The 110,750-nt window shown below is 68.0% G+C and carries 103 protein-coding genes, 1 rRNA gene, 4 pseudogenes and 1 riboswitch (2 of these 109 only partly in view); of the genes and pseudogenes, 76 read left to right on the forward strand and 32 right to left on the reverse strand.

Going from position 1 to position 110,750, the window contains the following annotated elements; all coding sequences use genetic code 11:
* The 3 genes from ACW18B_RS03750 to trmB form a co-directional block, all read left to right on the forward strand.
* A protein-coding gene (locus tag ACW18B_RS03750) for a helix-turn-helix domain-containing protein (protein ID WP_492049664.1) crosses the window boundary here: on the forward strand, window positions 1–42 show its final stretch. The gene continues 390 nt to the left of window position 1, outside the view; 42 of the gene's 432 nt are visible here — the last part of the coding sequence; its start codon lies beyond the left edge, outside the window; its stop codon occupies window positions 40–42.
* A gap of 110 nt (window positions 43–152) precedes the next feature.
* On the forward strand, window positions 153–1,376 hold the full coding sequence (metK, locus tag ACW18B_RS03755; RefSeq protein WP_492049665.1) for a methionine adenosyltransferase: 1,224 nt from the start codon (window positions 153–155) through the stop codon (window positions 1,374–1,376).
* Between the two features lie 222 nt (window positions 1,377–1,598).
* Window positions 1,599–2,279, forward strand: a complete 681-nt coding sequence (gene trmB / locus ACW18B_RS03760; protein ID WP_492049667.1) for a tRNA (guanosine(46)-N7)-methyltransferase TrmB — start codon at window positions 1,599–1,601, stop codon at window positions 2,277–2,279.
* A 137-nt stretch (window positions 2,280–2,416) separates the two neighbouring features.
* On the opposite strand, the gene ppa is transcribed toward trmB, so the two are convergent.
* Window positions 2,417–2,950 (reverse strand): inorganic diphosphatase, encoded by a 534-nt coding sequence (ppa, locus tag ACW18B_RS03765; protein WP_012284125.1) that lies wholly within the window; start codon window positions 2,948–2,950, stop codon window positions 2,417–2,419.
* A gap of 265 nt (window positions 2,951–3,215) precedes the next feature.
* On the opposite strand from ppa, the gene rimP reads away from it, so the two are divergent.
* From rimP to ACW18B_RS03835, 14 genes are all read left to right on the forward strand, one after another.
* A complete protein-coding gene (gene rimP / locus ACW18B_RS03770) occupies window positions 3,216–3,821 on the forward strand; it encodes a ribosome maturation factor RimP (RefSeq protein ID WP_492049669.1) in 606 nt (201 codons plus the stop codon).
* Window positions 3,822–3,823: 2 nt separating this feature from the next.
* Entirely contained in the window at window positions 3,824–5,503 is a 1,680-nt protein-coding gene (gene nusA / locus ACW18B_RS03775; RefSeq protein ID WP_492049671.1) for a transcription termination factor NusA, read from the forward strand.
* Between the two features lie 57 nt (window positions 5,504–5,560).
* Complete coding sequence (locus tag ACW18B_RS03780) at window positions 5,561–6,211, forward strand: RNA-binding protein (protein ID WP_492049673.1); 651 nt, start codon at window positions 5,561–5,563, stop codon at window positions 6,209–6,211.
* A gap of 201 nt (window positions 6,212–6,412) precedes the next feature.
* Window positions 6,413–9,478, forward strand: a complete 3,066-nt coding sequence (gene infB / locus ACW18B_RS03785) for a translation initiation factor IF-2 (protein WP_492049675.1) — start codon at window positions 6,413–6,415, stop codon at window positions 9,476–9,478.
* A 130-nt stretch (window positions 9,479–9,608) separates the two neighbouring features.
* Window positions 9,609–9,884 carry a hypothetical protein gene (locus ACW18B_RS03790; protein WP_492049677.1) on the forward strand — a complete coding sequence of 92 codons (276 nt, stop codon included), beginning with the start codon at window positions 9,609–9,611 and terminating at the stop codon, window positions 9,882–9,884.
* Between the two features lie 8 nt (window positions 9,885–9,892).
* A complete protein-coding gene (locus ACW18B_RS03795; protein ID WP_492049678.1) occupies window positions 9,893–10,297 on the forward strand; it encodes a type II toxin-antitoxin system VapC family toxin in 405 nt (134 codons plus the stop codon).
* Between the two features lie 47 nt (window positions 10,298–10,344).
* On the forward strand, window positions 10,345–10,857 hold the full coding sequence (locus ACW18B_RS03800) for a DUF2939 domain-containing protein (RefSeq protein WP_492049680.1): 513 nt from the start codon (window positions 10,345–10,347) through the stop codon (window positions 10,855–10,857).
* Window positions 10,854–11,417, forward strand: coding sequence for a hypothetical protein (locus ACW18B_RS03805; protein ID WP_492049682.1), 564 nt, complete (start codon window positions 10,854–10,856; stop codon window positions 11,415–11,417). Before ACW18B_RS03800 ends, ACW18B_RS03805 begins: the two co-directional genes overlap by 4 nt.
* A gap of 63 nt (window positions 11,418–11,480) precedes the next feature.
* Entirely contained in the window at window positions 11,481–12,266 is a 786-nt protein-coding gene (locus ACW18B_RS03810; RefSeq protein WP_492049683.1) for a dienelactone hydrolase family protein, read from the forward strand.
* A gap of 274 nt (window positions 12,267–12,540) precedes the next feature.
* Window positions 12,541–13,038 carry a 30S ribosome-binding factor RbfA gene (rbfA, locus tag ACW18B_RS03815; protein ID WP_492049685.1) on the forward strand — a complete coding sequence of 166 codons (498 nt, stop codon included), beginning with the start codon at window positions 12,541–12,543 and terminating at the stop codon, window positions 13,036–13,038.
* 2 nt (window positions 13,039–13,040) lie between these two features.
* Entirely contained in the window at window positions 13,041–13,973 is a 933-nt protein-coding gene (truB, locus tag ACW18B_RS03820; RefSeq protein ID WP_492049687.1) for a tRNA pseudouridine(55) synthase TruB, read from the forward strand.
* A gap of 14 nt (window positions 13,974–13,987) precedes the next feature.
* Complete coding sequence (gene rpsO / locus ACW18B_RS03825; RefSeq protein ID WP_492049689.1) at window positions 13,988–14,257, forward strand: 30S ribosomal protein S15; 270 nt, start codon at window positions 13,988–13,990, stop codon at window positions 14,255–14,257.
* A 320-nt stretch (window positions 14,258–14,577) separates the two neighbouring features.
* On the forward strand, window positions 14,578–16,716 hold the full coding sequence (gene pnp / locus ACW18B_RS03830; protein WP_492049691.1) for a polyribonucleotide nucleotidyltransferase: 2,139 nt from the start codon (window positions 14,578–14,580) through the stop codon (window positions 16,714–16,716).
* A 235-nt stretch (window positions 16,717–16,951) separates the two neighbouring features.
* Window positions 16,952–17,335: a hypothetical protein gene (locus ACW18B_RS03835; protein ID WP_492049693.1), complete on the forward strand. Its 384-nt coding sequence runs from the start codon at window positions 16,952–16,954 to the stop codon at window positions 17,333–17,335.
* A 1,247-nt stretch (window positions 17,336–18,582) separates the two neighbouring features.
* Here the strand turns inward: ACW18B_RS03835 and ACW18B_RS03840 are convergent.
* Window positions 18,583–19,299 (reverse strand): ribonuclease T2, encoded by a 717-nt coding sequence (locus tag ACW18B_RS03840; RefSeq protein WP_492049695.1) that lies wholly within the window; start codon window positions 19,297–19,299, stop codon window positions 18,583–18,585.
* A gap of 131 nt (window positions 19,300–19,430) precedes the next feature.
* Window positions 19,431–20,063 carry a LysE family translocator gene (locus tag ACW18B_RS03845; RefSeq protein WP_492049696.1) on the reverse strand — a complete coding sequence of 211 codons (633 nt, stop codon included), beginning with the start codon at window positions 20,061–20,063 and terminating at the stop codon, window positions 19,431–19,433.
* Window positions 20,064–20,085: 22 nt separating this feature from the next.
* Window positions 20,086–20,166, reverse strand: a riboswitch (ZMP/ZTP riboswitch).
* Window positions 20,167–20,483: 317 nt separating this feature from the next.
* Between ACW18B_RS03845 and ACW18B_RS03850 the strand changes: the two genes are divergently transcribed.
* From ACW18B_RS03850 to ACW18B_RS03865, 4 genes are all read left to right on the forward strand, one after another.
* Window positions 20,484–22,802, forward strand: a complete 2,319-nt coding sequence (locus tag ACW18B_RS03850; protein ID WP_492049698.1) for a TonB-dependent receptor — start codon at window positions 20,484–20,486, stop codon at window positions 22,800–22,802.
* A gap of 92 nt (window positions 22,803–22,894) precedes the next feature.
* Entirely contained in the window at window positions 22,895–23,578 is a 684-nt protein-coding gene (locus ACW18B_RS03855; protein ID WP_492049700.1) for a Fe2+-dependent dioxygenase, read from the forward strand.
* 104 nt (window positions 23,579–23,682) lie between these two features.
* Window positions 23,683–26,355, forward strand: coding sequence for a PAS domain-containing hybrid sensor histidine kinase/response regulator (locus tag ACW18B_RS03860; RefSeq protein ID WP_492049702.1), 2,673 nt, complete (start codon window positions 23,683–23,685; stop codon window positions 26,353–26,355).
* 70 nt (window positions 26,356–26,425) lie between these two features.
* The gene (locus ACW18B_RS03865; RefSeq protein WP_492049703.1) at window positions 26,426–28,072 is read left to right on the forward strand and encodes an MFS transporter; all 1,647 of its coding nucleotides are present in this window, start codon (window positions 26,426–26,428) and stop codon (window positions 28,070–28,072) included.
* 28 nt (window positions 28,073–28,100) lie between these two features.
* On the opposite strand, the gene ACW18B_RS03870 is transcribed toward ACW18B_RS03865, so the two are convergent.
* Both ACW18B_RS03870 and ACW18B_RS03875 read right to left on the reverse strand, forming a co-directional pair.
* Entirely contained in the window at window positions 28,101–28,997 is an 897-nt protein-coding gene (locus tag ACW18B_RS03870; RefSeq protein ID WP_492049705.1) for an NAD(P)-dependent oxidoreductase, read from the reverse strand.
* A gap of 10 nt (window positions 28,998–29,007) precedes the next feature.
* Entirely contained in the window at window positions 29,008–29,322 is a 315-nt protein-coding gene (locus ACW18B_RS03875; protein WP_492049707.1) for an MliC family protein, read from the reverse strand.
* Window positions 29,323–29,539: 217 nt separating this feature from the next.
* Between ACW18B_RS03875 and ACW18B_RS03880 the strand changes: the two genes are divergently transcribed.
* The 8 genes and pseudogenes from ACW18B_RS03880 (at window position 29,540) to ACW18B_RS03915 (ending at window position 34,168) form a co-directional block, all read left to right on the forward strand.
* Window positions 29,540–30,073, forward strand: coding sequence for a (2Fe-2S)-binding protein (locus tag ACW18B_RS03880; protein WP_492049709.1), 534 nt, complete (start codon window positions 29,540–29,542; stop codon window positions 30,071–30,073).
* Window positions 30,070–32,262: a xanthine dehydrogenase family protein molybdopterin-binding subunit gene (locus ACW18B_RS03885; protein ID WP_492049710.1), complete on the forward strand. Its 2,193-nt coding sequence runs from the start codon at window positions 30,070–30,072 to the stop codon at window positions 32,260–32,262. Before ACW18B_RS03880 ends, ACW18B_RS03885 begins: the two co-directional genes overlap by 4 nt.
* Before the next feature lie 62 nt (window positions 32,263–32,324).
* Window positions 32,325–32,507, forward strand: a pseudogene (locus ACW18B_RS03890) (response regulator transcription factor); the annotation flags it as partial.
* 121 nt (window positions 32,508–32,628) lie between these two features.
* Window positions 32,629–32,907: a hypothetical protein gene (locus tag ACW18B_RS03895; protein WP_492049712.1), complete on the forward strand. Its 279-nt coding sequence runs from the start codon at window positions 32,629–32,631 to the stop codon at window positions 32,905–32,907.
* Window positions 32,908–32,933: 26 nt separating this feature from the next.
* Window positions 32,934–33,056 carry a hypothetical protein gene (locus ACW18B_RS03900; RefSeq protein ID WP_492051872.1) on the forward strand — a complete coding sequence of 41 codons (123 nt, stop codon included), beginning with the start codon at window positions 32,934–32,936 and terminating at the stop codon, window positions 33,054–33,056.
* Between the two features lie 64 nt (window positions 33,057–33,120).
* Window positions 33,121–33,468, forward strand: a complete 348-nt coding sequence (locus ACW18B_RS03905) for a hypothetical protein (RefSeq protein WP_492049714.1) — start codon at window positions 33,121–33,123, stop codon at window positions 33,466–33,468.
* A 66-nt stretch (window positions 33,469–33,534) separates the two neighbouring features.
* Window positions 33,535–33,978: a hypothetical protein gene (locus tag ACW18B_RS03910; protein ID WP_492049716.1), complete on the forward strand. Its 444-nt coding sequence runs from the start codon at window positions 33,535–33,537 to the stop codon at window positions 33,976–33,978.
* Window positions 33,950–34,168 (forward strand): hypothetical protein, encoded by a 219-nt coding sequence (locus tag ACW18B_RS03915; RefSeq protein WP_492049718.1) that lies wholly within the window; start codon window positions 33,950–33,952, stop codon window positions 34,166–34,168. The genes ACW18B_RS03910 and ACW18B_RS03915 overlap by 29 nt, the downstream gene beginning before the upstream one ends.
* Window positions 34,169–34,173: 5 nt before the next feature.
* On the opposite strand, the gene ACW18B_RS03920 is transcribed toward ACW18B_RS03915, so the two are convergent.
* Window positions 34,174–34,776: a nucleotidyltransferase family protein gene (locus ACW18B_RS03920; protein ID WP_492049719.1), complete on the reverse strand. Its 603-nt coding sequence runs from the start codon at window positions 34,774–34,776 to the stop codon at window positions 34,174–34,176.
* A 29-nt stretch (window positions 34,777–34,805) separates the two neighbouring features.
* Here ACW18B_RS03920 and moaA point away from each other — a divergent pair, with 29 nt between their 5' ends.
* Genes moaA through moaC form a run of 5 tightly spaced genes read left to right on the forward strand, consistent with a single transcriptional unit; the run spans window position 34,806 to window position 37,566 of the window.
* Entirely contained in the window at window positions 34,806–35,840 is a 1,035-nt protein-coding gene (gene moaA / locus ACW18B_RS03925; RefSeq protein WP_492049721.1) for a GTP 3',8-cyclase MoaA, read from the forward strand.
* 1 nt (window position 35,841) lies between these two features.
* Complete coding sequence (locus ACW18B_RS03930; protein ID WP_492049722.1) at window positions 35,842–36,081, forward strand: MoaD/ThiS family protein; 240 nt, start codon at window positions 35,842–35,844, stop codon at window positions 36,079–36,081.
* A complete protein-coding gene (locus ACW18B_RS03935) occupies window positions 36,078–36,524 on the forward strand; it encodes a molybdenum cofactor biosynthesis protein MoaE (RefSeq protein WP_492049724.1) in 447 nt (148 codons plus the stop codon). The genes ACW18B_RS03930 and ACW18B_RS03935 overlap by 4 nt, the downstream gene beginning before the upstream one ends.
* A 3-nt stretch (window positions 36,525–36,527) precedes the next feature.
* Window positions 36,528–37,082 carry a molybdenum cofactor biosynthesis protein B gene (gene moaB, locus ACW18B_RS03940; protein WP_492049726.1) on the forward strand — a complete coding sequence of 185 codons (555 nt, stop codon included), beginning with the start codon at window positions 36,528–36,530 and terminating at the stop codon, window positions 37,080–37,082.
* A 13-nt stretch (window positions 37,083–37,095) separates the two neighbouring features.
* Window positions 37,096–37,566 (forward strand): cyclic pyranopterin monophosphate synthase MoaC, encoded by a 471-nt coding sequence (moaC, locus tag ACW18B_RS03945; RefSeq protein ID WP_492049728.1) that lies wholly within the window; start codon window positions 37,096–37,098, stop codon window positions 37,564–37,566.
* A gap of 119 nt (window positions 37,567–37,685) precedes the next feature.
* On the opposite strand, the pseudogene ACW18B_RS03950 reads toward moaC, so the two are convergent.
* Window positions 37,686–38,754: pseudogene (locus tag ACW18B_RS03950) on the reverse strand (XdhC family protein).
* Between the two features lie 8 nt (window positions 38,755–38,762).
* Here ACW18B_RS03950 and ACW18B_RS03955 point away from each other — a divergent pair.
* Both ACW18B_RS03955 and ACW18B_RS03960 read left to right on the forward strand, forming a co-directional pair.
* Window positions 38,763–39,638: a bifunctional regulator KidO gene (locus ACW18B_RS03955; protein ID WP_492049730.1), complete on the forward strand. Its 876-nt coding sequence runs from the start codon at window positions 38,763–38,765 to the stop codon at window positions 39,636–39,638.
* A gap of 164 nt (window positions 39,639–39,802) precedes the next feature.
* Window positions 39,803–40,507 (forward strand): glycosyltransferase family protein, encoded by a 705-nt coding sequence (locus tag ACW18B_RS03960; RefSeq protein WP_492049732.1) that lies wholly within the window; start codon window positions 39,803–39,805, stop codon window positions 40,505–40,507.
* A 115-nt stretch (window positions 40,508–40,622) separates the two neighbouring features.
* Here ACW18B_RS03960 and ald read toward each other — a convergent pair whose 3' ends face one another.
* Window positions 40,623–41,735, reverse strand: coding sequence for an alanine dehydrogenase (ald, locus tag ACW18B_RS03965; protein WP_492049734.1), 1,113 nt, complete (start codon window positions 41,733–41,735; stop codon window positions 40,623–40,625).
* 118 nt (window positions 41,736–41,853) lie between these two features.
* Between ald and ACW18B_RS03970 the strand changes: the two genes are divergently transcribed.
* The 4 genes from ACW18B_RS03970 to pbpC all read left to right on the forward strand — a co-directional run bounded on the left by ACW18B_RS03970 (window position 41,854) and on the right by pbpC (window position 50,568).
* On the forward strand, window positions 41,854–42,327 hold the full coding sequence (locus ACW18B_RS03970; protein ID WP_492049736.1) for an Lrp/AsnC family transcriptional regulator: 474 nt from the start codon (window positions 41,854–41,856) through the stop codon (window positions 42,325–42,327).
* A 79-nt stretch (window positions 42,328–42,406) separates the two neighbouring features.
* The gene (locus ACW18B_RS03975; RefSeq protein WP_492049738.1) at window positions 42,407–43,213 is read left to right on the forward strand and encodes a carbonic anhydrase; all 807 of its coding nucleotides are present in this window, start codon (window positions 42,407–42,409) and stop codon (window positions 43,211–43,213) included.
* A 211-nt stretch (window positions 43,214–43,424) separates the two neighbouring features.
* On the forward strand, window positions 43,425–48,365 hold the full coding sequence (locus ACW18B_RS03980; RefSeq protein WP_492051867.1) for an alpha-2-macroglobulin family protein: 4,941 nt from the start codon (window positions 43,425–43,427) through the stop codon (window positions 48,363–48,365).
* A gap of 133 nt (window positions 48,366–48,498) precedes the next feature.
* Entirely contained in the window at window positions 48,499–50,568 is a 2,070-nt protein-coding gene (pbpC, locus tag ACW18B_RS03985; protein ID WP_492049740.1) for a penicillin-binding protein 1C, read from the forward strand.
* Here the strand turns inward: pbpC and ACW18B_RS03990 are convergent.
* From ACW18B_RS03990 to ACW18B_RS04000, 3 genes are read right to left on the reverse strand one after another with little or no spacing between them, the layout of a single operon-like run.
* Entirely contained in the window at window positions 50,555–51,184 is a 630-nt protein-coding gene (locus tag ACW18B_RS03990) for a carbonic anhydrase (RefSeq protein ID WP_492049742.1), read from the reverse strand. The two genes, pbpC and ACW18B_RS03990, sit on opposite strands and share 14 nt — an antisense overlap.
* Window positions 51,177–51,833: a maleylacetoacetate isomerase gene (maiA, locus tag ACW18B_RS03995; protein ID WP_492049744.1), complete on the reverse strand. Its 657-nt coding sequence runs from the start codon at window positions 51,831–51,833 to the stop codon at window positions 51,177–51,179. The genes ACW18B_RS03990 and maiA overlap by 8 nt, the downstream gene beginning before the upstream one ends.
* Before the next feature lie 9 nt (window positions 51,834–51,842).
* Window positions 51,843–52,523: a fumarylacetoacetate hydrolase family protein gene (locus tag ACW18B_RS04000; RefSeq protein WP_492049746.1), complete on the reverse strand. Its 681-nt coding sequence runs from the start codon at window positions 52,521–52,523 to the stop codon at window positions 51,843–51,845.
* 183 nt (window positions 52,524–52,706) lie between these two features.
* On the opposite strand from ACW18B_RS04000, the gene ACW18B_RS04005 reads away from it, so the two are divergent.
* From ACW18B_RS04005 to ACW18B_RS04015, 3 genes are read left to right on the forward strand one after another with little or no spacing between them, the layout of a single operon-like run.
* The gene (locus tag ACW18B_RS04005) at window positions 52,707–53,585 is read left to right on the forward strand and encodes an ABC transporter ATP-binding protein (RefSeq protein ID WP_492049748.1); all 879 of its coding nucleotides are present in this window, start codon (window positions 52,707–52,709) and stop codon (window positions 53,583–53,585) included.
* A gap of 12 nt (window positions 53,586–53,597) precedes the next feature.
* Window positions 53,598–57,191 (forward strand): ABC transporter permease/M1 family aminopeptidase, encoded by a 3,594-nt coding sequence (locus tag ACW18B_RS04010; protein WP_492049750.1) that lies wholly within the window; start codon window positions 53,598–53,600, stop codon window positions 57,189–57,191.
* A complete protein-coding gene (locus ACW18B_RS04015) occupies window positions 57,188–57,616 on the forward strand; it encodes a PaaI family thioesterase (RefSeq protein ID WP_492049752.1) in 429 nt (142 codons plus the stop codon). The genes ACW18B_RS04010 and ACW18B_RS04015 overlap by 4 nt, the downstream gene beginning before the upstream one ends.
* A 169-nt stretch (window positions 57,617–57,785) precedes the next feature.
* On the opposite strand, the gene ACW18B_RS04020 is transcribed toward ACW18B_RS04015, so the two are convergent.
* Entirely contained in the window at window positions 57,786–58,385 is a 600-nt protein-coding gene (locus ACW18B_RS04020) for a DUF4142 domain-containing protein (RefSeq protein WP_492049754.1), read from the reverse strand.
* Between the two features lie 123 nt (window positions 58,386–58,508).
* Between ACW18B_RS04020 and ACW18B_RS04025 the strand changes: the two genes are divergently transcribed.
* Window positions 58,509–59,705: a CaiB/BaiF CoA transferase family protein gene (locus tag ACW18B_RS04025; protein ID WP_492049756.1), complete on the forward strand. Its 1,197-nt coding sequence runs from the start codon at window positions 58,509–58,511 to the stop codon at window positions 59,703–59,705.
* Here the strand turns inward: ACW18B_RS04025 and ACW18B_RS04030 are convergent.
* Complete coding sequence (locus tag ACW18B_RS04030) at window positions 59,702–61,636, reverse strand: HWE histidine kinase domain-containing protein (RefSeq protein ID WP_492049758.1); 1,935 nt, start codon at window positions 61,634–61,636, stop codon at window positions 59,702–59,704. The genes ACW18B_RS04025 and ACW18B_RS04030 overlap by 4 nt on opposite strands.
* A gap of 161 nt (window positions 61,637–61,797) precedes the next feature.
* Here ACW18B_RS04030 and ACW18B_RS04035 point away from each other — a divergent pair, with 161 nt between their 5' ends.
* The 3 genes from ACW18B_RS04035 to ACW18B_RS04045 all read left to right on the forward strand — a co-directional run bounded on the left by ACW18B_RS04035 (window position 61,798) and on the right by ACW18B_RS04045 (window position 63,227).
* Window positions 61,798–62,148: a hypothetical protein gene (locus tag ACW18B_RS04035; protein ID WP_492049759.1), complete on the forward strand. Its 351-nt coding sequence runs from the start codon at window positions 61,798–61,800 to the stop codon at window positions 62,146–62,148.
* A gap of 17 nt (window positions 62,149–62,165) precedes the next feature.
* Window positions 62,166–62,540 (forward strand): hypothetical protein, encoded by a 375-nt coding sequence (locus ACW18B_RS04040; RefSeq protein WP_492049761.1) that lies wholly within the window; start codon window positions 62,166–62,168, stop codon window positions 62,538–62,540.
* Between the two features lie 63 nt (window positions 62,541–62,603).
* Window positions 62,604–63,227, forward strand: coding sequence for a superoxide dismutase (locus ACW18B_RS04045; RefSeq protein ID WP_492049763.1), 624 nt, complete (start codon window positions 62,604–62,606; stop codon window positions 63,225–63,227).
* 43 nt (window positions 63,228–63,270) lie between these two features.
* Here ACW18B_RS04045 and ACW18B_RS04050 read toward each other — a convergent pair whose 3' ends face one another.
* The gene (locus ACW18B_RS04050; protein ID WP_492049765.1) at window positions 63,271–64,074 is read right to left on the reverse strand and encodes a metallophosphoesterase family protein; all 804 of its coding nucleotides are present in this window, start codon (window positions 64,072–64,074) and stop codon (window positions 63,271–63,273) included.
* Window positions 64,071–64,922, reverse strand: a complete 852-nt coding sequence (locus ACW18B_RS04055) for a diacylglycerol/lipid kinase family protein (protein ID WP_492049766.1) — start codon at window positions 64,920–64,922, stop codon at window positions 64,071–64,073. Before ACW18B_RS04055 ends, ACW18B_RS04050 begins: the two co-directional genes overlap by 4 nt.
* Before the next feature lie 121 nt (window positions 64,923–65,043).
* Here ACW18B_RS04055 and ACW18B_RS04060 point away from each other — a divergent pair, with 121 nt between their 5' ends.
* The 3 genes from ACW18B_RS04060 (at window position 65,044) to ACW18B_RS04070 (ending at window position 66,693) form a co-directional block, all read left to right on the forward strand.
* Window positions 65,044–65,388, forward strand: a complete 345-nt coding sequence (locus ACW18B_RS04060; protein ID WP_492049768.1) for a YMGG-like glycine zipper-containing protein — start codon at window positions 65,044–65,046, stop codon at window positions 65,386–65,388.
* Between the two features lie 83 nt (window positions 65,389–65,471).
* A complete protein-coding gene (locus ACW18B_RS04065) occupies window positions 65,472–65,927 on the forward strand; it encodes an OmpA family protein (protein ID WP_492049769.1) in 456 nt (151 codons plus the stop codon).
* 499 nt (window positions 65,928–66,426) lie between these two features.
* A complete protein-coding gene (locus tag ACW18B_RS04070) occupies window positions 66,427–66,693 on the forward strand; it encodes a hypothetical protein (protein ID WP_492049770.1) in 267 nt (88 codons plus the stop codon).
* A 187-nt stretch (window positions 66,694–66,880) separates the two neighbouring features.
* Here ACW18B_RS04070 and phyR read toward each other — a convergent pair whose 3' ends face one another.
* Window positions 66,881–67,684 (reverse strand): anti-anti sigma factor/receiver protein PhyR, encoded by an 804-nt coding sequence (phyR, locus tag ACW18B_RS04075; protein ID WP_492049772.1) that lies wholly within the window; start codon window positions 67,682–67,684, stop codon window positions 66,881–66,883.
* A 227-nt stretch (window positions 67,685–67,911) separates the two neighbouring features.
* Between phyR and nepR the strand changes: the two genes are divergently transcribed.
* The 4 genes from nepR (at window position 67,912) to ACW18B_RS04095 (ending at window position 70,618) form a co-directional block, all read left to right on the forward strand.
* Window positions 67,912–68,106, forward strand: coding sequence for an anti-sigma T factor NepR (nepR, locus tag ACW18B_RS04080; protein WP_492051868.1), 195 nt, complete (start codon window positions 67,912–67,914; stop codon window positions 68,104–68,106).
* Between the two features lie 2 nt (window positions 68,107–68,108).
* Entirely contained in the window at window positions 68,109–68,714 is a 606-nt protein-coding gene (locus ACW18B_RS04085) for a sigma-70 family RNA polymerase sigma factor (RefSeq protein ID WP_492049774.1), read from the forward strand.
* On the forward strand, window positions 68,711–70,411 hold the full coding sequence (gene phyK / locus ACW18B_RS04090) for a sensor histidine kinase PhyK (RefSeq protein WP_492049776.1): 1,701 nt from the start codon (window positions 68,711–68,713) through the stop codon (window positions 70,409–70,411). The genes ACW18B_RS04085 and phyK overlap by 4 nt, the downstream gene beginning before the upstream one ends.
* 66 nt (window positions 70,412–70,477) lie before the next feature.
* On the forward strand, window positions 70,478–70,618 hold the full coding sequence (locus ACW18B_RS04095) for an entericidin A/B family lipoprotein (RefSeq protein WP_492051869.1): 141 nt from the start codon (window positions 70,478–70,480) through the stop codon (window positions 70,616–70,618).
* 115 nt (window positions 70,619–70,733) lie between these two features.
* Here the strand turns inward: ACW18B_RS04095 and ACW18B_RS04100 are convergent, their stop codons facing one another.
* The 3 genes from ACW18B_RS04100 to chpT all read right to left on the reverse strand — a co-directional run bounded on the left by ACW18B_RS04100 (window position 70,734) and on the right by chpT (window position 72,699).
* The gene (locus ACW18B_RS04100; RefSeq protein WP_492049778.1) at window positions 70,734–71,564 is read right to left on the reverse strand and encodes a CheR family methyltransferase; all 831 of its coding nucleotides are present in this window, start codon (window positions 71,562–71,564) and stop codon (window positions 70,734–70,736) included.
* Entirely contained in the window at window positions 71,561–71,938 is a 378-nt protein-coding gene (locus ACW18B_RS04105; protein WP_492049780.1) for a response regulator, read from the reverse strand. Before ACW18B_RS04105 ends, ACW18B_RS04100 begins: the two co-directional genes overlap by 4 nt.
* Window positions 71,939–72,021: 83 nt before the next feature.
* Window positions 72,022–72,699 carry a histidine phosphotransferase ChpT gene (gene chpT, locus ACW18B_RS04110; protein ID WP_492049781.1) on the reverse strand — a complete coding sequence of 226 codons (678 nt, stop codon included), beginning with the start codon at window positions 72,697–72,699 and terminating at the stop codon, window positions 72,022–72,024.
* 66 nt (window positions 72,700–72,765) lie between these two features.
* On the opposite strand from chpT, the gene ACW18B_RS04115 reads away from it, so the two are divergent.
* The gene (locus tag ACW18B_RS04115) at window positions 72,766–72,951 is read left to right on the forward strand and encodes a DUF3553 domain-containing protein (protein WP_492049783.1); all 186 of its coding nucleotides are present in this window, start codon (window positions 72,766–72,768) and stop codon (window positions 72,949–72,951) included.
* A 14-nt stretch (window positions 72,952–72,965) separates the two neighbouring features.
* Window positions 72,966–73,778, forward strand: a complete 813-nt coding sequence (gene cysQ / locus ACW18B_RS04120; RefSeq protein ID WP_492049785.1) for a 3'(2'),5'-bisphosphate nucleotidase CysQ — start codon at window positions 72,966–72,968, stop codon at window positions 73,776–73,778.
* Window positions 73,779–73,868: 90 nt separating this feature from the next.
* On the opposite strand, the gene ACW18B_RS04125 is transcribed toward cysQ, so the two are convergent.
* The 6 genes and pseudogenes from ACW18B_RS04125 to dapB all read right to left on the reverse strand — a co-directional run bounded on the left by ACW18B_RS04125 (window position 73,869) and on the right by dapB (window position 79,623).
* Window positions 73,869–74,750: an EamA family transporter gene (locus ACW18B_RS04125; protein ID WP_492049786.1), complete on the reverse strand. Its 882-nt coding sequence runs from the start codon at window positions 74,748–74,750 to the stop codon at window positions 73,869–73,871.
* 51 nt (window positions 74,751–74,801) lie between these two features.
* Window positions 74,802–74,874 (reverse strand): annotated as a pseudogene (locus ACW18B_RS04130) (hypothetical protein); the annotation flags it as partial.
* A 37-nt stretch (window positions 74,875–74,911) separates the two neighbouring features.
* A complete protein-coding gene (locus tag ACW18B_RS04135) occupies window positions 74,912–75,268 on the reverse strand; it encodes a YdbL family probable chaperone protein (protein ID WP_492049788.1) in 357 nt (118 codons plus the stop codon).
* 14 nt (window positions 75,269–75,282) lie between these two features.
* Window positions 75,283–75,462, reverse strand: coding sequence for a YnbE family lipoprotein (locus ACW18B_RS04140; RefSeq protein ID WP_492049789.1), 180 nt, complete (start codon window positions 75,460–75,462; stop codon window positions 75,283–75,285).
* Window positions 75,463–75,494: 32 nt separating this feature from the next.
* Window positions 75,495–78,776 (reverse strand): intermembrane phospholipid transport protein YdbH family protein, encoded by a 3,282-nt coding sequence (locus ACW18B_RS04145; protein WP_492049791.1) that lies wholly within the window; start codon window positions 78,774–78,776, stop codon window positions 75,495–75,497.
* 43 nt (window positions 78,777–78,819) lie between these two features.
* On the reverse strand, window positions 78,820–79,623 hold the full coding sequence (gene dapB, locus ACW18B_RS04150; RefSeq protein WP_492049792.1) for a 4-hydroxy-tetrahydrodipicolinate reductase: 804 nt from the start codon (window positions 79,621–79,623) through the stop codon (window positions 78,820–78,822).
* Window positions 79,624–79,870: 247 nt separating this feature from the next.
* Here dapB and ACW18B_RS04155 point away from each other — a divergent pair, with 247 nt between their 5' ends.
* The 10 genes and pseudogenes from ACW18B_RS04155 to ACW18B_RS04200 all read left to right on the forward strand — a co-directional run bounded on the left by ACW18B_RS04155 (window position 79,871) and on the right by ACW18B_RS04200 (window position 91,078).
* The gene (locus ACW18B_RS04155; RefSeq protein WP_492049793.1) at window positions 79,871–82,150 is read left to right on the forward strand and encodes an NADP-dependent malic enzyme; all 2,280 of its coding nucleotides are present in this window, start codon (window positions 79,871–79,873) and stop codon (window positions 82,148–82,150) included.
* Window positions 82,151–82,987: 837 nt separating this feature from the next.
* On the forward strand, window positions 82,988–84,418 hold the full coding sequence (locus tag ACW18B_RS04160; protein ID WP_492049795.1) for a sensor histidine kinase: 1,431 nt from the start codon (window positions 82,988–82,990) through the stop codon (window positions 84,416–84,418).
* Window positions 84,419–84,541: 123 nt separating this feature from the next.
* Window positions 84,542–85,453 carry an MBL fold metallo-hydrolase gene (locus tag ACW18B_RS04165; RefSeq protein WP_492049797.1) on the forward strand — a complete coding sequence of 304 codons (912 nt, stop codon included), beginning with the start codon at window positions 84,542–84,544 and terminating at the stop codon, window positions 85,451–85,453.
* Between the two features lie 86 nt (window positions 85,454–85,539).
* Entirely contained in the window at window positions 85,540–86,181 is a 642-nt protein-coding gene (locus ACW18B_RS04170; protein ID WP_492049798.1) for a phosphoribosylanthranilate isomerase, read from the forward strand.
* Window positions 86,182–86,206: 25 nt separating this feature from the next.
* Entirely contained in the window at window positions 86,207–87,442 is a 1,236-nt protein-coding gene (gene trpB, locus ACW18B_RS04175; protein ID WP_492049800.1) for a tryptophan synthase subunit beta, read from the forward strand.
* A 12-nt stretch (window positions 87,443–87,454) separates the two neighbouring features.
* On the forward strand, window positions 87,455–88,291 hold the full coding sequence (gene trpA, locus ACW18B_RS04180; RefSeq protein WP_492049802.1) for a tryptophan synthase subunit alpha: 837 nt from the start codon (window positions 87,455–87,457) through the stop codon (window positions 88,289–88,291).
* Window positions 88,292–88,295: 4 nt separating this feature from the next.
* Window positions 88,296–89,228 carry an acetyl-CoA carboxylase carboxyltransferase subunit beta gene (locus tag ACW18B_RS04185; RefSeq protein WP_492049803.1) on the forward strand — a complete coding sequence of 311 codons (933 nt, stop codon included), beginning with the start codon at window positions 88,296–88,298 and terminating at the stop codon, window positions 89,226–89,228.
* Between the two features lie 11 nt (window positions 89,229–89,239).
* A pseudogene (locus tag ACW18B_RS04190) lies at window positions 89,240–89,379 on the forward strand (hypothetical protein); the annotation flags it as partial.
* A 9-nt stretch (window positions 89,380–89,388) separates the two neighbouring features.
* Complete coding sequence (locus ACW18B_RS04195) at window positions 89,389–90,702, forward strand: bifunctional folylpolyglutamate synthase/dihydrofolate synthase (protein ID WP_492049805.1); 1,314 nt, start codon at window positions 89,389–89,391, stop codon at window positions 90,700–90,702.
* A gap of 265 nt (window positions 90,703–90,967) precedes the next feature.
* On the forward strand, window positions 90,968–91,078 hold the full coding sequence (locus tag ACW18B_RS04200; RefSeq protein WP_012288846.1) for a hypothetical protein: 111 nt from the start codon (window positions 90,968–90,970) through the stop codon (window positions 91,076–91,078).
* Between the two features lie 85 nt (window positions 91,079–91,163).
* Here the strand turns inward: ACW18B_RS04200 and trxA are convergent, their stop codons facing one another.
* The 7 genes from trxA to ACW18B_RS04235 all read right to left on the reverse strand — a co-directional run bounded on the left by trxA (window position 91,164) and on the right by ACW18B_RS04235 (window position 101,314).
* Window positions 91,164–91,499, reverse strand: coding sequence for a thioredoxin (trxA, locus tag ACW18B_RS04205; protein ID WP_492049807.1), 336 nt, complete (start codon window positions 91,497–91,499; stop codon window positions 91,164–91,166).
* A gap of 126 nt (window positions 91,500–91,625) precedes the next feature.
* Window positions 91,626–95,084 carry a double-strand break repair helicase AddA gene (gene addA, locus ACW18B_RS04210; protein WP_492049809.1) on the reverse strand — a complete coding sequence of 1,153 codons (3,459 nt, stop codon included), beginning with the start codon at window positions 95,082–95,084 and terminating at the stop codon, window positions 91,626–91,628.
* Between the two features lie 133 nt (window positions 95,085–95,217).
* Entirely contained in the window at window positions 95,218–98,190 is a 2,973-nt protein-coding gene (addB, locus tag ACW18B_RS04215; protein ID WP_492049811.1) for a double-strand break repair protein AddB, read from the reverse strand.
* Entirely contained in the window at window positions 98,187–98,918 is a 732-nt protein-coding gene (murU, locus tag ACW18B_RS04220) for an N-acetylmuramate alpha-1-phosphate uridylyltransferase MurU (protein ID WP_492049813.1), read from the reverse strand. Before murU ends, addB begins: the two co-directional genes overlap by 4 nt.
* On the reverse strand, window positions 98,915–100,003 hold the full coding sequence (amgK, locus tag ACW18B_RS04225) for an N-acetylmuramate/N-acetylglucosamine kinase AmgK (protein ID WP_492049815.1): 1,089 nt from the start codon (window positions 100,001–100,003) through the stop codon (window positions 98,915–98,917). Before amgK ends, murU begins: the two co-directional genes overlap by 4 nt.
* On the reverse strand, window positions 99,993–100,454 hold the full coding sequence (gene tsaE, locus ACW18B_RS04230) for a tRNA (adenosine(37)-N6)-threonylcarbamoyltransferase complex ATPase subunit type 1 TsaE (RefSeq protein WP_492049817.1): 462 nt from the start codon (window positions 100,452–100,454) through the stop codon (window positions 99,993–99,995). The genes amgK and tsaE overlap by 11 nt, the downstream gene beginning before the upstream one ends.
* The gene (locus tag ACW18B_RS04235) at window positions 100,451–101,314 is read right to left on the reverse strand and encodes a 1-acyl-sn-glycerol-3-phosphate acyltransferase (RefSeq protein ID WP_492049818.1); all 864 of its coding nucleotides are present in this window, start codon (window positions 101,312–101,314) and stop codon (window positions 100,451–100,453) included. The genes tsaE and ACW18B_RS04235 overlap by 4 nt, the downstream gene beginning before the upstream one ends.
* Before the next feature lie 100 nt (window positions 101,315–101,414).
* Here ACW18B_RS04235 and ACW18B_RS04240 point away from each other — a divergent pair, with 100 nt between their 5' ends.
* The 10 genes from ACW18B_RS04240 to ACW18B_RS04285 form a co-directional block, all read left to right on the forward strand.
* Window positions 101,415–102,050 (forward strand): hypothetical protein, encoded by a 636-nt coding sequence (locus tag ACW18B_RS04240; protein ID WP_492049820.1) that lies wholly within the window; start codon window positions 101,415–101,417, stop codon window positions 102,048–102,050.
* A 175-nt stretch (window positions 102,051–102,225) separates the two neighbouring features.
* Window positions 102,226–103,344, forward strand: coding sequence for a cell division protein ZapE (gene zapE / locus ACW18B_RS04245; RefSeq protein ID WP_492049822.1), 1,119 nt, complete (start codon window positions 102,226–102,228; stop codon window positions 103,342–103,344).
* Window positions 103,345–103,390: 46 nt separating this feature from the next.
* Complete coding sequence (locus ACW18B_RS04250) at window positions 103,391–103,975, forward strand: NUDIX domain-containing protein (RefSeq protein ID WP_492049824.1); 585 nt, start codon at window positions 103,391–103,393, stop codon at window positions 103,973–103,975.
* Between the two features lie 213 nt (window positions 103,976–104,188).
* Window positions 104,189–104,596 carry a succinate dehydrogenase, cytochrome b556 subunit gene (gene sdhC, locus ACW18B_RS04255; protein ID WP_492049826.1) on the forward strand — a complete coding sequence of 136 codons (408 nt, stop codon included), beginning with the start codon at window positions 104,189–104,191 and terminating at the stop codon, window positions 104,594–104,596.
* A gap of 2 nt (window positions 104,597–104,598) precedes the next feature.
* Window positions 104,599–105,003: a succinate dehydrogenase, hydrophobic membrane anchor protein gene (gene sdhD / locus ACW18B_RS04260; RefSeq protein WP_492049828.1), complete on the forward strand. Its 405-nt coding sequence runs from the start codon at window positions 104,599–104,601 to the stop codon at window positions 105,001–105,003.
* Window positions 105,003–106,790 carry a succinate dehydrogenase flavoprotein subunit gene (sdhA, locus tag ACW18B_RS04265; protein WP_492049830.1) on the forward strand — a complete coding sequence of 596 codons (1,788 nt, stop codon included), beginning with the start codon at window positions 105,003–105,005 and terminating at the stop codon, window positions 106,788–106,790. Before sdhD ends, sdhA begins: the two co-directional genes overlap by 1 nt.
* Before the next feature lie 7 nt (window positions 106,791–106,797).
* Window positions 106,798–107,580, forward strand: a complete 783-nt coding sequence (locus tag ACW18B_RS04270; protein ID WP_492049831.1) for a succinate dehydrogenase iron-sulfur subunit — start codon at window positions 106,798–106,800, stop codon at window positions 107,578–107,580.
* A gap of 95 nt (window positions 107,581–107,675) precedes the next feature.
* Window positions 107,676–108,905, forward strand: coding sequence for an NAD(P)/FAD-dependent oxidoreductase (locus ACW18B_RS04275; RefSeq protein WP_492051870.1), 1,230 nt, complete (start codon window positions 107,676–107,678; stop codon window positions 108,903–108,905).
* A 42-nt stretch (window positions 108,906–108,947) separates the two neighbouring features.
* Window positions 108,948–109,268, forward strand: coding sequence for a 2Fe-2S iron-sulfur cluster-binding protein (locus tag ACW18B_RS04280; RefSeq protein WP_047403792.1), 321 nt, complete (start codon window positions 108,948–108,950; stop codon window positions 109,266–109,268).
* 836 nt (window positions 109,269–110,104) lie between these two features.
* A 16S ribosomal RNA gene (locus ACW18B_RS04285) occupies window positions 110,105–110,750 on the forward strand; it runs 838 nt beyond the window's last position.

Raw genomic sequence — 110,750 nt, forward strand, 5'->3', positions numbered from 1 at the left:
CGGTCCATGGCGGATGAGGGCTTTCCCGAGACCGAAGACTGAGCGCGACCGATCACCGCAGCTTGCCGACATAAACATATCTTTATATGCTAACCGGCTAACCGGGTGGACGTCTCGTCCATCCGGGCGAAATTCCTGGCCGGAGCTGTCCCTTGAGCCGTTCGTCCTACATCTTCACCAGTGAAAGCGTCTCCGAGGGGCACCCCGACAAGGTTGCTGACCGGATCAGCGACACCGTGGTCGACGCCTTTCTGAGCGTTGATCCCGAGGCGCGCGTCGCCTGCGAAACCCTGGTCACCACCAATCGCATCGTGCTGGCCGGCGAAGTCCGGGCCGGAAAGCCCGATGGCGACAAGGCCGCCAACAAGCAGCTGACCAAGGACATTCTCAAGTCGCTGGAGCCCAAGGTGCGGGCCGCGATCAAGGATATCGGTTACGAGCAGAAGGGCTTCCACTGGGAGAAGGCCAAGTTCGCCAACTACCTGCACGGCCAGTCGGCCCACATTGCGCAGGGCGTCGACGCCAGCGACAAGAAGGACGAAGGCGCCGGCGACCAGGGCATCATGTTCGGCTATGCCAGCACCGAGACCCCGGAGCTGATGCCGGCCACCCTGCAATACAGCCACAATATCCTCAGCCGCCTGGCCCAGCTGCGCCACAGCGGCGAGCTGTCCGAGCTCGAGCCGGACGCCAAGAGTCAGGTGACCCTGGAATATGACGCCAACGGCAAGCCGACCCGCGTCGTCTCGATCGTGGTGTCGCACCAGCACAAGAAGAAGATCAACGGCCAGTCGGCGACCAGCAAGCGCGTGCTGGAGCTGATCCGTCCGCACATCCTGCCGATCTTCCCCGAAGGCCTGATCACCAAGAAGACCCAGTGGCTGGTCAATCCGACCGGCCGCTTCGAGATCGGCGGCCCCGACGGCGACGCCGGCGTCACCGGCCGCAAGATCATCGTCGACACCTACGGCGGCGCGGCCCCGCACGGCGGCGGCGCCTTCTCGGGCAAGGATCCGACCAAGGTCGACCGTTCGGCCGCCTATGCCTGCCGCTACCTGGCCAAGAACGTGGTCGCCGCCGGCCTGGCCGACCGCTGCACCATCCAGATCGCCTACGCCATCGGCGTGGCCAAGCCGGTCTCGTTCCATGTCGATCTGCATGGCACCGGCAAGGTCGATCCCGAAGTGCTGGAAAAGCTGCTGCCCCAGCTGATCGGCGGCGCCACGCCGCGCGCCATCCGCCAGCACCTGCAGCTGAACAAGCCGATCTATGCCCGCACCGCCGCCTATGGCCATTTTGGCCGTACGCCGGACAATGAAGGCGGCTTCTCGTGGGAGAAGACCGACCTGACCAGCGAGCTGAAGGGTCTGGCTTAAGCCTCAGCCTCTCCTGACTGTTTGAAGCGGGCCTCGATCATGCGATCGGGGCCCGCTTTCGTTGGGGGCCTTGCGTCCTTCGAGGCCCGCTGCGCGGGCGCCTCAGGATGAGGAAATCAGTAGAAATCTCCTCATCCTGAGGTGCGCGCTCCTGAGCGCGCCTCGAAGGACGCAAAGCCGTTCCGCTGGCCTCCGGCGAGGATGGACGGTAAGAGCCGCCGCATGACCTCCGCTCCCATTCCCCACGGGCCCCTGCGCACGTTCGGCCGCATCAAGTCGCGGCCGGTGAAGCCGCGCCAGCAGGCCCTGCTCGACACCCTGTTGCCCGAGATCGCCGTGCCCACGGCGTCGTTCGCGCCGCTCGACCTGATGCCTGAGGCGACCGAAGTCTGGCTGGAGATCGGCTTTGGCGGCGGCGAGCACATGGCCGCCCAGGCCGGCCGACATCCGCACGCCCTGATCCTCGGAGCTGAGCCCTTCGTCAACGGCGTGGCCAGCGCGGTGCGCCATATCGAGGAGCAGGCGCTTGCCAATGTCCGCATCCACGAGGGCGACGCCCGCGACGTGATCGGCTGGCTGCCCGACGCCTGTCTGACCCGGGTGTTCATCATGTTCCCCGACCCCTGGCACAAGGCCCGGCACAACAAGCGCCGCCTGATCCAGCCGGCGGTGGTGACGGAACTGGCGCGGGTGCTGAAGAGCGGCGGACGCCTGCGTTTCGCCACCGACTGGGCCGACTATGCCGAATGGACGATCGAGCGGGTGCTGGCCGATGAGGCCTTCCGCTTCGAGAGCGAGACGGCCGACCGCAACGCCCCGCCGGCCGACCACGTGACCACGCGCTACGAGGAAAAGAAGCTGGGCGACTGCGCGCCGGTGTTCCTGGACTTTGTAAGAGCATAGAGCCCTTCCCCCTCGATGGGGGAAGGGTTGGGATGGGGGTGGCTACGGCGTCTAGCTCAGCTCGAACGCTTCGCGTTCACCCCCATCCGACCCGCTGCGCGGGCCGCCTTCCCCCATCAAGGGGGAAGGGGCATTTTCTAGTAGCTTTCGTCGTGGCGCTTGATCGCCGCGCGGATGACTTCGGCGGTTTCTTCCAGACCGACCCAGCCGGTGATCTTGGTCGACTTGCCCTTTTCCAGGTCCTTGTAGTGCTGGAAGAAGTGGGCGATCTGCTCGGTGAGGATCACCGGCAGATCGCGCCAGCTGTTCACGCCCGTATAGAAGGGGTGCAGCTTGTCGACCGGCACGGCCAGGATCTTTTCGTCCGAACCGGCTTCGTCGACCATCATCAGGGTGCCGATCGGGCGGCAGCGGATGATCGCGCCGGGCACCACCGGGGTGGGGCCCACCACCATGATGTCGGCGGGGTCGCCGTCATCGGCCAGGGTGTGCGGGATGAACCCGTAATTGGCCGGATAGAACATCGCCGTGTGCAGGAAGCGGTCGACCATCAGGGCGCCGCTTTCCTTGTCGATCTCGTACTTCACCGGCTCGCCGCCCTGCGGGATCTCGATGATGGCGTTGAGGTCGTAGGGCGGGTTGACGCCCGTGGCGATCTTGGAAAGGTCCATTATGACTCTTCTGTGGATTGGGGCCCGCGGGGAGGCGGCCTGCGCGGGCGTCTCTATAGGCCACAAATGCGGCAGTGCAAAAGAGGCTGCGCGCGCCGGTCTGTCACAGGGGCTTCCAACCGCCCGAACATCACGCTATAAAGCCTCTACATCGTCCGTCAGCGCTGCTAGCGCTTTCGAGCGGCGGCCCGAAAGGCTGCCGCTTTTTCTTTGGCTGTTTGGCGCCCGCGCTTTTCGGCCCCCAGTTTCGAGTTGAGAACACCCCGTGCGCGGCAAGACGCAGGAAGACAAGGATCTGATCGAGCTGCTCGATCCCGTCGCCGAATCCGTCGGCTACGAGCTCGTGCGCCTGCGCCTGATGGGCGGGGCCGAGACCCGGCGGCTGCAGATCATGGGCGAGCGTCCGGATGGCGACATGAACGTCGAGGATTGCGCGCGGCTGTCGCGCGCCATCTCCGAGGTGATGGACGCCGCCGACCCGATCGCCGGCGAATACACCCTGGAAGTCTCCAGCCCGGGCGTGGATCGTCCGCTGACGCGACTGAAGGACTTCGACACCTATGCCGGCCTGGAGGTCCGCATCGAGCTGGATCGCGTGGCCGAGGGCCGCAAGCGCTTCAAGGGCGAGCTGGCCGGCGTCGAGGACGGCCAGGTAGGCCTCAATATCGAGGGCGAGGACGACACCACCGTCTATTTCCCGTTCGAATGGCTGGTCGACGCCAAGTTGGTGTTGACCGACGCGCTGATGAAGCGCGGGGCTGAGCAGCGCGCCCTCCGCGTCGGAGCCGAAGGCGAAGACGCGGACTCCGAAGATCTCGGCGACGACGCCGAAGACGAAGATTTTGACCTGTCCGAAAGTGAAGAGGACTGACCATGGCCATCGGCATTTCCGCCAACCGGCTCGAGCTGCTGCAGATCGCTGACGCGGTCGCGCGCGAAAAAGGCATCGAGAAGGAAGTCGTCATCGAGGCGATCGAGGACGCCCTGCAGAAGGCGGCTCGCGCCCGTTACGGCGCCGAGCACGACATCCGGGTGAAGATCGATCCCCGCACCGGCGAGACCAGCCAGAAGCGGATCATCACCGTGGTCGGCGACGACCAGGAGATCGAGGGCGAAATCGGCCAGGTCCAGCTGTCGATCGCCAAGCGCACCTGGCGCGACGCCGAAATCGGCAAGGTCTATGAAGAAGACCTGCCGCCGTTCGAGATCGGCCGCGTCCAGACCCAGATGGCCCGCCAGGTCGTCATGCATAAGGTCCGCGAAGCCGAGCGCGAGCGCCAGTTCGACGAGTACAAGGATCGCTCGGGCGAGATCGTCAACGGCAGCGTCAAGCGCGTCGAATACGGCAATGTCATTGTCGATCTGGGCCGCGGCGAAGGCATCATGCGCCGCGACCAGTCGATCCCGCGCGAGAACTTCAACGTCGGCGACCGTATCCGCGCCTATATCTACGACGTCCGTCGCGAGACCAAGGGCCCGCAGATCATGCTGTCGCGCGCCCACGGCGGCTTCATGGCCAAGCTGTTCGCGCAGGAAGTGCCGGAAGTCTATGACGGCGTCATCGAGATCCGCGCCGTGGCCCGTGACCCGGGGTCGCGCGCCAAGATGGCCGTGATCTCCAACGACAGCAGCATCGACCCGGTCGGCGCCTGCGTCGGTATGCGCGGTTCGCGCGTGCAGGCGGTGGTGGCCGAGCTGCAGGGCGAAAAGATCGACATCATCCAGTGGTCCGAGGACGAGGCGACCTTCATCGTCAACGCCCTGGCCCCCGCCGAGGTCTCCAAGGTGGTGATGGATGAGGAAGACGAGCGCGTCGAGGTCGTGGTGCCTGACGAGCAGCTGTCGCTGGCCATCGGCCGTCGCGGCCAGAATGTCCGCCTGGCCTCCCAGCTGACCGGCTGGCAGATCGACATCATGACGGAAAGCCAGGAGAGCGAGCGCCGTCAGAAGCAGTTCACCGAAACCACGGCCCTGTTCCAGGAAGCCCTGGACGTCGACGAGGTCATCGCCCAGCTGCTGGTCACCGAAGGCTTCGCCGCGGTGGAAGACGTCGCCTATGTCGAACCGCACGAAATCGCGGCCATCGAGGGCTTCGACGAGGAAACCGCCGAGGAACTGCAGGTCCGCGCCCGCGAATTCCTGGACCGCGAAGCCGCCGCCCTCGACGCCAAGCGCGTCGAACTGGGCGTCGAGGACGCCGTCCTCGAGATCGAAGGCGTCACCCTGCCCATGGCCGTGGCCCTGGGCGAAGGCGATGTGAAGACCGTCGAGGATCTGGCCGGTCTGGTGCCCGACGACATGCGCGGCTGGTTCGAAAGCAAAAACGGCGAGCGCGTGCGCGAACCGGGCATTCTCGAGAGCTTCAACCTGTCGCCGGAAGACGCCGAGGCGCTGATCATGCGCGCCCGGATCGTCATGGGCTGGGTCGAGGCCCCGCCGGAGCCGGAATACGAAGAACCCGCCTATGAAGACGGCGAGCTGGAGGCCGAGGCTGTTGAGGCTGACGCTGAAGGCGAAGAGCCCGCTGTCGTCGAAGAGACGCAGGAAGGCTAGGCCAGATGTCCCGCCCCCTCCGGCGATCGCTGGAGGGGGCGGGCTTTCGCGAGACGCATGACCGAACACGCCGCCCCCAAGACCCACGCTGAAGCCTCCCGCCTGCGCAAGGACGTCGTCCTGGGCGAGGCGACGGATGAAGCGCGACTGATCCGCTTCGTGGAAGGCCCGGGCGGTGTGGTGGTCCCTGACCTGGCGCGCAAGCTGCCGGGGCGCGGGATCTGGGTCGGCGCCGATCGCGACGCGGTCACCCTGGCGGCCAAGAAGGGTCTGTTTTCGCGCTCGGCCAAGACCAAGCTGACCGCGCCGGGCGATCTGGCCGATCAGGTCGAGGCCTTGCTGGCCAAGCGGGTTTTGGACGGTCTGGGGCTTGCGCGCCGGGCTGGAAACATTATCTCGGGCTTCGAGAAGGTCGTCGCCGCGCTGAATTCCGGCAAGACGGCCTGGCTGATCGAGGCGTCGGACGGCGCTGACGATGGCCGCAGAAAGATGCTCACGGCGGTTTACAAGGCCCCGAATACCCCGCGAATCCTCGGGATGTTCACATCCGACGAATTGGGTTTGGCCTTGGGCGGTGAGAATGTGATACACACGGCGCTTCTTGCTGGGCGTGGCACTGATCGCTGGACTTTGGACGTCGAGCGGTTATCAGGCTTTCGCCCGCTATTCCCTCCGACCTGGTCGGCGAGTTGGCGCGAGGAGTCCTAGGGTCTTTCGATTGAACCGGCGTGGCCGGTCTGATCGCAAGGCTCTAGAATCTTTAAGGTGGAGCACGACCCCCCTGGGGTCGGGCCCGTGAGTGAAGGGTCGGGAAACGCGCTTCCTTCGTGGGAGTACGTCCGGGCCCCTTTCTCACATGGAACGAACGGTTTTTGGCCGGGTCCCCCCGGCGGAAGTACAAGCGAGCGCATGAGCGACGAGAACGATAACGGTCGGCCCGGCACCCCAGGTGGGCGCGCGCCCATCACACTGAAGCCCCGCCAGGGCTCGGTGAGCGCCGGCGTGGTGAAGCAAAGCTTCAGCCATGGCCGGACCAAGACGGTGGTGGTCGAAACCAAGCGGACACGTCCGCACGCCGCGCCGGCCGGCAACATGGCCGCGCCGTCTTCGGCTGAGCGCCGCCACACCAACGAACCGCGCCCGTCTTCGCCATCCGGCGGCGGCGGATCGGCCGGCGGTCTCTCGCAAGAAGAGATGCGCGCGCGTCAACGCGCCATCGAGGCGGCGCGCGAAAGCCAGGACCGGCAGGCGTCGCAACGCGCCGCCGAAGAGGCCCGCGTTCGCGCCGCCGAGGCTGCTGCGCGTGACGCCGCCGCCAAGGCCGCCGCTGCGGCCAAGGCCGCCGCCGAACCGGCGCCGACGCCCGTTGCCGCCGCTCCGGCTCCGGCTCCGGCTCCGGCTCCGGTGGCGCAAGCCCCCGTGGCCCCGGCGGCTCCGGCGCCGGCTCCGCAGGCGCCCGCCGCGCCTTCGGCCCCCGTGGCTGCGGCTCCGGCCGCGCCGCGCGCCGAAGCCCCGCGTCCGGCTTCGCCGAACCAGACCCGCACCTATGAGCCGAGCCGCGAACGTCGCGACGATCGCACTTCGACCACGACCTATCGTCCGCCGGCCGGTGATCGCCCCGCCCAGGGTGATCGTCCGGCCCCCGGCCAGCCGTTCAACCAGCGCGCTCCGCGTCAGGACGGCCCCTATAACCAGCGTGCGCCGCGTCCTGACGCCGCGCCGCGCGGTCCCCGTCCGGAAGGCGGTTTCCGCAACGATCGTCCGCAGGGTGATCGTCCGCCGCAAGGCGATCGTCCGCAAGGCGATCGTCCGACCCAGACCGTCCGTTATTCGGCCCTCGCGCCGCGTCCGGCTCCGGGCGCCCGTCCGGGTCCCGGCGGTCCGCCGCGTGGTCCGCGCGCCGGTGCTCCGGCCGCAGCTCCGGCGACGCCGGAAGTCCAGCGCGCCATGCGCTCGGCGCCGCGTCCCGGCGGCGAAGTCAGCCGTCGTCCCGATGACGAGGATGATCGCCGCAAGGCGGCCGCCCCCGGCAAGGCCGTGTCGCGCGCCAAGGGCGCCCCGATGCGCCGCGAAGGCCGCCTGACGATTCAGACCGTGGCCGGCGATGGAGACTCCGCCGACCGCATGCGCTCACTGGCCTCGGTTCGCCGGGCCCGTGAACGTGAAAAGGAAAAGCGTCGCGGCGGTCCGGCCGAGCAGGTCAAGGTTAGCCGCGAAGTGATCATTCCAGACGTCATCACCGTGCAGGAGCTGTCCAACCGGATGGCCGTCCGCGGTGTCGAGATCATCAAGTTCCTGATGCGTCAGGGCGTGATGCTGAAGGTCAATGACGTCATCGACAACGACACCGCCGAACTGGTGGCGACCGAATTTGGTCACACCGTGCGCCGCGTGTCGGAAGCCGACGTCGAAGAAGGCTTCATCGGCGCCGAGGACATCGACGATCACCTGGAGCCCCGGCCCCCGGTCGTCACGGTCATGGGTCACGTCGACCACGGCAAGACCAGCCTGCTGGACGCGCTGCGCAAGGCCGATGTGGCCGGCGGCGAACATGGCGGCATCACCCAGCACATCGGCGCTTACCAGGTTCGCCTGGAAGACGGCGCCAAGATCACCTTCCTCGACACCCCTGGTCACGCCGCCTTCTCGGCGATGCGGGCGCGGGGCGCCAATATCACCGACCTGGTGATCCTGGTGGTTGCGGGTGACGATGGCGTCATGCCGCAGACGATCGAGGCGATCAAACACGCCAAGGCCGCTGAAGTGCCGATCATCGTGGCCGTCAACAAGATGGACAAGCCTGGCGCCGACGCCACGCGGGTCATCAATGAGCTGCTGCAACACGAGATCGTGGTCGAAAGCCTGGGCGGCGAAACCCAGATCGTCGAAGTCTCGGCCAAGACCGGCCAGGGCCTGGACGAACTGATCGAACGCATCAGCCTGCAGGCCGAAGTCCTCGACCTGAAGGCCAACCCCGATCGTATCGCCGACGGCGTGGTGATCGAGGCCAAGCTCGACAAGGGTCGCGGCGCGGTCTCCACCGTGCTGGTCAAGCGCGGCACGCTGAAGCGCGGCGACATCGTCGTGGCCGGCAGCCAGTTTGGCCGGGTTCGCGCCCTGCTCAACGAGCGCAACGAGCAGCTGACCGAAGCCGGTCCCTCGACCCCGGTCGAGATCCTCGGCCTGGACGGCGTGCCTTCGCCCGGCGACCCCTTCGCGGTCGTCGAGAACGAGGCTCGTGCTCGCGAACTGACCGAGTATCGCGTCCGTCTGAAGCGTGAAAAGTCGCTGCACCCGGTGGGCGCGGGCGCCACCAGCATGGCCGATATGATGGCCAAGCTGCAGGACAAGAAGTATCGCGAACTGCCGCTGGTCATCAAAGCCGACGTGCAGGGCTCGGCCGAAGCGATCATCGGTTCGCTGGACGCCATGTCGACCGACGAGGTCCGCGCGCGGATCATCCTGTCGGGCGCGGGCGCCATCAGCGAAAGCGATGTGATGCTGGCCAAGGGCGCCGGCGCGCCGCTGATCGGCTTCAACGTCCGGGCTTCCGCTCAGGCGCGGGCTCTGGCCGAACGCGAAGGCGTCGAGATCCGCTACTACGCGATCATCTACGACCTGCTGGACGACATCAAAGGCGTGCTCTCGGGCATGCTGGCGCCGATCCAGCGCGAAACCTTCCTGGGCAACGCCGAAGTGCTGCAAGCCTTCGACATCTCCAAGGTCGGCAAGGTCGCCGGTTGCCGCGTCACCGAAGGCGTGGTCCGCAAGGGCGCCAAGGTCCGGATCATCCGCAACGACATCGTCGTTCTGGAACTGGGCACCCTGCAGACGCTCAAGCGCTTCAAGGACGAGGTCAACGAGGTCCCGTCGGGTCAGGAGTGCGGCATGATGTTCGCCGGCTTCCAGGACATCAAGGTCGGCGACACCATCGAGTGCTTCACCGTCGAAGAGATCAAGCGCCAGCTCGACTAGGGCCAGGCTTGAGATCGAAACTTTCGGAAAGGCGCGGATCGCAAGGTCCGCGCCTTTTTCGTCTTGAGCAGCGAACTCGACGGAAATGGGCCCCTATGGCATCATGGCTCGCTTTCTGGAGTGCGCGACCATGACGCGGGTCACCGTGGGAACTTGGGACCAAGGCTTGGCTTCGGGCGTGCTGCACGATGCCGGCCACGCTCTGGGTCTGGTCGAAGGCCAGCAAGTTGAGATCGAGGTTCGTGGCGATGACATCGTCATCCGTCGCCTGGACACCCAGCCCAAGTTGAGCGCGGAAGTCGTGGCCAAAGCTCGGGCGGCCGCGGCCGAGATTATCGCCGACAGTCGGGGGCGGTCTTTGGCGGGGCTCAGCATAAGAGACATGATCGACGAGGGGCGCCGTTGAAGGCCTTGGTGCTTGACGCTTCGATGACCCTGGCCTGGGCCTTTGAGGACGAGAAGACGCCAGCCTCACATGAGGTCATGCAGCAGGTCGCAGAGTCAGGGGCGACCGTACCGTCACTTTGGCGCCTGGAGGTGGTGAGCGCCCTTGGCGTGGCCGTTCGGCGTAAACGCTGCGATGAGGCGTTTGTCGATCGCACGCTTTGCCGCCTTGGAGATTTGGCGATTGCCTTGGATGATCAGACCGATGCGCGCGCCTGGACGGAAACGCTCGGATTGGCGCGCGCCGAAGCGTTGACGCCCTACGACGCCGCCTATCTCGAGTTGGCGATCCGGCTAAACGCGACCCTCGCCAGCTGCGACGCCGAACTCATCGCCGCCGCGCGCCGGCGGGGCCTTGATGTTCTCACCGCCTGATCCTTCAGGACTGGAATTCGCCCAATTCCGGCGCTACGGCTTAAGCCATGCGTATCAAAGCCCTCCTCGCCCTGACCGCCGCCGCGCTTTCGCTCAGCGCCTGCGCCACCGTCGATCGCTATGATGCGGCCGGCGACGTCCACACCCTGCTGACGGCGATCCGCGATCAGGACCGGGCGACGTTCGACGCCCATGTCGATCGCCAGGCCCTGAAGGGCGAGATCGAGGCGCGGCTGATGGCCGAGACCCGCAATCGCAAGGTCGATGACAAGTGGGCCGCCGTGGCCGCGGTGCTGGCCGGTCCGGCCGCCCAGCTGGCGGGCGACGCCCTGATCCGGCCCGAGACCTTCCGCGCCGCCGCCACCTATTACGGCTATACGCCCGACAAGCCGCTGCCCGGGCGGGTGGCGATCGCCAGCAGCCTGCGTCCGATCGACAACGGCCGGGTCTGCGCGGCCAAGAAGAACGGCCCCTGCCTGCTGACCTTCACCCGCGAGGGCGACATCTGGCGGCTCAGCGGCTTTGATCCCGAAGCGGCGAACCTGCACTTCAAGCGATGAGACTGGGATTTTCGATCGTCCTGGCGGCCTGCGCCCTCGCCACCGCCGCCCACGCCGAGCGGCGGATGTTCTCGTATGACCCGATCTCGGCCGACGCCAAGCGGCTGACCGGGGCGGGCCTGACCGTCCTGTTCGACCAGGGGCTGCTGGGCGGGGCGCGACCGATCAAGGTGCTGGCCACCGGCGTGCCGGCCCAGGGTCTGCTGATCAAGGGCAAGGACCGCGATCTGGGGCCCAAGGGTCTGGCGGGCATGTCCGGCGTCGACGCCGACGCGGCGCTCTATGAGGTCGACCCCAAGGCCGAACAGGGCAAGATCTATGTCCGCGCCTTCTGTCCCGGTTCCACGCGCCTGTGGCTCAGCTTCAGCCCCATCGCCGTGCGCCGCGACCTGCGCGTCCAGGCCCTGGGCGATGACCCCCAGACGGCGGGCAAGGCCCCGGGTCAGGCGCGGGTCTGCGGCACGCTGGACTTTTCCTGGCGGGGCGAGTGGAAACTGCCCGGCGGCAATCGGCCCGATCCGATGGAAGACTGGACCGACACCCTGAACGGCGTTCGCTAACCGTCTTGTCGGCGGCCGCGATGACGGCCAAGCTCTGCTCCAACGACAAGGGGCGGACGCACAATGACCAGCGCGCTGGAGGGCTTCACGCGGTTTGAGTTCGACGACGGGCGCTGGACCCGCGAGGTCTGGCGCATCGGTTCGGGCCCCGCCGTCATCGTCATCCACGAAATGCCCGGCCTGCATCCCGGCGTGCTGGCTTTCGCCCGCGACGTGGCCGCCGCCGGCATGACGGTCTTCTGCCCCAGCCTGTTTGGCGAACCGGCCAAGACGGCGACGCCCGGCTATGCGATCGGCGAGATTCTGAAGACGATCTGCGTGCGGCGCGAATTCACGGTGTGGGCCACCGACCGTTCCAGCCCGATCGTCGACTGGCTCCGGGCCCTGGCCCGGCAGGTTCACAAGGATTGCGGCGGCCGGGGCGTCGGGGCGGTGGGCATGTGCTTCACCGGCGGCTTCGCTTTGGCGATGATGACCGAGCCGTCCGTTGTGGCGCCGGTGCTGTCGCAGCCCTCGCTGCCGTTCGGCAAGAAGGGCGCGGGGTCACTGGGCTGTTCGGCGGCCGAGATCGCCTGCGCCCGCACCCGGTTCGAGACCGAGGACCTGTCGCTGATGGCCCTGCGCTTCAAGTCCGACAAGCTGGTCCCCGATGCACGCTTCGAGACCCTGAAGCGCGAGTTCGGCGACAAGGTCGAGACCATCGACCTGGAAGACGCCGACGCGGCCAGGGGCGTTCCCATGGCCCCGCACTCGGTGCTGACCCTGCACCTGGACCGCCACGACCCGCTGGGCCCGACCATGCAGACGCGGGACAAGGTGATCGCGTTCTTCAAGGATCGGACGGCTTAGACTCCATCTCCGCTCTCCCCGGCGAAGGCCGGGGCCCAGATCGAACCCGTGAAGGTTCCGACCTGGGCATGGTCAGAAGGCGAGTCATCCCCAAACGCTCAGGCTGAATCTGGGCCCCGGCATTCGCCGGGGAGAGCGGGGTTTGTAAGTGCGCGCTCATGCTCAGAACGTCCGGCGCTGGACTTTTCCCCCCCACAAGCCTAGACACCGCGCCTTGATTTTCCCCCGCGCTCCGGTGTTCGATCCGCCGGCCGGGCTGTAAGGACGCCGCGCCATGAAGCGCCATACCGACAAGTCTCCCAAGGCGGCGCCCACCGGCCCGTCGCAACGCCAGCTGCGGGCCGGCGAGCTGGTCCGCCACGCCCTGGTCGAGATCCTCCGCGAGGAGGATCTGCAGGATCCGGCCCTGATCAATATCTCGGTGACCGTCACCGAGGTGCGGATGACCCCGGACCTGCGCCACGCCGTCTGTTTCGTCGAGCCGCTGGGGGCGGGTGTCGCGCCCAAGATCGACCGCGAAGCCTCCTCGCCCTCGCGTATCGCCGTGCAGCTGGGCAGCCCCGAGGTGGTGGTGGCCGGCCTCAACCGCGTGGCCAAGTTCCTGCGCGGCCGGCTGGGCAAGACCATCGACATGAAGTTCACGCCCGACCTGAAGTTCATCCACGATGAGAGCTTCAACTCGGCCGCCGAGATGAACCGCCTGTTCGACAATCCGGTGGTGCAGCAGGACCTGCGCCGCCTCTCCGATGTGGTCGACGACGGGGACGATTGACCGTGGCCCGCCGCAAGAAGGGCGACGCTGTCTCGGGCTGGCTGTGCCTGGACAAGCCCTATGACCTGAACTCGACCAGCGCCGTCACCCGCGTGCGCCGGGCGTTCAACGCCCAGAAGGCCGGTCACGCCGGCACGCTGGACCCGCTGGCCACCGGCATCCTGCCCATCGCCCTGGGCGAGGCGACCAAGACCGTTCCGTTCCTGGTCGACGCCGACAAGGCCTATCGCTTCACCATCCAGTGGGGCCGCGACACGACGACGCTGGACCGCGAAGGCGAGACCACCGGAACCAGCGATGTGCGCCCCAGCCGCGAGCAGGTCGAGGCCGCCCTGCCGGCCTTCATCGGCGAGGTCGATCAGATCCCGCCCAACTATTCGGCCATCAAGGTCGACGGCGAGCGCGCCTATGACCTGGCCCGGGAAGGCGTCGAGTTCGAGTTGAAGACCCGCAAGGTCAATATCTATGCCCTTCGGGTGCTGGAGACCCCAGACCTTGATCACGTCGTGCTGGAGATGGAATGCGGCAAGGGCACCTATGTCCGCGCCGTGGTCCGCGACCTGGCCGCCGCCCTGGGAACCTGCGGCCATGTGGATCAGCTTCGCCGCACGCGGGTGGGCCAGTTCACCGAGGAAACGGCGATAGCGCTGGAAACTTTCGAGAATTTGAGCTATGAGGCCCGCCTGTCGGAGGCATTACTTCCGGTCGAGACCGCGCTGGACGACATCCCGGCGCTGGCCGTGACTGATGAAGACGCCTTCCGGCTTGCGCAGGGACGCGCCATCGTTCTGCTCCCAAGGCAGGTTGAAACGCTGAAAGCCGAGCTCACGCCCGGCGATCGCACCGTTTCGGCCATGGTGGGAGAGAGGCTGGTGGCCCTGTGCGAGATGCGCGCCGGACGGCTCAATCCGGTGCGGGTCTTTCAACTCACCTGAGCGGAGACACACCGATGTCGATCACTGCCGAGCGCAAGACCGCTCTTATCGCCGAACACGCCCGCTCTGAGGGTGACACCGGCAGCGCCGAAGTCCAGGTTGCGATCCTGTCTGAACGGATCGCCAACCTGACCGAGCACTTCAAGACCCACAAGAAGGACAACCACAGCCGTCGTGGTCTGTTGATGATGGTTTCCCAGCGTCGCAGCCTCCTCGACCACCTGAAGAAGTCCGATGTGAGCCGTTACACGGTCCTCATCGAAAAGCTGGGTCTGCGCCGCTAGTTTTGGCGCAGTCGGCCGCCTCGCTCACGCGGGGCGGCCGAACGCTTTTCTGGAGCGTGACAGTTGGAAGTGGGATCTGGCGAAAGTGGATTCCGGTTTCGACGCCCGTCACGCGACAAAGTTTAGAGGCCTTGGTTTCAAGACAGGCCGAAACCAGGGTTGCTGCGGATCCGCCTCATGCGGCTCCGAACACGTAAGCCGGAGATCACGATCCCCGGACGCCTGTCGAACTGGATGAGGAATACTCGGGACCGCCATTCGGCCGCCCGCCCCTGTCCGTCCTGAAGGAAATGGGTCCTTCGGAACCGAAAGAAGCAAAAATGTTCGAAATCATGCGCAAGACGATCGAGTGGGGCGGCAAGAGCCTGGTCCTCGAAACCGGTCGCATCGCCCGTCAGGCTGACGGCGCCGTTCTGGCCACCATGGGCGAAACCGTCGTCCTGGCCACCGCCGTGTTCGCCAAGAAAGCCAAGCCCGGCCAGGACTTCTTCCCCCTGACCGTCAACTACATCGAGAAGACCTACGCCGCGGGCAAGATCCCGGGCGGCTTCTTCAAGCGCGAAGGTCGTCCGTCGGAAAAGGAAACCCTGGTTTCCCGCCTGATCGACCGTCCGATCCGCCCGCTGTTCGTCAAGGGCTTCAAGAACGAAGTCCAGGTCGTCTGCACCGTGCTGCAACACGACCTCGAAAATGATCCCGACATCGTCGCCATGGTCGCCGCCTCGGCCGCCCTGGTCATTTCGGGCGCCCCGTTCATGGGCCCGATCGGCGGCGCGCGCGTCGGCTACATCAACGAAGAATACGTGCTGAACCCGACTCTCGACGAGATGAAGGACAGCAAGATGGACCTGGTCGTGGCCGGCACCGCCGACGCCGTGATGATGGTCGAATCGGAAATCCAGGAGCTCTCGGAAGAGATCGTCCTGGGCGGCGTCACCTTCGCCCACAAGGCGATGCAGGCTGTCATCGACGGCATCATCGAACTGGCCGAACACGCCGCCAAGGAACCCTTCGACTTCCAGCCGGAAGACACCGACGCCCTGAAGGCCGAAGTGAAGAAGGCCGTCGGCAAGGACCTGGCCGAAGCCTACACCATCCGCGCCAAGGGCGACCGCGTCGCGGCCCTGTCGGCCGCCAAGGCCAAGGCCACGGAAAAGTTCGCCAAGAGCGACACCAATCCGGCCGGCATCGACCCGCTGAAGCTGGGTTCGGTGTTCAAGGAACTGGAAGCCGACATCGTCCGTCGCTCCATCCTCGACACCGGCATCCGCATCGACGGCCGCACGGTCGACAAGGTGCGTCCGATCCTGGGTGAAGTCGGCATCCTGCCGCGCACCCACGGCTCGGCCCTGTTCACCCGCGGCGAAACCCAAGCCATCGTGGTCGCCACCCTGGGCACCGGCGACGACGAGCAGTTCATCGACGCCCTGGAAGGCACCTACAAGGAAGCCTTCCTGCTGCACTACAACTTCCCTCCCTTCTCGGTCGGTGAAACCGGTCGGATGGGCAGCCCCGGCCGCCGCGAAATCGGCCACGGCAAGCTGGCCTGGCGCGCCCTGCGCCCGATGCTGCCGGCCAAGGAAGACTTCCCCTACACCATCCGCCTGGTCTCCGAGATCACCGAGTCGAACGGCTCGTCCTCGATGGCCACGGTCTGCGGCTCCTCGCTGGCCATGATGGACGCGGGCGTTCCGTTGATCCGTCCGGTCTCGGGCATCGCCATGGGCCTGATCCTCGAAAAGGACGGCTTCGCCGTTCTGTCCGACATCCTGGGCGACGAAGATCACCTGGGCGACATGGACTTCAAGGTGGCCGGCACCAGCGAGGGTCTCACCTCGCTGCAGATGGACATCAAGATCGCCGGCATCACCGAAGAGATCATGAAGCAAGCGCTGGCCCAGGCTAAGGGCGGCCGCGAGCACATCCTCGGCGAGATGAACAAGGCGATGGATGCGCCGCGTGAAGAAGTCGGCGACTACGCGCCGAAGATCGAAACCATCACCATCCCGACCGACAAGATCCGGGAAGTGATCGGCACCGGCGGCAAGGTGATCCGCGAGATCGTCGCCACCACCGGCGCCAAGGTCGACATCAACGACGAAGGCACGGTCAAGGTTTCGGCCTCGGACGGCGCCAAGATCAAGGCCGCCATCGACTGGATCAAGTCGATCACGCAAGAAGCGGAAGTCGGCGCGATCTATGACGGCAAGGTCGTCAAGGTCGTCGATTTCGGCGCCTTCGTGAACTTCTTCGGCGCCAAGGACGGCCTCGTCCACGTCAGCCAGATCAGCAACGAACGCGTCGCCAAGCCGTCGGACGTGCTGAAGGAAGGCCAGATCGTCAAGGTCAAGCTTCTCGGCTTCGACGATCGCGGCAAGACCAAGCTGTCGATGAAGGTTGTCGACCAGGAAACCGGCGAAGACCTGACCAAGAAGGAAGGCGCGACCGAAGAGGCGTAAGCCGCTTCAGTCCGGCTTTTCCGGAAAGATCGCAGGCGGGCGGCTCCGAAAGGGGCCGCCCGTTTTGCGTTTGGGCCTCAGGCGCTGTGCGTCCTTCGAGGCCCGCTGCGCGGGCGCCTCAGGATGAGGAGCTCTGTGGTTCTGAACACCTCATCCTGAGGTGCGCGCTCCTGAGCGCGCCTCGAAGGACGCAGGGCGGATGGCCGTCCACGCTAAGGTCGGTTAGCCTGCCTGCATGATCGATTTCAAACAGGTTTGGCTGCCGCAGATGCTGGGCTATGCGCAGCTCATCGCGGACGAAGACGTCCTCCGGCGAGCTTGGTTGAACGGGGAGACGGTTGAAACATCCGTGACCGCGCCGGACGAGATGATCGAGCAGGTATTCGGCGATTTGGATGCTGAAGAGATGATCAAGGAGGCGTCGCTGCATCTCGCGCGCGCTCCGCGTTTGGCCGAAGCGCTTCGCGAGTTTCTGCAGGGGATGAACGAGTGGGACGGCGAGAACGGCGATCGCCAGCCCGAGGAAGAGCTTTTCCATAAGCCCAAATGGAAGCTTCTGCGCAAGAAGGCGGTGCAAGTCCTGAATGAGGCGCGGCCCACTGGCGTAGGGCTGGATTGAAGCCACAACCGGTCGCCCGCCGACCTCCAGGGTCGGTGCGATCCTTACATCTCTTGGAGGCTGCAGCGTGCCGAGGCGTACAGGTCTGTCAAGGACGGCCCTCCGGGTCGCCGCGGCGCGGCCGGTCGCAGACCGGTGTCGGCGGAGAGACCTGTACGCCTCGGCGATCGTCTCGCCGTGAGATGTAAGGAGGGCTCTGCCCGCGCGGAGGGAGGCCGGACGCGCTCGCGAAACCCTCTCTCTTAGAGAGAGGGAGGGGCCCGCCGCCGCAGGCGGTGGGAGGGTGAGAGGTTTCACCGCCAACCGGAAAACCTCGAGTCCTGCCGTTGAGCGCTCTCAACGCCTCAGACCCTGCCCGGGTCGTGGGACAAGACTGCAAACGCCCGCCGTCAGAACAATGACCAGAACCATAGCCCCGCCACCCGCTCGGCGCTCCGTTCGGTGAGGGTGTAACCTCTCACCCTCCCATCGCTACGCGGCGGGCCCCTCCCTCTCTCAAAGAGAGAGGGTTTCAGAGGAAGGGCCGTCAATCCCCGTCCTCGCACGGGCGTTCGCGCTCCTCGACCCCAACAAATTCAACGCCCTAACCGCCCGAGCCAGCGTCACGATGGAAAATCGACGCATCACCCTCCAGAACGGCCGCATACTTCTCCTTGCCCCGCTCCTGGGGAGGCCGTCCAGCTGGCGACCTGACGGGGGGTGGGGGTGGTCGAGCGGGAAGCGCCCGTCGGCCGTCGTCGAAGGCCCGGCGGGGTCTGGCTGAGCGTGGACACCCCTCGAGGACCGTCCCGTGTCGAGGCCAGGCCCGGACCGCCGGGAACTCCCTTCGCCGACGCCCGTACGGAACGCACCAGGCGCGGGCTGAAATCGCCCGCGCGGTCCGGAGGGGTCGCTGTCCCTTCCGCCCGCCGGGGGCCTAGCTACCGGAGCGGATTAACACCCCGCCAATCCCGGCGATGCTCCTGAACAACGATCACGCGGAGCGCTCCGGCCCCGGCCGAAACGGTACTCCAACTCTACTCATCCGGGCCTGGCCCGGACGCTCCGCCGCCTCCCCAATCTCGCCGGTGAAAATCGGCGAGGCTGCGAACCCGTGTCTTTATGGCAGGCTCAGAACGCCCCCTCCGACACGCTGCGTATCCGCAGCGCGCCACCTCCCCCGTTTCACGGGTGAGGAGAAACAGGATTTTCCTCCCCTGCGCAGCGGGGCCGATAGGCGACGTGACGGAGGGGGCGCTGGGCCCGTCCTACCGCTTGGGCGCCACTCGGATGGTCACCCGGTCGGGCGTCCCGTTGCCGCCCCGGCAGGCGGCAGGCTTGAACTTCAGGTCCAGGCACACCCAGACCTCGGTCAGGCGGTTGTCCTTGTTGACCCGGACATTGAGGCCTTCGCGGGTCAGGCGGCGATTGCGGCTCAGGAAGGCGTCGCGGACCTGGCCGGCGGTCATCACGTCGCCGGGGCCGGGGGTGAGGTCGGGGACGTTGAGGCCGGCGCGCACGGCGCGGGCTTTCCTGAAATAGGCCTCGGGCGTCGCCCAGTCGCAGGTGCCGTGGGCCTGCCACTCGTGCTGCAGCAGCCAGGGCGAGGGGGTCATGCACAGATTGGCCCGCACGGTCTTTTCCGGGATCGGCGGGCTGGGCTTGCAATAGCGCGGATGGACCTTGTCAGGGCCGTTGGGCCACAGGCCGTGGACGGTGAAGCCGAAGCTGTTGGTGTCGCACTGGATGGTCTTGTCGGATTCATGGATGCCCGAGCGGCAGGCCTCGGGCGACCAGAACAGGGCCAGAAGATAGGCGGCGATCGGCACGTCGGGGTGGATCTGGTCGGCGGGCGGGATCTCGGCCGGGGCCAGGGTGACCGTTGGGGGGATGGCGCAGGCCGGCGGACTGGCCGCCTGGGCTGCGCCGGTGACGGCGAGGGCGGCGGCGAGGCCGGACAGGACACGCATGAAAGAGGACGTCATGGCTAACCCTACAGCCGCTTATCCCCGCGACAGCGGGGACCCAAGCCGAGCCCGTCCTTACGCGCCAAGTCCACACTGGCCAACCCCGCTTGGGTCCCGGCTTGCGCCGGGATGAGCGGGTGAGGGAGGGTCTAGCGCCGCGCCTCGGTCGCCATGCGGATCGCCAGGCCGCCCAGCACCGTGGCCATCAGCCAGCGCTGGACGATGGCGAAGCTGGGCCGGGTGGCCAGGAAGGCGGCGATCGAGCCGGCGCCCAGGCAGATCAGGCCGTTGATGGTCAGGCTGATGACGATCTGGCTGCCGCCCAGCGCCAGGGACTGACCCAGCACCGCGCCGCGATGCGGGTCGATGAACTGCGGCAGCAGGGACAGGTACAGCATCGCCGCCTTGGGATTGAGCAGGTTGGTCAGCAGGCCCATGGCCATCAGCTTGGCCGGCGGATCCTGGGGCAGCTGGCGCACCTCGAACGGCGAGGCGGCGCCGGGTTTGATCGCCGACCAGGCCAGCCACAGCAGATACAGGGCCCCGCCGAACCGCAGCACGTCATAGGCGATGGGGGCGGCCATCAGCAGGGCGGTGATGCCCAGGGCCGCGCACAGCAGATAGACGATGAAGCCCGCCGCCGTGCCGACCAGCGACACGATCCCGGCCAGCGGCCCCTGGCAGATCGAGCGGCTGACCAGATACAGCATGTTGGGCCCCGGGGTCAGGGCCATGCCCAGACAGATGAGGCTGAAGGCAGTCCAGGTCTTGGCGTCAGGCATGGGCGCGGCTCCGCATCGAGAGGTGAGGCGCCCAGGCGAACGGCTGGCTGTGGCCCGCGCTTCCCGAGGGTGCTCCCTCTGATCGCCAGTCGCACGGACAGCCTGGAGGCTACACGGGAGGCTCCGGCCCGTCGAGTGCGGGGGACGGTCTTCACGGCCGACGCCGCGGGCCCCCTCCTGACCTGCTTCGCAGGTCGTCCTCCCCCAGAGGGGGAAGATGAGGTCGGCGCGTTTCATCTTCCCCCTCTGGGGGAAGACGACCGCGAAGCGGTCCGTAGGGGGCAAGGGCTGCGATGTCCGATCATTCTCGCCATTATTGAGAATGATTATCATTGCGTCCTGATTACGGTCCCGATAAGAACGCCTCGCAATATCAGAAGGGGCGCGAAGTCGCCGCCCCACTGGGGATCAGGATCAGTTATGCGTCATCACAACTCCACCGGCGTCGTCAGCCGCCCGCGTCGCGCCTTGAGCGCCGCCGCCGTCGCCGGTCTGGCCGGTCTCACTCTCGGCGCGGGTCTGGCCCAGGCCGCGCCCGAAGCCGACGCCGCCATGGCGACGGCCGCCAGCGTCCCGGCCGACAGCACCGAGGTGTCGGGCGTGGATGTGACCGGCCAGCGCAAGGTGCGTCCGCAGTCTGGCAAGTTCACCAAGCCGCTGCTCGACACGCCCAAGTCGGTCAACATCATCACCTCGGACGCCCTGAACCAGCAGGCGATCAGCAGCCTGGCCGACGCCTTCCGCACCGTGCCGGGCATCACCCTGGAATCCGGCGAGGGCGGCGCGCCGTCCGGCGACCGTCCGCGCATCCGCGGTATGGACTCGACCTCGGACATCTTCGTCGACGGCATCCGCGACGCCGGCGGCCAGTCGCGCGAGGTCTTCGATCTGGAGCAGATCGAGATCATCAAGGGTCCGGCCTCGGCCTATACCGGCCGCGGCTCGACCGGCGGCAGCGTCAATCTGGTGTCCAAGGTGGCGCGGACCGGCGACTTCAAGACCGCTTCGCTGACCGTGGGCGACAACCAGACGCGTCGGGTGACCCTGGACGTCAACGAGCAGGTCTCCGACACGATCGCCGTGCGCCTGAACGGCCTTTATCACGAGAACGAGGTCAATGGCCGCGACGCCGTCAACGGCGATCGCTGGGGCGTGGCCGGATCGGTCGCCATCGGCCTGACCGGCCCCAGCCGCCTGACGCTGGACTATTATCACCTCGAGACCAGCGAGCTGCCGGACTACGGCATTCCCTATAGCCGCACCACCGTGAACGGCGTGGCGTACGGGACGCCGCTGACCGGCCATGACGACGCCTTCTACGGCCTGACCAACCGCGACTTCCGCGACACCAGCGCCGATATCTCGACCCTGCGCTTCCAGCAGGATCTGGGCGGGACGTGGAAGTTCTCGACCGCCGTCCGCTATGGCCGCACGACCAACGCCTATGTCGTCACCAATCCCGATGACAGCCGCGGCAATGTCGCCAACGGCTATCTGTTCCGCGGCACCAAGAACCGCAACACCCTGACCACCACCACGGCCAACGCCAACACCCTGACCGGCGAGTTCGCCACGGGCGGTCTCAAGCACAGCCTGGCCCTGGGCACGGAATGGGCCGAAGAATTCACGCACAGCCAGGGCTATCTGCTGGCCGGCCCGGGCCTGACCACCGGCACGATCGTCAGCGGCGCCTACAGCTCTACAAATCTGGCCTGCAGCAGCGACAGCCGCCTGGGCGCGCTCTACGGCAACAACTGCACCCGTCTGGACAATCCCAATCCCAATGAGGCCTGGATCGGAACGATCACCCGCTCGCCGGGCTTCACCGAAACCCGGGTGACGACCAAGGCCCTGTTCGCCTTCGACACCATCGAGTTCAATCCGCACTGGATGCTGAATCTGGGCGTCCGTTACGACGACTACACCAACCGCTATAGCGGGCTGAGCTATAGCAGCAGTTCGGGCGCCACCACGCTGATCGCGCCGCTGCGCAACCAGTCCAGCTTCTGGAACTATCAGGCGGGCCTCGTTTACAAGCCGGTCGAGAACGCCAGCCTCTATGTTTCCTATGGCAGCTCGTCCAACCCCTCGGGCGAAGGCGCCGGCGACAGCTCTTCGGTGGCCACATCCACCGTCAATCTCGATCCCGAGCAGAACGACAGCTACGAGGTCGGCGGCAAGTGGGACACCCTGGGCGGTCGTCTGAACCTGACCGCAGCGGTTTTCCGCACCGACAAGACCAACGCCCGGGTGACGGACGCGGATGGAGTCATCAACCTGGTCGGCAATTCTCGCGTCCAGGGCGTCGAGCTGGGCGCCGGCGGCCAGATCACGCAGGCCTGGAGCGTGACGGCGGGCTACACCTACACCGACAGCGAGGTTCGCGACGGCGGCTTCTCGTCGGGCGTGGCCTCGACCAGCAACGGCAAGATGTTCCCCAACACGCCCAAGCACGCCTTCAGCGGCTGGACCAGCTATCGCATCACCCCGGCGATCACCGTCGGCGGCGGGGCGTCCTACATGTCCAAGCGCTATGCCAATGCGGCCAACACCTATTCGGTGCCGGACTACTGGCGCTATGACGCGATGGTCGGCTGGCAGGTCAATGATACGGTCGATCTGCAGCTGAACCTGCAGAACCTCAGCGACGAGCGCTATGCGGTGAAGCCCTATGCCACCCACATGGTGCAGATCGCCGAGGGCCGCACGGCGCTGGTCAAGGTCAACGTCAAGTACTGAGACGCCTCCCGTCCCGATCTTGACGTCCGCCCTGTCCGACGCTCCCCCCGCCGGACAGGGCGTCTTAGCTTTTCCGTCGTGGATGTCCGATCATGATGCTGCAGATTCCTGAAGTCCTGACCGCCGATCAGGTGGCGCAGTGCCGGGCGATCCTGGACGCCGCGCCCTGGGTCGACGGCAATATGACCTCAGGCTTCCAGGCCGCCATGGCCAAGAACAACGAGCAGCTGCCGCAGGAGGGCGAGGCCGCGCGGACCGTGGGCGCGATCATCCGCCAGGCGCTGGAGGGCAACCGCCTGTTCGTCTCCGCGGCCCTGCCCCAGACCATCCTGTCGCCGATGTTCAATCGCTATGGCGAGGGCATGGGCTTCGACAGCCACATCGACAATGCGATCCGCCGCGACCCGGTCACCGGCCAGCGCCTGCGCACCGACCTTTCGGCCACCCTGTTTCTGGCCGATCCCGAGGACTATGACGGCGGCGAGCTGGTGGTCGACGACCTGTATGGCAGCCATGCGGTCAAGCTGAAGGCCGGCGACCTGATCCTCTATCCCGCCTCCAGCCTGCATTATGTGACGCCGGTGACGCGCGGGGTTCGCACCGCCAGCTTCTTCTGGATCCAGAGCCTGGTGCGCGAGGACGCCCGCCGATCGCTGTTGCTGGACATGGACATCGCCATCCAGCGCCTGGCCGGGGCGGTCGGCGCCGACGACCCGTCGATCCTCAGCCTGACCGGGACCTATCACAACCTGCTGCGCCAGTGGGCGGAGATCTGAGGCCCAGCCTCTGGAAGATCAAAATCGGCGAACATTGGTATGCTTCGCCAACCATAAGTTTACCCTTGCCCCTCACGATCACGGCTCCAGCTTCCGGATCCCTGATGACCCAATCTCCGTCTTCCGACGAGACCCCGCTCGCGACCGCGCCGTTCGGCGAGGCGGAAGCCGCGCCCTGGTTCTTCGCCCACGCCAAGGACCTGTTCGCTGTGGTTTCGGCTGACGGGCGCTTCCTGGTCGTCAATCCCGCCTGGACCGCCCTGACGGGCTGGTCGGTCCAGGACCTTGTCGGCCAGCCCTGCAGCAAGTTCGTCCACGCCGAGAGCCAGGCCGAGCTGATCGACACCGGCCTGCGGCTCATCGAGTCCGGCTTTGCGGTCAATCGCCTGCGGGTGCTGTGCAAGACCGGCGACTCGATCTGGCTGGAGGGACGCTCGCACCGCGGCCCCGGCGGCGAGATGGTCGGCACCCTGCATGACATATCCGCCGAGGTGGCGGCGACCCGGACCCGGGAAATGCTGGCCGAGGCGGCCGGAGTCGGCGTCTGGAGCTATGATCCGACGACGGGCGTCATTGACTGGGCGCCTGACGCCCTGTCGGCCACGGGCCTGTCGCCCGCGGATCTGGCCACCCGACCCCTGTTCGCGGCGCGGCTGGCCGACGATCAGCGCGACGCGGTGATGGCGGCCTTCAACGCGGCCGTCATCGAAGGTGGGTCGGGAACCATCGAGTACCGGCTGAGAGTTGGAGACGACCAGTGGGTCACGCTGCGCGCCACCTTCCGCGGCGAACCCCTGGCCGACGGACGGTTCGCCCTGCGGGGCATTTCGCAAAATATCACCGACCTGGTGAGCAGCCGGGACGCCGCGCTGTGGGGTGAGCGGCGTGCGCAGCAACTGGTCGAGGAAGCGCCCTTCGCGGTGGCGGTCTATGACCAGGATCTTCGGCTGCGGGTTGTGAGCCCCCGCTTTCTCGAGATCTTCAAGGCGACCGAAGCCGGGGTGATCGGCAAGTCCCTGCGCGAACTGACCGAGGGGGGCCGGCGCCGGTTCGTTTCGGCGGTAACGCGGGCGCTGTCCGGCGAGATCGTCGTACGGCGCGAGGACCGCCTGCGCGACGCGGACGGCGAGGAGCACACCCTGCGCTGGGAGGCCCGACCCTGGCGCAATGCGGCCGGCGACATCGTCGGCGTCATCACCTACATGGACGACGTTACGGCCCTGGCCGAGGCGCGGCGCGAGGCGCGCGCCAATGCCCGGCGGCTGAAGATCGCGCTCGGCGCGGCCCGGGCCGGCGTCTACGAGATCGATCATACCGACCGCGCCTTCTGGGGGTCCCCCGAATTCCACCGCATCGCGGGCCGGCGCATTACCTATGCCGATGTCGAGCACGGCCTGTGGTCGATGGTCCCGCCGGAGGACTTGTCGAATATCCAGGAAGCGGCGGCGGCCTGGCGGAGCGCCGGCAGCCCGGGCCCTCTGGAAATCGAGACCCGCATGACCAACGCCGCCGGTGAAATGCGCTGGATGCGGATTTTCCACGACGTTCGCCGCGACGCCAACGGAAAGGCCCGCAAGGCCTTCGGCATGGTTCTGGATATTGACGAAAAGAAGCGCGCCGAACTGGCCCTGGTTGAGGCTGAACGCATCGCCCAGGCGGCCAGCGAGGCCAAGGCCCAGTTCCTGGCCAATATGAGCCATGAGATTCGCACCCCGATGAACGGCGTGCTGGGCGTGATGCATCTGCTGGAAGGCCAAAACCTGCCGGGCGACGCCGCCGGACTGCTGCATGAAGCCCTGGCGTGCGGTCAGATGCTGTCGACCCTGCTGGACGATGTGATCGACATTTCCCGTATCGAGGCGGGGCGTCTGGATATCCATCGCGAGCCGGTGGATCCCCGCGCCCTGCTCAGCGACGTCGCCGGACTGATGGCGCGCCAGGCCCAACAAAAGGGTCTGACCCTGACCCTCGACGCGCCCGACCTGGGCTGGATCGAGACCGATCCCACCCGGCTGCGCCAGGCCCTGTTCAACCTGATCGGCAATGCCGTGAAGTTCACGCTCAAGGGGTCGGTCACCGTTCGGCTTCGCCGGGTCGGCGAGCAGATCGCCTTTGACGTCATCGACACCGGCGTGGGCGTGCCGTGCGAGATTCAGGCCCGTCTATTCGAGCGCTTCGAACAGGGCGACGCCAGCACCACCCGGCGGTTCGGCGGTTCTGGCCTGGGTCTGGCGATCACCCGGCGGCTGGCCGAGATGCTGGGCGGCGCCGTTGGGTTTCAGTCGGAACCCGGGGTGGGGTCATGCTTCACCCTGATCATCGCCGCCCCTGGCGCCGCGACGCCGGCAAGGGTGGATACGGACATCGCCAATGTCCTGGCCGGCCTGCGAATTCTGCTGGTCGAGGACAACGCCACCAACCGCCTGGTCGCGTCACGGATTCTCGAACAGCTGGGCGCCGTGGTTCACACGGCCGAGGATGGCTTTTCGGGCGTCGATATGGCGCGCGCCGGGGGCTTTGATCTGGTGCTGATGGACGTGCAGATGCCCGGCATGGACGGTCTTGAAGCCGCGCGCCGAATTCGGGCGCTGGCCGGTCCGGCGAGCGTGACGCCGATCATCGCCCTGACCGCCAATGTCATGGCGCATCAGCGCACCGCCTACAGCGCCGCCGGCATGGACGGCGTCGTGGCCAAACCCATCTCGCCGACGGCCCTGATCGCCGAAATTCTGCGTCTTGCCGCCCGTCCGCAGATTTCGCAGACCGCCGTCGCCTGAGTTTCCCCCGCCGTCGAACCGCGCTAAAGCAGGCGCTCAAGAGCGCGCGACAGCGTCCCCGGGGGAAAGAATGACTGACCAGACGACCCAGAAAGAGGCCGCGTCGATGCGCACCGTGGTGGCGGCCTCGTCGGCCGGCACGGCGTTCGAATGGTACGACTTCTTCATCTTCGGCAGCCTGGCCCAGGTCATTTCCAAGACCTTTTTCACCGGCCTCAGCGATTCGGCCGGCTATATCGCCGCCCTGGCGCTGTTCGGCGTCGGCTTCGCCTTCCGGCCGATCGGCGCCCTGGTGTTCGGCAAGATCGGCGATCAGGCGGGTCGCAAGGGCGCCTTCCTGGCCACCGTTCTGCTGATGGGCGGCGCCACCTTCGCCATCGCCTTTCTGCCGACCTATGAGCAGGCCGGCATCATCGCGCCGATCCTGCTGATCATCCTGCGCTGCGTGCAGGGCTTCGCCCTGGGCGGCGAATATGGCGGCGCGGCCATCTATGTCGCCGAGCACTCGCCGCCCAACCGGCGCGGCTGGTCGACCTCCTGGGTGCAGACCTCGGCGGCGTTCGGCCTGTTCGGCGCCCTGCTGGTGATTATGGGAACCCGCGCCGCCGTGGGCCTGGAGGCGTTCGACGCCTGGGGTTGGCGCATTCCGTTCGCGGTCTCGATCGGCCTGTTGGGGGTCTCGGTCTGGATGCGCCTGAAGCTCACCGAAAGCCCGGCCTTCGCCAAGATGAAGGAAGAGGGCGAAGCCTCAAAGGCGCCCTACGCGGAAGCCTTCGGCCAGTGGAAGAACATGAAGCTGGTGATCCTGGCCTTCCTGTCGATGATGTGCGCCCAGGGCGCGGTCTGGTACACGGCCTTCTTCTACAGCCAGACCTTCATGGAGAAGTTCCTCAAGGTCGATCCGGTCACCATCAATGGCCTGATGATGACCGCCACGGCGGTCAGCGCGGTCTTCTATGTCGTGTTCGGGGCCCTGTCGGACAGGGTGGGTCGCAAGCCGGTGATGCTGGCCGGCATGACCCTGGCCCTGGCCTTCTACTTCCCGGGCTTTCACCTGATGGAGCGGGCGGCCAATCCCGCCCTGGCCGAGGCTTCGGCAAAATCACCTGTCGTGGTCGTGGCAGACCCCAAGGATTGCGCCCTGCAATTTGACCCGGTCGGCAAGGCCGCTTTCGTATCGTCCTGCGACATCGTCAAGAGCGCCCTGGCCAATGCCGGGGTCTCCTACGCCAACAAGACGGCGCCGGCCGGGGCCCGGGCCGTGATGCGGGTGGGCGCGATCGAGGTGATCTCACCCAGCGCCAAGGGCCTGTCCAAGCCCGAGACCAAGGCCTTGAAGACCGCCACCGAGACCGCCATCAAGGACGCCCTGACGGCGGCCGGCTATCCGGCCAAGGCGGATCCGGCCCGGATGAACAAGCTGGGGATGTTCGGCGTCCTGTTCGTGTTCGTGATTGCCGCCACAGCGCTGTTTGGGCCGCTCGCCGCCTGTCTGGTCGAGCTGTTCCCCACCCGGGTGCGCTACACCGCCCTGTCGCTGCCCTATCATATCGGCACCGGCTGGGTTGGCGGCTTCGTGCCGTTCTTCGCCTTCGCCATCGTCACGGCTGTGGGCAATATCTATGCGGGCCTCTGGTATCCGGTGGTCTTCACCCTGATCAGCGTCCTGACCACCCTGTTCCTGCTGCCGGAGACCAAGGGCCGGTCGCTGGATTAGGCGGTCGGGGGATTAGGCTGGCGGGGAACTAGGCCGGCGGGGCCGACAGCAGCACCTCGACCATCACCCCGGCCGCGGCCAGGGCCTGAATGGTCGAGGGCTCGACGGGTCCGGTGATCAGGCGAATGACCTGACGACCCTCGCGGGCCAGCTGGATCAGGCGGTCCGCCCCGGCCTCCTCGGGCGTCAGGCGGTGGGCGTCCCGGCGGGCCATGGTCAGGATCTGAGGATCCACGTCGGGGTCGGCGACCAGGTCGTCGGCCGCCGACAGGGCCCGGACGGCGCGCAGGGTCAGCAGGTCGGAGGGCCCCTTGCCGGCGATGAAGCGCACCCGGCCGTGCCGCGCCGAACCCTTGGCCAGGGCCTCGCGAAACAGCCGGCCGGCGGTTTCCATATCGCCCGCCATCGCCGCCTGGGCGGCCTCGCCGGCCACAGCGTCGCGCAGGAAGGCGCGGCGTTCGTGCAGGGCGGGAAGCGTCTTGCGCACCTCGTCCTGGAAACGCCGCAACAGGGCCGCCACGCGGCCGGCGCCTTCGGGGACCTGGGTCTCGATATCGTTACGCAACATGGTCGCCAGAACCGGGGCCGAGCCGCCGGTGCCGACCGCCGCCACAACCTCGCCCCGGTCGATCACGGCCGGGGTGTTGAAGTCGCACAGCGCCGGCTTGTCGACCACATTGACCAGGACACGGGCCGCTCGCGCGGCGGCGGCGGCGGCCTGAACAAAGACCTCGTCGTCGCTGGAGATGAAGGCCAGGACCGCGCCGCTATAGGATCCCGGCAGGAAGGCGGCGTGGCCGTCCAGGCGGACCAGCGTGGCGGGCGAGCCGTCGAACAGGCGCGCCTTGTTGTCGGCGCCCTCGCCGGAGCCGGCGATCACCACCGTGCGGCCGGCGAGGGGGAAGAAGGCGGGAAAAGAGTCCAAGGGGGCTTCCTTAGTGGGCCTGGCAGTCATCATAGGGTCCGCCTGGAAATCCGGTGAGTTTGGCCGCGTCGCCCTTGCCCCAGATCTCGAAGCCGGCGGCGGCGTAGCGCGCGCCGGACGCCGAGCGGGCGAGCGGCAGGATCCGGGTCAGTCCGCCGGCGGTCACCACGACCTTGTCGCCGCGGGCGCGGTAGGTTGCGGTGAAGGCTTTCCCGGACTTGCAGCCATAGACCACCGGCGTGGTGGTCGCCTCGGTCGGCGCGACGGTGGCGCAGGCTGACAGGGTCAGGCCCGCCGCAAGGGAAACACACAACAGACGACGCACAGCGAACTCCTGACGAACGGCGGGGCCAGCATAGGCGCTTTGCCCGCGCGGGGCTCCCCCTGTCATCGCCGAACCGGCCGTTTCGGTCGATGGGTGTCAACCGCGCCGCGAACCGCCTCTCGAAATAGTGCTGGCCCCGGGCCGTGTGAACAGTGTTAGAATTTGATCCATCGCAGGGTCGCGCCGCGGCCCGCGCTTCGTTGGGAGGCGAGGAGCCATGGCGTCCACTCTGGATATCAACGGCAAGACGGTGACGGTGAACGCCGATCCCGCGACGCCGCTTCTGTGGGTCCTGCGGGATGAGGTGGGCCTTACCGGAACCAAGTTCGGGTGCGGCGTGGCCCAGTGCGGGGCCTGCACAGTTCATGTCGACGGCCAGCCGATCCGCTCCTGCGTCACCCCGATCGCCGGGCTCTCCGACGTCAAGATCACCACCATTGAAGGCCTTGGCGGATCGCATCCGCTGCAGCAGGCCTGGGTCAGGCACGACGTGCCGCAGTGCGGCTACTGCCAGTCGGGCCAGATCATGTCGGCCGCCGCCCTGATCGCCCAGAACACGGCGCCCTCTGACGAGGACATCGACAACGCCATGAGCGGCAATATCTGTCGCTGCGGCACCTATCAGCGCATCCGCGCCGCCATCAAGGACGCCGCCGGCGGCGGGGCCGTCGCGGCAGGCAAGCCGCACGCCGATATTGATGAGGCCATCGCCGCCGCCTCGGGCGCGACCTCACGGGGAGCCGGTCGATGAACGCGCCCTTCAACACGCTTCTGGGCCAGGACGGTGTGAACCGTCGCGACGTCGTCGTCGGTTCGGCCCTGGTCGGCGGCGCCCTGCTGGTCGGCTGCTCGCCCGCCGACATCATGAGCGCCGGCTCCAAGGTCGAGGTCGGCGCCTTCGGGCCCTTTATCAAGGTGGCGGCCGACGGGGCCGTGACCGTGATTTCCAAACACATCGAGTTTGGCCAGGGCAATCACGCCGGCCTGGCGGCCATTGTCGCCGAGGAACTCGACGCCGACTGGACCCGCGTCGCGGTCGAGCAGGCGCCGGCCAACGCCAAGCTCTACGCCAACGGCTCGCTGGGCGCGCAATTGACGGGCGGGTCGTCGGCGATCGCCAATTCCTGGACCCAGCTGCGCACCGCCGGCGCCGCGACCCGGGCGATGTTCGTTCAGGCCGCCGCCGCCAGGTGGAACGTCCCGGTCGGCGAGATCGCCGTCAAGGACAGCGTCCTGACCCACGCCTCGGGCAAGACGGCCGGCTTTGGCGAGCTGGTGGCTGACGCCGCCAGTATCACCCCGCCCGCCGCGCCCGTGTTGAAGGATCCCAAGACCTTCACGCTGATCGGCACGGACCGCGTTCGCCGCAAGGACGCCCAGGCCAAGAGTGACGGCACGGCGCGCTTCACCCAGGATGTGCATCTGCCCAACATGCTGACGGCGATGGTTGCTCATGCGCCGCGCTTCGGCGGCAAGGTCAAAAGCTTCGACGCCGCCGAGGCCAGGAAGGTTCCGGGCGTGGTCGAGGTCTATGAGATCCCGACCGGAATCGCGGTGGTCGCCGACACCACCTATGCCGCGCGCATGGGCCGTGAGGCCCTGAAGATCGAGTGGAACGAGGACAAGGCCGAGACACGCAGCAGCTCAGCTATCGCCTCCACCTTCCGCGACATCGCCACCGGCAAGGGTCCGGCCGATCTGAAGTGGGAAGGGTTCGACTCCAAGGGCGACGCGGCGGTGATCGCCGGGGCTAAGGGCGCCAGGGTTTTCGAGGCCCTCTACGAGTTCCCCTATCTGGCCCACGCCACGATGGAGCCCATGAACTGCGTGGCCATGGTCGATGGCTCCAAGGTCAAGATGGTGTTTGGGTCGCAGGGCCAGACCCTGGACCAGCTGAACGCCGCCAAGATCGTCGGGACCCTGCCGGGTTCGGTCGAGATCGAGACCCTGTTCGCGGGCGGCTCGTTCGGCCGCCGGGCCAATTTCCCGTCCGACTATGTCGCCGAATGCGTCCACATCGCCAAGAAGGTCGGCAAGGGCCGGCCGGTGAAGCTGGTCTGGACCCGCGAGGACGACATGCGCGCCGGCTTCTTCCGGCCGCTGGTGGTCCACGCCGTCAAGGTCAGTCTCGACAAGGACGGCTATCCGGCCGCCTGGCGTCACCGTATCGTCAGTCAGTCGATCATGAAGGGCTCGCCGATGGGCGCCGGGAAGGGCCCCGACCAGACCGCCATCGAAGGCGCGGCCGGCTCGCCCTATCTGAAGGCCACGCCCATCGTCGACGCCCAGGTCGCCCTGCCCGACGTCGGCGTGCCGGTGCTGTGGTGGCGCTCGGTCGGCGCGACCCACACCGCCTTTGTGATGGAGCACACCATCGACCAACTGGCGCGCAAGGCCGGCAAGGATCCTGTGGACTATCGCCGGGCGCTCTACGCCAAGGCCGGGGCCGACCGGCATCTGGCGGCGCTGAACCTGGCCCTGGAAAAGGCGGGTCCCGCGCCCGCCGCCGGCTGGAGCCGTGGCGTGGCGGTGCATGAAAGCTTCGGCTCGGTGGTCGCCCAGGTCGCCGAGGTCAAGGTCGTCGACGGGGCGCCCAAGGTCGGCCGCGTGGTCACCGCCATCGACTGCGGCGTGGCCGTCTCGCCCGACCAGATCGCCGCCCAGATGGAAGGCGGAACCTGCTACGGCCTGTCGGCGGCGCTGTTTGGCGAAATCACCCTCACCGACGGCGCCGTCGATCAGGGCAATTTCGACGGCTATCGCGTCCTGCGGATGAACGAGGCCCCGAGCGTCGAGACCTATATCGTCGCGTCGGGCAATCCGCCCAGCGGCGTGGGCGAACCCGGGACCCCGGTGATCGGCCCCGCTGTCGCCAACGGCCTTCTGGCGGCGACGGGCAAATCGACCGGACGCCTGCCTTTCGCGACGCAGACCGCCTAGATTTCCGACGTCCAGCGCCTCAGGCGCTGGACGTCGCGCGAGCCCCGTCGCATGCTGACGCCATGGTGGAACCCGGCGACAGCTCTGGCTTCAAGCGTCTTACGCCGCGCGAACGCGAGATTCTGCGCCTGATCGCCAGCCATCTGCAGTCCAAGGAAATCGCGCGCCTGCTCAGTCTCTCGCCCAAGACGGTCGAGATGCATGTGCTCAGTGCGCGTCGCCGTTTGTCGGGCATGAGCCGCCGTGACGCCGCCCTGGCCTTCATGGCCTGGGAAGCCGACCCCGGTAACGACTACCGTAAGCAATCAGACAGCCTAGTCGCGGCGTCGGCCTCGGTCTCATCTTATCGTGAAGATGGGAGCGACCATGAACGACAATCAGACCCGAGACGCGGCGCGACCCCGGGCGGAGGCCTCGGCCTTCTTCATCGCCAGCTGGCAATCCCTGGAAGAGGGTCTGACACTTCTGGCGGGGACCCCGGAACGGGGCCAGCTGGTCACCGAAGCGGTGTCGGCCTTGCGGAAATCGCAGGCGGCGGGCGATCCGCCGTCCAAGCTCCTCCTGAGGGTTCTGGCGGCGACGGCCTTTCTGGCCGACGACCGGCCTCTCCACACCCCACGGCGAGGGGGTGGCGCGATGACCTGAGCCCCCTCCAGTGGCTGGGCCTTATCGTGGGGCTGGCGATTCTGGGCGGACTTCTGCTCGGCGCGCTGACCACCGGGGCCCACGACTTTCTCTACGCCCTTCAGCGATTCCGCGAGGGCTGGAGCCCGCCGCCCCCCCGGGCCGGCTAACACCCACAACCCAATCTGAGCCTTTGAGCGCGCGGACACGGTCCGCGTGACAGGAGAGTCTTGCATGAAACGGATCGATGCGGCCCGCGCCGGGGCCCAGAAGCTGATGCGCGCCGAGGCGGCGATTGACGCGGCCCTGCGCGAAACGGCCGAGCTGATGGGCCTGCTGCCGAGCCTGCGCCTGGAAGCCAATCTGTCGGCCGTGATCGGGCAGGACGCCGTCGACGATCTCGGCGAAACCCTGAGCCACATTCTCGCGGCCCGCCGCACGATCGTGCGGGCCCATGGCGGACTGCAGACCGTCCGCGAGCAGATCGGGTGCAAGTGGGTGTCCGTCGGCGAGGTCGACAAGCCTGAGGACGTGCCACGCACGGGCGGATTCCATGCGGTCGAGGGAGGCCGCGCCGCATGATCACGGCCTTTTCCAAAGGGCAGGCTTACGGCATGGTCGCGCGCCAGTTCGCGTCGGGACCATGCCGTGTACCATACCATCACTCCGTGGATTTCCCTTTCGATCGCGACGCTGATCTGCGGCTTCGCCATCTGGAAGGGCGATCGCTGGATCCGGTTTGTCGCGATCGTCTATCTGACCGCCTGGATTGCAACGCCCCTTGTGACGATCCGCGATCCGATGAGCCCCGAATGGGGGATTATGGCGATCGACGCTGCGGTGATGGTCCTTTTGGTCTGGGCGTCTCTGAAGGCGCGGCGGATCTGGACCGTTGTGGCGGCGGCCTGCCAGATGATGGCCGTCGCGGCGCACATCGTGTCGATCATCGATCTGCGGATCTATATCGCCACGGTGATCATGGGTCTGACCTTGCTCAGCTATGGCGTGCTGATCGCCCTGCTGTTCGCGACGGTTTCAGTCCTTCGCGCCAGGCGGGTGGCCGATGACGGTCGCCTCGACACTGGTTCATGACGTCTCCGCCGAGGAGATCGCCGAGTTCCGGCGCGGTCTCGATGCGCTGGGGCCTCAGCAGCGGCGGATCCTGGCCATGCTGATGCCGCGCCTGATCGCGCTGGAGGAACGGGGCGATCCCGAGGGCGCGATCCGCATCATCGAGGAGATCCGCACGATCCTGTGGGACGGGCGGCGCACGCATCACTGACCCGCTCAGGGGGCGGCGGCGAGATCCTCGGGACGATCGACGTCAAACAGGACCCCCGGATCGTCGGTCTCGACCGTGATGAACCGGTCGCCGGCCTGGCGGATCAGGGCCTGGGCCCCGACATCGCCGCCGAGCGCTCGCAGGGCGGGGATCCAGTCCCGGCCAAACAGGACGGGATGGCCGCGTCGTCCCGTATGGACCGGGGCGACGATGCCGCCGGGACCGGACAGGGCGCGAACCAGGGCCGGAGCGACCCCGGGGCCGACCCGTGGCATGTCGCCCAGAAAGACGAAAACGCCATCGACATCGCCGGGCGTGGCCCGGGCGGCGGCCGCCAGCGACGCGCCCATGCCCTCGGCGGCATTTTCCACCCGGACAAGACGCGTCTCGACGGCCTTGTCCAAAGCCTCGATGGCGGATTCCAGCTCGGGATCATCGCTGATCGCCATCACGACCAGGGTCACCGGCGCGGCCGAGGCGCTGGCGAGCGCGCCGGCGATCAGGGGGCGATCTCGAAAAGGCGCCAAAAGCTTGCCGCCGCCAAAGCGGACGCCCGCGCCGGCGGCCAGGACGATCGCCGCGAACTTTCTGGTTTGGCTTTCCGTCATGTCGCCCAACCCCTATCTTGTAGGCAGACATGACGCCCTATGACGCCAGCCCCGCGCAAGCGACCTTGATCGCGCCCCGTCTGATCGACGGCTTTGGCCGGGCGGTAACCTATCTGCGCGTCTCCGTCACCGATCGCTGTGACCTGCGCTGCGTCTATTGCATGGCCGAGCACATGACCTTCCTGCCCAAGGCGCAGGTGCTGACGCTGGAGGAGCTGGACCGGGTCGCCTCGACCTTCATCGGCCTGGGCGTGCGCAAGCTGCGGCTGACCGGTGGCGAGCCCCTGGTGCGCAAGGGCTTCATGGATCTGGTCGGCCAGCTGTCGCGCCATCTGCGGACCGGGGCGCTGGACGAGCTGACCCTGACCACCAACGGCACCCAGCTGGCGAAATACGCCGAAGACCTGGCGCGGGCGGGGGTGCGGCGGATCAATGTCTCGCTCGACACCCTCAAACCCGATCTTTTCCGGCGACTGACCCGGGGCGGCGACGTCGCCCAGGTGATCGGCGGGATCGACGCCGCCCTGGCGGCCGGGATCGCGGTGAAGATCAACGCCGTGGCCCTCAAGCACGACAATGCCGACGAACTGCCGGCCCTGATCGCCTGGGCCCATCAGCGCGGCTGCGACATGACCCTGATCGAGACCATGCCCCTGGGCGAGATCGACGAGGACCGCACCGACCAGTATCTGTCGCTGAAGGACGTGCGCCGCGACCTGGCCTCGTTCTGGACCCTGGAAGACCTGGCCTACGCCACCGGTGGTCCGGCCCGCTATACGCGGGTGGCCGAGACCGGCGGCCGACTGGGCTTCATCACCCCGCTCAGCCACAATTTCTGCGAAGCCTGCAACCGGGTGCGCCTGACCTGCACCGGCACGCTGCACACCTGCCTGGGCCGCGACGACGCCTCGGATCTGAGGGCCGTGATCCGCGCCGGGGCCACCGACCCCGAGCTGGAGCAGGCGATCTTCGCGGCCATCGGCTCGAAGCCCCAAGGCCACGACTTCCAGATCGCCGGCGCGCGCCCGGCCGTGGCCCGTCACATGTCGACGACAGGCGGCTGAGATGGCCAGGGTCCTGCTGTTTGGACGTCTGGCCGATCAGGCCGGCTGGCGCGATCGGACCTTTGAGGCGATCTCGCTGTCGAGTCTGCGGGCTTTGATCGCCAGCGACGACCCGAATCTCGGCGAGGCCCTGAGCGGTCCCGGCGTTCAGGTGGCGGTCGACAAGACCGTGGTGCGTGGCGAGGCGGCGCTGCAGGCCTCGACCGAGGTCGCCTTCCTGCCGCCGATGAGCGGCGGATGATCACCCTCACGTCAGAGCCGTTCGAACCCGGCGCCCTGCTGACCGCGTTCTGCGCCGGTCGCGACGAGACCGGCGCCGTGGCCAGTTTCGTCGGCCTGGCCCGTGCGGAGCAGGGGCAGGCGGCGGCGCTGGAGCTGGAGGCCTATCCCGGCTTCACCGACGTCGCGATCCACGAGTTCGCCGAGGCCGCCAGAGCCCGTTTCCACCTTCACGACTACCGGATCGTCCATCGCACCGGTCGCATCGCGCCGGGCGAGGCCATCGTCTTTGTCGCCACCGCCGCCGGCCATCGCCGTGAGGCTTTCGAGGCCTGCGACTTCCTGATGGACTGGCTCAAGAGCCGCGCCCCCTTCTGGAAGAAGGAGCATGGCCCGGACGGCGCCCGCTGGATCGAACCCACCGACCGCGATAGGACCGACGCCTCGCGTTGGGATCAGGAGTAAGTCATGTCTGCAGCAGGCCTCACCCCCGGCGGCGGGATCAAGCCGGACCTTCCGTTCACCCCGGTGCGGGTGGCGATCCTGACCATCTCCGACACCCGCGACGAGGAAAGCGACACCTCCGGCCAGGTGCTGGTCGATCGGGTCAAGGCCGCCGGCCATGAGCTGGGCGGCCGGGCGGTGGTGCGCGACGACATCGCGCAGATCCGCGACAAGGTCCGCAGCTGGATCGCCAGCGGCCAGGTCGACGCCATCGTCACCACCGGCGGCACCGGCCTGACCGGCCGCGACGTGACGGTCGAGGCGCTGGAGCCGCTGTTCAACAAGCGGATCGACGGCTTCTCGGTGATCTTCCACATGGTCAGTTATCAGTCGGTGGGCCTGTCGACCCTGCAGTCGCGGGCCACGGCCGGGCTGATCGACGGGGTCTTCGTGTTCTGCCTGCCGGGCAGCAACGGCGCGGTGCGCGATGGCTGGGACAAGGTCATCGCCGCCCAGCTCGACAGCCGCCACAAGCCCTGCAACATGGTCGAGCTGATGCCTCGGCTCCTCGAACAGTAGGGCGGCGGGAACCGTGAGCAAGCTGACCCACATCGACGACCAGGGCCGGGCCCGCATGGTCGATGTCTCCGAAAAGGCAGCGACGGCCCGCGAGGCGGTGGCGACGGGCTTCGTGCGGATGAGCGCGGAAACCCTGGCCCTGGCGGTGTCCGGAACCGGCCGCAAGGGCGATGTCCGCGCCGTGGCCGAGATCGCCGGGGTGATGGCGGCCAAGAAAACCTCCGACCTGATCCCGCTGTGCCATCCGCTGGCCCTGAGCAAGGTGGTGGTCGAGGTCGAGCCCGGCGAGGGCGGCCTGTCGGTCACCGCCCGGGTCAAGACCACCGGTCCGACCGGCGTCGAGATGGAGGCCCTGACCGCCGTGTCGGTGGCCTGCCTGACGATCTACGACATGCTGAAGGCCGCCGAAAAGGGCATGGTCATCGAGGCCGTGCGACTGCTCGAGAAGACTGGCGGCAAGTCGGGCGACTGGACGGCGGGGTAGGGCCCTGCGTCCTTCGAGGCTCGCCTCGGGCTCGCACCTCAGGATGAGGACCGTTTGCTGAGGATCTCCTCATCCTGAGGCGCCCGCGCAGCGGGCCTCGAAGGACGCAAAGCGCCTGATCAGGCCTCCACCGTCCGCCGCGCCAGGGCCGGCTGGCCGTGCCGCGCGGCCATGATCTCGCCGATCACCGCCACCGCCACCTCGAACGGGGCCTTGCCGCCCAGATCCAGGCCGATCGGCGCGCGCAGCTTGGCCAGGTCGCGATCGGTCAGGCCGGCGGCCCTCAGGCGTTCGATCCGTTCGCCCAGACGCCGCCGCGCGCCCAGCAGGCCGACATAGGGCGCGGGCGAGGGCAGGGCGGCCAGCAGGGCGGCATGGTCCAGGTCGATATCGTGGCCGCAGATCGCCACCGAGGTCCAGGGGTCCAGGCCCAGATCGGCCAGGGCCGGGCCGGCCTCCGCGCGGCTATAGAGCACCCCGGCCAGGGGCGGCGGCGTCGTCGGCCCCTTGGGGCGGATCAGGAAGGTCTCGAAGCCCGACTGCGCGCCCAGGCTGGCCACGGCCAGGGCGGTGGGGTCGCCGCCCAGCACCACCAGGCGCGGCGCCGGATCATGGGCCCGCTCGAACGCGCCGGCCCACGGGACTATCGGCTCTTCCAGACACTGGCGCTTCAGGCCGTCACTGACCCAGAAGGCCGGGAGCCGCATGTCGCCCAGGCGCAGCAGGGTTTGGATCGCCGCATCGTCCGGCATGATCCGCTCGACCAGGATCTCGATCCGCGCCCCGCACAGCAGCCGGATGTCGGGCCAGGGGCTGCCCTCGCCATAGACGAGGCGGCGCGGCTGGCCGTCGGCGAGGCATGCCCGGGCATGGACCTCGACATCCGCCTCGATGCAGCCGCCCGACAAAAAGCCGGAGAGATTATTTTTACCGAAAACCATCTGGGTTCCGACCGGGCGCGGCCCGCCGCCGCCCAGCGCGACGGTGGTCGCCAGGGCCGCCGGACCGTCCAAAAGCGCCGCCCGCAAGGCTGGACGGGCGTCATCGGTCATCCCGAACAGGGGCCAGTCTGGATCTCGAGTCATACCGCTCATAGTGGGCGCCTTTAACCCCTCGGCAAGGTTCCAGAAACGCCTTCTTCAAACCTTGGCGCGTACGGTGCGTGAACTCTCGGTGTTCAGTCCTCACGGATGTCCATGCCCATTTCGGTTTCAAAACTTGGTCTCGCGGCCGCCCAGTTCGGGCTCGACGGCATGACGTCGTCGCCGCGCGGGCGTTCGCCTGAGGCCGAGGCGCGGGATATCCTCAATATCGCCGACCGTTCGGGCCTGTCGGTGCTGGACGTTTCGGGCGTCTATGGCCGCGCCGAATCGGTGCTGGGCGACCTCATTCCGCGTCCGATCTCGTTTCGCGTCACCCTGTCGACCGCCCGCGCGGACCGGGGTCCGGACTTCGTCGAGACCGAGGCCCGCAATTCCCTGCGTCGCCTGGGCCTGGAACGCGCCGACGCCATCATCGTCCATTCGCCGTCCGAGCTGTTCGGCCCGCACGGCGCGGCCCTGTGGGATCGCCTGGCCCGGCTGCGCGACGAGGGTCTGTTCGAGAAGATCGGCGTCGCGGCCCACGCCAGCGACGATCCGGTGGGCGTGGCCCGCCGCTTCAAGCCCGACATTCTTCAAGCGCCGGCGTCCTTGCTCGATCAGCGCCTGCTGGCCGACGGCTCCCTGGCTCGCATCGCCGGGATGGGGGTCGAGGTGCAGCTGCGCTCGATCTTCCTCAATGGTCTGCTGTTCCTGCCGCCCGATCGGGTGCCGGCCCAGCTGAAGGGCGCCTCGGGCCGTCTGTCGCGCGTGCGCCGGATGATCGCCGAGGGCCGCTCGGATCCGCTGCAGGCCGCCCTGGGCTTTGCCCTCTCGCGTCCTGAGGCCAGCGCCGTCCTGGTGGGCGTGACCTCCGCCGCCGAACTGTCGGCCGTGGTCGCCGCCGCCTCCAGCCCGCCGCCGGATCTGGACTGGGACGAGATGGCCATCGACGACCCCGTGGCGCTCGACCCGCGACGTTGGGTCGCGTAACCGCCAGACCGAATCTACCGCGACACTGAAGTCAGCGATTGCTACAGCGTGCTTCACGGCGCGCCGTCTTGTGATGGCTAACGTCTAGTAAACACTTGTGATTCACGACGTTTTTATCTTTCTGGTCCAGACTAGGCTGAATAAAGCGCTCAGGGAGCCGCCCGATGATCCTCGCCGTACTGCAGGCCCGCATGGGCGCCGGCCGTCTTCCCGGCAAGGCCATGGCGACGCTTCAGGGCCAGCCGATGATCATCCGGCAGCTGGAGCGCCTGCGCAGCGCGCGTTGCCTGACCAAGATCATTGTCGCCACCAGCACCGACGACTCCGACGACGCCCTGGCGGGTTTTGTGGTTTCGCGCGGCTATGCCGTCCATCGCGGCGCGGGGGCCGATATCCTGGACCGTATCGTCCGTTGCGCCGACACCCTCAGCGCGGTCAGCCATGTGGTCCGCATCAAGGGCGATGCGCCGTTCGTCGATCCCGGCATAGTCGATGAGGCCATTCGTCTGGCCCTGGCCAGCGGGGCCGACTACACGTCCAACCGCGTGAACCCCTCCTATCCGGCGGGCCTGGAGGTCGAGGTGATCAAGGCCGACGCCCTGCGCGCCGCCGCCGCCGAGGCGCGTGATCCGATGGCCCGCATCTCGCCGACCGCCGCCATCCGCAATGCGCCCGACCGTTTCAGCCAGGCCCATCTGAAGGCGATGCGCGACTGGTCGCGTCTGGACTGGCGGGTCAAGACGGCCGCCGACCTGGCCTTCGCCCGGTCGATCTATGACGCCCTTCACCCGATTGATCCGAACTTCTGCATGAACGACGTGCTGGACCTGGTGGAAAGCCGCCAGGACATCGCTCGGTTCGCGGCCTGAAGGCCTTGTGTCCTTCGAGGCCCGCTGCGCGGGCGCCTCAGGATGAGGATACCTGTTCTGACGTCCTCATCCTGAGGTGCGAGGCGTAGCCGAGCCTCGAAGGACGCACGGATGCCTACTTCCAGGCCCCGTAAGGATCCACCGACGGCTTGCCCAGCGCCTCGGCCACGGCCGGATGGGTCAGCTGTCCCTTCAGCACATTGAGACCACGCGCCAGATGGACATTGGTCTTCAGGGCGTCGAGGCCGTGATCGGCCAGGGCCAGGCCGAAGGGCAGGGTGGCGTTGCCCAGGGCCTCTGACGAGGTGCGCGGCGCGGCGCCGGGCATGTTGGCCACGCAATAGTGCACCACGCCGTCGACCGTGTAGGTGGGCTCGGCATGGGTGGTGGGCTTGCTGGTCTCGAAACAGCCGCCCTGGTCGATCGAGACGTCGACCAGAACCGAGCCCGGCTTCATTTGCTTGAGGTGCTCGCGACGCACCAGCTTGGGCGCGGCGGCCCCGGCGGTCAGCACCGCGCCGATGATCACGTCGGCTTTCAGGATCTCTTCCTCGACCGCCGCGAAGGTCGAATAGCGGGTCAGGATGCGGCCTTGATAGAGGTCATCCAGTTCGCGCATGCGCGGGATCGAGCGTTCCAGCACCACGACCTCGGCGCCCAGGCCGGCGGCCATGCGGGCGGCGTTGGAGCCGACCACGCCGCCGCCCAGCACGGCCACGCGGGCCGGGGGCACGCCGGGCACGCCGCACAGCAGCAGGCCCATGCCGCCATTGTGCTTGAGCAAGGTCTCGGCGGCCGAGAACACGGCGATCCGGCCGGCCACTTCCGACATCGGGGCCAGCAGCGGCAGGCCGCCCCGGGCGTCGGTGACGGTCTCATAGGCGATGGCGGCGCAGCCGCTGCTGAGCAGGCCCTCGGTCTGGGCCGGATCGGGCGCCAGGTGCAGATAGGTGAACAGGATGTGGCGCGGCTCAAGCTTCTCCCACTCGATCTTCTGGGGTTCCTTGACCTTGATGATCATGTCGGCGCCGGCAAACACCGCCTTGGCGTCGGCGGCGATCGTCGCGCCGGCCTTGATGTAGGTGTCGTCCGAATAGCCGGCCCCAAGACCGGCGCCCGATTGCACGAGCACGCTGTGGCCGTGGCCGACATATTCCCGGACCGCCGTGGGCGTCAGGCCCACCCGATGTTCGCCGGGTTTGATCTCGGAAGGGACGCCGACGCGCATGATGTTTCCTCCAGCAGGATTGCCGCGCCAGTTTACGCCTCGCCGCGTGCAGGTTCCTTGGTCATTTCATGCGGCCAGAACTGTGTTATGCAGGAATCGTGCGCTTTGAGGTGCTTTGATGAAGAAACCCGCCATAGATCTCGACTCATTCGATCGGAAGCTGCTGACCGTGCTGCAAAGACGCGGCCGGGCCAGCTATGTGGAGATGGCCGAGGCGGTGAATCTGTCGGAGTCCGCCTGCCTGCGACGGGTGCGGGCGCTGGAGGAGGCGGGAGTGATCAGCCGCTACGCCGCCGTGATCGACGAGCGGGCCGTGGGCCTGCCGCTCAGCGTCTTCGTGACGGTGACCCTGTCGTCCCAGGCCGAGGCGACCCTCAGCGCCTTCGAGAAGGCCGTCGCCAATGTCCGCGAGGTGGCCGAATGCTATCTGATGACGGGCGGCTCGGACTATCTGCTGCGGCTGGTGGTGCGCGATGTCGATGATCTGGAGCGGGTCCACGCCCAGGAACTGACCCGGATCCCCGGCGTGGTGCGGGTCAGTTCCAGCATCGCCCTGCGCACCGTCGTCAAGCGCGGCGAACTGCCGCTGTGAAGGCGGTCGGAAAACCCACCGTCGGTTAACCTTGTCTCTCTAGGTCTAGGGAACGACACAGGCTGCGTCGGGGGACGAGATGGTTTCGAGACGACTTCTTCTGGGCGCTTTGGCGTCGGGTTTGGCGGCGTCGCCGCTGGCGGCGTTTGCCGAGGGCGACGATCACCACGCGCCGGTCGCGCGAAAGCCCGCGGCCAAACCCAAGGCGCCGGCGGCGCATGCCGCGCCCGCGCCCGTGCGCTCGACCGTCGCCGACTATCCCAAGCCGATGGAAGCCGAAGAGCCCGAGGTCCTGGTCAATCCGGACGAGGCCCTGGGTCGACTCAAGCACGGCAATGCCATCTTTGCGCGCGGCGGCGCCAGCCTGGCCCTGCCGAGCTGGACGCGGATCACCGAGCTGTCGAGCGGCCAGAAGCCGTTCGCGATCATCGTCGGTTGCGCCGACAGCCGGGTGCCGCCGGAACTGATCTTCGACTGCAGCCTGGGCGAACTGTTCGTGGTCCGCGTGGCCGGCTCCACCGTCAATCGCGAGGGCCTCGGCTCGATCCTCTATGCGGTCGAGCATCTGGGCGCGCCGCTGATCGTGGTGCTGGGTCACACCAAGTGCGGCGCCGTGGGCGCGGCCGTGGATGTGGTCACCAAGCACAGCCACCTGCACGGCGCGCTGTTCGACATGGCCCTGCCGATCATGCCGGCCGTGCTGGAGGCCCAGGCCTCCAACCCCGCGGATCTGGTGGACGCCGCCGTCCGTCAGAACGTGCGCGACACCGCCGAGCGTCTCAAGTCCTCCGACCACATCATCGCCGAGCGCGTCGCTTCGGGTCGGCTGAAGATCGTTTCGGCCTGCTACAGCCTGTCGACCGCGCAGGTCGAGTTCAACGTCTGACGGCTTTGACGCTGCAGGAATTGTCCTGCGGCGTTGACCCCGCCCCGAGCTTCGAGTCACATCGGCCCGCAAGTTTGGCGAAGCGGGGGATACAGGCATGGCGACGGACGAGACCCCGCCCGGAAACGGTCCTCAAGGATCGCCGGCGCGCCCCTGGTCGCCCTATCTTGATCGCCTGAAGGCCTATGTGCCGCGCGACGCCCGAGCCCGCATGATCGCGGTTGCGGCGGGCGCTCTGGTTGTCGGCTTCGGCGGCGGGCTGCTGGCCAGCAAGGCCGGCGAGCTGGGCTGGTTCGGCGGCGGCAAGACGGCTGTGGCTTCGACGGCGGCCAAGGGCCAGGCCTGGTCGCTGTTTGGCAAGCCACGCGCGGCCAACGCCCCGCGCCGGGGCATCCCCAAACCCGAGGGCTTCGCCGTCTGGCAGACGCGGATCGACAGTTCCGGCCAGGATCCGATGGCCTGCGTGCGGATGAGCAAGCCGCTCGATCCCTCCAAGGCCTATGCCGACTTCGTGCTGATCTCGCCGGATATCGGCCGCCAGCCCGCTGTGCGGGTCAAGGGCGACGAGCTGTGCGTCGGCGGCGTCGGCTTCACCGACCACCGCGTCACCCTGCTCAAGGGCCTGCCCGCCAAGGGCGGTGAGACCCTGAGCGCCAATGCCGATGTCGATTTCACCTTCGGTGAGAAGCCGCCCTATGTCGGCTTCGCCGGCGACGGCGTGATCCTGCCGCGCCACGACGCCGACGGGGTGGGCATCGAGACGATCAATGTCCAGACCCTGGCCGTTGAGGTCTGGCGCGTGCCGGACCGCAATCTGGTCCGCAAGTCGATCAGCGCCCCCGATCCCACCGGCGAAGGCGACTGGGCCGGGGACTATGGCGACGACGCCGTCGGCGAGGACGGCCGCCGGGTCTGGAAGGGCCTCGTGCCGGTCACGGGCGCCTCGGGTCAGAAGGCCACCACGGTCTTTCCGCTGGGCGCGGTGCTGAAGGACATGAAGGCCGGCGCCTTCGTGATCAAGGCGCGCGACGCTTCTGGCGGCCGAGATCCGGATGGGGAAGGCGATACCACCCCGGCCCAGGCCCGCCGCTGGATCCTGTTCACCGACATGGCGATGATCGCCTATGACGGCTCTGAATCCCTCGATGTGGTGGTCCGCTCGCTGAAGACCGCCAAGACCCTGTCTGGCGTGCGCGTGGCCCTGGTGGCGGCCGATGGCCAGGATCTGGCCGAGGTCAGCAGCGACGCCGACGGTCGGGTGCGCTTCCTGAGGCCCCTGCTGGAAGGCCAGGGCGGCGAGCACGCCAAGATGGTCATGGCCTATGGCCCGCAGGGCGATCTGGCGGTTCTGGATCTGGACCGCTCGCCGGTCGATCTGTCCAAGCAGGGCGTCGGCGGCCGCACCGACGTCACCGCCGGCCGTTCGACCCGCACGGATATCGACGGCTATCTGTATGCCGATCGCGGCATCTATCGCCCGGGCGAGACCGTGCACCTGACCGCCATGGTCCGCGACCGTCTGGCCAAGGCGGTCAATGACCGCAAGGGCGAGATCGTCGTCAAGCGGCCTTCGGGCGTCGAGTTCAAGCGCTATCCGTTCAGCCAGGCTCAGTCCGGCGCCGTGTCCGCCGACATCGCCCTGCCGCGCTCGGCGCCGCGCGGGCGCTGGACCGCCGAGCTGAAGATCGAAGGCATTGAGGTGGCTTCGGGCAGCCTGACCTTCAGCGTCGAGGACTTCGCGCCGCAAAGGCTGGCGGTCACCGCCACGGGCCAGGAGTCCGTGCCGCTGGGCGTGGGCGAGACCCGCAAGGTCGAGGTCTCGGCCCGCTTCCTCTATGGCGCGCCGGGCGCGGGCCTGCAGGTGCAGGGCGAGGCGCGGCTGCGCGCCGACTCCGATCCGTTCCCCGCCTACAAGGATTATCGCTGGGGCGACGCCGACAAGCCGTTCGAGGAGAAGTTCCTGGAGCTGGGCACGACGGTCACCGACGGCGAGGGCCGCGCGGTGCTGTCGGTCGGGACCGATCTGGCCGGTGACACCGCCCAGCCGCTGGTCGCGGCGGTGACCACCTCGGTGTTCGAGCCCGGCGGTCGGCCGGTGCGCGAGGGCCTGGACCTCAAGGTCCGCGCCAAGTCGCTTTATTACGGCGTCAAGGTCGACCAGGGCGAGTCCGCCAAGGGCGATCCGCCCGTCAGCCTGGAGCTGATCGCGGTCAACGCCGCCGGCAAGCGGGTCGGGGCCACCGCCAGCTACACCCTGATCAGCGAGAACTGGGACTATGACTGGTTCCAGCAGGACGGCCGCTGGCAGTGGCGGCGCACCAGCCGCGATGCGGTGGTGGCCAAGGCCACGGTCAACATCGGCGCCGGCGCGCCGGCCCGCTTCACGCGCCGCCTGGGCTGGGGCGACTATCGTCTGGTGGTCGAGGGCGCCGACGGCGCGCGCACCGTCACCCGCTTCGCGGCGGGCTGGGGCTCGCCCGCCAAGGATGCCGAGGCGCCCGACTTCGTGCGCGTCAGCGCCGGGACCAAGGCCTATGAACAGGGCGACACCGTCGAGATCACGCTCAAGCCGCCTTATGCCGGTGAGGCGCAGATCGCCGTCGCCACCGACCACCTGATCGACCTGAAGACGGTCAGCGTCGGCGAAGGCGGAACCACGGTGCGGCTGAAGACCTCGGCGGCCTGGGGCGGCGGGGCCTATGTGATGGTCAGTGTCATCCAGCCGCGCGATCCCGTGGCCTCGCCCAAGCCGCGTCGGGCCCTGGGCCTGATCTATGTGCCGCTGGACCCCAAGGGTCGCAAGCTGACCGTGGACCTGGGCACGCCGGTCAAGATCGACTCCAAGGCGCCGGTCGAGATCCCGGTTTCGGTCAAGGGTCTGGGCCTGGGCCAACGCGCCCATGTCACCGTCGCGGCGGTGGATGAGGGCATCCTGCGCCTGACCCATCAGGACAGCCCCGACCCGGTGAAATGGTATTTCGGCAAGCGGGCCTTGGGCGTCGACTATCGCGACGACTATGGCCGTCTGCTCGATCCCAATCTGGGCGCCCCCGCCAATGTCAATTTCGGCGGCGACGAGGTCGGCGGCGAAGGTCTGACGGTGACCCCGATCAAGACCGTCGCCCTGTGGTCGGGCGTGGTCGAGACCGGCATGGACGGCAAGGCGGTGATCAAGTTGCCGGCCGCCGACTTCAACGGCGAGCTGCGGCTGATGGCCGTGGCCTGGACCGATACGGCGGTGGGCTCGGGCTCCAAGCCCCTGACCGTGCGCCAGCCTGTCGTGGCCGATCTCAATCTGCCGCGCTTCCTGGCTCCCGGCGACAAGGCCCTGGCGACGCTGGAACTGCACAATGTCGAGGGCAAGCCGGGCGCCTATACCGCCGAGGCCTTCTCGTCGGGCGGGCTGAAGGTGGCCTTCAAGAAGGTGTTCCAGCTGATCCTGGGCCAGCGCATCGCCGAGAAGATCCCGTTCCTGGCGCCGGATGTCACCGGCGTCGGCAAGATCGGTTTCAAGGTCAGCGGGCCCGATTTCGCGACCAGCAAGGACTATCCGATCCAGACCCGCCTGGGCTGGGGCGATGTGGTGCGCACCACCACCGCGCTGCAACAGCCGGGCGCGGCCTTCACCCCGACGGCCGACCTGATGTCGGGCCTGGCGGCCGGGGATGTGACGCTGCAGGTCAGCTATTCGCCGTTCAAGGGTTTCGACCCGGCGGCGATCGCGGTGGCCCTGCAACGCTACCCCTATGGCTGCACCGAGCAGCTGGTTTCGACCGCCTATCCGCTGCTCTACGCTCAGAGCCTGACCTCCGATCCCAAGCTCAAGCGCACCCCGGCCGCCCTGGCCGGAGCCGTGGGCAAGCTGCTGGACCGCCAGACCCTCGACGGCGCCTTTGGCCTGTGGCGGGTGGGCGACGGCGAGGCCGATCCGTGGCTGGGCGCCTATACGACCGACTTCCTGCTGGAAGCCAGGGCCCAGGGCATCCCGGTGCCGGACGCGGCGATCGACAAGGCGATGAGCGCCATGCGCCAGATCAGCCGTCCCGACGGCTGGGCCTCGGTCGCCTACCGGATGGAGTATCCGCAATGGTGGGCCGCGACGCCGGAACAGTCGAAAAAGGCCACCGAGCGTCTGCGCCGCCGGGCCTCGGCCTATGCCCTGTATGTGATGGCCAAGGGCGGCAAGGGCGACCTGGCCCGCCTGCGCTGGTGGCATGACGTGCAGATGAAGGACGAGGATCAGCCGATCGCCAAGGCCTATGTCGCCGCGGGCCTGGCTCGCATGGGTGAGAAGGCCCGGGCGCGCTCGGCCATGCGCCAGGCGGTCAAGTCGCTGGGCTATCGCGACGAGCAGGACTGGTACCAGAGCCCGCTGCGCGATGTGGCCACTCTGACGGCCCTGGCCGTCGAGGCGGGTCAGGGCGATATCGCCGGCCAGCTGCAAGGCCGGCTGGAGAACGTGGTCAAGGATCCCGACGCCCTCAACACCCAGGAACAGGCCGCCGTTCTGCACGCGGCCTATGCCCTGCTAAAGGCGGCGGGGCCGATCACCATCAACGCCACGGGGGCCATGGCCCTGCCGCCGGCCGGCGGCGCACCGCGCTGGGCGGTGGGCAAGCTGGCCGACAGCCGCTTCGTCAATGCCGGCAAGGGCGCCCTGTGGCGGACGGTCAGTGTTCGGGGCACCCCGACCACGGCGCCGGGCTCGGAGGCCAATGGCCTGTTCGTCAACAAGCGCCTGCTGTCGATGAACGGGGCCAGTGTCGATCCGTCCACGATCCAGCAGGGTGACCGGGTGATCATCCTGGTCTCCGGTCGCTCGATGCAGGCCCGCTCGATGGCCCTGGTGGTCGACGACGCCCTGCCGGCCGGCTTCGAGATCGAGACGACGCTCGGCGCCGACGACGCCCAGAACGGTCCCTACAAGTTCCTCGGCGAGCTGACGGGGGCCGACGTGCAGGAAAGTCGCGACGATCGTTTCATCGCGGCCATGGACCTGGAGGGCAACAAGCCCTTCGCCCTGGCCTATGTGGCGCGGGCGGTGACCCCAGGCGACTTCTTCCTGCCCGGCGCCGTGGCCAAGGACATGTACCGTCCCAGCCTCATCGCCCGGTCGGACGCCGGTCGCGCGGTGATCGCGCCGGGGCCGTGAAGGTGATGTGGGACTTCATCGTCCCCCTCTGGGGGAGGAGGGCCGCAGACCCGGAGGGGGCGAGTGACGCAGGGCTAGTGGTGGAATGACGCCTGCTGACTCAGGGGGCGCTTCCACCACTGGCCCCCTCCGGATGCTGCGCATCCTCCTCCCCCAGAGGGGGAAGATGGTGGCGCCGCTCACCCGCGTTCTCATCGCCCTCCTCGGCGTCCAGGTGGCGCTGTTCGCCCTGAGCGCGGCCTTCCCGCCGGACATGACTCGGGCCAAACACTCATCACCGGTGGCGCTGGACCGGCGCGGCGCCTGGCTGAGGGCCCTGCCCGTCGAGGATGGCCGCTGGCGGATTCGCGCCGATCTGGACCGCACCGACAAGACCTTCCAGAAGCGCCTGATCGCCATCGAGGACGCGCGCTTCTATCGCCATCTGGGGGTCGATCCCCTGGCGGTGGTCCGGGCGACGGGCTCGGCGATCCTGCATGGCCGCCCGACCTCGGGCGCCTCGACCCTGACCATGCAGACCGCCCGCCTGCTGGAGCCGCGCCCGCGTAATCTGGGCGCCAAGCTGATCGAGATGATCCGCGCCGCCCAGCTGGAATCGCGTCTGACCAAGCGCCAGATCCTGGCCCTCTATCTGACCCTGGCGCCCTATGGCGGCAATCTGGAGGGGGTGCGGGCCGCCAGCCTGGCCTATTTCGGCCAGGAACCGACCAGTCTGACCGACGGCCAGCAGGCCCTGCTGATCGCCCTGCCGCAGTCGCCCGAGGCGCGGCGGCCTGATCGCCGGCCCGAGGCGGCGCGGCTGGCCCGGCGCACGGTGCTGAACAAGATGGTTCGGGCCGGGGCGCTGACCGAGGCCGCCGCCGCCGAGGCGGACGCCGAACCCCTGCCGCGTCGCACGCCGTTTCCCGCCCTGGCCTGGAACGTGGCCGGTGAGCTGGCCCGCGCCGCCCCGGCCGATCAGGCCAGCGTCATCTCGACCCTCGACGCCGACCTGCAGGCGCGGCTGGAGCCGATGGCCGCCGCCATCGCCGCATCGCAGGGCGGCGAGGCGACCGCCGCCATCCTGGTGGTGGAGATCAAGGGCCGCGCCGTGCGCGCCGCCGTGGGCTCGGCGGGCCATGACCGGGCCGGCGGCTGGGTGGACATGACCCGCGCCCTGCGCTCGCCGGGCTCGTCCCTGAAGCCGTTCATCTACGCCATGGCCATGGACGATGGTCTGGTGGCCGCCGACACCCAGTTGACCGACAGCGCCACGCGATTCGCCGACTATCAGCCCGAGAATTTCGACCGGGTGTTCCACGACAAGGTCACCGTGCGCGAGGCGCTGACCCACTCGCTGAACGTCCCGGCCGTCGCGACCCTGGAGCGCCTGGGGCCGGAGGTGTTCGCCGGCCGGATCGAGGCGGCGGGCGCGCATCTGGCGCGGCCGAAATCGGAACTGAAGGCGGCCGGCCTGGCCCTGGCCCTGGGCGGCGAGGGCATCACCCTGCGCGATCTGGTGATGCTGTACGCCGCGCTCGGCGACGGCGGCCTGGCCAAGCCCCTGGCCTGGACGCAGACCGACGCCAGGCTGCGCGAAAAGTCGGGCGGGACCCGGCTGGTGCGGCCCGAGGCGGCGCGGCAGGTGCTGGATATTCTGCGCGAGGCCCCGGCCCCGCGCGGCCGCGCGCCTTCGGCCCTGACCCTGGGCGGACCGGCCATGGCCTTCAAGACCGGCACCTCCTACGGCTATCGCGACGCCGTGGCGGCCGGGGTGGTGGGCGGCTATGCGATCGTGGTCTGGACCGGCCGGGCTGATGGCGGGGCGCGTGGCGGCCTGACCGGACGCGATGCGGCCTTGCCCTTGCTGTTCGACGTCGCCGACGTGATCGGGACTCCCGCCACCGCCCCGCGTCCGATCGCGCCCAAGGCGGCGCCCGAAGCATTGCAGCGGCTGCGCGCGGCCGATGACGGCCCCCGGCTGATCTTCCCGCCCGACGGCGCGGCCGTACAGGTCGAGGCCCTGGGGCCCAGGTCGCGGGGGCTGGTGCTGGCGGCCGGCGGCGAGGACCTGACCTGGTACGTCGCCGGAACGCCGCTGGCGGCCGATCCGGTCAGCGGCCGGGTGGTCTGGCGGCCCTCGGCGCCGGGGTTCTACAAGCTGTCGGTGGTGGACGGGCAGGGGCGCAAGGCCACCGCCCGGGTGCGCATCAAAGCGGGCTAGAGGCCACGGCGGCCTCGTAATCCTCAAGATTGGCGATGCCGACATTGAGGTCGTTCACCAGGCCGTTGGACAGCGAATAGACCCAGCCGTGCACGGCCAGCTCCTGGCCGCGCGCCCAGGCGTCCTGCACGAAGACGTCGGCGGCCACATTGCGCACCTGACGGATAACGTTCAGTTCGCAGAGGCGATTGAGCTTTTCCTTCTCGCTGGGCAGGGCGTCCAGCTCGTGCTTGTGCTCGGCATGGACCTCGCGGATCGGGTGCAGCCAGTGATCGACCAGGCCGCGCCGCTGGCCATCGATGGCCGCCGCCACGCCGCCGCAGCCATAGTGGCCCACGACCATCACATGCTTGACCTTCAGCACGTCGACCGCGAACTGCAGGACGGACAGGTAGTTGGCGTCCTGGGGCGGCGCCAGGTTGGCGACATTGCGGTGCACGAACAGTTCGCCCGGATCCAGGCCGACGATCTCGTTGGCCGGCACGCGGCTGTCGCTGCAGCCGATCCATAGATATTCGGGGCTCTGCTGGTTTTCGAGCCGCTTGAAGAACTGCGGATCGACCTGGGTCTTGCCCTTGGACCAGGCGGCGTTCTTGGCCTTGAGATCTTCAAGCATGGGTCGCATCCGGTTGCAGGTTGGGGTGGGCGGCGGCGATCGCCGGATGGTTCAGGGCCTTGGCCACGGCGGCGTTGATCGCTGGGAACGGCGTCATGTCCACGTGGAAACGGGCGGCGTTATAGACCTGGGGAACCAGGCAGCAATCCACGAGGCCCGGGGCGTCGCCAAAGGCGTAGCCCTGGCCGTTCTGGGCCACCATCGGCTCCAGGGCCGTGAAGCCGTCGGTGATCCAGCGCTGGGCCCAGGCGTCACGGCCGTCCTGATCGACGCCCAGCCGGGTGAGGGCGCGCAGGATGCGCAGATTGTTCACTGGATGGATGTCGCAGGCGATGATCTCGGCCATGGCCCGCACCGTGGCCCGGTCGAACGGGTCGGCGGGCAGCAGGCGCGGCTGGGGGACGGTCTCGTCGAGCCATTCCAGAATCGCCAGGCTCTGGGTCAGGCGGCGTTTTTCGGTTCCGGGGCCCTCCACTTCCAGGGTCGGCACCAGGGCCTGGGCGTTGAGCGCGCGATAGGCCTCGTCCTGATGCTGGCTCGAAACCAGGTCCACCGGCTGGATCGCATAGTCCAGGCCCTTGAGGTTCAGACCGATCCGCACCCGATAGGGCGCGCTGGCCCGCCAGGCGCTGTGAAGAATGAGCTTCATGTCCCCCTCCTAGACCAGGGTGAAGGACAGCTGGCCCACGCCCTCGACCGCGCCTTCGACCCGGTCGCCGCGCACGATGGGGCCGACGCCTTCCGGCGTGCCGGTGAAGATCAGGTCGCCGGCCTCCAGCCGCCACAGCTGGCTGGCCTTGGCGATCACCTCGGCGACGTTCCAGATCATGTCCGAGATCTGGCCGCGCTGTTTTTCCACGCCATTGACACTCAGAAAGATCGCCCCTTCCGGCGGCGGGTCGCTCATCGGGCGGATGGCGCTGATCGGGGCGCTGGCGTCGAAGGCCTTGCCCGCTTCCCAGGGCTGGCCCTTGGCCTTGGCCGCGCCCTGCAGGTCGCGCCGGGTGAGATCCACGCCCACGGCGTAGCCGAACACCAGAGCGATGGCCTGCTCGGGCGTGAGATTCTCGCCGCCGCCCTTCAGGGCCGCCACAAGTTCGATCTCGTGATGCAGGTCCGAGGTGGCGGGCGGATAGGGCACGCTGGTCGGCAGCGGGACCACCGCGTCGGCCGGCTTGGCGAAGAAGAACGGCGGATCACGGGTGTCGCCGCCCATTTCGCGGGCGTGGGCGGCGTAGTTGCGGCCCACGCACAGGATGCGCCGAACCGGAAAGACAGCCGATGATCCCTCGACCGGGACCGTGGGAAGGGCGGGCGGGGGAAAGGCGAACGTCGTCATGCCGCCTGATTAGCGCCAAACCGCCCACTTCAAAAGCACCCAGACCATGTTATCGCGCATCAGAAATCATCCGACCATATCAGACGCCTAAACGTTCTTTCACTTGCCCCCGTCAACGCGGTCGGGCCATGAGGGTTATGGGGAATTTTGGGCGTCAATCACTGCGGGGGCTTTGAGCGCACGATGCTGATCATCGAGAACCTGACCCATGTCTACGGCAACGGCGTTCGCGCCCTGGACGAGGTCAGTCTGACCATACCGTGCGGCATGTACGGCCTGCTGGGCCCCAACGGCGCCGGCAAGTCGACCCTGATGCGCACCATCGCCACCCTGCAGGCCCCGACCTCGGGCCATATCCGCTTCGGCGACATCGACGTCCTGAAGACCCCCGAGCTGCTGCGGCGCACCCTGGGCTATCTGCCGCAGGACTTCGGCGTCTATCCGCGGGTCTCGGCCTACGACATGCTCGACCACATGGCGGTGCTCAAGGGCATAGCCGGCGCGAAGGAACGCAAAGAGACGGTCGAGAGTCTGCTCAACCAAGTCAATCTGTGGGGCGTGCGCAAGAAGGCCATCGCCGGGTTCTCGGGCGGCATGCGCCAGCGCTTCGGCATCGCCCAGGCCCTGATCGGCGATCCGCGCCTGATCATCGTCGACGAGCCCACCGCCGGCCTCGATCCCGAAGAGCGCAATCGCTTCCTCAATCTGCTGGCCGAGATCGGCGAGAACGTGGTGGTGATCCTCTCCACCCACATCGTCGAGGATGTCGCCGATCTCTGCCCGGCCATGGCGATCATCTGCGATGGCCGCATCGTCAAGGAAGGCGCCCCGGCCGACCTGGTCGCCCAGCTCAGCGGCCGCATCTGGCGCAAGGTCATCGACAAGGCCGAGCTCGAGGCGGTCAAGGCGCGCTATCAGGTGATCTCCACGCGGCTGATGGCCGGGCGCACCGTGATCCACGTTCTGGCCGACAGCGATCCCGGCGACGGCTTCACGAAGGTCGAGGGCGGGCTTGAGGACGTCTATTTCTCGACCCTGTCCACCACCCGCCGCGCGGCCTAGGAGGGCGGGCCGATGTTTCGCAAGATCGCGGGCTTCGAGCTCCGCTACCAGCTGAAGTCGCCCGTGTTCTGGGTGGTGGCGGTGATCTTTTTCCTGCTGACCTTCGGCGCGGCGACCATCGACCAGATCCGCATCGGCGGCGGCGGCTCGATCCACAAGAACGCCCCGTTCGCGATCGCCCAGACCCACCTGATCCTGTCGATCTTCTATATGTTCGTGACCACGGCCTTTGTGGCCAATGTGGTGGTGCGCGACGACGAGACCGGATTCGGGCCGATCCTGCGCTCCACCCGGATCCGCAAGTTCGACTATCTGTACGGCCGGTTCACGGGCGCGTTCCTGGCCGCCGCCATCTCGTTTCTGGCCGTGCCGCTGGCGATCTTCATCGGCTCGTTCATGCCTTGGATCGATCCCGAGCGGCTCGGGCCCAATATCCTCGAAGCCTATCTGTTCTCGTATTTCGCCCTGGCCCTGCCCTCGATCTTCCTGACCTCGGCGATCTTCTTCGCCCTGGCCACCGTGACCCGCTCGATGATGTGGACCTATGTCGGCGTCATCGCCTTCCTGGTGATGTTCATTGTCGCGGGCATCGCTCTGGACCGTCCCGAGTTCGAGAAGGGCGCGGCGATCTGGGAGCCGCTGGGCACCGCCGCCTATGGCCTGGTGACCAAGTACTGGACGGCCACCGAGCGCAACACCCTGACCCCGCCGCTGGCCGGCGTGCTGCTGTGGAACCGGGTGTTCTGCCTGGCCGTGGCCTCGGCCTTTCTGGTCGGGGCCTATTGGCTGTTCAGGACGCAGTCGGCCGACCTGGCCGGCGACCGCAAGCTCAAAACGCCCAAGGCCGACGCGCCGCTTCCGATCGAGATCCTGCCGGCCGTCCCGTCGGGTCCGATCGTTCCGCGCTACGACCGTCGGACCGCCTGGGCCCAGCTGGCGGCCCGCACCCGGCTCGACATGGGCCAGGTGTTCAAGAGCCCGGCCTATTTCGTGCTGCTGTTCCTGGGCCTGGCCAACGCCATGGGTTCCCTGTGGTTTGCGACCGAGGCCGGACGCTATGGCGGGGTGATCTATCCGGTCACCCGCATGTTGCTGACGCCGCTGATGGGGTCGTTCGGTCTGATCCCGATGATCATCGCCATCTATTATTCGGGCGAACTGGTCTGGCGCGAGCGCGAGCGCAAGACCCACGAGATCATCGACGCCACTCCTGTGCCCGACTGGGCCTTTGTGGGCCCCAAGACCCTGGCCATTTCGCTGGTGCTGATCTCGACCCTGCTGGTCAGCGTGCTGGCCGCGATCATTAGCCAGCTGGCCCACGGCTACACCCATCTGGAGCTGAACAAGTACCTGCTCTGGTACGTCCTGCCGCAATCGGTGGACTGGATCCTGCTGGCGGTGCTGGCGGTGTTCCTGCAGGCGATCAGCCCGCACAAGTTCATCGGCTGGGGGCTGATGGTGATCTACATCGTCGCCACCCTGACGTTCACCAACCTCGGCTTTGAGCACAAGCTCTACAATTACGGGGCCGTGATTGACACGCCCTTTTCCGACATGAACGGCCAGGGCCGGTTCTGGATCGGGGCCTGGTGGCTGCGGCTCTACTGGAGCGCTTTTGCGGTGGTGCTGACGGTGCTGGCCTATGGCCTGTGGCGGCGCGGGACCGAGACCCGGCTGTGGCCGCGCCTTGCGCGTCTGCCGCGGCGGATGACCGGCAAGGCCGGCGCGACCCTGGCCATCGCCCTGACGGTGTTCGCCGCCTCGGGCGTGTTCATCTTCATCAACACCAATGTCTGGAACGCCTATCGCACCAGCATCGACAACGAGACATGGCAGGCCGACTACGAAAAGACCCTGCTGCCGTTCGAGAACACGCCCCAGCCCAAGATCGTCTCGATGATGCTGGACGTGGATCTCTATCCCGACGAACCGCGCATCGACACGCGCGGGGCCTATGTGATCGAGAACAAGACCAACCAGCCGCTCCGCGAAATCCACGTGCGGTTCGACCGCGATCTCAGCGTCAAGGCGTTGTCGATCCAGGGCGCGCGCTCGAAAAAGACCTATGAGGCGTTCAACTACCGGATCTTCGCTTTCGACACGCCGATGCTGCCGGGCGAGCGGCGCAGGATGAGTTTCATCACCCAGCGCGCCCAGAGGGGCTTTCCCAACAGCGGCGGCGAAACCCAGATCGTCGCCAACGGGACTTTCATCAACAATCTGGCGATCGCCCCGATCCTGGGGATGGCCCGCGACGGTCTGCTGAAGGACCGCGCCAAGCGTCGCAAATATGGCCTGCCGGCCGAGCGCCGCATGGCCGGTCTGGGCGATGTCCCGTCCCGGCAGTTCAACGGCCTGCGCAAGGACGCCGACTGGGTGTCGTCGGACATCACCGTCACCACCGTGGCCGACCAGACGCCGATCGCGCCGGGCTACAAGGTCTCCGACGTGGTCAAGGCCGATCGCCGCACCGCCCGCTTCGTCACCGAGGCCCCGATCCAGGCCTTCGTCTCGATCCAGTCGGCGCGCTACCAGGTCAGCCGCGAAGCCTACAAGGGCGTGGATCTGGCGGTCTATTATGACGCCCAGCATCCCTGGAACATCGACCGCATGAAGGGGGCGATGAAGGCCTCGCTCGACTATATGTCGGCCGAGTTCAGCCCCTACCAGTTCCGGCAGCTGCGGTTCCAGGAGTTCCCCGACTACGCCCAGTTCGCCCAGTCGTTCGCCAATACGATTCCGTGGTCTGAGGGGCTGTTCTTCATCTCCGACTACCGCGACCCCGAGAAGATCGACATGGTCACCTATGTCGGCGCGCACGAGATCGGTCACCAGTGGTGGGCCCATCAGGTGATCGGCGCCGACCAGCAGGGGGGCGCCATGCTGAGCGAGACCCTGGCCCAGTATTCAGCCTTGATGGTGATGAAGCGGATGTATGGCGAGAGCCAGATCCGCAAGTTCCTGAAGTTTGAGCTCGATAGCTATCTGCGGGCGCGGGGCGGCGATCCGCTTGAGGAGCAGCCGCTCTACAAGGTCGAGGAGCAGCCCTATGTCTATTATCGCAAGGGCTCGCTGGTCATGTACCGGCTGCAGAGCGAGATCGGCGAGGCGGCGGTCAACCGCGCCCTGCGCAAGCTGATCGCCGCTCACGCCTTCAAGGGCGCGCCCTATCCGACCACCCTGGACTTCATGGCCGCCATCCGCGCCGAGGCCCCGGCCGACAAGCAGGCCCTGATCACCGACCTGTTCGAGAAGATCACCCTCTACGACCTCAAGACCAAGACGGCCTCGGTCAGGAAACGCGCCGACGGCCGCTTTGACGTGGCGGTGACGATCGAGGCCCGGAAGATGTACGCCGACGGCAAGGGCAAGGAGACCCCGGCGGCGCTGAACGAGGTGATGGATATCGGCCTGTTCACCGCCGAGCCGGGCAAGAAGGACTTCAAGGCCGGCAATGTGGTGCTGTACGCGCGCCGCCCGATCCGCTCGGGCGTCCAGACCCTGACCTTCACGGTCGACAGGGCGCCGCGCTGGGCCGGGATTGATCCCTACAACACCGTCATCGACCGCAATGGCGACGACAACACCGTCAAGGTCGGCGGATGAGCGAGGGCGGCGTCATCCGGATGGACGCCGAGGCGCTGAACGCCTTCTTGCGGCGCGCCTTTCCGGAGGGGGATCCGGCGCAGATGCCGTCGATCATCGAGGTTGAGGAAGGGCGGGCCTTGCTGAAACTGCCCTATGCCAGCCGCCAGCTCCGGCCCGGCGGGGTGATCTCGGGCCCCACCCTGATGAGCTTGGCCGACACGGTGGCCTATGCCGTCATCCTGGCCCATATCGGCGAGGTGGCCATGGCGGTGACGACCTCGCTGACCATTCATTTCCTGCGGGGCTGCAAGCCCGGCGATCTCTATGCCGAGGCCAGCCTGCTCAAGCTCGGCCGTCGCATCGCGACGGCCGATATCCTGATGTGGACCGAATCGCGCGAGCGCGCCGCCGCCAAGGCGACGGTCGCCTACGCGATTCCTTAGAGTCCAATCTCACCTTCAACGCCCCAAAACCTTGTCATCCCGGCTGTAGCGAAGCGGAACGCCGGGACCCAGGGGCCACTGCGATGCGGCTGCCCCTGGGTCCCGGACAGCCTCTGCGAGGCTTCCGGGATGACAAGTGATGGGATGCAGGAAGTTCAGATGTTTTGGGTTAGTTCACGAAGCCGTTCTTCAGGCCTTCGGCCATGTTCAGGTGCTCCTGGACGGTCGGGGCGATACCGGCGGCGTAGGTCTTGATGGCCGGGGTGTCGCCGTCCTGGGCGTAGCGTTGCAGCAGGTTCAGGGCCGCCTGATGGGCGTCGACCTGGCTGTCGGCATAGGCCTTGTCAAAGTCCTTGTCGTCGGCCTTGGTCAGGTCGTCGAGCATGGCCTGCTTGTCCGAGGACAGGGTCGTGGGCAGGGTGATGACTGCGCTCGAGGCGGCGATGGCGGCCTTCAGACCTTCGGTGCTCAGGGTGTGGGCGGTCTGAATCTTCTTGGCGAAGGCCTTGACCTCGGCGTTGGTCGAACGCTTCAGGGCCAGCTTGGCGGCCTCGACCTCGAACAGGTCGCTGTCGGCGGCCTTCATCGCAAAGACGTCGGCCTTGGTTTCATCGGCCATGGTCGGGATGGTGGCGGCGGGGTTGGCGTCCGGCGTGGCGGCCTGTTCGGTCGGAGTCGCCGCGCCCTTGGTTTCTTCGGTCTTCGGACCGCAGGCGACGAGGCTGAGGGCGGCGAAGGCGGCGCCGACGAGAAGAATGTTGCGGGTCATGGCTGTGTTTCCCTGCGCGTTTTTTCTGGAAGGTCTAGGTTCGGGTGCGGCGTCGCGCGGCGCCGTATGACAGACAAAACATCACAGGGCCGTGATCGGTTCCGAGACTTTTGGGAGATCGACATGGCGCCACCGCCTCTGACCGGACTGCGGGTCATTGAAATGGGCTCCCTGATCGCCGGTCCGTTCTGCGGTCAGATTCTCGGCGATTTCGGCGCCGAGGTGATCAAGCTGGAGGATCCCAAGGCGGGCGATCCGATGCGCCAGTGGGGCCGCACCAAGCCCAAGGGCCACTCGCCCTGGTGGCCGGTGATCGGCCGCAACAAGAAGTCTGTGACCCTGGATCTGCGCACCGACGAGGGGCGTCAGATCGCCCGCGACCTGATCGCCAAGGCCGATGTGGTGGTCGAGAATTTCCGGCCCGGCACGATGGAGGCCTGGGGTCTGGGCTATGAGGCGTTGTCGGCGGTCAATCCGGGTCTGGTGATGGCGCGGGTGTCGGGCTTCGGCCAGACCGGCCCCTACTCGCACCGCGCCGGCTACGCCCTGGTCGGCGAAGCGATGGGCGGCCTGCGGCACATCACCGGCGAGCCCGATCGCAATCCGGCCCGGGCGGGGATCTCGATCGGCGACAGTCTGTCGGGCCTCAACGCCGCCCTGGGGGTGATGATGTCGCTGCACAACCGCCAGCGCACTGGTCGGGGCCAGGTGGTGGATGCGGCGATCTATGAGAGCGTGCTGACGGTGATGGAAAACCTGATCACCGAATATGATCTGACCGGCTATGTCCGCGAACGCTCGGGGGCGGTCCTGCCCGGCATCGCGCCGTCGAATGTCTATCCCACCAAGAGCGGCGAGCTGATCCTGATCGGCGCCAATCAGGACACGCTGTTTCGGCGGCTCTGCGATCTGATGGGCCGGCCAGACCTGGCCGATGATGAGCGCTATCGCGATCATGCGGCGCGGGGCGCCCATCAGGCCGAGCTGGACGCCCGCATCGCGGCCTGGACGGCGGACCACGCGATCGAGACCCTGCTGCCGCAGCTGGAGTCAGCAGGCATCGCCACGGGACGGATCTATCGCGCGCCCGACATGCTGACCGATCCGCAGTTCATCGCCCGCGAGTCGATCGTCACCGTGCCCCATCCGGTGTTTGGCGAGGTGAAGATGCAGAACGCCTTTCCGCGCCTGTCGGAAACCCCGGGCGGGGTGCGCTGGCCCGGTCCGGCTCTCGGCGAACACACCGACGCCGTGCTGCGCGAGGTGGCCGGGCTCACCGACGATGCGATCGCCGACCTGAGGGCCCGCAAGGTGCTCTAGTGCCGACCCGTCACGTCGGCGATGGCGCGGGCGATCTGGTGGACATTGTAGGGCTTGCGGACGATGGGCGCGTCAAAGCCCATCGGGGCCGCCTTGTCGGCATAGCCGGTGGCGAACACGAAGGGCCGCCCCTGCTGGCGCAGGATCTCGGCCACCGGAGCGACCGACTGGCCGTTGAGGTCGGCGTCCAGCACCGCCACGTCGAAGGTCTGGTCCAGCATCGCCAGGGCCTCGCTCAGTTCGGCGGCGCAGCCCACCACCACGACACCGGCGTCTTCCAGGCCCGACTCCAGTTCCAGGGCCAGCAGCAGGGAGTCCTCGACGATCAGCACCCGCAGGCCGGCGATCGCGCCGGGCCGAACCGTCTCGTCGGCGGCGATCAGGGTCTCGACGATCCGTTCCGCCGCGACCTGGGCGGGCTCGGGCGGCGGTCCGTCGGCCAGGGCCTGGGGTGCGGCCTGGATCAGGGCGCTGACGCCGCCGCGCTTGTAGTCGATGCGGGCCTGGCCGCCGAGCTCGCGCCCGACCACGTCCTCGATCAGGGTGGCCCCAAAACCCCGCTTGCTCGGCTCGGTGGCGGGCGGGCCGCCGGTCTCCAGCCATTCCAGCGCGAAACCGCCGTCGGGTGAACGACGCCACACCACCTCGACCTTGCCGTTCTCGGTGGAAAGCGCCCCGAACTTCACGGCATTGACGGCCAGTTCATGCAAGGTCAGCGACAGGGCCGAGGCCGCGCGTGGGGTGAGAAACAGTTCCGGGCCGTCCCAGCGGGTCTGGGTGGGGGCCAGACCGCCCAGTTCGGCGGCGGCGATTCGCGCCAGGGTTGCGCCGCGCCAGCGCGCGGCGCTGAGCAGATCGTGCGCCGAGCTCATCGATTTCAGCCGACCGGCGAAGGTCTTGAGGAACACATCCAGCGAGGACGACTTGCGGGCCGATTGGGCGGCCACGGACTGGACGACGGCCAGCAGGTTCTTGATGCGGTGGTCCAGCTCGGCCAGCAGGCTTTCGCGTTGTTCGTCCTGTTGCTTGCGATCGGTGATGTCCTGGATCACGCCGATCAGCTGGGTGGGCTTGTCGTTCTCGTCCAGCCGCATCACGCCGGCGGCGCGGTGCCAGCGGATCCGTCCGTTCTCATCAGGAATGCTGCGGAATTCGACCTCGTATCGACCGTTCTTCCGCAGCTCCTGGTCAACGGTGCGCTGAATTTCCTCGCGCTCGTCGGCGTGGACATAGGGAAACAGAGCCTGACCGTCCTCCGCCGGGATCACGCCTTCGGGCAGGTCGGTGATCCTGGCCAGTCGCGGGCTGATCCGATAGATGTCGCGGGCCCGGTCCCATTCAAACTCGCCCATTCGGGCCGCGCCGATGGCCAGGGCCAGGCGCTCGCTGTCCAGATTGGGCGTGTTGCCGATGGGAGGAGAGGGGGGCGCGTCGCGCAGCATCTCCTCCATAGCCAGGGCCGCCAGATCGGCCAGGACCTGACGATCGGCGCTGATCGACGGGCGGGGAGTGGGATCCTCGACGATCAGCAGGCCGACCACCTCACCGGCCGGGGCGATGACCGGGGCGCAGGCCAGGAATCCGTCCCGAGCCACAGAGAGGTCGGCCAGGCGAGGATCGGTCCGGGCGTTCTGACTGATCAGGGGCGCGCCCAGATGAATGACCAGGTTCGCGACCGAGCCTGCCCGAGGCGTCGCGGGATCCGGCGCTGGACAGCCGAAGCCGGCCTTCAGTCGCAGCTGGGTCTCGTCGATCAAGACGAGCGAAGCGCTCGCCGCGCCGAAATGGCTGGCCGCCAGGCGAACGATTCGCGCGAACCGGGGGTCTTCTATGGGGGCCTTGATCACCTTGAGCGCCCGGACAGCGCGCAATCTGGCGGCTTCCTTGTCAACGTCTGGCGCGAAATGGGGATCGTCCATAATCCGGACCATAGACCCGCTTCGCGTCAGGCGCGAGTGCCGATCACGATTCTGCTGTGGTGAAGCTCGAACGCCCACGCTAATGTGGAACCGGTCAGCACGCCTCCGCGTTGACCGGTACAACAGCGCCGCCAGCCGGCCCTTTCAGCGGCCTCGCGAATTCGGAGAACACCATGGCTTCCAATGTTTTGAAGACCGCCGCTAAGGACGCCGAAAATCTGAAGGCCGCCGCCGTTTCCGGGGCTGAACAGGCCGAACACAAGTTCGTCGAGGCCGCCCACGCCGCCAAGGTTTCGCTGGCGGAAGCCGCCAAGCGCGTCGAGAAGTCGGTCGCTGAGGGCCTCGATACGCTGCGCGCCCAGAGCCGCACCTATACCGACACCGCCGGCGAACAACTGGACGAAGCCCAGCGCTACGTCACCGAGCGCGTCCGCGAGCGCCCGCTGACCGCCACCCTCGCCGGGCTGGGCGTTGGCGTCCTCATCGGGCTGCTGATCGCGGGCAACCGCAGCTCCAACCGGTGATTTTCGAAAGAACCCTGATGACGCTCGCAGCGGCGGCGGCCATAGCGGCCGCCGCCGCTGTCGGCGTGTTCGCCGCCGCGTTTGCGCTTTTCGCCGTCGTCGCGACCCGGCTGGGTCCGGCCGGCGCCGCTGCCGTGGTCGCGGGCGTAGCCGCCTTGATCGTGGCGATCGCCGGCTTCCTCGCCGCCCGCAAGGCGGACCATCGCCAGGCGCCGTACAGCCCGGCGCAAGATTCCTTCGGCTTTGCCGAAAAGATCGTCGAGATCGTCAAGGATCGACCGCTGATCTCGATCGGCGCGGCCCTGGCCGCCGGTGTCTTCGCCCTGAAGAACCCGACCCTGACGGCGGCTGTCGCCAAGGCGTTTATGGAAACCCGGCAACCGCCTCGGTAAGTCCAAGTTTCAACTGAGCGTTCCCGCCCTCCTCCGTGGGGAACGCCATGCCATGGAGTGAGCATGTACACCCTGCCCGAGCTTCCCTACGCCTATGAGGCGCTTGAGCCGACCGTTTCGGCCAACACTCTGCACTTCCACCACGACAAGCACCACGCCGCCTATGTCACGGCCCTGAACGGCCTGCTGAACGGCGACGACAAGGGCTCGCTGGAAGAGGTCATCAAGACCGCCAGCCCGGGCAAGGTGTTCAACAACGCCGCCCAGGCCTGGAACCACGCCTTCTTCTGGGACGCCATGAGCCCCGCCAAGACGGCGCCGGGCGCCGATCTGGCCGCCGCGATCACCGAGGCCTTTGGCGACATGGCCGCCCTGAAGACCGCCTTCGTCACCGAGGGCGTCGGTCACTTCGCTTCCGGCTGGGTGTGGCTGGTCGCCGAGGGCGGCAAGCTGAAGGTGATCTCGACCCATGACGCGGCCACCACCGTCACCCAGGCCGGCGTTACGCCGCTGCTGGTCTGCGACGTCTGGGAACACGCCTATTATCTGGATCATCAGAACAACCGGAAGGGCTTCCTGGAAGCCTGGTTCGACGGTCTGGCCAACTGGACCCTGGCCGACAGCCAGTTCGCCGCCGCCAAGGGCGCGGGCAAGGCCTGGGCCTATCCGGCCCCGACCGCCGGCTAAGGACGGGCTGAGGCGGTGCGGCCAAGGCCGCGCCGCCGAGCCTTCAGACCGGGCGGCGATCGACCGCCCAGCTGCGCCAGACGGTGAAGTCGGTTCCGCCGAACGCCATGGCCGTGACCCGGATTTCAGTCGGGTCGATCTCTATGACATTGAAGCTGGGCGGGGATCCGCGTTCGCGCACCGACAGGGTGCCCGACACCGCCGCCACCGTCTTGCCGTCTCCGAAAGGATAGGGTTCGACGAACGGCGTGTGGATATGTCCTGACAGCACCAGGTCCGCCCCCGCCACGGCCAGGCGGGCCGCCCCGCGCGGGCCGCCATGCACCCGGCCCGTCATCGGCTCGCCGAGCAGTTCGATGAGCGGGTGATGGCACACCACCACACGTGCATCGCCAGCGGGCGCGGCCTGGATCTGATCAATCAGCCAGTCGACCTGATCCTGCGCGATGGCGCCTTTTGACCAGTTCATCCGCCACTGGGCCCGCCGGGCCGTGTTGATCGTAAAGACCGAGACGCCCGGCGCGCGCCAGACGACGCGACTGGCCGGGCCAAACCGGGCTTCATAACGTCGCCACGGCGCGATCAGGCGCTCGACGATCTCTCCGGGACCCAGGAACGGCGTATCGTGATTGCCCGGGGTGGTCAGTTGCGGCCTGGGCGCCCGATCCAGCCACGCGCGGGCGGCGTCGAACTCCGCCACAGCGCCGTCTCGGGTCAGGTCGCCGGCGGCCACCACAAGATCCGGGCGTTCGGCCTCGAAACACGCCAGGGCCGCCTCGGTCGCCGCGACATTCTCGCCGCCGAAATGCAGGTCGGAAACCTGGATGATCTTGATCGGGCGGGTCAATCCGGCAGGACCACGGCGCGGAAAGCCTTGGGACGGAAACGGATCTGGACCTCGGGATCCATTCGCATCGGCTCGCCGTCAAGAATGGCGGGGATCCGCCCATTGGTCCACACATTGCCCACACGGCACCGCTCGACACTGACCGAGGGGTCGTTGCGCCAGTCTCCGGTGATGGCGGTGACGCCCAGGCGGAAGATCTCCACGGCGTTGGACGGATCCAGCGCCGCGGCCTCCAGCGCCCGTTCGTTCTCGTCCAGGGCCGAGGACACCAGCGGGCACATCAGGCTCAGGGCCTCGGTCTTCTGTTTGGGGCGCCCGTCGAGGGAGAACCGCAGTCGGCCGGAAAAGGTCTGTCGAAAGGCGCGCTGGGCGCGCAGGACCATCAGGCGCAGCTTGCCCGCCCGGGCGGCCTCGCGCGCATCGGCCCAAAGGGCGGGGTTGCCCAGAATGGCGGCGACGAAGAACAGGCGTCCGCCGACCTCGCCTCCGGAGACCATGCGCGGCGTTCCCTCCGTCAGGCAGGCGACCATGGCCTCGGGCCAGGACCGATCGCCATAGAAGGCGCGAGGCAGCATGTTCATGGTTCCGCCGGGCAGGGGCGCGATCGGTGGACCGTCGGGCCCCGACATCTCGGCGGCGGCGCGGGCGGTGCCATCGCCGGCGAGGACGAACACCGCGTCGGGGTTGGAATCGATCGCCGTGCGCAGACAGGCCTGCAGCTCGCCCTCGCCGGGCGTGTGCACGGTTCCGGTGACGCCGTGTTCGGCGAGAAGACGCTCCGCCAGGGCGGGCGCATCCGGACCCACTGAACCGGAGGCGATATTGGCTATGATTTCGACGCGCCGCACGGTGGCCCCTTCGTTCTATTCTGCTCCACGGGCTAACGGCCAAGCTTTTGGGGAGTTCCGCCGGAACCTTGAATAGCGTCGGCCGTTAGCCAGAGCGGGACAGCTCGATAGGAGAGCCACAATGAAAATGACCATGATCGCGCTGATGGGCGTGGGACTGATGGCCACGGCCTGCACGTCGACAGGCAATGTTGAGCGCAACGCCGCCGGCGGCGCAGCGATCGGCGCGCTCGCGGGCGCGGTGATCGGCAATAATGTCGGCAGCGGCGATGCGGGAACCGGCGCAGCGATCGGCGCCGCCATCGGCGGCACGGCCGGCGCGGTAAAGGGTTGCCGTGAAGACGGCGGCTGCGGCGCCAGCGCCAACATCAACAAGCGCCAGTATTATGATGAGCGGGCCGGTCGCTATTACTACTACGACTCCCGCAGCGGCCGTTATTTCTGGGAGGACGGTCGTCCGCGCTAGCGGCACGATCGCGCCATCAAAGGGAAGGGGCGGCCGACGATTGTCGGTCGCCCCTTCGCACGTCTGGGAAGTGGTGAGGCGACATGACGATGAAGATGACGGCGGTGGCCCTGGGCGCCGGCTTGATGCTTGCGGGCTGCGCTTCTGCGCCCTGGCGGCCGGGCCGCACCGCGATGGAGGCGACATCGGCCCCCTGCGCCGATTTCAAGGTCTCGATCTATTTCGAGCGCGACGAGACGCAGGTCACGCGCGAGGCGAGATCGGTTCTGGCCGCCGCCGCCGCCCAGGCCAAACGCTGCGTTGTCAACGAGGTCCGCGTGGTCGGATTGGCCGATTCCATCGGCGCGCCGGGCGTCAATCTGGAGATTTCCAGGCGTCGGGCCCAATCGGTGATCAGCGTCCTGACCAAGGCCGGCATCGCCCGGGTGGAGTTTGATCTCTTCGCCGTGGGCGAGGCGGGCGCCACCCGCCCGTCAGGCGCTGCTGCGCCGCTGCGTCGCCGCGCCGATATCGCCTTTTCGCTCAGCGCTCGGCCCTGACGCCGGCGCGCAGGCCGAGTCGCGCGCGGCATTCTCGGTGCGCCTTCAGGTCATCGAATTTGGGGGGGGTGCGGAGGCGGCAGGCCGGCTTGCGCCGGCCTCAAGTCGGGGGGGCGTCGCCGCCTCCGCAGATTGTAAACGCGATCACCGAAGGACGGTTCCCGCATGACGGGATTATTTTGTCGAGGTCGGGCTGGAGCGGCCTGAAGCCGGGTTCAGGGAACATCGACGTTCCGCGCACGTTCTTTCCATGACGGTCGAGCGGGCCGTTATCGACTGGAGGGCGCGTCGTGATCCGAAGCTATCAAGCTGGCCATGGCGGTACTGTTTTTTTCGCGACCCCGACCCGGCGCCAGAGAGCGGCCAGGCAACGGGTCCTTGCGCTGACGGTGATTGTGGCGGTGGCCGCTTCCGCGGGCGTCGTTCAAGCGTTCACCGCCCGGCCCATGCCGATCGAGATGATCTCGCCCGCCCAGACCTCGTACTGAAGGAGAGCGACATGCCCGCCGATACCCATGATCCGGCCCCGCAACTGAATGCGACCCGCGCTCGACAGGGCCGCCGGGGCAAGCCGGTCGTCTGGATTCTCGTGATCTCGACCGTCTTGACCGCCATCGTCCTGTTTGGGGCCTGGGGCTTCCGCGCCAATGATCTGGCCTCGGTTGAGCATAATAACGGCCCGAAAACCGCGGCGGAGGCGAACCGCTACAGCACCGAGCAGACTCCTGTTCGCCAGGCCCCCGTCGGTCAACCGCCAGAGGGCTAAAGCATCGTGCGGAAGAGTGGACGCCGGCCTTCCGCAAAACCGATACGAAAACAAAAACCTGGAGCAAGGCGCGTGAGTCCGATTTCACGCGCCTTGCTCTAGGCCCTCGGTCAGGCGTGAAATGACCCACGAAAAACGGCCGCCCGATGGGGCGGCCGTTCGGCGTTTCAGGCTATGGGCCGTCTAATTAGGCCGCCTTGCGGGTCTTCCGGGGATGGAAGAACAGCGCCTGGCCGATCGCCGCCTTCACCGTTTCCGGCTGGAAAGGCTTGGTGATCAGGAAGGTGGGCTCAGGGCGCTCGCCGGTCAGGAGGCGCTCAGGGAAGGCGGTGATGAAGATCACCGGCACATCCAGGCGAGCCAGGATGTCCTTGACCGCATCAATGCCCGAAGAGCCATCGGCCAGCTGGATATCGGCCAGCACCAGGCCGGGCGTCTTGCGATTGACCGCTTCGATCGCTTCGCCGCGGGTGGCGGCGATGTCGGTGACCTCATGGCCCAGTTCGCGCACCAGGGCCTCGATATCGGCGGCGATCACCGGTTCGTCCTCGATGATCAGGACGTCGGTGGCCAGTTCGGCGTCGATTTCGGTCTGGGCCTCGGCGATCAGACGTTCGATGTCGCCGAATTCGCAGGCCAGGATCTGGGCGGCCTCGGTCGGGGTGAAACCCTCCAGAGCCGTCAGCAGGAAGGCCTGACGCGACCGCGGCGCAATCCGCATCAAGCGCTCGGTGGCGTCGTCGCCGGCCGATCCGCCTTCCGACTCGCGCCGGGCCTCAAGCTGGGCGCCGGTCGAAAGCCAGATGGCGTGGAAAACCCGATACAAGGCGACGCGCGGCGACAGGTCGGCGTCGAGCGAATGCTCGCCGGCCGCCACGGCTTCAAGCGCCACCCGCACATAATGGTCCCCGGTGGACTGATCCCCGGTCAGGGCGCGGGCGTAGCGACGAACGTAAGGCAGATGCGGCGCCAGCCGAGCAAGTAAACTCATGACCCCTCCCGATGCGGTGTCTGTATGAAAAACGCGATCTGAGGCCCAAGCTGGGCCATGCGATCAGGCTGTTAAACGCCGTCTTGGCGATGCGGTTCCGCCGATCGCAGAATTTTGCCATTCTATGCCCAAGCTTCGGGAACCCCATACGGAAATCCGCGTTGTCATCTCGCAAAGAAACATTCGGCCAAAGGGGGCGGGCGCTGCGTTATACCGGCGTCGAGGACATGATCGAACACGTACCCATGGAAGATCACCGCAAAGGCGCCCCGGCGCTCGACGAAGCCCGTCTGCGCCAGCAGGCAATCGGCGTGAAGCTGCGTCAGATGTTCGACGAGGTCGTCAATGAGGCGGTCCCGGACGAATTCCTTGAAATTCTCCGTAAGGCCGACAAGGCCGACAAGGCCGGAGGCGAGGACTGAACATGGCGGAGACCCAGGTTGGCCGTTCGCCGTTCGATCCGCAGCGCGACAATGTTTTCAAGCGCGAGCTTGTGACGCTGATTCCGCATCTGCGGGCCTTCGCCCGCACCTTGACCGGCGACGCCACCGCCGCCGACGATCTGGCGCAGGACGCCATGATGAAGGCTTGGGACGCGCGCGCCAGCTTCCAGCTGGGCACCAACATGAAGGCCTGGACCTTCATGATCCTGCGCAATCAGTTCTATTCCGAGAAGCGCCGTTCGTGGCGCCAGAGCCAGCTGGACCAGGACGCCGCCGAGCGGACCCTGGTCGCTGTCGATGATCCTGAGGCCCCGGTCGCCCTCGACGAGCTTCGTCTGGGTCTGGGCATGCTGCCGCCCGAGCAACGCGAAGCCCTGATCCTCGTTGGAGCCGGCGGGTTCGCCTATGAAGAAGCCGCCGCCATCTGTGGCTGCGCCGTTGGGACCGTGAAGAGCCGCGTCAGTCGGGCGCGGCGGGCGCTGCAGGCGATCCTCGAGGCGGGGGCCTATGATCGGGACGGTCGTTCAGCGAGCGATGCGATGGGTTCTATCCTGGCCGACGCGGAGCGACTGAGCTCTCTGCGGTGAAGCCTTTCAGGGCCCGGGGGGCGGGCGCCCTAACCTCGATTCGTGTTCGGCTGGCGGCAGCGCTGTGTGTCGCGCTGCTGCCTGTCCTGATTCTGGGCGGCCTGCAGACCGTGTTTGCGTTCCGCGCCGAGGCGGAGTTGCGTCAACAGACCCTCGAACGCGCCGCCGAGCAAAGCGCGGCGATCGCCCGGGCGCGAATCGAGGCGGCCGATGTTCTGTTGCAGACCCTCGGCCCCGGTTCGGTGGGGCTGGAGTGCGCCCAGAGGCTGGCCGATGTGCGCGACCGTCTTCAAGGCTACGCCAATCTGATCCGGTTCGACGCGCGCGGCCGGCTGGCATGCGCGGCGGGGACCACCCCGCCCGATCCGCAGCGCGCGTCGCGCCCCTGGTTTCAAGCCCTGGCCGCCGGGGCGCATGGGACCGTGGCCAGCGCCCCCGGCGCGGTCTATGCGACCGAACCGTCCGTGCTGGCCGCCGTTCGCGCCGACGGTGTCGGGGGGCGGTTTGACGGCGCCATGGTCGCGGTGTTGAGCCTGCGCAGCCTGCGTCTGGAAACGGCCAGCCGATTCATGCCCGACGGCGCCGAGATCGCTCTGGCCGACTCGCGCGGCGTGGTCTTCGCGGCCACCGAGGCCAGCGCCTTCAACACCACCCCTCCAGGTTGGCGCGCCAAGGTCGTTCAGCGCGGCGCCGTGCTGTGGTCGGGCAAGGATCGGCAGGGCCGCCAAAGAAGCTATTCGGCCGCCTCCCTGACCCAGAAGAACGAGGTGATCGTGTTGCTCTCGGCCCCCTCGCCCGGCCTGATGTCCTGGGCGTGGATCAATCCGATCTCCCGCCTTGTCTTGCCGCTGCTGTCCTTCGCTCTGGCCCTGGGCGCCGTGCTGTACGCCGCCGAACATGCGGTGATCCGCTGGATCATCTATTTGCAGCGCGTCGCGGCGATTTATGCGCGCGGCCGTTTCACGGTTCGACCGCTGCAGGCCGAGCGCGCGCCGCCGGAAATCCGCGAACTGGCCGCCACGCTCGACGACATGGCCGCCGCCATCGTCGCGCGCGACGCCTCGCTGATGGACTCCCTGGCGGAGAAGGACGCGCTGATGCGCGAGATCCATCACCGCGTGAAGAACAATCTGCAGATCATCACCTCGCTGCTGAACATGCAGCAGCGGGCCCTGACCGATCCCGCGGCGAAGGCCGCGATGAACGACACCCGCCAGCGCATCACCGCCCTGGCCCAGATCTATCGCGCCCTCTATCAGGGACCAGACCTCAAGCGCGTCGACCTGCGGCCCTTCCTGGAGGAGCTGACCGCCCAGCTGCTGGCCGGCGACGCCTCGGCCGCAGGGTCGGTGCGCACCGAGGTGCACGCCGACCCGCTGGTCATCGATCCTGACCGTCTCGCGCCGATCGCCCTGTTCGCGGTCGAGGCCATCACCAACGCCCAGAAACATGCCTTCGGCGAGCGGGGCGGGCTGTTGTCGGTGAACTTCGCTGTGCGGGGCGAGGTGGCCGAGCTGTCCATTGGCGACACTGGCCCCGGCGCCGTCGAGAGCCGGGCCATGGGGGTGGGGCGCACCCTGATGAACGCTTTCGCCCGCCAACTTCGCGGCAAGGTGACCTTCGAGGCCAGTGAAAGTGGCGGCCTTTTGGTGCGGCTGGTTTTTCCAACACCGCAGGCGCCCGGATCCGGAACCTAGAGTGCGTGGAGGCGTTCCCTCAGCGAACAGCTCTACCGGGCCACAAGGCCCTAACCCTCGGAGACCATCATGCGCAAATTGATCATTCTGGCCGCGATCGCCGCCAGCCTGTCCGTCACGGCCTGCAACACCGTGGCCGGCGCCGGCAAGGACGTCTCCTCGGCCGGCAAGGCTGTGACGGATACGGCCCAAGACGCCAAGAACTAGTCTGGCTCTGGAGTCAGAAAAGCGCCCGCCGGTTTCGATCGGCGGGCGTTGTCATGTCTGGACCGCAGGACTTTCCTGAGCGGTGTGAAAGACCTATCGGGTCGGAAAGGCGGCCCTAGGCTGCGGCTTCCTGGGCGGCGGGACCACGGATGAAAACGCCCGGCGTGTCGCTGTCCTGCAGCAGGGTGGTCGCGGAGCCGGTCAGCGGGTCGTCGGGGCTCAGGACCAGAACACCGCCCTCGGCCAGGCGCGCGACCAGGTTTTCAAGGATCCGGCCGTGCAGCGACGCGTCGAGATCGCCCAGAACGTGGCGCAACAGGATGACCTCGAACTTGCCCAGGGCTGTCAGGTCGCTGAGCAGGTTGATCCGCTTCCAGCGCACCGCCTGGCGGATGCGCGGCGAGATCTCCCAGGTGTCGTCCTGACCGTCGAAATGCTTGACCAGCTGCTGGATCGGCAGGCCGCGCTGGACCTCGAACTGGGTGTAGAGGCCGCTCTGGGCCTTTTCCAGACAGCGTTCCGACAGGTCGGAACCGAAGAATTCGAACTTGGCGCCCGGCTCGACGTCGCGGCTTTCGCCCGCCGCCATGGCCAGGGAATAGATTTCCTGCCCGGTCGAGCAGGCGGCGCTCCAGACGCGGATCGGCTGGTCGCGGCGGGTCTTGGACGCGTTGGGCAACACCGTGTCGCGCAGATGGGCGAAGACCTCGCGGTCGCGGAAGAAGCTGGTGTCGTTGAAGGTCAGGGCCTCAACGATCGCCCAGATCAGGCGCTCCTCGCGCTTGGCCCGCAGGGTGGCGAGCAGGGCCTCGATCGAGTCGAAACCCTCGCGGCGGGCCAGGGGCGCCAGACGGCTTTCGACGACATAGGTCTTGTCGACGTCAATCCTCAGGCCGGCGCGGGCGCGGCCCAGGGCGGCCAGCAGGTCCATGTCTTCAGGTGTCACAGCAGGCCCGCCTCGGCGAACTTCGCCGCGATGATCTCACCGTCAAACGGCTTCATGATATATTCGTTGGCGCCGGCCTCGAGGGCGGCGCGGATGTGATCGACATTGTTCTCGACGGTGCAGAACACCACGGTCGGGGCGTCGCCGCCGGGTTCGGTGCGCAATTGGCGCAGGAATTCGATGCCGTTCATCACCGGCATGTTCCAGTCCAGCAGCACGGCGTCAGGCATGGCGGCGCGACACCACGCGAGGGCCTCCATGCCATCGGCGGCCTCGGCGATTTCGAAGCCGATGTCCTCGAGGACTCGGCGGGCGACCTTTCGGATCACCCGGCTGTCGTCAACCACGAGACAGGTCTTCACGGTGCGCTCCACTCCAAGGCGCCCATCGTCGGGCGCCGAGGTTAAGGAGCGATGAGTTTAGGGCGCGTGACGGGCGTTTTCCCGGCGAAAAGGATTCAGGCCGGAACCCAGGCGGCTAGGCTGATGCGGTCTTCGCCGGTTTCGACGCCGATCTGGCCGCCGGCCGCCCGCACGACGGCGTGCAGATAGGCCGCCTGCACCCACGGGCCGCCGAGACCCTCGGTCAGCGCCTCGCCTCGCAAGCCCGCCAGAACCTCGGGGCGCAACCGGGCGCGGGCGCCGATCGAATCCGAGGTGATCAGGAAGCGGTCGCCCGCCGTGACGCCCTTCAGGGTGGCCACGCCGCCGGCCGGCAGGGCGCTGGCGGCCAGCTGGGCGATATTGAGAATGACCCTGGCCGAGGGCTTGTTCATGGCGCGCGGCTCGATGTCCCAGACCATTTCCGGACGCACATGGGCGAACACGCCCTGGGCCAGCTTTTCCAGCTCGCGGGAGTCGAAATCCTCGGCCGAGGCCGAGGCGCCGAAGGCCACCCGACAAAACTGCAGCAGGTCCGCCAGCTTGCGGGCCGACGAGGCGATCAGGCTCATGGCGTCTTCGCGCATGTCCTGGGCCGACGGGTCTTCCAGCAGATCCAGGCCCGAGACGATGGCGCTGGCCGGGCTGATGAAGTCGTGACACAGCCGCGCCGCCAGCATGGCGGCGAAGTCGGGCCCCTTGATGTCGGCGGCGGCGGCGGTCGGGGCGGGCTCGGAAGCGGGCATATCGGTCATGGGCGCGAACTCTGGCGTGATTTGAAGCTTTGGCAAACTGCGCAGGCGGCCTATCAGGAGCGCGTTATGGATCCGTTTCTCGAACCCGGCGTGCTCGTGCGTCATCCTGGCCAGCCCGACTGGGGTCTGGGACAGGTGCAATCCGTGATCGGCCATCGCGTCACCGTTAATTTTGAAGACGCCGGCAAGCAGATGATCGACGCGCAGCGCGTGACCCTGATCTTCGTCGGCGACGACCCGCGCGGGTCGTAGATGAGGGATCCCCGATGAGCGCTTCCGACCTGCCCCAGGCTGCCTTGCCCCTAGCTGCCCTGCCCCTGGCGGATTGGGGCCGCGCCCTGGTCGATATCTGCGAGGAAGCGGCCGTGGTCATCCTGCCGTTCTGGCAAACCGACCTGGCGGTGGCGCACAAGGCCGATTCCAGCCCGGTGACCGAGGCCGACAAGGCCGGCGAGCGGCTGATCCTGCAGCGGCTGGCGGCGGTGTTCCCCGAGGTTCCGGTGGTGTCGGAGGAAGACGCCAGCGAGTTCGGCGCGCCTGAAGACATCGGCCCGCGCTTTTTCCTGGTCGATCCCGTGGACGGCACCAAGGCCTTCGTGCGCGGCGATCCCAACTTCACGGTCAATATCGGCCTGATCGAGAACGGCGTCCCCGTCGCGGGCGCCATCGTCGCTCCGGCCACGGGCGAGGCCTGGTTCACCACGTCGGACGGCGTGCTCAAGCGCATGGCCCCGGGCGGCCCCGAGACGCCGGTGTCGGCGCGGGTCTGGCCGCAGGGTCAGGCCGTGGCTCTGGTCAGCCATACCCTCAAGGCAGAGCGGGCTGCGGAACTGACGGCGCAATACGGCTTTGACCTGCGCACGCCGATGGACAGCTCGATCAAGATGGTCCGCATCGCCGAGGGCTCGGCCGACATCTATCCGCGCCATGGCCCGACCATGGAGTGGGACACCGCCGCCGGTCACGCGATCCTGGTGGCGGCGGGCGGGACGTTCACCGCGCCTGACGGGTCGCCCTTCGTCTATGGCAAGGCCGACCAGGGTTTCCGCAACGGCTGGTTCGTGGCGCGGGGTCGCTGACACTGGCCCCCTCCGCGCTGACGCGCTCCGCTCCCATAGGGGGAAGATGAGTTCATCCGCCCCCTATGGGGGCGGATGACCGCGAAGCGGTCAGGTGGGGGCGAGGGGGTCCGCCTCACCCTCGTCCCCCGGCGTCGTCAGGATCGTTCCCGCCGAGGCGACGACGATCGCGGCGATGGCCAGGCCTTGCAGCGACGTCAGGCGCTCGCCCAGCATCAGCAGGCCGACCAGGGCCCCGACGGCCGGTTCGGCGCTGAGCAGCACGCCGAAACTGCGTTTGGGGATGCTCTTCAGGGCGATCATCTCCAGCGAATAGGGGATGGCGCTGGACAGCACCGCCACCCCCAGGCCCAGGGCCAGCAGTCCGGGCTGGAACAGACTGGCCTTGGCGGTCAGCAGGCCGATCGGGACCACGATCAGGGCGGCGGTGGTCATGCCCAGGGCCACGGTGCGGCCGGCGTGCAGATGGCCGGTGCGCTTGCCCAGAATGATGTACAGCGCCCACAGCACCGCCGCGGCGGCGGCGAAGCCGACGCCCACGGGGTCCAGAGCCCCGGCGCCGCCCTTCAACGGCAACAGCAGGCCAAGCCCCAGCACCGCCAGGGCGATCCAGACGAAGTGGATCAGCCGGCGCGAATGGATCAGGGCCAGGGTCAGGGGGCCGGTGAACTCGATGGCGATGGCCAGGCCCAGGGGAATGGTGCGCAGGGCCATGTAGAAACTGAGGTTCATCAGCCCCATCACCGCCCCGTACAGGGCCACGGCCTTCAGGTCGGCGCGGCTCAGCGGCGTGCGCCACGGCCGCCAGACGATCATCAGCAGCAGGGCCGAGAAGCCCACGCGATAGGCGCTGGTCCCCTGGGCGCCGATGATCGGGAACAGCGACTTGGCGAACGACGCGCCGACGCACACCGTCACGATCGCGCCCAGCAGGGCGGCGTAGGGGGTCAGGGATTTGGTGGGGGCGGCCATGGGGCCAGTCTTAGGGAACCTGGGGCGGCGGTTCCAGTGTCGGCGGACTCGCCCCCTCCGCGCTTCGCGCTCCTCCCCCGGAGGGGGAAGATGGGTTCATCCGCCCCCTATGGGGGCGGACGGCTGCGCAGCAGCCCGGTGGGGGCGAGTCGCCGAAAGCCCTACTTCTTCATCCAGCCGCCGTCGAGCGGCTTCCAGTACTGGCCCGGCGGCATGCGGCTGTAGAGCTGCTTGGCGGTGGCCTGACCGGCCGCCTGGGCGGTGACGCCGGTCTTGGCGGCGATGTCCTGATAGGCGGCGGCGCGGCCGGTGTTGATCTCGGTCACGGCGGCGCGCAGGGCGGCGTCTCCGCCGGCCACGATCCCCAGATAGCCGTCGGCCTGTTCGCCGACCGTGCCTTGAACCTTGGCCGTGTCGACCGCGGCCTTGGCGGCGGCGGATTGAGCCAGGGCGGCGCCCCCGCCGGCGGCGGCGAGCGACAGGCCCATGGCGAGAACCGTCAGTGTCTTGCGCATCATGTCGGTTCCTTTCCTTAGAAGAGGTTGGGGTTTTGCTGGATCAGCGACTGGACTTCCTTGTCCAGCCGCACCCGGACGTCGGCGTCCAGCTTGGCGTAGATATTGATCGGATCGACCTTGACGCGGATCGTCGGCGTACAGGCGCCGAGGGCTCCCGCCGCCATCAGGGTCATCAGCAGGGCGCGTGTTTTCATGCGTCTCTCCAGTTCGGATAAATCTTGGCCGGTCACGGCTGAACCGGGGCTGAACGCGCCGCACTGTCGTTTCCGCCCGAAGCCGGCTCGCTCGAAACGGGCTCGCCCTTATAGGCGCGGCGCCAGGCTTCCAGAAGCTCGTCGAAGTTCAGCGACGTGTCGAGGGTCAGGTTGACGGGCGTCTTGGCCGGCAGGGCGATGCGCTTGTTAAACGCCGTGCCGCGCAAAAGGTCCATCAGGCCGATCTTGGCCTTTTCGGCGACCTTGGGATCATGCTCGCCCTTGATGTGGAACAGGATGGCCAGGCGGCCCTGGTCGGTGCTGTTGACCCCGGCCTCCAGAGTGTCGAACGCCAGGTTCTCCATGGCCTGATAGGCGAAGTCCTGGATGGCGTTGACCGGCGCCGCTGGCGCGCCGGGCGCCGACGCCTCGCCGGTCTGAACGCCGCTCAGGGCCGCGCGGGCGATCGACAGGTGGCCCGGCTGGATGGCCCCGATATGGCCGTCGAGGAACCGGAAGCCCTTGGGGCCATATTCGAACGGCAGCCGACCGTCGACCACGGCGTCCAGCTGCACCTTTTCGACCAGGGACGAGGCGGCGATCAGTTCGCCCAGATCCAGATGCTCGATGACGATGACGCCCCGGATCGGCTTTTCGGAGTCCAGAGGCACGTCGATCGGCTCGATCGACACCCGGCCCTTGGCGGCCTCGAAGACGGCCGAGGCGATGTGCAGGGACTCCGCCCCCAGGCGGAAGGCGGTGGCGAAGCCCTCCAGCGGCACGATCGAGTCGATGCGGCTGATCTTCAGGGTCTGGCCGGGGGCGCTGACCAGCGGGGTCAGGCTGGTGAAGTCGATGGTTCCGTCCAGGGTGGCGACGAAGCCGACGGGGCTGGTGAAATCGATGCCGCCGGCGGCCAGCTGGCCCCGGCTGGTCATGCCGTCGGCGTCCCAGACAAACAGGCCCGTAAAGCTGGCCGGACCCGAGGCCTGGGTGGCCCAGGCCGCCATCGGCGACAGGTCGCCCGGCTGCAGGCCGTCCTTGGCGAAGGCCAGTTTCGAGGCGTCGATCTCGGCCCGGCCCCGGGCCTGGGCGACGTCGTGGCGCAGGACGATATGGCCTAGCGGCTGACCAACAGGGGTGGCGGCGTCGATCGTCCCGCGCCAGATCCCGCCCGCCAGGCCCACGCGGCCCGTGGCCTGGATCGGATTGAAACGGCGGCTCTGCGCGGCGTCGCGCAGCACGCCCTGCTCCAGCCGCACCTCGGCCAGGCGCGGCGCTCCTGTGCCGCTGGCGCTCAGGCTGCCCGCGCCATCGGCGATTTCCGCCTCCGCCTCGTCGAGCGAGACGGTCAGGTCGCGGAACCGGGCCGAGGCCGTCCAGGCCCCGTCATCCATGGTCAGCAGGGGGGCGGTCCCGGGGCACAGGGTCAATTTCGGCGCCGACAGCGGGGTCTCGCCCACCAGCAGCCGGGCGGCCGACAGGGGTTGGCAGCCGCCCAGGGCGAAGCTGAAGCGCGGGCCGGCCAGCCGGGCCTGGCCCTCGATCTGGCCCGCCACGCCCTCCAGCGGCGCGATGTCGATATGGTCGCCGGCGATGGCGAGGCGGGCGGTCAAGACCCCGTCGGCCAGGCGCCAGTCGGGCGCCGCGAGCCGCAGATTGGGCAGGCCGCCGCCGCCGAGGGCCGCCGTCAGCCGGCCCCGCGCCTGCCCGCCATGGGTTTGGGGGCCGGCGGCGTCGAGCAGCGGGCCGCCGGTCGCGGCGATCTGGGCTTTGACCCCGTTGGCGGCGGTCAGGGTGATCGGGCGGGGCAGGGCCAGCGCGGTGCGGCCGCCGCTTAGGGTCAGGTCGAAGGCCGGGGCGCTCAGGTCGAAGGTCTGCAGGGCCGAGGCGGCGACGCGGGCGTTGGCGGGATCGGTCAGCAGGCCGGCCATCCGCTCGGCGTCGGGCCCCGACACGCCGCTGTCGGCCCCGGCCGAGCCGCTGAGGGTCAGGTCGGGACGCGCCAGGGGCCCGGCCAGCCGCCCTTCGGCCCGGGCCGCCAGGCTGGTCAGGGCCAGGCCGCCGCTGGCCAGGCGTCCCGCGCCCAGCTGCACGGCGATCGGGCCGCTGGCGACCGTTTCGGTCTTGTCGGTCGACAGCGTCAGGCCGGCGGTCTGGATCCGCGCCGAAATCTCACGCACCGCGACGCCGCCGGTCAGGGCCCGTGCGGCCTCGGCCGAGACATGGCCGCCGGCCAGGATCTGGCTGCGCTCGCCCTGCCGGGATGCCGTGAGCCTGGTCAGATCCAGATCCAGGGCGACGTCGCGGGCGTTGAGGCTGGGCCCTTCCACCTGATCGCCCTTGGCATGGCCGGTTGCGTGACCCTCGAAGCGCCCCGCGGTGAGGGTTCCGTCCAGCCGGCCCAGGAGGGCCAGGTTGACCGTCGCGTCGCTGGCCTGGGTGTCGCCCAGGCGGATCGCGCTGGCCTCGACATGGGTCTGCGCCTCGGCCGGGCCATCGGCCGACAGCCGCACCAGGTCGGGATAGGTGATCTCGGCGTCGATCTGGCCCTGGGCGTCGTCAAGCTCGACCGTTTCGGCCACCAGGGCTTCCAGGTCGAACCGCGCCTGCAGGTTCAGGCGGTCGCCGCGCTTGCGGACGGTCAGCAGGGCGCCGCGCGCCTCGATCACCAGGTCCTGGACCGCGTAGCGCATCTGCCCCAGCCGGCCGTCGAAGCGCAGCAGCTTGCCGTCGTCGAGACTGGCGTCGCCGGTGATGCGGGCCAGGCCGCCGGGGGTGCGCAGGTCCAGGCGGGCGTTCTCGACCAGGATGGCCGGACCCCCGCCCGTCGTCTTGCTCGGCCCCTGGGTCATCTCGTCGATCAGGGCCTGCAGCGGCCCGAAATCCAGACCCTTGTCGGTCAGGCTGGCCTTCAGTCGAGGCCGCACCAGCCGCACGGCGCGGGTGTTGATGGCGAACGGGCCGCCGGCTTTCGACCAGGGGGTGGTGAGGTCATAGGCCACCTCGATGCGGTCGGCGGCGAAGGTCGGATCGCCCTGGGGGCCCACCCGGATGGCGCCGGAAAAGCCGCTGGCGTCCAGGTCGTCCACCGTGACCACGGCGTCGACGCCATGCTGTCGCAGCCAGCCTTCCGCCAGTTCGCGGCTGATCTCGCGGCGGCCCGCATAGGCCAGCAGGCCCAGGGCGATGACGCTGAGCATCGACAGCGACGCCGCCTCCAGGCCGATCGCGACCAGCACGTCGCGACGCCGGCCCGCGGGACGGGCGCGGTCAGGCGATGGGGAAACGGGATCGGGCGTCGGGTCGGCCATCGGGTCCTAAGTCTGGTTCCAAGCCCCCCGGCTTTTCCAAAGTCTAGTTCGGCGGGCCCGGTCGGCGAAAGCCCAGAACGTCCTGCATGTCATACAGATCCGCCGGCCGCCCCCGCACCCAGACGGCGGCGGCGATGGCGCCGCGGGCGAACAGCCCCCGGTCGCGGGCCGAATGCGACAGGGTCAGGATCTCCTCCTCGCCGGCGAAGATCACGCTGTGCTCGCCGATCACCCCGCCGCCGCGCATCACCGAAAAGCCGATCGCGCCCTCGCGACGGGGCCCCGTGACGCCGTCGCGGGCCCGGTCCTCGACCTCGGCCAGCGCCACGCCGCGCCCTTCGGCGGCGGCCTGGCCCAGCATCAGGGCGGTGCCCGACGGCGCGTCGATCTTGCGGCGGTGGTGGCCCTCGAAGACCTCGATGTCCCAGTCGCGGGCCGGCAGGGCGGCGGCGGCCTGCTTGACCAGACCCAGCAGCATGTTGACGCCCAGGGCGTAGTTGCCCGAGCGGACGATGGCCACCTGCCGGGCGGCCGCGTCGATGCGGGCCAGCTGCCCGGCCGAAAAGCCGGTGGAGCCGATCACCAGGGCGGGCGCGCGCCCGGTCCGGGCCATCAGGTCCGCGCAGGCCTCCGCCAACAGCACCGAAGCCTCGGGCAGGGTGAAGTCGATGATCACGTCGGCGGCGGCCAGGGCGTCGTCGCGCGGCGCCAGGTCCTGGCCTGTCGCCTCGGGCCGGTCGAAGCGGGCCGCCAGCACCGCGCCGTCCTGGCCGTCCAGGGTCCTGGCCACGGCCTGGCCCATGCGGCCCAGGGCGCCGGCGATGGCGATCTTCACGGGTTGGCTCATGGCGATCTCCGGCCGGGCGACACGATCGCCTAGTCGCCCATTCTCCGTCGCCGGGTCAATGGAAGATCGTCTCGCCGGGGCCGGCCCAGCCTTCCGCAACGCCAAGCCCAACAGGCGTTTGCGAGACTTTTATCGTGTGTCGCATGTTGTGGGCGCCGAACGCCCCCGTTACGGTGAGCGCCATATAAGGGCGCGTCGCATTGTCCGGCTCGTCCCCTCAACTGCACGCAGGATGGAAGCCCCGGGTATGAGCGACTCCGAGAAGAAGACCTTCACCGACGAAGAAGCACTGAACTTCCACCGCTATCCGACCCCGGGCAAGATCGCCATCGTGCCCACAAAGCCGATGGCCACCCAGCGCGACCTCAGCCTGGCCTATTCGCCGGGCGTCGCCGTGCCCGTCCACGCCATCGCCGCCGATCCGGACATGGCCTACGAATATACCTCCAAGGGCAATCTGGTCGCCGTGATCTCCAACGGCACCGCCATTCTTGGTTTAGGTGATCTCGGCGCGCTGGCCTCGAAGCCGGTGATGGAAGGCAAGTCCGTCCTCTTCAAGCGCTTCGGCGACGTCGACAGCATCGACATCGAGATCACCTCCAAGGACGCCGACGAGATCATCACGGTGGTCAAGAATATCGGCGTCACCTTCGGCGGCATCAATCTGGAAGACATCAAGAGCCCCGAATGCTTCCGCATCGAGACCGAGCTGCAGGAGCTGCTCGACATCCCGGTGTTCCATGACGACCAGCACGGCACGGCGATCATCTGCGCCGCCGGCCTGATCAACGCCTGCCATATCACCGGCAAGAAGCTGGAAGACGTCAAGGTGGTGCTCAACGGCCCCGGCGCGGCCGGCATCGCCTCGATGGAGCTGATCAAGGCCATGGGCGTGCGGCCCGAAAACGTCATCGCCGTCGATTCCAAGGGCGTGCTCTATCGCGGCCGCACCGAGGGCATGAACCAGTGGAAGAGCGCCCACGCGGTCGACACGCCGCTGCGCACCCTGGCCGAGGCGGTCAAGGGGGCCGACGTGCTTCTTGGCCTCTCGGCGAAAGGCGCGTTCACGCCGGAGATGATCGCCTCGATGGCCCCCAATCCGGTGATCTTCGCCATGGCCAATCCCGATCCGGAGATCACGCCGGAGGAGGTCCACGCCGTGCGCAAGGACGCCATCATGGGCACCGGCCGCAGCGACTATCCCAACCAGGTCAACAACGTCCTGGGCTTCCCCTACATCTTCCGCGGCGCCCTGGACGTGCGGGCCCGCCGCGTCAATCACGAGATGAAGATCGCCTGCGCCAGCGCCCTGGCCATGCTGGCCCGCGAGGACGTGCCCGACGAGGTCGCCGCCGCCTATCATGGCCGCCAGCTGAAGTTCGGCCCGCAATACATCATCCCGTCGGCCTTCGATCCGCGGCTGATCTGGTACGTGCCGCCCTTCGTCGCCCAGGCGGCGATGGACACCGGCGTGGCCCGCAAGCCGATCGAGGACATGGACGCCTATCGCGCCAGCCTGGCCCAGCGCCTGGATCCCACCGCCGGCTTCCTGCAGAAGATCAGCGGCGCCGTGCTGGCCAATCCCAAGACCATCGTCTTCGCCGAGGGCGAGGATCCCAGTGTCATCCGCGCCGCCTACGCCTTCCAGACCGGCGGCTTTGGCAAGGCCATCCTGTGCGGGCGCGAAAACCTGGTGCACGAGAACATGCGCGTGGTGGGGCTGGAGCCTGACGCCGCGGGCCTGGAAATCATCAACGCCCGGCTGTCGGACCGCAATCCCGACTATGTCGACGCCCTCTACAAGCGCCTGCAGCGCAACGGCTATCTGAAGCGCGACATCCAGCGGCTGATCAACCAGGACCGCAACAGCTTCGCCGCCTCGATGGTCACCCATGGCGAGGCCGACGGCATGGTCACCGGCGTCACCCGCAGCTTCGACCAGGCCCTTGAAGACGTGCTGCGCGTGGTCGATCCCGCCCCCGGCGGCCGGATCATGGGCATGTCGGTGGTGCTGGCCAAGGGCCGGACGATCTTCGTGGCCGACACCAATGTCACCGAGCTGCCCGAGGCCGAGGAACTGGTCGAGATCGCCTGCGAAGCGGCCCGCGCCGTCACCCGCCTGGGCTTCAAGCCGCGCGTCGCCTTCATGAGCTATTCCACCTTCGGCAACCCGATGGGCCTGCGCTCGGAAAAGGTGCGCGAGGCCGTCGCCATGCTCGACGAGATGGAGGTCGACTTCGAATATGAGGGCGAAATGCCGCCCGAACTGGCGCTCGACCCCGAAAAGCGCGCCAACTACCCGTTCATGCGCCTGACCGACAGCGCCAACATCCTGGTCATGCCGGCCATCCACGCCGCCTCGATCTCGACCAAGCTGGTGCAGAGCCTGGGCGGGGCGACGGTGATCGGGCCGGTGCTGCTGGGCTTGAGCAAGTCGGTGCAGATCACGCCGCTGAGCGCGTCGGTGTCGCGGATTTTGAACATGGCGATGATGGCGGCTTACGACGCGCAGGTGGAGGCGGAGTAGGGGGCTCGCCTGTCCTTCTCCCCTTGCGGGAGAAGGTGGCCCGCGGCAGCGGGTCGGATGAGGGGTTGAAAGGACGGGGCCGCCTGGCGGCGGAACGGCTGGGTGAGGCGGTAAGGGCGATCGACCCCTCACCCGGCCCTTCGGGCCACCCTCTCCCGCAAGGGGAGAGGGAACGGATCATGGGGATAGCGCGCAGTTTATCCCCGTCGTTTCCGATCCATAATCCAGTCTTTTCAACGCCCTATAAAATAATCGAGCGCGCCAATCCTCGGCGTTCAAACCGCCCGCATAATCAATCTCACCTGACAGCACGGGAAGGGCGCACGTACGGCGACCGTTGCGACTGGCAGGGGTGGTCGAACGGGTAGCGCCCGTTGGCCGTCGTCGAAGGCCCGGCGGGGTCTGGCTGAGCGTGGACACCCCTCGAGGACCGTCCCGTGTTGAGGCCAGGCCCAGACCGCCGGGAACTCCCCTCGCCGACGACGGATGACGCGCAACAGGCATGGGCTGAAATCGCCCATGCGGTCTGGACGGGGTCGCTAACCCCTCCACCCGTCGGGGGCCTAGCTACCGGAGCGGGTTAAAACCCCGCCAATCCCGGCGATGCTCCCGAATAACGGCTGCGCGGAGCGTTCGTCTTCGTCGAAACGGTACTTAAAAACACTCTCATCCGGGCGAGGCCCGGACGCTCCGCAGCCCTTCCCATCCCTTCAGCGGGTTTCCGCGTGAGGCGGCTGACACTTGCCCGATGACTTGCGGGCCCGGCGCCGCTAGCTTGGGGCGGAGCCAAGGAGACCCGCAGCCCATGAGCGCGCGACCCCCGGTCCGGAGCCGGGCATGACGGACGAGGCGATGTTCCTCTCGGCCTCGCCCAGCGTGGCCGTCGCCTTGCGCCATGCGCCTCTGGGCATCGCCATTTTCGATCGCCAGATGCGCTATCTGGCCGCCTCGCGGCAGTATCTGACCGATCAGGGCCTGCCGGCCGACCTGCCGCTGGTGGGCCGGCAGCACTACGAGGTGTTCCCCGAGATCCCGCAATACTGGCGCGACTGCCACGCCCGGGTGCTGGATGAGGGCGTCGAGCTGCGCGGCGACGAGGGCGAACGCTATGTCGACCGTCATGGCCGGGTGGAATGGATCCGCTGGTCGATGGCCCCCTGGCGCGTCGAGGACGGTTCGGTGGGCGGGCTGGTGCTCTATACCGAGGTGGTCACGGCCGGGGTCGAGGCGCGGCTGCGGCTGGAGGCGGCCGAGGCCCGCTATCGCGCTGTCTTCGACCAGGCGGCCATGGGCGTGGCGCGGGTGTCGCTGGAAGGTCGCCTGATCGAGGTCAATGACAGCTTCTGCGCCATTTTCGGCCGCGACCGCGCGGCCCTGCTGGACGTCGGGATGCAGGATCTGGTGCGTCTGGACGACGCCGAGGGCGACCGGGCGCGGGCTCGGGCCCTGCTGGCGGGCGAGCTGGACACCTTTTGGGCCGAGCTGCGCCTGGTCGGCCAGGGTGAGGCGCCGACCTGGCTGCACCTGACCGCCTCGGTGGTGCGACCCCGCAACCCCGACGGCGACGCGCCGCCGGGCTATGTGGTGCTGATCGTCTCCGACATCACCGAGCGCAAGCGGGCCGAGTCCGAGCAGCAGCATTATCAGGGCCAGCTGCGGCTGCTGATCAATGAGCTGAACCACCGGGTCAAGAACACCCTGGCCACCGTGCAGTCGATGGCCGCCCAGACCCTGAAGACCGAGCCCGACCCGGTGACGGCTTTCGAGAAGTTCGAGGCGCGGCTGATGGGCCTGTCGCAGGTGCATGACGTGCTGACCCGCGAGAGCTGGCACGGGGCGGGTCTGGTCGATGTCGCCGAGCGGGCCCTGGCGCCGTTCACCGAGGCGGGCGGCCGGATGCACATCGAGGGTCCGCCGGTCTGGCTGGCGCCGGGCGGCGCCCTGACCATGGCGCTGATCTTCCACGAACTGGCCACCAACGCCCTGAAATATGGCGCGCTGTCGACGGCCGACGGCCAGGTGACCCTGGGCTGGACCTATGACGCCCAGGCCCGGACCCTGGCCCTGACCTGGGCGGAGTCCGGCGGGCCGCCGGTGTCGCCGCCCACCCGTCGCGGCTTCGGCTCGCGCCTGATCGAGCGCAGCCTGCGCGGCGAGTTGAAGGGCGCGGCGACCATGGACTATCGGCCCGAAGGCCTGGTCTGCGCGATGCAGGCCATTCTGTCGGATCCGGTGGCGCCGCTGACGCCAGGCGTTTCGCCCCGTTAGGACCTCGCGGTCGCAGGTTTCAAGCCCTCGCACGGGCCAGGCGTCAGGCTGAGGGTCTGAGGGGGTCATTGCCTCACGGGAGTGGCGCACTACCTTAGGCGCCGCTGTTCAGGAGAACTCGCCATGTCATCCAAACGCCTTGCCGCCGCCCTGCTGGTCGCCACCGCCCTGGCCGCTGTCCATCCCGCCGCCGCCCAGTCGCCGGTCGCCGTCGCCCCGGAAGCCTCGGGCTTCAAGCTGGGCGCCTTCACCGTCACCGCCCTGCGCGACGCCGCCATCGACGTGCCCAACAACGGCAAGGTGTTCGCCCTCAACGCCTCGCCCGAGGCGGTGACGCAGGTGCTGACCCGGGCCGGCGCGCCCGGCGATCCGATCCGCCTGGCCGCCGACGGCCTGCTGGTCAGGACGCCTGATCACCTGGCGCTGTTCGACACCGGCCTGGGCCCGATGGCCCAGGGCGTGCTGATCAAGAGCCTGGCCCTCGCCGGCGCCACGCCGGACCAGGTCACCGACGTGCTGATCACCCACGGCCATTTCGACCATGTCGGCGGCCTGCTGGACGCCGACGGCCACCCGGCCTTCCCCAAGGCGACGATCCGGATGTCGGGGGCCGAATGGGCCTCGCTGCGGGGCCAGGAGTCGATGAAGGCCCTGGTCGCGGCCATCGCGCCCCAGATCAAGACCTTCGAGCCCGACACGACCGTGTTCCCGGGCGTCAGGGCGATCGCCATCAAGGGCCATACGCCCGGTCACGTCGGCTATGAGATCAGCTCGCAGGGCCACAGCCTGCTGGACATCGGCGACACCGCCCACAGCTCCATCATCTCCCTGGCCCGGCCTGACTGGGTGATCCAGTTCGACGTCAATGCGCCGGTCGCCACCGCCAGCCGCGAGGCCCTGCTCAAGCAGGCCAGCGCCGATCACACCCTGATCTTCGCGCCGCACTTCCCGTTCCCGGGCTTTGGCCAGGTCCAGGCCGACGGCGCGGGCTATGACTGGAAGGCGGGCGTTCCCGTCGACGGCGCGCACGACTAGGGCGATCCGGCGCGGGCCCTCTTGCCTCTGGCCCGCCCGCGCCGTACCTCCCGGGTCATGAGCTCGCCCTCCAGGACCCGCGCCCAATGACCCGCGCCAAGATCTGCGGCCTGTCGACGCCCGAGGCGGTGACCGCCGCCGTCGACGGCGGCGCGGCCTATCTGGGCTTCGTGTTCTTCGAAAAAAGCCCGCGCAACCTGACGCCCGAGGCCGCCGCCCGCCTGGTGGCCCCGGTGCGCGGCGGGCCAGTGAAGACCGTGGCCGTCACCGTTGATCCCGACGACGCTTTGATCGACCGGCTGATGGCGACGATGAAGCCCGACCTCATCCAGGTCCACGGCCGGGAAACCCCCGCCCGGGTGGGCCAGATCGCCGCCCGCGCCGGCGTCGGGGTGATCAAGGCCTTCTCGGTGTCGTCGGCCTCGGATGTCGATCAGGCCCGGGCCTTCGAGACCGTCGCCGAGCAGTTCCTGTTCGACGCCCGTCCTGTTGAGGGCGCGGTCCTGCCGGGCGGAACCGGGGCCCGGTTCGACTGGACCCTGCTGGACGGCCGCCGTTTTTCCCGCCCGCATTTCCTGGCCGGCGGCCTGGATCCCTGGAACGTGGCCGAGGCCGTCGCGGCCTCCGGCGCGCCCCTGGTGGACGTTTCCTCTGGCGTGGAGCGCGGTCCCGGCCTAAAGGACCCCGCTCTGATCACGGCGTTTCTCGACGCCGTCAAACGCCTGTAGCGCAGCCCAGCCTTTGGATGATCTCGTGAACGCCCCTTCTCAGCCGTCTCCGGCAAAGCCTAACGACTATTCGGCCTATCCTGACGCGGAAGGCCGCTTCGGCGGCTTCGGCGGCCGCTATGTGGCCGAGACCCTGATGCCGCTGGTGCTGGACCTGGGCAAGGCCTACGCGGCCGCCAAGGCCGATCCGAAGTTCCAGGACGAGCTGAAGAGCTTCAACACCCACTATGCCGGCCGGCCCAGCCCGCTGTATTTCGCCGAGCGCCTGACCGAGCATTTCGGCGGGGCCAAGATCTATTTCAAGCGCGATGAGCTCAACCACACCGGCTCGCACAAGATCAACAACGCGCTCGGCCAGATCCTGCTGGCCATGCGCATGGGCAAGACCCGCATCATCGCCGAGACCGGCGCCGGCCAGCACGGCGTGGCCACCGCCACCGTCTGCGCCCGCTTCGGCCTGCCGTGCGTGGTCTATATGGGCGCCACCGACGTCGAACGTCAGAAGCCCAATGTGTTCCGCATGAACCTGCTGGGCGCCGAAGTGCGCCCGGTGACCTCGGGCACCGGCACCCTCAAGGACGCCATGAACGAGGCGATGCGCGATTGGGTCACCAACGTGCACGACACCTATTACCTGATCGGCACGGCGGCCGGCCCGCACCCCTATCCGGTGATGGTCCGCGACTTCCAGAGCGTGATCGGCATCGAGGCCCGCCAGCAGATCCTCGAGATGGAAGGCCGCCTGCCCGACGCCGTCGTGGCCTGCATCGGCGGCGGCTCCAACGCCATCGGCCTGTTCCATCCGTTCCTGGCCGACGAGGGCGTGCGGCTGATCGGCGTCGAGGCGGCCGGCCACGGCGTCTCCACCGACAAGCACGCCGCCTCGCTGACCGGCGGCCGTCCGGGCGTGCTGCACGGCAACCGCACCTACTTGCTTCAGGACGACGACGGCCAGATCATCGACGCCCACTCGATCTCGGCCGGCCTCGACTATCCGGGCATCGGCCCCGAGCACTCTTTCCTGCACGAGATCGGCCGCGCCGAATATGTCTCGACCACCGACGATGAGGCCCTGGCGGCCTTCCAGCTGTGCTCGACCCTGGAAGGCATCATCCCGGCCCTGGAGCCGGCCCACGCCCTGGCCCGGGTCGGCGAGATCGCCCAGGACCTGGGCAAGGGCAAGATCGTCGTGATGAATCTGTGCGGTCGGGGCGACAAGGACATCTTCACGGTGGCCGAGGCCCTCGGGCGCAAGATCTAGGACCTATCCAGCGTGACCAAAGACCGTATCGACCGTCGCTTCGCGGCGCTGAAGGCCGAAAACCGCGCCGGCTTCGTGACCTATGTCATGGCCGGGGATCCCGACGCCGCCACGACGCTGAGCGTGCTCAAGGGTCTGCCGGGCGCCGGCGCTGATTTGATCGAGCTGGGCTTTCCCTTCTCCGATCCGATGGCCGAAGGCCCGACCATCCAGCGCGCCGCCCAGCGCGGCCTGAAGTCCGGCATGACCCTGCAGGGCACGCTGGACCTGGTGGCCGCCTTCCGCGAGGACGACACCGACACCCCGGTCATCCTGATGGGCTATCTCAATCCGGTGCTGAACCGGGGCTTTGAAAGCTTCGCCGCCGCCGCCGCCAAGGCCGGCGTCGATGGCCTGATTATCGTCGACTGCCCACCCGAAGAAGCCGACCCGCTGTCGGACGCCCTGGAGGCCGAGCAGATCTCCCTGATCCGCCTGGCCGCCCCGACCACCGACGATGCGCGCCTGCCGATGGTGGTGCGCCGCACCTCGGGCTTCCTCTATTACGTCTCGGTGGCCGGCGTGACCGGCGTCAAGTCGGCCGACGCCGCCGATGTGGCGCCCGCCGTTGAACGACTTCGTAAGGCTTCGGGCCTACCCGTGGCGGTCGGCTTTGGCATCCGGACGCCCGACCAAGCCGCCGCCGTGGCCCGCGTGGCCGACGCCGCGGTGGTGGGCTCGGCGCTTGTGGATGAAATTGAATCGGCGGCCCAGTTGAACGAAAACGTGACCGAGAAGGTTCTTCTCAAGGCGTCTGATCTGGCCAAGGCTGTGCGATCGGCGCGAGTCGGGAACGAAGTGAGGCTCTAAGGCTATGGCTATGGCTGAACCCCAGGACCCGAAAAAGGGCGACAAATCAAAGGCCTCGGCTGAAGGCCGACGCGGCGGCGGCTGGCTGTCGCGCATCGCCCCCGGCGTGCGTGGCGCCTTCTCCAAGCGCGAGACGCCCGAGAACCTCTGGGTTAAATGCCCCGATACGGGCGAAATGATCTTCCGCTCCGACCTGGAAGCCGCCCTGTGGGTAACTCCAGCCGGACGCCATATGCGCATCGGGCCCGAGGCGCGGTTCAAGTTCACTTTTGACGACGCCGCCTATGAGGTCCTGCCCAGCCCGGCCGTGGCCGAGGACCCGCTGCATTTCTCCGACGGCAAGCCCTACAAGGATCGCCTCGCGGCGGCCCGCAAGGCGACCGGCGAGCAGGACGCCATGGCGATCGGTGTCGGCAAGGTCGGCGGCGCGGACGCCGTCGTGCTGGTTCAGGATTTCGCCTTCATGGGCGGCTCGCTGGGCATGGCCGCCGGCGAAGGCTTCATCGCCGCCGCCCGCGCCGCTCTGGAACGCCAGGTTCCGCTGATCGCCTTTACCGCCGCCGGCGGGGCCCGCATGCAGGAAGGCGCTTTGTCGCTGATGCAGATGGCCCGCACGACGCTGGCGATCAATGAACTTAAAGAGGCGGCGCTGCCCTATATCGTTGTCCTCACCGACCCGACCACCGGCGGTGTCACCGCCTCCTACGCCATGCTGGGCGACGTGCACCTGGCCGAGCCGGGCGCCCTGATCGGCTTCGCCGGCCCTCGCGTGATTGAGCAGACCATCCGCGAGACCCTGCCGCCGGGCTTCCAGCGTTCGGAATATCTGGTCGAAAAGGGCATGGTCGACCGCGTCACCCCCCGCAAGGACCTGCCCGCCGTGCTGGGCTCGATCCTGACCACCCTGATGATGGGGCGCAGCCGCAAGGCGGCTTAGGGACAGGTCTCATCCTCCCCCGTGAAACGGGGGAGGGGGACCGCCGAACGGCGGTGGAGGGGGCGTTCAGCCGCTTCGACATCGCCAAATGCCCCCTCCGTCACGCTGCGTATTCGCAGCGCGCCACCTCCCCCGCTTCGCAAGGGAGGATGAGGTTGAAATGACCGACCACCTCCGCGCCCATGACGTTGCCCTGGCCCGGCTGCAGGCCCTGCATCCCAAGCTGATCGACCTTTCGCTGGAGCGGATGTGGCGGCTGTGCGCCGCTCTGGACAATCCGCAGGACCGCCTGCCGCCGGTGATCCACGTGGCCGGCACCAACGGCAAGGGCTCGACGGTGGCCTATCTGCGGGCCATGGCCGAGGCGGCGGGGCTGAAGGTCCATGTCTTCACCTCGCCGCATCTGGTGCGGTTCGCCGAACGCATCCGTCTGGCCGGAACCCTGATCACCGACGACCATCTGGCCGACGTGCTGGATCGGGTCGAAAAGGCCAATGCCGGCCTGCCGATCACCTTTTTCGAGATCACGACGGCCGCCGCCCTGGCCGCTTTCGCCGAGGTTCCGGCCGATCTGTGCATCGTCGAGGTCGGGCTGGGCGGGGTGCTGGACGCCACCAATGTCGTCGCGCCCAAGGTCAGCGTGATCGCGCCCATCGATATCGACCACCGCGAGTTCCTGGGCGACACGATCGCGCAGATCGCCGTCGAGAAGGCCGGGATCATCAAGCCGGGCGCCCCCGTCGTCTCGGCCCGGCAACGGCCCGAGGCCGAGGACGTCATCGACACCGCCGCCGCCCTGGCCGGATCCGACTTGACCCTGATGGGCCGAGACTTCGACGCCTGGAACGAGCGCGGCCGCCTGCTGGTGCAGATGGACGACCGCCTGCTGGACCTGCCCGCGCCGTCCCTGCCGGGCGATCACCAGTTCGCAAACGCCGGCCTGGCGGTCGCGGCGCTGCTGGCCCTGAACGATCCGCGCATCGACGAGGCCGCCATCGCCGCCGGGATCGCCGGCGCCGTCTGGCCGGCGCGGTTCCAGCGGCTGACGGCGGGGCCGCTTGCCGAACAGGCCAAGGCCGCCGGCGCCGACCTGTGGCTCGATGGCGGACACAATCCTCACGCCGGTCAGGCCGTGGCCCGGGCGCTGGGCGACCTGGCGGCCCGCGACGGTCGGCCCGTGGCGCTGGTCGCGGGCCTGCTGGCCAACAAGGACGCCACCGGCTTTTTCACGCCGTTCGCGCCGCTGAAGGCCCAGGTGTTCACGGTCACTTTTGAGGGTCATGCGGCGGCTCCGGCCGCCCAGACCGCCGCCGCCGCAGAACTGGCGGGGCTGCGGGCCCATGCCTGCGACAGCGTTCAGGACGCCCTGACCAAGGCTCTGGCCACGTCGCCCACCCCGCACGTGCTGATCTGCGGCTCGCTCTATCTGGCCGGCGAGGTGCTGGCGATGAGCCCGGAAACCTGGCCGCGATAAGCGTTCGGCGATCTCGAATCCCGTCTTCCCGGCGAACGCCGGGATCCAGATCGAACCCAGAGCCCTGCGGACTGGGTGCAGACCCTGGGCGCATCATCCCCACCCGCTCAGGCTGAATCTGGGCCCCGGCCTTCGCCGGGGAAACGGAGACAAGGTAAGGGTCTAGGTGAAGAGCTCAGTGAAGCGTACACCTCCCGCACGCCGATAGGGCGGCTCGGCCCGCTGGACCTCCCGGCAGGCGCGCCCGTCCTGGCAGGAACCGCCGATGGCCAAGGGTCAGAAGAAGTCCAACAAGGAAGTCCGCAAACCGAAGGCCGACAAGAAAGCCGCGCCGGCTTCGGTCTCGCCGTTCATCGTCACCTCGGCCAAGAAGTAGGGCGCCAAGACGCAGGCCCGAAGCCAAACCGCCCACCCCGCGAAGGCGGGATGGGCGGCTGGATCTCAGTCTAAATTCGGAAGGCTCAGGCCGGCTGTTGAACGCCCGCCTCGGTCAGCCATTCCAGGATCTTTTGCTTGGGCATGGCGCCGACCTTCATCGAGGTCATCTGGCCGCCGCGGAACAGCATCATGGTCGGGATGCCGCGTACGCCGTAACGCGACGGCGTCGTGGGGCTGTCCTCGATATTGAGCTTGGCCACGGTGACGTGGTCGGCCAGTTCCTCGGAGATCTGTTCCAGGGCCGGGGCGATCTGCTTGCAGGGACCGCACCATTCGGCCCAGAAATCGACCAGCACGGCGCCATCGGCCTGCAGGACGTCGCGGTCGAAGGACTCGTCGGTCACGGTAACGGTGCTCATAGCGTCTGCTCCATCTGGGCGTCGTCCTCGATCCATGAGCGGGGCGGCGCGACAATAACAAAAGCCCGCGAGTCGTCGCGAGCGCTTGAAGAAGATGTAGGGGCGCGCTGGCCGCCCGGCAACGGCCTAGCCGATCCGTCGCAGCGCGTCGGAGATCACCTTTTCTGAAACCGGCATCAGTTTGGGACCATCCGTCCACACCAGGGCCGCCTCGACCGGGCGGTCAGGGAAGACCTCGCGCAGCACCGCCACATAGACCGCCATCTGGGCCAGATAGGCCGGATCGGCGTCTTCGATCGCGGCCGGGGCGGGGCGATTGGTCTTGTAATCGACCACCAGAACCCGCTCGCGTGTCACCACCAGCCGGTCGACCCGGCCCGAGATCGCCAGGCCCTTGGGCAGCAGCGCGCTGGTTCCGGCCAGGGCCACCTCGGCCCGCGAACCGGGACCGAACACGGCGGCGAAGCGGTCGTCCTCCAGAACGCCGAAGGCGGCGGCCGTCATCTCGCCGCGCTGGTCGTCCGACAGGTCGCGCTCGGCGGCCAGCAGGCGGTCGCCGGCCGCGCGGCGCTCGGCCGGCGCGACGTCGGGCAGGATCTGCAGCAGGCGGTGAATGATCTCGCCGCGCCGATAGCGGCCCAGACCTTCGACCTTGGCCAGGGGCGAGGGGGCGGGGGCCCGGGAATCGGCCTCGTCCTCGATCCGCGAGGGGGCGGCATAGCGGGCGGTGGCCGGTTCCGCCGGCGCCGGGCCCGTCGCCCAGCCGGGCAGGGGCGCGGTGAGCACCTCGGCCAGGGTCGCCTTGGGCAGGGTCCTGGGATCGGGCCCAAACCGCAGGATCGGCGCGTCGGGATCGCCGATCTGGCGCACCTCGGGGGCGATGTCGGGATGGGCGAAGGCCGCTCGCGCCGCCGCGTACCAGCCGCCGACATTTTCATCCTTGGTGCGCGCGTCGATGCGGCCGCACAGCACCAGGCGGTCGCGAGCCCTCGTCAGGGCCACATAGTAGAGCCGCAGGGCCTCTTCGGCCTCCTTGCTGTCGCGTCGTTCGCGGGCGGCGGTCGAGGCGGCGCAGTCGGACTTCGCGCCCGTCGACCACAGCACGCCGCCCTCTTCGGTGGCCAGCAGCGGCGAGCCGCCGGCCCCGCGCTTCACCGTGGTCTCGGGCAGGAAGACGATCGGCGCCTCCAGGCCCTTGGAGCCGTGGGCGGTCATCACCCGCACCTCGCGCCGGGCCCCTTCCATCTCGCGCTTGACGATGATGTCCAGGGCCGCGAAGTCGGCGACCAGGGCTTCCAGATCGCGGATATTGCGCTGCTCGGCGGCCATCACCTGGGCCAGGAACTCGTCCAGCGCCTCGTCGGCCTCGCCGCCCAGCCGGGTCAGGATCCTGGCGCGGTTGGACAGGCCCCCGGCGTCGACCTTGCCCAGCAAAGTCGCGAAGAACTCGAACGGCTGGCGCTTGCGGCCCTCGACCAGACACCAGGCCAGCAGGTCCTGAGCGGCGCCCCAGCGAGGATCCTGATCGGCGCGCTCTGACAGCACGGTCCACAGCGTCGCCGTGCGGCCCTTGGCCAGGGCGTAGACGTCCTCGTCGGTCAGGCCGCAGAACGGGCTCTTGAGCAGGGCCGCCAGGGTCAGGTCGTCGTCGGGGAACAGCACGAACCGGCCCAGGGCCAGCAGGTCGTCAAAGGCGATATGGGCCGACAGCGACAGCCGGTCGGCCCCGGCCACCGGCACGCCGCGCCGCTTCAGGGCCCGGATGATCTCCTCGAACAGCACCTTGCGGCGGCGCACCAGGATCAGGATGTCGCCGGCATGGGCGGCGCGACGTTTCCGCGTCTCCTTGTCATGGACCTCGTCGCCGCGATCCAGGATGGCCTTGATTTCGTCGGCCATGGCCTCGGCCAGACGGCGGTTGGCGCTGTGCTCGGTCTGAGCGTCGACCGGCGCTTCCCAGGCGTCGCGCTCCTCGCCGGGGAATTCGCGCGTCAGGGGCCACAGGTCCACGCAGCCGGGGCCGTCGGTGCGGAACGGCTGGTGGGTGACCAGGTCATCGCCGGCCGGGGGCGGCACGCCCGCGCGGGTGGCCGGATCGGAGAACAGGGCGTCGACGAAGCTCAGCACCTCGCGGGTCGAGCGATAGGAGACGGTCAGAGGCACCCCCAACCCGACCTGCCCGACGGCCTCGATCTGGCTGAGATAGGCCTGGGTCTCGATCAGCAGGCGCTGCGGATCGGCCCCCTGGAACGAATAGATCGACTGTTTCTCGTCGCCGACCACGAACAGGGTCCGCGTATCGCGACCCTTGCGCCAGCCGCCCGCTCCGGCCCCGGCGAAGAAGTCGGCGGTTAAAGCCCGCAGGATCGCCCACTGGTCGGGGGCGGTGTCCTGGGCCTCGTCCAGCAGGATGTGGTCGATGCCGCCGTCCAGCTTGTAGAGCACCCAGGCCGCGTCGACCTTCTGGGTCAGCAGCACCTTGGCGTGGTCGATCAGGTCGGTGAAGTCCAGGGCCCCGCGCGCCGCCTTCTCGTTGCCGTGGGCCAGGATGTACAGCGAGGCCAGCCGCAGAGCGCCAGCCGTGTCGTGGGCCACCCCGGCGGCGCGAACCTGCTGGCGCACGAACGACAGGCGGTCAGTCTCTTCCAGCAGGGCCTCGCGCAGATCCTCCCGCGCCTTGAAGGTGGTGGTGGTCTGCAGGTGCTTGCGGGGATCTTCCTTGTCGGTGAACAGCGCCGACAGGGCGTCGCTGAACTCTCCGGTGGCCAGGGTCAGCCGAAGGCGCGCCGCGTGCTCGGTGTCGCGAGCCTTGCCGCTGGATTCCAGCAGGCTGGCGCAGGCTTCCCACAGGTCGGGATCCAGCTCGGCCATCGCCTCGCCGGCGACGGCTTCCGGGTCGGTGGGCGCGTCGAAGCCGCAGACCCGCCAGACATCATCGATCGCGCCGCTCAGGCCGCCATGGCGCTGCAGATAGTCGGCGATCGCCCCGCGCCGGATCTCGAACGTGCCGAACATCGACTCGAAAGCGGCGAAGTCCAGGGCCACCGAGAAGCGGGCATAGGCTTCGGCATAGGCGTCATCATGGGTGTCGACATAGGTCGCCACCGTGCGGCGGGCGGCGCGGGCCACGGCGGCGCCGGCCGAATCGTCCATCACCACGAAGCCGGGCGACACCCCGGCCTCCAGCGGAAAGCGCCGCAGCAGCTTTTCGCAGAAGGCGTGAATGGTCTGGATCTTCAGGCCGCCGGGCGTCTCCAGGGCGCGGGCGAACAGGGCCCGGGCCTTGGACAGGTCGCCGGTGTCGAAGGTCGCCTCGGGCTCGCCGACCAGCCGGGACAGTTCCGTGCGCAGCGGGCCGTCGGCGGTCACCGACCACCCGCCCAGCCGCTCGAACAGTCGGCGCTGCATCTCGGCGGCGGCGGCCTTGGTATAGGTCACGCACAGGATCGCCTCGGGCGCCGACCCGGCCAGCAGCAGCCGCGCCACCCGGTCGATCAGGGTCTTGGTCTTGCCCGATCCGGCATTGGCGGTGACGAAGGCCGAGATGGTGGGGTCGGCGGCGACGCGTTGGGGGTCGTGCGTCATCGTCCTCCCCCTGAAGGGGGAGGGGTCGGCGAAGCCGACGGAGGGGGAAGTGCGGTTGACGAGGGATCACTTCCCCCTCCGGCCCTTCGGGCCGCCTCCCCCATCAGGGGGAGGACGAGCGCCGCGAAACCCCTCACTCCGAACCCTCCCCATCGTCGCCGCTGGTCGACCACTCGAACACCCGCGCCAGGTGGGCGTAGTCTCCGGGGTGTTCCTTGACGAACTGCGGGGCCGTGCGCGAGCGGTAGGGCTCGGCCGGGTCGTCATAGCGGCGGATCAGGGCGCGCAGGCCGTCCAGGGCCTCGATCGCGGCCTGCTCGCTGTCGGCGGCGGTGACCCGCACCTCCTCCAGCCCTGCGGGCTTGCGGCCCGTGACCCGGACATAGGTCAGGTCGCCCGGCTTGCGGTCCTGCAGATCGGGGAAGCCGCCGTTCAGCAGGATGGCCGCCGTCAGGGTCAGCTGCGGCGAGAAGCCGGTCTCGACCTGCTTCTTGCTGGGCGCGGCGCCGGTCTTGTAGTCGAGGATATGGGCCAGGCCGTCGCGGGTGGGCTCTATGCGGTCGGCCTTGGCGGTCAGGGTGAAGGGGCGGCCGTCGATGTCGAAGGTCAGGCGGCCCTCGGCCTCGACGATGATGCTTTGAGCTTTGGCGCGGCGGTCGCGCTCCCAGTCGGCGACCCAGGCTGCGGCTTCCCTGGCCAGGGCGCGTTCGCGGGCCAGGGCCGTCGGCGGCATGCCGGCCGCGACCAGCTCGCCCATATAGAGCCCCTCGAAGATCGCCGCCGCGTCGGCGGGGACCGGCCCTGGATGCTGTTCGGCGAAGATCTCGAAGGCGGCGTGGATGGCGGTGCCGCGGGCCCTGGCCTCGACCGGCTCGTCAGGACGCTCCAGCGGATAGAGCCGCAGAATGTCGCGGGCCCAGACGGCGTAGGGGTCGCGGGTCAGGGCCTCGACCCGGGTCACGGCCATGCGGCGCGGACGGTCGGCGACCGGCGGGGTCGGGGCGGGGCGGGGATAGGGGGCATAGGCGCCGGGCGCATCGAGGGCGCGAGCCCAGTCCAGGGCGTCCTGGCGCTGCGGCAGCTTCAGGCCCGCGCCGCCGGCCAGGGTCTTCAGCCGCCACAGCCAGCGCGACTCGACGGCCGGCGCGCCGCCGCGCCGCTCGCAATGGACCAGGATCACGTCCGGCGCGCTGGCGGCCTGGGCGAAGTCGTGGGCGGTCAGGCCGACCCGGCGCTCGGGCGGCGGCAGGCCCAGCTTTTCGCGCATCGGCCGCGACAGGAACGGATCGATCGGCGCGCCCTGCGGCCAGATCCCTTCCTCCAGCCCCGCCAGCACCAGCCGGTCGGCGCGCACCAGCCGGGCCTCGATGGCCCCCAGGATCCGCAGACGCGGATGGGTGGCGCCGCCGACCCGCAGGGTCTCCTCATTGACCAGCCGGTCGAGGATGTCGGCGAAGGCCTGCGGCTTCTCATCGGGCAGAACGACCCCATCCTCGATCAGGGCCGAGAGCAGAGAGCCCAGGCATTCGCCGGCCTGGCCGATCCACAGGCGGTCGGGACCGGTCAGAGCCTCCAGCGCCTCGGTCAGGGCCAGGGCCGCCCTGGCGGGCGGCGCCAGATCGTCGACATAGGGCGAGCGGGCGTGGGCGATGGCGGCCAGAAGCCTCAGGGCCAGGGCCTGGGCGTTGGGATGTTCCTCCAACCGCTTGAGCAGGGCGTCGGTTGAGCGCGGCGCGGGGCCGCGGAGGCCTTTCAGCTCCAGCGTTGTCGAGGCTTCCGGGTCGTCATCCGACCGCACCAGCGGATGTTTGGCCAGGGCCAGCAGGCGCACCGGATCCAGCGGATCGACGACCAGACCGGCCAGGTGCTGGGCCAGGATCGCTGCCGGGCTGGCGGCCAGGGGCGCGCCGGCCGAACTGTCGGGGATCACCCCCCAGCGCAGCAGCCGCGCATTGACCCGGCGGGCCAGGGTCTGGTCTGGCGTGACCAGAGCGGCGGTCTGGCCCGGAGTCTCCAGCGCCTCGCGCAGCAGCAAGGCGCAGGCGCTGGCGGCCTCCTCCTCGGTGCGGGCCGAGATCAGGGAGAGACCCTTCAGACCCTCGGCGACGGGGTCGAGATCCGGCGCTTCGGCGCGCAGGCTGTCGATCTGGGCCAGCCAGTCGGCGGTGGCCTCGGCCGGGCGCAGGGCCTCATTGACGATCCGCCGACGCCAGCGGCCGCGGCTGTCGCTCTCCGGGAACCACGGCCGCACGTCGGCGCGGGTGATGCCGGCGCGGTCCAGCAGGCGACGCATGGCGCCTTGCGGGTGCTGCTCGCTGACCTTGTCCCAGGCGCTTTCGGCGAGATCCTCGTCCAGGCCCGGCAGCACCACGGCGCCCAGCGGGGCGGCGGCGACCACGCGCAGCAGGTCGGCGGTGGCCGGGGCCGTGCCGGTCGAGCCGGCGGCGACCAGCACTTCGGTCGGGGGGTGCTCGGTCCAGCGCTTGGCCAGGGCCCGCAGCAGCAGCACGCGGCGGTCGGCGACGTCGATCAGGCCCAGCTCGGTCAGGCGTTTTGGCCAGGCGGCCAGCACCGCCTTGAGAAATCTTGCCGAGACTTGCCAGTGCTGGGCCAGATCGCCGTCGGCCAGGCCGTCCAGCTTGCCGTCGGTGTTGATTTCCTCGATCCGGCAGCTGTCGAGAAAGTCCGACAGGGCCTTGGCCATCTCCAGCGCCTGGGACGCGCCGGGGGTGAAGGTCAGGAGGTCCGCGTGATCGACCACGATCCGGGCCAGCTCGAACCGGCGGCGGCGGGAGCTGATGGCCGGCGGCAGGTCGAGGGCCAGGTCGCCGGGCTCGAACGGCGGCTCGCCCTCGTCCAGGTCGCCCAGCGGCCGGATCTGCGGCAGAAGCAGGGCCTTGCCGTCGCTGGCGGCCAGCAGGGCGTCGGCCACGGCCCGGGCCCCGCGCCGGGTGGGGGTCAGCAGGGTGGCGCGCGGCAGGGCCTCGGGGCCCATGTGCGACACGGCCGCCAGAAAGCCCCGGGCCAGATCGTCGACGAACGGACGATGGGCCGGGATCGAGAACCAGCGCGGCCCCTCTTGGCCGAAGGGGCCGCTGAAGATCATTTCAGTTTCGCTTCCGCCAGATCCCGCGCGCCGGGATCGCCGACATGCATCCACAGCCCCTCGGGCGCCACGCCGCGGACGCGGTGGTCGGCGGCCAGCCCCTTCCAGATCGGCAGCAGCGAGAAGGGGCCCTCGGGTCCTTGCGCCGTAACGGTCGGCTTGCAGATATGGACGCCGACATAGACCAGCGGGGCGGTCTCGCCGGGGGTCTTGAAGCGCACGATGCCGTCCTGGAGGAACACGTCGCCGCTGTCGTGGAAGCCCAGCGATCCGGCGGTCGAGGCCAGCAGCAGACAGACGTCCATGGCGTCGGGATCCCAGGCCGTCGCGACGGCGTCGAGGGCCGGGGCGCCGGTCTCGATCCACACGGAATCGATGTTGGCCACCCAGACGGGCCCGTCGCCCAGCAGCGGCAGGGCGTGCTTGATGCCGCCGCCGGTCTCCAGGGCCTGGGGGCGCTCATCCGAGATGACGATGCGCGGGCCCAGTCCCTTGGCCTGGCGGGCTTTGAGATGGGCCTCCAGCCGGTCGGCGAAGGCGTGGACGTTGACCACGGCGGTCTCGACCCCGGCCTCGACCAGGCGATCGAGCATGTGGTCGATCAGCGCCCGGCCGCCGACCTCGACCAGGGCCTTGGGCCGGTCGTCGGTGAGCGGACGCATGCGGGTGCCGAGCCCCGCGGCCAGGACCATCGCGATCTTGGGGGCGATCTTGGGGGCGGGGCTCATCGGCGGGCCTCGGTCGGCACGTGGGTGTCGAACCAGGTCTTGAGGTCCGCCAGGGCCGGATCAGCGAAGCAGACGTCGAGATAGGTCCACAGCCGGGGAATGAAGTCGGCATAGCGCGGCTTGCCGTCGCGGGTCACCAGTCGGGCGAAGATCCCCAGGATGCGCAGGATATTGAGCGCGCCCAGGGCGTGATAGTCGGCCAGGAAGGCGGTGCGATCCAGCTGCGGCCGGGCGGCCAGATAGCGATCCAGGCAGGCGGACTCACGTTCGGGCGACACCGTGCGGCGGGCGTCATGCAGCAGCATCGACAGGTCCCAGGCCGGATGGGCCAGCACCGCGTCCTGGAAGTCGAGCAGGCCGACCCGCGCGGCGCCCGAGCGCTCGGGCAGCCAGATCATGTTCTCGGCGTGATAGTCGCGATGGCAGAAGACGGTGGCGCCCGCCTCGCCGATCTGCCGGATCGGCGCCCAGATCGCCTCCCAGTCGGCGATGGCGGCGGCGTCGAACGAAACGTCGCGGAACTTCGGCTGCCACTCGATGAAGATGTCGTGGGCGGTCTTCAGAGCCAGATCGTCATAGGTTAGCAGCGGCCAGGTGGAGCCGTCGAAGGCCAGCACGTCCGGCGTCGGCGCGGCGTGGATCGCCAGCAGGCCATCGATGGCGGCGTCATAGAGCGGCGCTTCGTCGGTCCCGGCTTCGATCAGCCGCGCATAGAGATCGTCGCCCAGATCTTCCAGCACGGCCAGACCAGCGGCCGGATCGGCGGCCAGCACCTTGGGCGCGGACAAGCCCTGCGCCTTCAGCCAGCCGGCGCAGGCGACGAAGGCGTCCACCCGACCGGCGGCCAGCCGGGCCAGGGCGTTATAGCCCAGCGCCGCGCGTTCGGCCGGGGTGGCGTCCGGCGGGCAGGGCGCGGACTCCACCGAAGGCGGCTGGTCCATGAAGATGAAGCTGACGCCGCCGTCTCGATGCAGGCGCTCATAGCTGCGGGTCGAGGCGTCGCCGCCGAGGCTCTCGCGGCGCACATCGCCATAGCCGTGGGCCTGTAGAAACGCGGCCTTGGCCGTCTCGCGCTCAGAACTCAAGGGGGCGTCCTTCAAACTCACCGTGCGGGGTGACGGTGACGCGTCGCGCGTCGCCGTCCAGAGCGATGTCTATATCGAGCCGATTGACCGGCAAACGCCCTTCCAGCCTTTGTGGCCATTCGATCAGCGCCACGCCGCCGTCCAGGGCCTCGTCCAGGCCGATCTCATAGGCCTCGTCCGGATCGGTCAGGCGATAGAGGTCGAAATGGGCCAGGGGGAAGGCCGCCGTCTCATAGAACTGCACCAGGGTGAAGGTGGGACTGGGCACCTCCTCGTCGGGCGTGGTCAGGGCGCGGATCAGGGCGCGGGCCAGGGTCGACTTGCCGGCCCCCAGGGGACCGGTCAGGCAGAGGGCGTCGCCGGGCCGCAGGGCCCGGGCCAGGGCGGCGCCCAGCGCCTGGGTGGCGGCCTCGTCGGCCAGGGCACGGGGGGCGAGGCGGGTGGGGCTCAAGTCAGCGATCCGTCGGGATGGTCGGGCAGGGTGGCCTCCACATAGCGCTTCAGGGCCAGCGTGGCTTCCCCCGTATCGGCCGCCAGGGCGTTCGGGTCGAGCGGCCGGCCGATGACCAGCTGGAACCTGCGGCCGGTCTTGTTGAGCAGTTCGTGGAAGAGGGTGATGTCGCGCAGTTCCTGCGAGCGCCGGTCGAACAGATGGAACAGGGTCGACCATGGCCCGCTCACATGCACCGGTGCGATCGGCGCGTCATATTTGCGGGCGATGGACACGGCCGACGGGGCCCAGGGCGGATCGGTCAGCCGGCCGTCCTCGCCCCGCACCGCCAGGCGACCGGCCGGGAAGATCATCAAGGCGCGCTCGGCCTCCATCGCCTCGCGGGTCATGGCCAGGGTCAGGCGCAGGCGATCGCGGGTGCGCTTGGCCTCGACCCACTCCACCGGGATCAGCACCTCGTCGAACCGGGGGCACACCCGATGGGCGTCGGCATTGGCGTAGAAGGCGAGATCGGAGCGTACCGGCTTCAGGGCGTCATAGACGGCGACGCCGTCGGCGATGCCGGTGGGATGGTTGGCGACAATGATCACCCGGCCCGTCGGCGGCAGGTTTTCCAGGCCGCGCACCGCGACCTTCAGGTCCAGCAGCGCGGAAACATGTTGCAGGGCCGCCCGACCGCCGATCGCGGCGATGGCGTCGGCCATGCGCCGGGCCTTGCCATAGCCCAGCAGGGCATAGAGCGGTGGTCGCACCAGCGGCCACAGGGACGAGCCGCACAGCCGAGGCGCACGCTCGGCGATCAGCGCGTCGACAATATGTGGGGGCCTGAGCGCCGGATGCGCCTCTGGAGCGTTGACCATGGGCGCGAGCTTAGGCGCCGTGCGGGTCGATGTCAGGAAAATTGACGACCGGCGTCGCAGGGTTGAGCCTAGGGTGCGACGATCGATGGGAGGGCTGAACGTGAACAAGCTGAAGATCGGGCTGATCGCCCTTCTGGTGGTGGCCGTGGTCGGGGCTGGCGCCTTTGGCTACTGGAACATGGAACTGCGCTGGCGGCCCAAGACCATCACCAAACACCAGGCCGAGATCGCCAAGATCCTGCAGGAGTCCGGCTGGGTGTCGCCGGGTCTGCCGGGGCCGAAGTTCTACATGGTCAGTTTCCGCACCTGCCCCGACTGCGTGCGCTTCAAGGCCGAGGAGTTTCCCAAGCTGCACGCGGCCGGCGTCGACACCCGGCTGATCGAGATCGCCCGCGCCGAGCGCAATGGCGTGCAAAAATCCACCCCGGTCGAGCGCGCCACAGTGGCGGAGCTCTGGGTCAATCGCAGCTGGGCGCTGTCGGAGCGCTGGGATGCGACCCCGGTCGAGGCCTGGACCGCGCCGGGCATCAAGCCGGCCGATGGCGATATCGCCCGCACCGCGGTGATCGAGGCCGGCCGCGCCAATGTCGAAAAGCTGATTCCGCTGCTGAAAGACAATGGCGTCAAGTTCGCCTGGCCGCTGATGGTGTGGTGGACGAAGGACGGCCAGATGCGGGCCTGCGCTTGCGAACGCAGCGAGACCTATCGGTTCGTGAGGAAGGAACTGGGGGCTTAAAGTCTGGAAGACTCGCCCCCTCGGGGCCGCTTCGCGACCGTCCTCCCCAGAGGGGGAAGATGAGATCGGCGCGGTTCATCTTCCCCCTCTGGGGGAGGAGCGCGTCAGCGCGGAGGGGGTGAGTCGGTGAGCAACCCCTTCCCCTGTCGCGTTCGTCGCGCTAACCGCAGTTTCGATGCCCACTTCACTTCGCACCGCCTATCGCGCGCTTCTGGCCCAGGGCGAGATCCGCCCCGATGTCGCCCAGGCCGCGGCCGTCGAGGCCCTGTCGCGGCTGGAGGCCGATCTCGACTCGGCCGGCGAGCCCGGCTTCTCGCTGTTCGGCCGCAAGCCCAAGAGCCAGCGGGGCGTTTATCTTTGGGGACCGGTGGGGCGCGGCAAGTCCATGGTAATGGACCTGTTCTTTGAGTCCGCCCCGGTCGCGCGCAAGCGTCGCATCCACTTCCACGCCTTCATGGCCGAGGTCCACGCCCACATCGACGCCTGGCGCAAGGGCGACGCGGCCGAGCGCAAGGCGCGGTTCGGTCAGCACAAGGGCGATGATCCGATCGCCCCGACCGCAGACCTGATCGCCGGCCAGGCGCGGCTGCTGTGCTTTGACGAGCTGCAGGTCACCGACATCGCCGACGCCATGATCCTGGGGCGACTGTTCGAAGCGCTCTTCGCCCAGGGCGTCACCCTGGTGGCGACGTCCAACCGCCCGCCGGACGACCTCTACAAGGACGGGCTGAACCGTCAGCTGTTTGTCCCCTTCATCGAGATGCTGAAGACGGCGCTGGATGTGGTGGCCGTGCGCGGGCCGGTGGATTTCCGTCTGGATCGCCTGCGGGCCGCGCGCACTTGGCTGGCCCCCAATGATACGGCCAGCCAGGCCGAGTTCGAGCGGCTTTGGGCCGATCTGCTGGACGGGGCGGCCGAGACCGGCGCGACCTTGGAGGTGCTGGGCCGCAAGATGCGCCTGCCGCGCGCCGCCGGCGGCCTGCTGCGCTCGTCATTCGCCAGTCTGTGCCAGCAGGCCCTGGGGCCTCAGGACTATCTGGCCCTCGCCCAGCGCTTCCACACCATCTTCCTGGAAGACATCCCGCGCCTGACGCCGGAGCGGCGCGATGCAGCCAAGCGGTTCAACACCCTGATCGATTCGCTCTATGAAGCCGACGCCAAGCTTGTGGCTCTGGCCGAAGCCGAGCCCGAGGCGCTCTATCCGGCCGGTGACGGGTCGTTCGAGTTCGAGCGCACCGTGTCGCGCCTGCAGGAAATGCGGTCGGCCGACTATGTGGCCCGGGTGCGCGACTAATCCGCGCGGGTTTCGGCGCGCCACGCGTCAATGATGAGGAACGACCATGAGCGTCAAGGACCGCATCCGGATCCGCGAGGAGCGCCTGCTCTCCGACAACTGGTATGTCCTGAAGACCACCCGCTTTGACTGGAAGCGCCGCGACGGCAGCTGGCAGACCCAGAGCCGCGAGACCTATGACCGGGGCAATGGCGCGGTGTTGCTGCCCTATAATCTGGCCACCCGCACGGTGCTGCTGGTCCGGCAGTTCCGCTATCCGGCCTTTGTCAACGGTTATGACGGCCTGCTGATCGAGGCCGCCGCCGGCCTGCTCGACGACGCGGCGCCCGAGGTCAGCATCCGCGCCGAGGTCGAGGAGGAGCTGGGCTATCGCCTGGGCGAGGTGCGCAAGGTCTTTGAGGCCTTCATGAGCCCGGGATCCGTGACCGAGATCCTGCACTTCTTCGTGGCCGAGTACGACGCCGCCATGCGGATCGGCGACGGCGGCGGCCATCCGGACGAGGGCGAGGACATCGAGGTTCTGGAGCCGACCATCGACGAGGCCCTGGCCATGATCGCCGACGGCCGCATCGTCGACGCCAAGACCATCATGCTGCTGCAGCATCTGGCCCTGCACATCCTGCGCGGCTAGGCGCCTCCCAAGCCGATCCGCGGCCTGAAGAAGAAGCGGGCGTCGGGCGGGCCTGCATCTTCGTGAGCGATTGGATCGTAGCTGAACGGTGATCAGCTCGGGGCGATCATGGCTATGAGAACGTTTCTCAATAAGGACCGCTTCGTTGACACCCTCGCCCTCGCGCTTAAAAGCATCCCGCAACGCACAAAGGCTACTGGGGTTGGACCTGACATGACCGACACGAGCCGGGGGCTGCCAGAGCGCCCGATGTCGCCGCACCTTCAAGTGTGGCGTTGGCACATCACGATGGCCTGCTCGATTTTGCATCGCGCCTGCATCATGGGCCTCTATGTCGGGACCGTGATTCTGGCGGGTTGGGCCCTGTCCCTGGCGCTGGGGCCTGACGCCTATGCGGTCTATGTGGCCCTTCTGGGCTCGGTGATCGGCAAGCTGGTGATGATCGGCCTGACCTTCGCCCTGTTCTTCAACATCGCCTATACGATCCGCCAGACCTTCTGGGACGCCGGTGTGGGCTTCGCCCTGAAGACCGCCGACCTGACGGGCGCCGCCGCCATCGCCTTCGCGGTGGTCGCCACGATCGTCACCTGGGTGATCGCCAACGCCGCAGGAGCGTTCTGAGCATGTCTGAAGTTCATTCCGAACGTTTCCGCACGCCGCTGTCGCGCGCTCGCGGCACGGGGGCTTCCCGTCACGGCGTCAGCCACTTCATGACCGAGCGCGTCTCGGGCATGGCCTTGGTGCCGCTGTCGCTGTGGGCCGTGTTCGCCGGCCTCAAGCTGGGCGCCGGTGATTTCGAGGCCGCCGCCGTGTGGCTGTCCAGCCCGATCAACGCCGTGCTGGTGTGCCTGCTGCTGGTCACCGCCCTGATCCATCTGCAGGGCGCCGTCCAGGTCGTGATCGAGGACTATATCCACAAGTTCACGACCAAGAGCGCCCTGGTCATCCTCAATATCTTCGTCTGCGTGCTCAGCGGCGCGCTTGGGGTCTTCTCGATCCTGAAGCTCGCCCTCACCGGAGCCTTTTGATGTCGGCCTACAAGTTCATCGATCACAAGTTCGACGTCGTCGTCGTCGGCGCCGGCGGCTCGGGCCTGCGCGCCGCGCTCGGCTGCGCCCAGGCGGGTCTGAAGACCGCCTGCGTCACCAAGGTGTTCCCGACCCGCAGCCACACCGTGGCGGCGCAGGGCGGCATCTCGGCCTCGCTGGGCAATATGGGCCAGGATGACTGGCGCTGGCACATGTACGACACCGTCAAGGGGTCGGACTGGCTGGGCGACCAGGACGCCATCGAATATCTGACCCGCAACGCGCCGGCCGCCGTCTATGAGCTCGAGCACTGGGGCGTGCCCTTCTCGCGCACCGCCGACGGCAAGATCTATCAGCGCGCCTTTGGCGGCATGACCAAGAACTATGGCGAAGGCCCGATCCAGCGCACCTGCGCGGCGGCCGACCGCACCGGTCACGCCATGCTGCACACGATGTACGGCCAGTCCCTGGCCCATGACACCGAGTTCTTCATCGAGTACTTCGCCCTCGACCTGATCATGGAAGACGGCGTGTGCCGGGGCATCACCGCCTGGAAGCTCGACGACGGCACCCTGCACCGCTTTCAGGCCCAGCAAGTCATCCTGGCGACGGGCGGTTATGGCCGCGCCTATTTCTCGGCCACCTCGGCCCACACCTGCACTGGCGACGGCAACGCCATGGCCCTGCGCGCCGGCCTGCCGCTGCAGGACATGGAATTCGTGCAGTTCCACCCCACCGGCATCTATGGCGCCGGCTGCCTGATCACCGAAGGCGCCCGCGGCGAAGGCGGCTATCTGACCAACTCCGAAGGCGAGCGCTTCATGGAGCGCTATGCGCCGTCCGTGAAGGATCTGGCCCCGCGCGACATGGTCAGCCGGGCCATGACCATCGAGATCCGTGAAGGTCGCGGCGTGGGTCCCAACAAGGACCACATCTTCCTGCACCTGGATCACCTGGATCCGAAGATTCTGCACGAGCGCCTGCCCGGCATCTCCGAGACCGCCAAGGTCTTCGCCGGCGTCGACGTGACCAAGGCGCCGATCCCGGTCCTGCCGACCGTCCACTACAACATGGGCGGCATCCCGACCAACTTCCACGGCGAAGTCGTCACCAAGTCGGGCAAGAATCCCGACCAGGTGATCCCCGGCCTGATGGCCGTGGGCGAGGCGGCCTGCGTGTCTGTGCACGGCGCCAACCGCCTGGGCTCCAACTCGCTGATCGACCTGGTGGTGTTCGGTCGCGCCGCGGCCCTGCGCTGCGCCGAAATCCTCAAGCCCGGCGCCAAGCAGCCGGAACTGAAGGACGCCCAGACCGATCCGCATCTGGCGCGCTTCGATCGCTATCGCAACGCCAACGGCACACAGGGCACCGCCGCGCTGCGCCTTGAAATGCAAAAGGCCATGCAGGAAGACGCTGCGGTGTTCCGGACCGGCGAAACCCTGGTCGGCGGCGCCCAGCGCCTGGCGACGGTGTGGGAAAAGGCCAAGGACATCAAGGTCAGCGACCGCGGGCTGGTGTGGAACACCGACCTGATGGAGACCCTGGAGTTCGACAACCTGATCGGCCAGGCGGTCGTGACGGTGGCCGGCGCGGTCAACCGCACCGAGAGCCGCGGCGCCCACGCCCGGGAAGACTTCTCCGAGCGTCGCGACGACGAGTGGATGAAGCACACCCTGGCCTGGCTCAATGTCGACACCGGCAAGGTGAAGATCGATTACCGGCCGGTCCACAGCTACACGATGTCGGAAGACATCGCTTACATTCCCCCCAAAGCACGGGTTTATTGAGGGTCCTATGGTTGAGCTGACGCTTCCCAAGAACTCCCAGGTCAAGGCCGGCAAGCACTGGCCGGCGCCCGCTGGGGCCACGAAGGTCAAGACCTTCAAGATCTATCGCTACGATCCTGAAGCGGGCGGCAATCCGCGCTGGGATACGTACGATGTCGATATGGAAGCGGTCGGGCCGATGGTCCTGGACGCCCTGCTCTATATCAAGAACAGCATCGACCCGACCCTGGCCTTCCGCCGGTCGTGCCGCGAAGGGGTCTGCGGCTCCTGCGCCATGAACATCGGCGGCCGCAACACCCTGGCCTGCACCCATGGCTGGGCCGAAGTGCCCGGCAAGGCCGTTCAGATCGCGCCGCTGCCGCACGCGCCGGTGGTCAAGGATCTGATCCCGGACCTGACGCTGTTCTACGCGCAGTACGCCTCGATCGAACCCTGGCTGCACACCGACACCCCCGAGCCCCAGGCCGAATGGCGCCAGAGCCCGGAAGACCGTCTGAAGCTGGACGGTCTCTATGAGTGCATCCTCTGCGCCTGCTGTTCGACCTCGTGCCCCAGCTACTGGTGGAACGGCGACAAGTATCTGGGCCCGGCGGCCCTGCTGCACGCCTATCGCTGGCTGATCGACAGCCGTGACGAAGCATCCGGCGACCGCCTCGACCAGCTCGAGGATCCGTTCAAGCTCTATCGCTGCCACACGATCATGAACTGCGCCCAGGTCTGCCCCAAGGGCCTGAACCCCGCCAAGGCGATCGCCGAGATCAAGAAGATGATGGTCGAGCGCGTCGTCTGACGCGTTCGTTCGCTTCTCTTTCGAAGGTGCTTGCCAAAAGGTGACGCCGCCGTCACTTTTGACAAAAGGGAGGGCGCGTGTTGAGCGCAGCTGAATTGGGTGATCTGAACGCGCGGGTCGTGATCCTCGGCGCCGGCCATGCCGGCGGCTCGGCGGCGGCCTTTCTGCGTCAGTACGGTCACACCGGCCCGATCGTGCTGATCGGCGATGAGCCGCTGCTGCCCTATCAGCGGCCGCCCCTGTCCAAGGCCTGGCTCAAGGGCGAGGCCGACGCCGATTCCCTCTCGCTCAAGCCGGCTGAATGGTACGCCGAAGCCGGGGTGTCCCTGCGCCTGGGGGGCGTGGCGACCCGGATTGATCGCGCCGACAGGATCGTCACCCTGGCTTCGGGCGAAACCGTCCCTTACGACTATCTGATCCTGGCCACCGGCGCCCGGGCCCGGGCCCTGCCGATCCCCGGCGCTGACCTGCAGGGGGTGTTGGCCCTCCGCACCGCCGCCGACGCCGAGCAGCTCAAACAGGCCCTGGGTCCGGATAAGCGTTTGGCCGTGGTCGGGGGCGGCTATGTCGGACTGGAAGCCGCCGCCTCGGCCCGGGCTCTGGGCGGCCATGTGCTGATCATCGAGCGCGAGAGTCGCGTTTTGGCCCGGGTGGCCTGCGAGATCCTGTCGACCTTCTTTCAGGATTATCACAGCCGGCGCGGCGTCGGGTTCGAACTCAACGCCGGCGTCGCGGCTTTCGAGGGCGAGAACGACCATGTTACGGGCGTGCGCTTTACCGATGGCCGGATCGTCGCCTGTGACGTTGTCCTGGTCGGGGTCGGGGCGATCCCCAATGATGAACTGGCCCGGGATGCGGGGCTCGATTGCGTCAATGGCGTGGTCGTCAATCTGGAAGCGCGCACCGCCGATGAGCGGATCTTCGCCATCGGTGATGTCAGTCATCGGCCCCTGCCGCTCTATGACCGCCAGTTCCGGCTGGAGAGCGTGCCCAATGCGCTGGAACAGGCCAAGCAGGCCGCCTCTGCGATCGTCGGTCGCGCCGGACCGGTTCCTGAAGTGCCGTGGTTCTGGTCGGATCAGTATGATCTGAAGCTGCAGATCGCCGGCCTGCCGTTCGACGCCGACCGCATCATCGTGCGCGGCGATGTCGCCGCCGCGAAATTTGCGGTCTTTCATTTAAAGGGCGACCTGATTCAGGCCGTCGAAGCGATCAATGCCCCGCCCGAATTCATGGCCGGCAAGCAACTGATCGCCAAACGCACGCCGGTGTCGGTGGAAAAGCTCGCCGACATCACGATATCCATGAAGGACGTGGCGGCCTGAAAGCCGCCCAGAGGGGACCCGGAAGGGGAAGTAGGGAAGCGCATGGCCAAGATCACCTATATCGAGCACGACGGCACGGAACACGCCCTCGAGGTCAAGCCGGGCCTGACGGTCATGGAAGGCGCGGTGAAGAACAATGTGCCCGGGATCGACGCCGACTGCGGCGGCGCCTGCGCCTGCGCCACCTGCCATGTCTATGTGGATGACGCCTGGCTGGCCAAGACCGGCGACAAGTCGGCCATGGAAGAGTCGATGCTCGACTTTGCCGAGAACGTCGAGCCCAACAGCCGGCTGTCCTGCCAGATCAAGGTGAGCGACGCCCTCGACGGCCTGGTCGTCCGGCTGCCGGAAAGCCAGCATTAACGACGCCGTCCAAAAAGCGTCGTTATATCGTCACCTAGGGCTTGCCATGAGCGGGGCGCGGGACTAAATCCGCCCCTCGCTCGGAACCGCATCGCGGCCGAACGACGCGGCCCCGAAAGGGTGCTTGCATCGTCCGGTTCGCTTCGTTAGTCTCCGCGCTCCAATCGACTCGGTAATGGACACATGAGGGCGGCCTCGGCGGCCCTGGTCCATTCTTTTGCCTTTTTGCTCCCCGGTTTCGGGTTTCAAAAAGTTCCAAACGAGCCGGTTGACTTCGGAGTGTCGCCTCTTTAGAAGCGCCGCTCCGGGCATCGCCGCCAAGACTTCGCAAGACTTCAGCGGCGCGATGTTAAGTCTATCTACCAGTTGTTCTGAAGTTTCTTCGAAATAATCGGTTGACTGACTAGGTTGGTTTCTCTAGAAGCTGGCCGCTCTGGTGGATCCGGGATTTCCCGGGGCTCACCGCTCTGGTTCGAAACGTTTTGAAAAAAACGATTTGACACGGAATTCGAGGTTGGATAGATAGCCGCCTCCGCCGACACTGGGCGCTAAACGGTGGTGCTGCTGAGAGGCGGTTCTGGGAGCTTCGGCTCTGGGTCTTTGACATTGTTGATTTGGAAAGAGAAACGCAGGCGGCGGCGCTCTGGCGATGGACTGAAAAGGTTCATCTCGAACGCTGACAAATGCGGTCTCTTGAAGACACCATGAATATCATGGACTGAAGGCTTCGGTCTTCAATCCATCGATGTGATTGGGAACTCGTCAAGATACTATGCAAACCAGAACCAATTCCTCGGTTTTCCCCTTGGAATTGAAGTCTGTGTTAGCGGTCAACTCAACCTGAGAGTTTGATCCTGGCTCAGAGCGAACGCTGGCGGCAGGCCTAACACATGCAAGTCGAACGGATCCTTCGGGATTAGTGGCGGACGGGTGAGTAACACGTGGGAACGTGCCTTTTGGTTCGGAACAACTCAGGGAAACTTGAGCTAATACCGGATAAGCCTTTCGAGGGAAAGATTTATCGCCATTAGAGCGGCCCGCGTAGGATTAGCTAGTTGGTGGGGTAAAGGCCCACCAAGGCTACGATCCTTAGCTGGTCTGAGAGGATGATCAGCCACATTGGGACTGAGACACGGCCCAAACTCCTACGGGAGGCAGCAGTGGGGAATCTTGCGCAATGGGCGAAAGCCTGACGCAGCCATGCCGCGTGAATGATGAAGGTCTTAGGATTGTAAAATTCTTTCACCGAGGACGATAATGACGGTACTCGGAGAAGAAGCCCCGGCTAACTTCGTGCCAGCAGCCGCGGTAATACGAAGGGGGCTAGCGTTGCTCGGAATTACTGGGCGTAAAGGGAGCGTAGGCGGATAGTTTAGTCAGAGGTGAAAGCCCAGGGCTCAACCTTGGAATTGCCTTTGATACTGGCTATCTTGAGTACGGAAGAGGTATGTGGAACTCCGAGTGTAGAGGTGAAATTCGTAG

It is taken from the genome of Caulobacter sp. FV2ps19, assembly GCF_058681035.1.

What these genes read in the sequence shown, in the direction of transcription:
- ACW18B_RS03990 (WP_492049742.1), bottom strand. Translation starts at nt 51,184, where the DNA reads ATGCTTGAAGATCTCAAGGCCAAGAACGCCGCCTGGTCCAAGGGCAAG.
- ACW18B_RS04235 (WP_492049818.1), bottom strand. Translation starts at nt 101,314, where the DNA reads ATGGTCAACGCTCCAGAGGCGCATCCGGCGCTCAGGCCCCCACATATT.
- ACW18B_RS04005 (WP_492049748.1), top strand. Translation starts at nt 52,707, where the DNA reads ATGCTGATCATCGAGAACCTGACCCATGTCTACGGCAACGGCGTTCGC.
- ACW18B_RS04165 (WP_492049797.1), top strand. Translation starts at nt 84,542, where the DNA reads ATGTCATCCAAACGCCTTGCCGCCGCCCTGCTGGTCGCCACCGCCCTG.
- maiA (WP_492049744.1), bottom strand. Translation starts at nt 51,833, where the DNA reads ATGAAGCTCATTCTTCACAGCGCCTGGCGGGCCAGCGCGCCCTATCGG.
- ACW18B_RS04200 (WP_012288846.1), top strand. Translation starts at nt 90,968, where the DNA reads ATGGCCAAGGGTCAGAAGAAGTCCAACAAGGAAGTCCGCAAACCGAAG.
- ACW18B_RS03915 (WP_492049718.1), top strand. Translation starts at nt 33,950, where the DNA reads ATGACGGTCGCCTCGACACTGGTTCATGACGTCTCCGCCGAGGAGATC.
- ACW18B_RS04025 (WP_492049756.1), top strand. Translation starts at nt 58,509, where the DNA reads ATGGCGCCACCGCCTCTGACCGGACTGCGGGTCATTGAAATGGGCTCC.
- zapE (WP_492049822.1), top strand. Translation starts at nt 102,226, where the DNA reads ATGCCCACTTCACTTCGCACCGCCTATCGCGCGCTTCTGGCCCAGGGC.
- ACW18B_RS04065 (WP_492049769.1), top strand. Translation starts at nt 65,472, where the DNA reads ATGACGATGAAGATGACGGCGGTGGCCCTGGGCGCCGGCTTGATGCTT.
- ACW18B_RS03835 (WP_492049693.1), top strand. Translation starts at nt 16,952, where the DNA reads ATGATCGATTTCAAACAGGTTTGGCTGCCGCAGATGCTGGGCTATGCG.
- trxA (WP_492049807.1), bottom strand. Translation starts at nt 91,499, where the DNA reads ATGAGCACCGTTACCGTGACCGACGAGTCCTTCGACCGCGACGTCCTG.
- ACW18B_RS03865 (WP_492049703.1), top strand. Translation starts at nt 26,426, where the DNA reads ATGACTGACCAGACGACCCAGAAAGAGGCCGCGTCGATGCGCACCGTG.
- trmB (WP_492049667.1), top strand. Translation starts at nt 1,599, where the DNA reads ATGACCTCCGCTCCCATTCCCCACGGGCCCCTGCGCACGTTCGGCCGC.
- murU (WP_492049813.1), bottom strand. Translation starts at nt 98,918, where the DNA reads ATGAGCCCCGCCCCCAAGATCGCCCCCAAGATCGCGATGGTCCTGGCC.
- ACW18B_RS03895 (WP_492049712.1), top strand. Translation starts at nt 32,629, where the DNA reads ATGAACGACAATCAGACCCGAGACGCGGCGCGACCCCGGGCGGAGGCC.
- moaB (WP_492049726.1), top strand. Translation starts at nt 36,528, where the DNA reads ATGTCTGCAGCAGGCCTCACCCCCGGCGGCGGGATCAAGCCGGACCTT.
- ACW18B_RS04185 (WP_492049803.1), top strand. Translation starts at nt 88,296, where the DNA reads ATGGCTATGGCTGAACCCCAGGACCCGAAAAAGGGCGACAAATCAAAG.
- ACW18B_RS04160 (WP_492049795.1), top strand. Translation starts at nt 82,988, where the DNA reads ATGACGGACGAGGCGATGTTCCTCTCGGCCTCGCCCAGCGTGGCCGTC.
- ACW18B_RS04270 (WP_492049831.1), top strand. Translation starts at nt 106,798, where the DNA reads ATGGTTGAGCTGACGCTTCCCAAGAACTCCCAGGTCAAGGCCGGCAAG.
- ACW18B_RS04155 (WP_492049793.1), top strand. Translation starts at nt 79,871, where the DNA reads ATGAGCGACTCCGAGAAGAAGACCTTCACCGACGAAGAAGCACTGAAC.
- ACW18B_RS03850 (WP_492049698.1), top strand. Translation starts at nt 20,484, where the DNA reads ATGCGTCATCACAACTCCACCGGCGTCGTCAGCCGCCCGCGTCGCGCC.
- ACW18B_RS03960 (WP_492049732.1), top strand. Translation starts at nt 39,803, where the DNA reads ATGATCCTCGCCGTACTGCAGGCCCGCATGGGCGCCGGCCGTCTTCCC.
- ACW18B_RS04085 (WP_492049774.1), top strand. Translation starts at nt 68,109, where the DNA reads ATGGCGGAGACCCAGGTTGGCCGTTCGCCGTTCGATCCGCAGCGCGAC.
- ACW18B_RS03810 (WP_492049683.1), top strand. Translation starts at nt 11,481, where the DNA reads ATGACCAGCGCGCTGGAGGGCTTCACGCGGTTTGAGTTCGACGACGGG.
- ACW18B_RS03845 (WP_492049696.1), bottom strand. Translation starts at nt 20,063, where the DNA reads ATGCCTGACGCCAAGACCTGGACTGCCTTCAGCCTCATCTGTCTGGGC.
- ACW18B_RS04115 (WP_492049783.1), top strand. Translation starts at nt 72,766, where the DNA reads ATGGATCCGTTTCTCGAACCCGGCGTGCTCGTGCGTCATCCTGGCCAG.
- ACW18B_RS03935 (WP_492049724.1), top strand. Translation starts at nt 36,078, where the DNA reads ATGATCACCCTCACGTCAGAGCCGTTCGAACCCGGCGCCCTGCTGACC.
- ACW18B_RS03880 (WP_492049709.1), top strand. Translation starts at nt 29,540, where the DNA reads ATGGCGTCCACTCTGGATATCAACGGCAAGACGGTGACGGTGAACGCC.
- ACW18B_RS04195 (WP_492049805.1), top strand. Translation starts at nt 89,389, where the DNA reads ATGACCGACCACCTCCGCGCCCATGACGTTGCCCTGGCCCGGCTGCAG.
- ACW18B_RS03805 (WP_492049682.1), top strand. Translation starts at nt 10,854, where the DNA reads ATGAGACTGGGATTTTCGATCGTCCTGGCGGCCTGCGCCCTCGCCACC.
- ald (WP_492049734.1), bottom strand. Translation starts at nt 41,735, where the DNA reads ATGCGCGTCGGCGTCCCTTCCGAGATCAAACCCGGCGAACATCGGGTG.
- chpT (WP_492049781.1), bottom strand. Translation starts at nt 72,699, where the DNA reads ATGACCGATATGCCCGCTTCCGAGCCCGCCCCGACCGCCGCCGCCGCC.
- ACW18B_RS04035 (WP_492049759.1), top strand. Translation starts at nt 61,798, where the DNA reads ATGGCTTCCAATGTTTTGAAGACCGCCGCTAAGGACGCCGAAAATCTG.
- phyR (WP_492049772.1), bottom strand. Translation starts at nt 67,684, where the DNA reads ATGAGTTTACTTGCTCGGCTGGCGCCGCATCTGCCTTACGTTCGTCGC.
- pbpC (WP_492049740.1), top strand. Translation starts at nt 48,499, where the DNA reads ATGCTGCGCATCCTCCTCCCCCAGAGGGGGAAGATGGTGGCGCCGCTC.
- ACW18B_RS03905 (WP_492049714.1), top strand. Translation starts at nt 33,121, where the DNA reads ATGAAACGGATCGATGCGGCCCGCGCCGGGGCCCAGAAGCTGATGCGC.
- addA (WP_492049809.1), bottom strand. Translation starts at nt 95,084, where the DNA reads ATGACGCACGACCCCCAACGCGTCGCCGCCGACCCCACCATCTCGGCC.
- ACW18B_RS03975 (WP_492049738.1), top strand. Translation starts at nt 42,407, where the DNA reads ATGGTTTCGAGACGACTTCTTCTGGGCGCTTTGGCGTCGGGTTTGGCG.
- ACW18B_RS04040 (WP_492049761.1), top strand. Translation starts at nt 62,166, where the DNA reads ATGACGCTCGCAGCGGCGGCGGCCATAGCGGCCGCCGCCGCTGTCGGC.
- ACW18B_RS03955 (WP_492049730.1), top strand. Translation starts at nt 38,763, where the DNA reads ATGCCCATTTCGGTTTCAAAACTTGGTCTCGCGGCCGCCCAGTTCGGG.
- nepR (WP_492051868.1), top strand. Translation starts at nt 67,912, where the DNA reads ATGATCGAACACGTACCCATGGAAGATCACCGCAAAGGCGCCCCGGCG.
- sdhD (WP_492049828.1), top strand. Translation starts at nt 104,599, where the DNA reads ATGTCTGAAGTTCATTCCGAACGTTTCCGCACGCCGCTGTCGCGCGCT.
- ACW18B_RS04045 (WP_492049763.1), top strand. Translation starts at nt 62,604, where the DNA reads ATGTACACCCTGCCCGAGCTTCCCTACGCCTATGAGGCGCTTGAGCCG.
- ACW18B_RS04170 (WP_492049798.1), top strand. Translation starts at nt 85,540, where the DNA reads ATGACCCGCGCCAAGATCTGCGGCCTGTCGACGCCCGAGGCGGTGACC.
- pnp (WP_492049691.1), top strand. Translation starts at nt 14,578, where the DNA reads ATGTTCGAAATCATGCGCAAGACGATCGAGTGGGGCGGCAAGAGCCTG.
- ACW18B_RS03885 (WP_492049710.1), top strand. Translation starts at nt 30,070, where the DNA reads ATGAACGCGCCCTTCAACACGCTTCTGGGCCAGGACGGTGTGAACCGT.
- nusA (WP_492049671.1), top strand. Translation starts at nt 3,824, where the DNA reads ATGGCCATCGGCATTTCCGCCAACCGGCTCGAGCTGCTGCAGATCGCT.
- ACW18B_RS03970 (WP_492049736.1), top strand. Translation starts at nt 41,854, where the DNA reads ATGAAGAAACCCGCCATAGATCTCGACTCATTCGATCGGAAGCTGCTG.
- ACW18B_RS04015 (WP_492049752.1), top strand. Translation starts at nt 57,188, where the DNA reads ATGAGCGAGGGCGGCGTCATCCGGATGGACGCCGAGGCGCTGAACGCC.
- rpsO (WP_492049689.1), top strand. Translation starts at nt 13,988, where the DNA reads ATGTCGATCACTGCCGAGCGCAAGACCGCTCTTATCGCCGAACACGCC.
- ACW18B_RS03800 (WP_492049680.1), top strand. Translation starts at nt 10,345, where the DNA reads ATGCGTATCAAAGCCCTCCTCGCCCTGACCGCCGCCGCGCTTTCGCTC.
- cysQ (WP_492049785.1), top strand. Translation starts at nt 72,966, where the DNA reads ATGAGCGCTTCCGACCTGCCCCAGGCTGCCTTGCCCCTAGCTGCCCTG.
- ACW18B_RS04250 (WP_492049824.1), top strand. Translation starts at nt 103,391, where the DNA reads ATGAGCGTCAAGGACCGCATCCGGATCCGCGAGGAGCGCCTGCTCTCC.
- ACW18B_RS03840 (WP_492049695.1), bottom strand. Translation starts at nt 19,299, where the DNA reads ATGACGTCCTCTTTCATGCGTGTCCTGTCCGGCCTCGCCGCCGCCCTC.
- moaA (WP_492049721.1), top strand. Translation starts at nt 34,806, where the DNA reads ATGACGCCCTATGACGCCAGCCCCGCGCAAGCGACCTTGATCGCGCCC.
- ACW18B_RS04060 (WP_492049768.1), top strand. Translation starts at nt 65,044, where the DNA reads ATGAAAATGACCATGATCGCGCTGATGGGCGTGGGACTGATGGCCACG.
- infB (WP_492049675.1), top strand. Translation starts at nt 6,413, where the DNA reads ATGAGCGACGAGAACGATAACGGTCGGCCCGGCACCCCAGGTGGGCGC.
- ACW18B_RS04135 (WP_492049788.1), bottom strand. Translation starts at nt 75,268, where the DNA reads ATGATGCGCAAGACACTGACGGTTCTCGCCATGGGCCTGTCGCTCGCC.
- ACW18B_RS03920 (WP_492049719.1), bottom strand. Translation starts at nt 34,776, where the DNA reads ATGACGGAAAGCCAAACCAGAAAGTTCGCGGCGATCGTCCTGGCCGCC.
- ACW18B_RS04280 (WP_047403792.1), top strand. Translation starts at nt 108,948, where the DNA reads ATGGCCAAGATCACCTATATCGAGCACGACGGCACGGAACACGCCCTC.
- ppa (WP_012284125.1), bottom strand. Translation starts at nt 2,950, where the DNA reads ATGGACCTTTCCAAGATCGCCACGGGCGTCAACCCGCCCTACGACCTC.
- ACW18B_RS03855 (WP_492049700.1), top strand. Translation starts at nt 22,895, where the DNA reads ATGATGCTGCAGATTCCTGAAGTCCTGACCGCCGATCAGGTGGCGCAG.
- ACW18B_RS04145 (WP_492049791.1), bottom strand. Translation starts at nt 78,776, where the DNA reads ATGGCCGACCCGACGCCCGATCCCGTTTCCCCATCGCCTGACCGCGCC.
- sdhA (WP_492049830.1), top strand. Translation starts at nt 105,003, where the DNA reads ATGTCGGCCTACAAGTTCATCGATCACAAGTTCGACGTCGTCGTCGTC.
- ACW18B_RS03780 (WP_492049673.1), top strand. Translation starts at nt 5,561, where the DNA reads ATGACCGAACACGCCGCCCCCAAGACCCACGCTGAAGCCTCCCGCCTG.
- rbfA (WP_492049685.1), top strand. Translation starts at nt 12,541, where the DNA reads ATGAAGCGCCATACCGACAAGTCTCCCAAGGCGGCGCCCACCGGCCCG.
- ACW18B_RS04030 (WP_492049758.1), bottom strand. Translation starts at nt 61,636, where the DNA reads ATGGTCCGGATTATGGACGATCCCCATTTCGCGCCAGACGTTGACAAG.
- ACW18B_RS04125 (WP_492049786.1), bottom strand. Translation starts at nt 74,750, where the DNA reads ATGGCCGCCCCCACCAAATCCCTGACCCCCTACGCCGCCCTGCTGGGC.
- ACW18B_RS04020 (WP_492049754.1), bottom strand. Translation starts at nt 58,385, where the DNA reads ATGACCCGCAACATTCTTCTCGTCGGCGCCGCCTTCGCCGCCCTCAGC.
- dapB (WP_492049792.1), bottom strand. Translation starts at nt 79,623, where the DNA reads ATGAGCCAACCCGTGAAGATCGCCATCGCCGGCGCCCTGGGCCGCATG.
- ACW18B_RS04010 (WP_492049750.1), top strand. Translation starts at nt 53,598, where the DNA reads ATGTTTCGCAAGATCGCGGGCTTCGAGCTCCGCTACCAGCTGAAGTCG.
- ACW18B_RS03980 (WP_492051867.1), top strand. Translation starts at nt 43,425, where the DNA reads ATGATCGCGGTTGCGGCGGGCGCTCTGGTTGTCGGCTTCGGCGGCGGG.
- ACW18B_RS03930 (WP_492049722.1), top strand. Translation starts at nt 35,842, where the DNA reads ATGGCCAGGGTCCTGCTGTTTGGACGTCTGGCCGATCAGGCCGGCTGG.
- ACW18B_RS03860 (WP_492049702.1), top strand. Translation starts at nt 23,683, where the DNA reads ATGACCCAATCTCCGTCTTCCGACGAGACCCCGCTCGCGACCGCGCCG.
- ACW18B_RS03790 (WP_492049677.1), top strand. Translation starts at nt 9,609, where the DNA reads ATGACGCGGGTCACCGTGGGAACTTGGGACCAAGGCTTGGCTTCGGGC.
- sdhC (WP_492049826.1), top strand. Translation starts at nt 104,189, where the DNA reads ATGACCGACACGAGCCGGGGGCTGCCAGAGCGCCCGATGTCGCCGCAC.
- addB (WP_492049811.1), bottom strand. Translation starts at nt 98,190, where the DNA reads ATGATCTTCAGCGGCCCCTTCGGCCAAGAGGGGCCGCGCTGGTTCTCG.
- ACW18B_RS04070 (WP_492049770.1), top strand. Translation starts at nt 66,427, where the DNA reads ATGCCCGCCGATACCCATGATCCGGCCCCGCAACTGAATGCGACCCGC.
- ACW18B_RS04140 (WP_492049789.1), bottom strand. Translation starts at nt 75,462, where the DNA reads ATGAAAACACGCGCCCTGCTGATGACCCTGATGGCGGCGGGAGCCCTC.
- ACW18B_RS04000 (WP_492049746.1), bottom strand. Translation starts at nt 52,523, where the DNA reads ATGACGACGTTCGCCTTTCCCCCGCCCGCCCTTCCCACGGTCCCGGTC.